Source organism: Mesorhizobium sp. LSHC420B00, from assembly GCF_000503055.1.
Taxonomy (GTDB): domain Bacteria; phylum Pseudomonadota; class Alphaproteobacteria; order Rhizobiales; family Rhizobiaceae; genus Mesorhizobium.
In genome coordinates this window covers 56,379-140,932 of record NZ_AYVY01000014.1, presented here as the reverse complement: position 1 = coordinate 140,932, position 84,554 = coordinate 56,379, and the positions used below count along the sequence as shown (strand labels likewise).

Annotated in this window: 72 protein-coding genes, 2 tRNA genes, 9 pseudogenes and 1 riboswitch (1 of these 84 only partly in view); of the genes and pseudogenes, 40 read left to right on the top strand and 43 right to left on the bottom strand. The window is 62.4% G+C overall.

All coding sequences use genetic code 11. The features are described from left to right. Positions 1-1,157, top strand: a pseudogene (locus X760_RS59680) (LysM peptidoglycan-binding domain-containing protein); the annotation flags it as partial. A gap of 96 nt (positions 1,158-1,253) precedes the next feature. On the opposite strand, the gene X760_RS59675 reads toward X760_RS59680, so the two are convergent. After that, positions 1,254-2,129, bottom strand: a complete 876-nt coding sequence (locus X760_RS59675) for an ATP-binding protein (RefSeq protein ID WP_023720180.1) — start codon at positions 2,127-2,129, stop codon at positions 1,254-1,256. Positions 2,130-2,290: 161 nt separating this feature from the next. Further along, a complete protein-coding gene (locus tag X760_RS77665; protein WP_210164500.1) occupies positions 2,291-2,512 on the bottom strand; it encodes a hypothetical protein in 222 nt (73 codons plus the stop codon). Here X760_RS77665 and yajC point away from each other — a divergent pair. Genes yajC through X760_RS59655 form a run of 4 tightly spaced genes read left to right on the top strand, consistent with a single transcriptional unit; the run spans position 2,418 to position 6,621 of the window. Then, positions 2,418-2,759: a preprotein translocase subunit YajC gene (yajC, locus tag X760_RS59670; RefSeq protein ID WP_023678921.1), complete on the top strand. Its 342-nt coding sequence runs from the start codon at positions 2,418-2,420 to the stop codon at positions 2,757-2,759. The genes X760_RS77665 and yajC overlap by 95 nt on opposite strands. 51 nt (positions 2,760-2,810) lie before the next feature. Next, entirely contained in the window at positions 2,811-5,363 is a 2,553-nt protein-coding gene (gene secDF, locus X760_RS59665) for a protein translocase subunit SecDF (RefSeq protein ID WP_023720179.1), read from the top strand. A 15-nt stretch (positions 5,364-5,378) separates the two neighbouring features. Next, a complete protein-coding gene (locus X760_RS59660; protein WP_023720178.1) occupies positions 5,379-5,768 on the top strand; it encodes an Mth938-like domain-containing protein in 390 nt (129 codons plus the stop codon). A gap of 1 nt (position 5,769) precedes the next feature. Further along, a complete protein-coding gene (locus X760_RS59655; protein ID WP_036245067.1) occupies positions 5,770-6,621 on the top strand; it encodes a phytoene/squalene synthase family protein in 852 nt (283 codons plus the stop codon). Between the two features lie 26 nt (positions 6,622-6,647). On the opposite strand, the gene trmFO is transcribed toward X760_RS59655, so the two are convergent. After that, entirely contained in the window at positions 6,648-8,057 is a 1,410-nt protein-coding gene (gene trmFO, locus X760_RS59650; RefSeq protein ID WP_023720176.1) for a methylenetetrahydrofolate--tRNA-(uracil(54)-C(5))-methyltransferase (FADH(2)-oxidizing) TrmFO, read from the bottom strand. Positions 8,058-8,206: 149 nt separating this feature from the next. Here trmFO and X760_RS59645 point away from each other — a divergent pair, with 149 nt between their 5' ends. After that, positions 8,207-8,758, top strand: coding sequence for a hypothetical protein (locus X760_RS59645; protein WP_245278626.1), 552 nt, complete (start codon positions 8,207-8,209; stop codon positions 8,756-8,758). 346 nt (positions 8,759-9,104) lie between these two features. On the opposite strand, the gene X760_RS74950 is transcribed toward X760_RS59645, so the two are convergent. Next, positions 9,105-9,245: a DUF1127 domain-containing protein gene (locus tag X760_RS74950; RefSeq protein ID WP_023678914.1), complete on the bottom strand. Its 141-nt coding sequence runs from the start codon at positions 9,243-9,245 to the stop codon at positions 9,105-9,107. A 48-nt stretch (positions 9,246-9,293) separates the two neighbouring features. Then, on the bottom strand, positions 9,294-9,434 hold the full coding sequence (locus X760_RS74945) for a DUF1127 domain-containing protein (protein ID WP_023720174.1): 141 nt from the start codon (positions 9,432-9,434) through the stop codon (positions 9,294-9,296). A 222-nt stretch (positions 9,435-9,656) separates the two neighbouring features. Between X760_RS74945 and X760_RS59640 the strand changes: the two genes are divergently transcribed. Further along, entirely contained in the window at positions 9,657-10,769 is a 1,113-nt protein-coding gene (locus X760_RS59640) for a DUF2157 domain-containing protein (protein ID WP_023720173.1), read from the top strand. Continuing rightward, positions 10,766-11,347, top strand: coding sequence for a GDYXXLXY domain-containing protein (locus X760_RS59635; protein WP_031194340.1), 582 nt, complete (start codon positions 10,766-10,768; stop codon positions 11,345-11,347). The genes X760_RS59640 and X760_RS59635 overlap by 4 nt, the downstream gene beginning before the upstream one ends. Positions 11,348-11,423: 76 nt before the next feature. Here X760_RS59635 and X760_RS59630 read toward each other — a convergent pair. Next, a tRNA-Leu gene (locus tag X760_RS59630) sits at positions 11,424-11,508 on the bottom strand. A gap of 343 nt (positions 11,509-11,851) precedes the next feature. On the opposite strand from X760_RS59630, the gene tig reads away from it, so the two are divergent. The 5 genes from tig to X760_RS59610 all read left to right on the top strand — a co-directional run bounded on the left by tig (position 11,852) and on the right by X760_RS59610 (position 16,862). Continuing rightward, positions 11,852-13,327: a trigger factor gene (gene tig / locus X760_RS59625; protein ID WP_023720171.1), complete on the top strand. Its 1,476-nt coding sequence runs from the start codon at positions 11,852-11,854 to the stop codon at positions 13,325-13,327. Between the two features lie 411 nt (positions 13,328-13,738). Beyond that, the gene (locus tag X760_RS0138405; RefSeq protein WP_023720170.1) at positions 13,739-14,086 is read left to right on the top strand and encodes a hypothetical protein; all 348 of its coding nucleotides are present in this window, start codon (positions 13,739-13,741) and stop codon (positions 14,084-14,086) included. A gap of 185 nt (positions 14,087-14,271) precedes the next feature. Further along, entirely contained in the window at positions 14,272-14,652 is a 381-nt protein-coding gene (locus tag X760_RS59620) for a cytochrome c family protein (protein WP_023720169.1), read from the top strand. A 147-nt stretch (positions 14,653-14,799) separates the two neighbouring features. Next, on the top strand, positions 14,800-15,732 hold the full coding sequence (locus tag X760_RS59615; protein ID WP_023720168.1) for a heme o synthase: 933 nt from the start codon (positions 14,800-14,802) through the stop codon (positions 15,730-15,732). 317 nt (positions 15,733-16,049) lie between these two features. Beyond that, positions 16,050-16,862 (top strand): DUF2189 domain-containing protein, encoded by an 813-nt coding sequence (locus X760_RS59610; RefSeq protein ID WP_023720167.1) that lies wholly within the window; start codon positions 16,050-16,052, stop codon positions 16,860-16,862. 57 nt (positions 16,863-16,919) lie between these two features. On the opposite strand, the gene X760_RS59605 is transcribed toward X760_RS59610, so the two are convergent. The 10 genes and pseudogenes from X760_RS59605 to X760_RS76435 form a co-directional block, all read right to left on the bottom strand. After that, on the bottom strand, positions 16,920-17,393 hold the full coding sequence (locus X760_RS59605) for an aminoacyl-tRNA deacylase (protein WP_023720166.1): 474 nt from the start codon (positions 17,391-17,393) through the stop codon (positions 16,920-16,922). A 144-nt stretch (positions 17,394-17,537) separates the two neighbouring features. Next, positions 17,538-17,942 (bottom strand): cytochrome C oxidase subunit IV family protein, encoded by a 405-nt coding sequence (locus X760_RS59600; protein WP_023720165.1) that lies wholly within the window; start codon positions 17,940-17,942, stop codon positions 17,538-17,540. A 10-nt stretch (positions 17,943-17,952) separates the two neighbouring features. After that, positions 17,953-18,675 (bottom strand): heme-copper oxidase subunit III family protein, encoded by a 723-nt coding sequence (locus X760_RS59595; RefSeq protein WP_023720164.1) that lies wholly within the window; start codon positions 18,673-18,675, stop codon positions 17,953-17,955. Positions 18,676-18,688: 13 nt separating this feature from the next. Beyond that, positions 18,689-19,401: pseudogene (locus X760_RS59590) on the bottom strand (cytochrome c oxidase subunit 3). Next, complete coding sequence (ctaD, locus tag X760_RS59585; RefSeq protein ID WP_023720163.1) at positions 19,398-21,167, bottom strand: cytochrome c oxidase subunit I; 1,770 nt, start codon at positions 21,165-21,167, stop codon at positions 19,398-19,400. The pseudogene X760_RS59590 and the gene ctaD overlap by 4 nt, the downstream one beginning before the upstream one ends. 91 nt (positions 21,168-21,258) lie before the next feature. Then, a complete protein-coding gene (coxB, locus tag X760_RS59580) occupies positions 21,259-22,074 on the bottom strand; it encodes a cytochrome c oxidase subunit II (protein ID WP_023720162.1) in 816 nt (271 codons plus the stop codon). Positions 22,075-22,393: 319 nt separating this feature from the next. Beyond that, complete coding sequence (locus X760_RS59575; protein WP_023720161.1) at positions 22,394-23,740, bottom strand: sorbosone dehydrogenase family protein; 1,347 nt, start codon at positions 23,738-23,740, stop codon at positions 22,394-22,396. Continuing rightward, positions 23,740-24,189, bottom strand: a complete 450-nt coding sequence (locus tag X760_RS59570; RefSeq protein ID WP_023720160.1) for a DUF2231 domain-containing protein — start codon at positions 24,187-24,189, stop codon at positions 23,740-23,742. The genes X760_RS59575 and X760_RS59570 overlap by 1 nt, the downstream gene beginning before the upstream one ends. A gap of 129 nt (positions 24,190-24,318) precedes the next feature. Continuing rightward, entirely contained in the window at positions 24,319-24,675 is a 357-nt protein-coding gene (locus X760_RS59565) for an SPW repeat protein (RefSeq protein WP_051409696.1), read from the bottom strand. A gap of 205 nt (positions 24,676-24,880) precedes the next feature. After that, positions 24,881-25,123: a hypothetical protein gene (locus X760_RS76435; protein WP_156948109.1), complete on the bottom strand. Its 243-nt coding sequence runs from the start codon at positions 25,121-25,123 to the stop codon at positions 24,881-24,883. A gap of 24 nt (positions 25,124-25,147) precedes the next feature. Between X760_RS76435 and X760_RS59560 the strand changes: the two genes are divergently transcribed. Both X760_RS59560 and X760_RS59555 read left to right on the top strand, forming a co-directional pair. Continuing rightward, the gene (locus tag X760_RS59560; RefSeq protein WP_023720157.1) at positions 25,148-26,014 is read left to right on the top strand and encodes a class I SAM-dependent methyltransferase; all 867 of its coding nucleotides are present in this window, start codon (positions 25,148-25,150) and stop codon (positions 26,012-26,014) included. A 361-nt stretch (positions 26,015-26,375) separates the two neighbouring features. Continuing rightward, complete coding sequence (locus X760_RS59555; protein ID WP_036245080.1) at positions 26,376-28,955, top strand: EAL domain-containing protein; 2,580 nt, start codon at positions 26,376-26,378, stop codon at positions 28,953-28,955. An 86-nt stretch (positions 28,956-29,041) separates the two neighbouring features. Here X760_RS59555 and radC read toward each other — a convergent pair whose 3' ends face one another. Then, positions 29,042-29,788 carry a DNA repair protein RadC gene (radC, locus tag X760_RS59550; RefSeq protein WP_023720155.1) on the bottom strand — a complete coding sequence of 249 codons (747 nt, stop codon included), beginning with the start codon at positions 29,786-29,788 and terminating at the stop codon, positions 29,042-29,044. Positions 29,789-29,840: 52 nt separating this feature from the next. Next, the gene (gene map, locus X760_RS59545) at positions 29,841-30,668 is read right to left on the bottom strand and encodes a type I methionyl aminopeptidase (protein WP_023720154.1); all 828 of its coding nucleotides are present in this window, start codon (positions 30,666-30,668) and stop codon (positions 29,841-29,843) included. 300 nt (positions 30,669-30,968) lie between these two features. Between map and X760_RS59540 the strand changes: the two genes are divergently transcribed. Beyond that, positions 30,969-31,265, top strand: coding sequence for a DUF982 domain-containing protein (locus X760_RS59540; RefSeq protein ID WP_023678889.1), 297 nt, complete (start codon positions 30,969-30,971; stop codon positions 31,263-31,265). A 121-nt stretch (positions 31,266-31,386) separates the two neighbouring features. Here X760_RS59540 and X760_RS59535 read toward each other — a convergent pair. From X760_RS59535 to X760_RS59525, 3 genes and pseudogenes are all read right to left on the bottom strand, one after another. Beyond that, a tRNA-Glu gene (locus X760_RS59535) sits at positions 31,387-31,461 on the bottom strand. A 173-nt stretch (positions 31,462-31,634) separates the two neighbouring features. Then, positions 31,635-32,765, bottom strand: a complete 1,131-nt coding sequence (locus X760_RS59530; protein WP_245278629.1) for a YcbK family protein — start codon at positions 32,763-32,765, stop codon at positions 31,635-31,637. A 327-nt stretch (positions 32,766-33,092) separates the two neighbouring features. After that, positions 33,093-35,002: pseudogene (locus X760_RS59525) on the bottom strand (class I poly(R)-hydroxyalkanoic acid synthase). Positions 35,003-35,153: 151 nt separating this feature from the next. On the opposite strand from X760_RS59525, the gene X760_RS59520 reads away from it, so the two are divergent. From X760_RS59520 to recJ, 5 genes and pseudogenes are all read left to right on the top strand, one after another. Continuing rightward, a complete protein-coding gene (locus X760_RS59520) occupies positions 35,154-35,483 on the top strand; it encodes a hypothetical protein (protein ID WP_348633231.1) in 330 nt (109 codons plus the stop codon). Between the two features lie 40 nt (positions 35,484-35,523). Further along, positions 35,524-36,815: pseudogene (locus X760_RS59515) on the top strand (pyridoxal phosphate-dependent aminotransferase). A 41-nt stretch (positions 36,816-36,856) separates the two neighbouring features. Next, a complete protein-coding gene (locus X760_RS59510) occupies positions 36,857-38,170 on the top strand; it encodes a homoserine dehydrogenase (RefSeq protein ID WP_023720151.1) in 1,314 nt (437 codons plus the stop codon). Between the two features lie 199 nt (positions 38,171-38,369). Then, positions 38,370-39,353 carry a class II fructose-bisphosphatase gene (gene glpX / locus X760_RS59505; protein WP_023720150.1) on the top strand — a complete coding sequence of 328 codons (984 nt, stop codon included), beginning with the start codon at positions 38,370-38,372 and terminating at the stop codon, positions 39,351-39,353. Positions 39,354-39,413: 60 nt separating this feature from the next. After that, a complete protein-coding gene (recJ, locus tag X760_RS59500) occupies positions 39,414-41,198 on the top strand; it encodes a single-stranded-DNA-specific exonuclease RecJ (protein ID WP_023720149.1) in 1,785 nt (594 codons plus the stop codon). A 20-nt stretch (positions 41,199-41,218) separates the two neighbouring features. Here recJ and X760_RS59495 read toward each other — a convergent pair whose 3' ends face one another. From X760_RS59495 to folE, 3 genes and pseudogenes are all read right to left on the bottom strand, one after another. Then, a complete protein-coding gene (locus tag X760_RS59495; protein ID WP_023720148.1) occupies positions 41,219-42,190 on the bottom strand; it encodes a patatin family protein in 972 nt (323 codons plus the stop codon). A gap of 84 nt (positions 42,191-42,274) precedes the next feature. Then, the gene (hisI, locus tag X760_RS59490; protein ID WP_023720147.1) at positions 42,275-42,745 is read right to left on the bottom strand and encodes a phosphoribosyl-AMP cyclohydrolase; all 471 of its coding nucleotides are present in this window, start codon (positions 42,743-42,745) and stop codon (positions 42,275-42,277) included. A gap of 10 nt (positions 42,746-42,755) precedes the next feature. Beyond that, positions 42,756-43,408: pseudogene (gene folE / locus X760_RS59485) on the bottom strand (GTP cyclohydrolase I FolE). Between the two features lie 240 nt (positions 43,409-43,648). Between folE and X760_RS59480 the strand changes: the two are divergent. Further along, positions 43,649-44,095: an iron-sulfur cluster assembly scaffold protein gene (locus X760_RS59480; RefSeq protein ID WP_023720146.1), complete on the top strand. Its 447-nt coding sequence runs from the start codon at positions 43,649-43,651 to the stop codon at positions 44,093-44,095. On the opposite strand, the gene X760_RS59475 is transcribed toward X760_RS59480, so the two are convergent. Further along, on the bottom strand, positions 44,092-45,006 hold the full coding sequence (locus X760_RS59475; RefSeq protein WP_023720145.1) for a LysR substrate-binding domain-containing protein: 915 nt from the start codon (positions 45,004-45,006) through the stop codon (positions 44,092-44,094). The two genes, X760_RS59480 and X760_RS59475, sit on opposite strands and share 4 nt — an antisense overlap. A 92-nt stretch (positions 45,007-45,098) precedes the next feature. Here X760_RS59475 and X760_RS76430 point away from each other — a divergent pair, with 92 nt between their 5' ends. The 5 genes from X760_RS76430 (at position 45,099) to X760_RS59455 (ending at position 49,847) form a co-directional block, all read left to right on the top strand. Beyond that, a complete protein-coding gene (locus X760_RS76430; protein WP_198030511.1) occupies positions 45,099-45,266 on the top strand; it encodes a hypothetical protein in 168 nt (55 codons plus the stop codon). 79 nt (positions 45,267-45,345) lie between these two features. After that, positions 45,346-45,720, top strand: a complete 375-nt coding sequence (yidD, locus tag X760_RS59470) for a membrane protein insertion efficiency factor YidD (RefSeq protein ID WP_031194332.1) — start codon at positions 45,346-45,348, stop codon at positions 45,718-45,720. A 146-nt stretch (positions 45,721-45,866) separates the two neighbouring features. Next, a complete protein-coding gene (blaOXA, locus tag X760_RS59465; protein ID WP_023720143.1) occupies positions 45,867-46,682 on the top strand; it encodes a class D beta-lactamase in 816 nt (271 codons plus the stop codon). Positions 46,683-46,850: 168 nt separating this feature from the next. Beyond that, positions 46,851-48,824: a threonine--tRNA ligase gene (thrS, locus tag X760_RS59460; protein ID WP_023720142.1), complete on the top strand. Its 1,974-nt coding sequence runs from the start codon at positions 46,851-46,853 to the stop codon at positions 48,822-48,824. 84 nt (positions 48,825-48,908) lie between these two features. Beyond that, a complete protein-coding gene (locus X760_RS59455; RefSeq protein ID WP_023720141.1) occupies positions 48,909-49,847 on the top strand; it encodes a GNAT family N-acetyltransferase in 939 nt (312 codons plus the stop codon). Positions 49,848-49,859: 12 nt separating this feature from the next. On the opposite strand, the gene X760_RS59450 is transcribed toward X760_RS59455, so the two are convergent. Then, entirely contained in the window at positions 49,860-50,825 is a 966-nt protein-coding gene (locus X760_RS59450) for a hypothetical protein (protein ID WP_023720140.1), read from the bottom strand. Positions 50,826-50,981: 156 nt separating this feature from the next. On the opposite strand from X760_RS59450, the gene X760_RS59445 reads away from it, so the two are divergent. Continuing rightward, the gene (locus X760_RS59445; RefSeq protein WP_023720138.1) at positions 50,982-51,566 is read left to right on the top strand and encodes a nitroreductase; all 585 of its coding nucleotides are present in this window, start codon (positions 50,982-50,984) and stop codon (positions 51,564-51,566) included. Between the two features lie 21 nt (positions 51,567-51,587). Here the strand turns inward: X760_RS59445 and X760_RS59440 are convergent, their stop codons facing one another. Next, on the bottom strand, positions 51,588-52,469 hold the full coding sequence (locus X760_RS59440) for a CoA ester lyase (RefSeq protein ID WP_023720137.1): 882 nt from the start codon (positions 52,467-52,469) through the stop codon (positions 51,588-51,590). 3 nt (positions 52,470-52,472) lie between these two features. Beyond that, entirely contained in the window at positions 52,473-52,922 is a 450-nt protein-coding gene (locus X760_RS59435) for a MaoC family dehydratase (protein ID WP_023720136.1), read from the bottom strand. Between the two features lie 152 nt (positions 52,923-53,074). Here X760_RS59435 and X760_RS59430 point away from each other — a divergent pair, with 152 nt between their 5' ends. Next, positions 53,075-54,196, top strand: coding sequence for a DUF2336 domain-containing protein (locus tag X760_RS59430; protein ID WP_023720135.1), 1,122 nt, complete (start codon positions 53,075-53,077; stop codon positions 54,194-54,196). Positions 54,197-54,372: 176 nt separating this feature from the next. Here the strand turns inward: X760_RS59430 and parE are convergent, their stop codons facing one another. Then, positions 54,373-56,424, bottom strand: a complete 2,052-nt coding sequence (parE, locus tag X760_RS59425) for a DNA topoisomerase IV subunit B (RefSeq protein ID WP_023720134.1) — start codon at positions 56,422-56,424, stop codon at positions 54,373-54,375. 273 nt (positions 56,425-56,697) lie between these two features. On the opposite strand from parE, the gene X760_RS59420 reads away from it, so the two are divergent. After that, the gene (locus tag X760_RS59420) at positions 56,698-57,867 is read left to right on the top strand and encodes a GGDEF domain-containing protein (protein WP_023720133.1); all 1,170 of its coding nucleotides are present in this window, start codon (positions 56,698-56,700) and stop codon (positions 57,865-57,867) included. A gap of 71 nt (positions 57,868-57,938) precedes the next feature. Here X760_RS59420 and gcvP read toward each other — a convergent pair whose 3' ends face one another. Genes gcvP through gcvT form a run of 3 tightly spaced genes read right to left on the bottom strand, consistent with a single transcriptional unit; the run spans position 57,939 to position 62,240 of the window. Then, positions 57,939-60,749, bottom strand: coding sequence for an aminomethyl-transferring glycine dehydrogenase (gene gcvP, locus X760_RS59415; protein WP_023720132.1), 2,811 nt, complete (start codon positions 60,747-60,749; stop codon positions 57,939-57,941). 16 nt (positions 60,750-60,765) lie between these two features. Continuing rightward, positions 60,766-61,134 carry a glycine cleavage system protein GcvH gene (gcvH, locus tag X760_RS59410; RefSeq protein WP_023720131.1) on the bottom strand — a complete coding sequence of 123 codons (369 nt, stop codon included), beginning with the start codon at positions 61,132-61,134 and terminating at the stop codon, positions 60,766-60,768. 5 nt (positions 61,135-61,139) lie between these two features. After that, positions 61,140-62,240 carry a glycine cleavage system aminomethyltransferase GcvT gene (gcvT, locus tag X760_RS59405; RefSeq protein WP_023720130.1) on the bottom strand — a complete coding sequence of 367 codons (1,101 nt, stop codon included), beginning with the start codon at positions 62,238-62,240 and terminating at the stop codon, positions 61,140-61,142. 148 nt (positions 62,241-62,388) lie between these two features. Further along, positions 62,389-62,475, bottom strand: a riboswitch (glycine riboswitch). Positions 62,476-62,678: 203 nt separating this feature from the next. On the opposite strand from gcvT, the gene X760_RS59400 reads away from it, so the two are divergent. Continuing rightward, positions 62,679-63,677 (top strand): hypothetical protein, encoded by a 999-nt coding sequence (locus tag X760_RS59400; protein WP_023720129.1) that lies wholly within the window; start codon positions 62,679-62,681, stop codon positions 63,675-63,677. Between the two features lie 12 nt (positions 63,678-63,689). On the opposite strand, the gene X760_RS59395 is transcribed toward X760_RS59400, so the two are convergent. Then, positions 63,690-64,520: a transporter substrate-binding domain-containing protein gene (locus tag X760_RS59395; RefSeq protein WP_084642797.1), complete on the bottom strand. Its 831-nt coding sequence runs from the start codon at positions 64,518-64,520 to the stop codon at positions 63,690-63,692. An 86-nt stretch (positions 64,521-64,606) separates the two neighbouring features. On the opposite strand from X760_RS59395, the gene X760_RS77260 reads away from it, so the two are divergent. Beyond that, positions 64,607-65,209, top strand: a complete 603-nt coding sequence (locus X760_RS77260) for a DUF3011 domain-containing protein (RefSeq protein ID WP_023720127.1) — start codon at positions 64,607-64,609, stop codon at positions 65,207-65,209. Positions 65,210-65,232: 23 nt separating this feature from the next. On the opposite strand, the gene X760_RS59390 is transcribed toward X760_RS77260, so the two are convergent. The 6 genes and pseudogenes from X760_RS59390 to X760_RS59365 all read right to left on the bottom strand — a co-directional run bounded on the left by X760_RS59390 (position 65,233) and on the right by X760_RS59365 (position 70,020). Then, the gene (locus tag X760_RS59390) at positions 65,233-66,042 is read right to left on the bottom strand and encodes a molybdopterin-binding protein (RefSeq protein ID WP_023720126.1); all 810 of its coding nucleotides are present in this window, start codon (positions 66,040-66,042) and stop codon (positions 65,233-65,235) included. Position 66,043: 1 nt separating this feature from the next. After that, entirely contained in the window at positions 66,044-66,922 is an 879-nt protein-coding gene (locus X760_RS59385) for a cytochrome b/b6 domain-containing protein (protein ID WP_023720125.1), read from the bottom strand. Positions 66,923-67,023: 101 nt separating this feature from the next. Further along, positions 67,024-67,701 (bottom strand): DUF1345 domain-containing protein, encoded by a 678-nt coding sequence (locus X760_RS59380; RefSeq protein WP_023720124.1) that lies wholly within the window; start codon positions 67,699-67,701, stop codon positions 67,024-67,026. 4 nt (positions 67,702-67,705) lie between these two features. Then, positions 67,706-68,173 carry a YaiI/YqxD family protein gene (locus X760_RS59375; RefSeq protein WP_023720123.1) on the bottom strand — a complete coding sequence of 156 codons (468 nt, stop codon included), beginning with the start codon at positions 68,171-68,173 and terminating at the stop codon, positions 67,706-67,708. 66 nt (positions 68,174-68,239) lie between these two features. Continuing rightward, the gene (gene gfa, locus X760_RS59370; RefSeq protein WP_023720122.1) at positions 68,240-68,809 is read right to left on the bottom strand and encodes an S-(hydroxymethyl)glutathione synthase; all 570 of its coding nucleotides are present in this window, start codon (positions 68,807-68,809) and stop codon (positions 68,240-68,242) included. Positions 68,810-68,882: 73 nt separating this feature from the next. Continuing rightward, positions 68,883-70,020: pseudogene (locus X760_RS59365) on the bottom strand (S-(hydroxymethyl)glutathione dehydrogenase/class III alcohol dehydrogenase). Between the two features lie 213 nt (positions 70,021-70,233). On the opposite strand from X760_RS59365, the gene X760_RS59360 reads away from it, so the two are divergent. The 3 genes and pseudogenes from X760_RS59360 (at position 70,234) to X760_RS59350 (ending at position 77,110) form a co-directional block, all read left to right on the top strand. Next, positions 70,234-72,246: an acetyl/propionyl/methylcrotonyl-CoA carboxylase subunit alpha gene (locus tag X760_RS59360; protein ID WP_023720121.1), complete on the top strand. Its 2,013-nt coding sequence runs from the start codon at positions 70,234-70,236 to the stop codon at positions 72,244-72,246. A gap of 464 nt (positions 72,247-72,710) precedes the next feature. Then, positions 72,711-76,248, top strand: a pseudogene (gene dnaE / locus X760_RS59355) (DNA polymerase III subunit alpha). 58 nt (positions 76,249-76,306) lie between these two features. Next, complete coding sequence (locus X760_RS59350; protein ID WP_023720120.1) at positions 76,307-77,110, top strand: ion channel; 804 nt, start codon at positions 76,307-76,309, stop codon at positions 77,108-77,110. A gap of 9 nt (positions 77,111-77,119) precedes the next feature. On the opposite strand, the pseudogene X760_RS0138360 reads toward X760_RS59350, so the two are convergent. Then, positions 77,120-77,545 (bottom strand): annotated as a pseudogene (locus tag X760_RS0138360) (DMT family transporter); the annotation flags it as partial. Between the two features lie 8 nt (positions 77,546-77,553). Then, a pseudogene (locus X760_RS0138355) lies at positions 77,554-78,150 on the bottom strand (DMT family transporter); the annotation flags it as partial. Between the two features lie 173 nt (positions 78,151-78,323). Here X760_RS0138355 and X760_RS59345 point away from each other — a divergent pair. Then, the gene (locus X760_RS59345) at positions 78,324-78,830 is read left to right on the top strand and encodes a hypothetical protein (protein ID WP_023720119.1); all 507 of its coding nucleotides are present in this window, start codon (positions 78,324-78,326) and stop codon (positions 78,828-78,830) included. A gap of 5 nt (positions 78,831-78,835) precedes the next feature. On the opposite strand, the gene X760_RS59340 is transcribed toward X760_RS59345, so the two are convergent. After that, positions 78,836-80,164 (bottom strand): DNA polymerase IV, encoded by a 1,329-nt coding sequence (locus X760_RS59340; RefSeq protein ID WP_023720118.1) that lies wholly within the window; start codon positions 80,162-80,164, stop codon positions 78,836-78,838. A gap of 68 nt (positions 80,165-80,232) precedes the next feature. On the opposite strand from X760_RS59340, the gene X760_RS59335 reads away from it, so the two are divergent. Both X760_RS59335 and X760_RS59330 read left to right on the top strand, forming a co-directional pair. Beyond that, entirely contained in the window at positions 80,233-80,808 is a 576-nt protein-coding gene (locus X760_RS59335; RefSeq protein ID WP_023720117.1) for a GNAT family N-acetyltransferase, read from the top strand. Between the two features lie 108 nt (positions 80,809-80,916). Further along, positions 80,917-82,401 (top strand): hypothetical protein, encoded by a 1,485-nt coding sequence (locus X760_RS59330; RefSeq protein ID WP_023720116.1) that lies wholly within the window; start codon positions 80,917-80,919, stop codon positions 82,399-82,401. 66 nt (positions 82,402-82,467) lie between these two features. Here the strand turns inward: X760_RS59330 and X760_RS59325 are convergent, their stop codons facing one another. After that, the gene (locus X760_RS59325) at positions 82,468-82,767 is read right to left on the bottom strand and encodes a DUF3572 domain-containing protein (protein ID WP_023720115.1); all 300 of its coding nucleotides are present in this window, start codon (positions 82,765-82,767) and stop codon (positions 82,468-82,470) included. Between the two features lie 173 nt (positions 82,768-82,940). Here X760_RS59325 and X760_RS59320 point away from each other — a divergent pair, with 173 nt between their 5' ends. Further along, entirely contained in the window at positions 82,941-83,357 is a 417-nt protein-coding gene (locus tag X760_RS59320) for a response regulator (protein WP_348625950.1), read from the top strand. A gap of 33 nt (positions 83,358-83,390) precedes the next feature. After that, positions 83,391-84,554: the 5' portion of a PleD family two-component system response regulator gene (locus X760_RS59315; RefSeq protein WP_023720114.1), read on the top strand. The gene runs 210 nt beyond the window's last position; only the first 1,164 of its 1,374 coding nucleotides appear in the window; its start codon is at positions 83,391-83,393; its stop codon lies beyond the right edge, outside the window.

Below are 84,554 nucleotides of genomic sequence, written 5' to 3'. Positions count from 1 at the left end.
GCGCCGGCCCTGGCGCCTGCCGCTCCTCGTGTCGACAGGACGGCAACCGGCACCGTCGCTCCTGCGGCAAGGCCGTTCAAGAACGCCGAGCCCGACGCGCCGCGCGTGGCGACGGCCGCCGGCGCACCGCATGCAACCGAGATCGTCGTCAAGGACGGTGAGACCATTTCCGGCCTGTCGCGGCGCTACGGCGTGCCGGCCGACGCCATCATGAAAGTGAACGGGCTGAGCGCGACCAAAGGGCTGAAGACCGGCCAGAAGCTCGTCATCCCGGCCTATGCGTATTCGAGCAACGGCGCCGCGCCGAAAGTCGCCGACGCCAAGCCCGCGAACGGCACCAGGCACGACCAGCCGGCCGATGCGCCGGAGAAGGTGGCCGTGCTGCCGCAGCAGCCGAAGGTCAGGGAAGGCAAGTCCGCCGCGCAGGTGGATGCCTCGGCTGCCGCAAGCCAGCCGAAGGATGGAAAGGCCGCGCCAAAAACTGCTTCGGCGACGGCCAAGCCGGCCGGAGCCGGCGGCACCTACACGGTTCAGCAAGGCGATACGCTGTCCGCCATCGCCAGGAAGACCGGCGTCGGCGTCGTTGCGCTGAAGCAGGCGAACGGCATGCAGGATGGACTGCTCAAGATCGGCCAGACCCTGAAAGTGCCGGCAGGCGGAACCGCTGTCGTCGCCAGTGCGAAGCCGGCAAAGGTCGATCCGGTGACGACGGCCACCACCCAGCCGCCGGCCAAGGGCACGCCGACGCAGACGCTCGCCTCCTACACGCCGCCGAAGAAGGACGCGAAAGTCATCCAGCAGGCCGAGGACGACGATGCGGTGGCGCCGGATGCAACCGGCATCGGCAAGATGCGCTGGCCGGTGCGCGGCCGCGTGATTTCCAGCTTCGGCGGCGGCAAGGACGGCGTCGACATCGCCGTGCCTGAGGGGACGCCGGTCAAGGCAGCCGAAAACGGTGTCGTCATCTATNCAGACGTGTGCTCTTCCGATCTGTCTACGGCCATGCCAGCTCGATCGAGGTGCAGCGCGGCCAGAAGGTCAAGCGCGGCCAGGAAATCGCCCTGTCCGGCATGAGCGGCACCACCGACTCGCCGAAACTGCATTTCGAAGTGCGCAAGAACTCGGCGCCGGTCGATCCGTCGGGTTATCTCGAATAGAGAAAAATCCGATTTTGCGGGCCGCCTGACCTTCAGCCCGCCGAGGAAGTCCGCTCCGCAAGCTGCGGGCTTCTTCTGTTGCCAGTCCTTGAGCGGCTAGTCCTTGAGCGATTTTCCGAGCCGGCCTGCCAGATCCTGGGTGAACTGCCAGGCGACGCGGCCCGAACGGCTGCCGCGGGTCGTCGCCCATTCCAGCGCCTCGGCGCGCAGCGTCTCGGGATCGATGGCCAGATCATGATGGCGGACATAGCCATCGATCATGTCGAGATATTCGTCCTGCGAACATTTGTGGAAGCCAAGCCACAGGCCGAAGCGGTCCGACAGCGAAACCTTCTCCTCGACCGCTTCCGACGGGTTGATCGCGGTCGAGCGCTCATTGTCGATCATGTCGCGCGGCAACAGATGCCGCCGGTTCGAGGTGGCATAGAAGATGACGTTGGCCGGGCGGCCTTCGACGCCGCCTTCAAGTGCTGCCTTCAGCGATTTGTAGGATGTGTCGTCATGGTCGAATGACAGGTCGTCGCAAAACAAGATGAAGCGAAACGGCGCTGCCTTCAGCAGGCCCATCAGCTTCGGCAGCGTGTCGATGTCTTCGCGGTGGATCTCGATAAGCTTGAGCGGCACGTCGGGCTTCGCCGAAGCGTTGACCGAGGCGTGTACCGCCTTGACCAGCGACGATTTGCCCATGCCGCGCGCGCCCCATAACAGCACGTTGTTGGCAGCGTAGCCGGAGGCGAAGCGCTCGGTGTTGTCGACCAATATGTCGCGGACGCGGTCGACGCCGCGGATCAGGCCGATATCGACGCGGTTGACCTTGCGCACCGGTTCCAGATAGCCGGGATCGGCCTGCCAGACGAAGCAATCGGCCTCGCGGAGGTCGGTTTGAGGCACCGGCGGCGGGGCGAGGCGGGCGACCGCCTCGATCAGGCGGTCGAGCTTCTGGTGCAGGATATCGATAGGGCTGTCGGTCATCTCTTGTCTTTTTTGTTTCGCGTTTTGTTTCGCGTTCAGGACGGTGCGGTAGGGCAACCTACCTGATTTCAGCGGTTTCGAAACTCGTCCCAAGCATTTGTTCGGGCATGATCTTTTGCGAAAACCGAGCATCGCTTTTCGTGATCACCCTCTAACACGGCTCACCAGGCCGGAAAAGCAGCCGATTTGCCCGGCAGCGCAGTTGCATTGGCAACGTTACCGACTATATTCCGGCCAAATTTGGCGGGGCCGCCTTGCGGCTGTTTTTCAAAGTTCAGGAGTACCTCGATGTTCGTGACACCGGCATACGCCCAAGGCATCGGCGGGGACTCGTCCGCAATGTTTATCCAGATCGTGCCGTTTGCTCTGATTTTCGTGATCATGTATTTTCTGATCATCCGGCCGCAGCGCACGCAGCTGAAGAAGCGCGGCGAGATGCTGGCGGCGGTTCGCCGCGGCGACACCGTTGTCACCGGCGGCGGCTTGGTCGGCAAGGTTACCAAGGTGATCGACGACAACGAGCTCGAGATCGACCTTGGCGGCGGCACCAAGGTGACGGCGCTGCGCTCGACGCTTGCCGACGTGCGCGTCAAGGGCGAGCCGGTGGCGAACCAGAACGCCAAGAAATAACCGAATTGTCGGCGGAACGATCCGCCAGTACGCCCTGACGGACGACGCCATATGCTTTATTTTTCGCGCTTCAAGATGATCCTGATCTGGCTGGCCGTGGCCGCCACAGTGGTCCTCGCTGCGCCCAACCTTTTTTCCGCCAGCACGCTGGCCAAGCTGCCCGACTGGGTGCCGAAGCGGCAGATGACGCTTGGCCTCGACCTGCAGGGCGGCTCGCATATCCTGCTCAGGATGGATCCGAACGATCTGATCAAAGATCGGCTGGAGACGACGCGCGACGAAATCAGGACGCTGCTGCGCGATGCCAAGATCGGCTATACCGGCCTTGCCGGAACGGGCCGCACGGTGCAGGTCCGCATCACCGATCCCGCACAGATCGAGGCTGCCAAGAAGGCGTTGAAGACGTTGACCGATCCGGTGGCGGCCGGCTTGTTCAGCGGCGGCTCGATCCAGGAGATGACGCTGGATGATTCCGAGCCCGGCCTGCTCAAGTTCACCGTCACCGATGCGGGCATCAAATATCGTACTTCGGCAGCGCTGACGCAGTCGATCGAGGTCGTCGGCCGCCGCGTCAATGAACTCGGCACGACCGAGCCGATCGTGCAGCGGCAAGGTGACGACCGCATCCTGGTGCAGGTGCCGGGTCTCCAAGACCCGCAACGGCTGAAGGAAATTCTTGGCCAGACCGCCAAGCTGACCTTCCAGATGGTCGACCAATCGATGCCGGTGCAGGACGCGCTGAACGGCCGTCCGCCGCCGGGATCCTCGGTGCTGTATTCGCAGGACGACCCGCCGGTTCCGTATCTGATCGAGAACCGCGTCATCGTTTCGGGTGAAAACCTCGTCGATGCCCAGGCGACGTTCAACTCCCAGAACAACGAGCCGGTTGTTTCGTTTCGCTTCGATTCGAAAGGGGCGCAGCGGTTCGGCCAGGCGACATCACAGAACGTCGGCAAGCTGTTTGCCATCATCCTCGACAATCAGGTGATTTCGGCACCGCAGATCCGCGAACCGATCCCCGGCGGCACCGGCCAGATATCGGGGAATTTCACCGCTGAGAGCGCCAACGACCTCGCCGTGCTGCTGCGCGCCGGCGCCTTGCCGGCGACGCTGACGGTGATCGAGGAGCGCACGGTGGGCCCTGGCCTCGGACAGGATTCCATTCATGCCGGCAAAATCGCCGGCATCATCGGTTCGATCCTGGTTGTGGCGTTCATGTTCGTCGCCTACGGCTTCTTCGGCTTCCTCGCCAACATCGCGCTGGCGGTGCATGTGGCGATGATCGTCGGGCTGCTGTCGCTGCTTGGAGCGACGCTGACCTTGCCCGGTATCGCCGGTATCGTGCTGACCATCGGCATGGCGGTCGATTCCAACGTGCTGATCTATGAACGCATCCGCGAGGAGCGACGTGCCGGCCGCTCGGTCATCCAGGCGATCGATACCGGTTTCAGCAAGGCGCTGGCCACAATCGTCGATTCCAACGTCACCTCGCTGATCGCGACCGTGGTGCTGTTCTATCTCGGCACCGGGCCGGTGAAGGGCTTTGCCGTCACCTATGCCATCGGCATCCTGACCACGGTCTTCACCGCCTTCACCTTCACCCGCCTGCTGGTGTCGATCTGGCTTCGCCGGGCCCGTCCGAAGGAGTTGCCGCGGGCGCCTGTGACTTTCGTTCCGCCCGGAACGAAAATTCCGTTTATGGGCATCCGCCGCTGGACGTTCACGCTGTCCAGCGTGCTTTCAGTCCTGTCGGTCGTCGGGTTCATGACCATCGACATCAATTACGGCATCGATTTCAAGGGCGGCTCGCTGATCGAGGTGCAGTCCAAGACCGGCAATGCCGATCTGGCCGACATCCGCGGCAGGCTGACGGAACTCAATATCGGTGAGGTGCAGGTTCAGCAGTTCGGCGAGCCGAACGACGTGCTGATCCGCGTCGGTACGCAGGAGGGCGGCGAGAATGCCGAGCAGACCGTCATCGACAAGGTGCGCGGCGAACTGCAAGACCAGTACGATTTCCGCCGCGTCGAAGTGGTCGGGCCGACGGTCTCGGGCGAGCTTGCCAAGCAAGGCACCATCGCCATGCTTGTCGCGCTGCTCGGCATCCTGATCTATGTCTGGTTCCGCTTCGAATGGCAGTTCGCGGTCGGCGCCATCGTTGCGACCGTGCATGACGTGGTCATGACGATCGGCTTCTTCGTCATTACCGGCCTGGAATTCAACCAGTCGTCGCTGGCGGCGATCCTCACCATCATCGGTTATTCGCTCAACGATACGATCGTCGTCTATGACCGTGTTCGCGAGGATCTGCGAAAATACAAGCGAATGCCGCTGCCGCAATTGCTGAACAACGCCATCAACGAGACGCTGTCGAGGACGACGCTGACCTCGGTGACGACGATCCTGGCGCTGCTGGCGCTGGTGCTGTTCGGCGGCGAGGTGATCCGCTCGTTCACCATGGCCATGCTGTTCGGCGTCGTGTTCGGCACCTATTCGTCGATCTTTATCGCCGCGCCACTGCTTATCTTGTTCAAGCTGCGGCCGCAGGCCACAGCATCCGATGAGGAAAAGCCGGTGGGCGGCGGCAAAGCCATAGCCACCTGACGGCTTGCCGCAAAAGTGGCCAAGGGCATCGTCATCCGCGAGGCGCATTTCCCCGGCCGCGCACCGATCGAGGCTTACGGCAATGGCGGTTTCCGCTTTGCCGACATGTCGCACCGCGGCTCGCTGCTGTGCCTGCCTTCTGGCATCTATGGCTGGGAGCCGGCCGATCCGCTGGCGCTGACGGCAGCGGATTTCACCAAGCTGTTCAACGAGGCCGACAAGGTCGAGATCCTGCTGGTCGGCAGCGGCAAGGATCTGAGGCCATTGCCGGCGGCGTTGCGTGCTGCGCTGAAGGATGCCGGCATTTCCGCCGATCCGATGTCGACCGGGGCGGCAGTGCGGACCTATAATGTGCTGCTGGCTGAAGACCGCGCCGTGGCCGCAGCACTCATCGCCGTCGACTGACGTGGCCGAAAACACCAAAGCCGTCATGGAGACGGTGCGCGCCGCCGATCATGACCGCTATCTCGCCGCGCTCTACGCGCCCGAAGACAAGCGGGACGCGGTGTTTTCGCTCTATGCCTTCAACGCCGAAATTGCCGGCATACGCGATCGCATCCGCGAAGCGCTGCCGGGTGAAGTCCGGCTGCAATGGTGGCGAGACGTCATCGCCGCCGAAGAGGATCGCGCTAAGGTCGGCCATCCCGTGGCGGACGCGCTGAGGGCGACTATTTCCGCTCACCGCCTGCCCAAGGCCGCTTTCGACAATATGCTCGAAGCGCGCGTCTTCGATCTCTATGACGACCCGATGCCGTCGCGCACCGATCTCGAAGGCTATTGCGGCGAGACTGCCGCCGCGCTCATCCAGCTTGCGGCGATGGTGCTCGATCCGGTCGAAGCACCGCGCTTTGCCGAACTTGCCGGCAGGGCAGGTTGTGCGCAGGCGATGACCGGTCTCCTGCTTCTGCTGCCGCTGCATCGTAAGCGGGGACAGTGCTTCGTTCCGGCCGACATTCTGGCTGCGGCGGGATCGTCGCCGCAAGAGTTCGCTACAGGTGACGGCGGGCCGGGCGCGGAACGCGCCGTTGCCGCGATGATCGCGCTGGCACGCGAGCATCTCTCAGCTTTCGAGCAGGGGGCGTCCGCCCTGCCGATTTCACTGCGTCCGGCGTTTCTGCCGCTGGCGCTGACGGGCGCCTATCTCGGCAAGATGGACGGCTCCCGCCATTCACCGCTTGATGGCGCGGTGCGGCTTTCGGCCTTGCACCGGCATTGGCTCTTGTTCCGGCGCGCAACGCGGGGCTGGCCGGTCGCATAAAGGCTGCCGCGTAGCCAACCCGACCGTCATTCCGCAGCTTCCGCCTGCGCCGGCAGCCCGAGCCATTCGCGGCAGTCGGCGAGCGCGCGCGATGTCACCGCGTGCCGCTTGGCGACCGTCTTGTCCTTGCCGCGCAGTCGCTTGCCTTCGATCTTTGGCGCGTCCACGGGCGGGAACAGGCCGAAATTGACGTTCATCGGCTGGAAAGAGCGCTTTCCCGGCTCGTCGTCGGAGACAATATGGCCGCCGGTGATGTGGTTGAGCAGCGCGCCGAAAGCGGTGGTCAACGGCGGCAGCGACGGCGCATGGCCAAGCCTTTCGGCGGCGGCGAAACGCCCGGCGAGCAGGCCGATGGCGGCACTCTCGACATAGCCCTCGCAGCCGGTGATCTGGCCGGCAAAACGCAGGCCGGGCCGCGACTTCAACTGCAGCGAAGCGTCGAGCAGCGTCGGCGAATTGATGTAGGTGTTGCGGTGCAGGCCGCCGAGGCGGGCGAATTCGGCGTTTTCCAGCCCAGGAATGGTGCGGAAAATGCGCACCTGCTCGGCGTGCTTCAGCTTGGTCTGGAAGCCGACCATGTTGTAGAGCGTGCCCAGTGCGTTGTCCTGGCGAAGCTGGACGACGGCATAGGCCTTTACAGACGGATTGTGTGCATTGGTCAGCCCCATCGGCTTCATCGGCCCGTAACGCAATGTCTCGATGCCACGCTCGGCCATCACCTCGATCGGCAGGCAGCCGTCGAAATAGGGCGTGCCTTCCCATTGCTTGAATTCGGTTTTCTGGCCGTCGACCAGCGCCTGCACGAAGGCAAGGTACTGCTCCTTGTCCATCGGGCAGTTGATGTAATCCTTGCCGGTGCCGCCGGGGCCGACCTTGTCGTAGCGCGACTGGAACCAGCAGATATCCATGTCGATCGTGTCGAAATGGACGATCGGCGCGATGGCGTCGAAGAAGGCGAGCGCGTCGGCGCCGGTTGCTTCCGCGATCGACTGGGCGAGCGAAGGGGCGGTCAGCGGGCCGGTGGCGACGATCGCCTGGTCCCAGTCCGCCGGCGGCAGGCCAGGCACTTCCTCGCGCCGGATGGTGATGAGTGGGTGCGCTTCGAGCTTTCTGGTGACCGCTTCGGAAAATCCGTCGCGGTCGACGGCCAGCGCACCGCCGGCCGGCACCTGGTGCGCGTCGCCGGCGCTCATGATCAGCGAACCGGCGAGCCGCATTTCGGCATGCAGCAGGCCGACGGCATTGGCTTGCGCATCGTCGGAGCGGAAGGAATTGGAACAGACGAGCTCGGCCAGCCCGTCGGTCTTGTGCGCATCGGTGCCGCGGACGGGACGCATTTCATGCAGGATAACCGGAATGCCGGCTTCGGCCGCCTGCCAAGCAGCTTCGGAGCCGGCGAGACCGCCACCGATGACGTGAATGGGATTTGTGTTCATGAGCGCCGAAATAATCCCTTGGCGCGGCGATTGCAATTACACGAATCAGCCGCGCTGTTGCCGCCACGCGCTGCAATCGTCTACTATTGCGAATGGGTGGGAGTCTCGGGGTCTTTGCCAGAGCGACATTTCTGACAGTCGTGATCGCCGTGGGCGGATCAGCAGCGGCCGGCGAACCGGCCGCGACGGCTTCCAAGCGGATCCCCATATGCCATGGTTACGGTTGCAACTATCGCACGACGCTGGCGCTTGGCCCCAGTGACGGTGCGCGTTTCCGCTCTATCCTGCGTGCGGGCGCGGGTTCGCCCCAGGCCGAGCGCTCCGCTATTTCGAAGGCCGTCCGCTATTTCGAACAGCGCATTTTCCAGGCCATCGGCGTCCGCGACCAGCCGCAGTCGAAATTCGGTGCATCGCGCGTCAGGGGCCAGATGGATTGTGTCGACGAATCGACCAATACGCATGCGTTGCTGGTCTATCTTGCCGAGCGAAAACTGCTCAGGTTTCATAAGGTCGAGGACAAGGCCTCGCGAGGCCTGTTTGTCGACGGGCGCTATCCGCATTGGACGGCGGTGATCAGCGACCGCGGCGGTACAGAATGGGTGGTGGATTCCTGGTATGCGCCGATGGGCGGCGCGCCGGATATTTTTCCGCTGAGCCAGTGGAAGAAGCGAGGCGTGCTGAAGAGCGGCGCGCTGGACTGACGACGGGGACGTCCCGCCAAAACGGCTCCCAGGGCGTTTCGAGCCTGAAAACAACAACACCCGCCGGGGGAGGAGGTCCGGCGGGTGTCGTTTTGTTGGCCGATCCTCGGGAGGAGGTGAAGATCGACCGTATTCGTCATCGCCGGGGAGGAGGTCGGCTTTGACGAAATTCCTTTCGCCATTTGAAAGGGCGCGAAACCCTTTTTAGAAACAACTTAGAAACAACGCCCGCCGGGGGAGGAGGTCCGGCGGGCGCCGTTTTTGTGGTCAACCCTCGGGAGGAGGTGAAGGCTGACCGTATCCGTCAGGGTCGGGGAGGAGGTCGACCCTGGCGAAATTCTGCTGGTTAGATCGCCCTGCGAGCGACCATCTTGATCTCGTCGCGGACTATGCCGAGATCGTTGAGCTGGCGGTTTGACAGGCGACCCAGCTCGGTAACCGTCTCGCGGTAGACGCGCCAGTTACGATAGTTGCGGATCAGGTTCATTGTCGTTCTCTTTCAAAACTGGTTCGGACCATTTGCGGTCCGAAAGGATTAGACCGCCTTGCGGGCGACGTAGTGGATGTCGCCGCGGCTGATGCCGAGGTCGGTCAGTTCACGGGTGCTCAGGCGGCTCAGCTCAGAAACGGTGTCCCGGTAGCGGCGCCAGTTGCGATAGTTGCGGATCAGGTTCATGGTATTCTCGTTTCGTCTTTCTTTCGGATCATTCCGTCTTTGTGTGCACCGTGAAGATAAGAGGGGTCATATCGATTTAAAAGCGCTATTGGTGCATGGCAGCAATGCAAATTGTGCATTGCAGCATTAACGCGCGTCCGGTTTTCCGCCCAGATCGGAAAATGCCGTCAGGTCAAACGCTTGGGCGGACGAGCTAAAAGGGCCAAACAAAGGGGGAGGGGCATGGCGAGCTATTCGTCACGGGTCAGGTTGGATATCGCACGATGGCAGCAGGCCGGCCTGATCGACGCGCCGACAGCCGACATGCTGACGCGCGACGTCGAGGCCAACGAACGCAAATCGCTGAGCTTCGGCTCGATCCTGGCGATGATGGCGGCACTGTTGTTCGGCGCGGCCATCCTGATCTTCATCGCCGCCAACTGGGAAGTCATCCCGCGGCTGGTACGGGTCGCAGCACTCTTTGCCGTTATCCTTGCCGGCTATGTCGGCGGCGCGGTGCTGAAGATGCGTGACCATGCGGCGATCGGCGAAGCGCTGTGGATCGTGGCGGCAGCAGCGTTCGGCGGATCGATCGCGCTGATCGGCCAGATGTACCATTTGTCGGGCGACGAGGCCTCCGCCGTGGTCACCTGGGGCGCCGGCACGGCGCTGGCGGCGGTGGCGCTGCGCTCGAACCCGCTGACCGTCGCTGCCCTCGGCATCGCCGATGCCTGGCTGTTCCTGAAAGGCTTCGAGTATCGCGCAGAATTCCCGCATCTCTTCGTCGTCATGGCGCTAGTGCTGTTTGCCGTTTCGTTCTGGACGCGCAGCCAGGCGGCGCGCCACCTGATCATCCTGTCGGTGCTGTTCTATCTCGTGCTCCTGGTGACGCGGTACGACACGCTGCAAGTCGCCATTCCGCTCGTTGTCGCGTCGGTGCTGCTTTTTATCGCTGCGATCTTTGCTGCCGGGCCGGTCGACAGGATCTTGCAACTGGGTGGCAGGCTGCCCCTGCACGCGCTGATCGGCTTTCTCACCGGCCTGGCGATGATCCAGTTCGAACTGGCGGATGAAAGCAGCTACAGCAGCGGCTTCGCCATTGCCTCGGCTGTTGCGCTGGCCGGCATCGTCGCGGCGATCGTGCTGGGCGGCCGCGAGAGCCGAGGACTGCGCTGGGTTGCCTATGCGGGCTTCGCCTTCGAACTCGCCATCATCTATGTGGTGATGCTGCAATCAATGCTCGACACGGCAGGCTTCTTCCTTGCGGCGGCGGTGCTTCTCGCCGTTCTTGCTTTCATTATCATCCGCATAGAAAAGCGCATGAACGCTCCGGATATGACAGGAGCAGCAGCATGATGACCGGCAAAAGACTGATCATCTCGGCGCTGGCCCTGGCGCTTGTCCAGATCGGCTTCCTGAGCTGGATCATCGCCGGACGCGCGGCGATCCTGCGCGACGGCAAGCAGGTCCTGCTCAGGGTCGAGCCGATCGATCCGCGCGATCTCTTGCGCGGTGACTATATTTCGCTTGGCTACGAGATTTCGCGCATACCGGTGAAGCTGATCGGCAACATTCCAGCCGGCAAGCTGGCGAGTGACGACACGCCGATCGTGGTCAGGCTGAAGCCGGGCGCCGACGGCTATTGGGGTCCGACCGCGGCTTGGTTCGGGCAAGCGCCGGCGCCGGCAGCATCCGGTGAAGCCGATATCGTCGGACACGTCTCCGAGGGCTCGGATCTCAGCGCAGCCACGACGATCGCGCCGGATTACGGCATCGAGCGCTTCTATCTGCCGGAAGGCGAGGGGATGGCGATCCAGAACGACATGCGGGTGCGGCCGTTCGGCATCCGCGTCGCGATCGCGGCCAACGGCACGGCGCAGATCAAGGCGCTGGTGGATGGCGACAAGACACTGTTCGAGGAGCCGCTTTACTAGATCGCGCTACAGCCTTGGCAATGATCCTCCTTCGGAGGAACTCCGAGTGGCCTGCCACCCGAAGAAGAGCGAAGGGTGGTGCGGATGAAGGGACTCGAACCCCCACGCCTTTCGGCACTGGAACCTAAATCCAGGGCGTCTACCAATTCCGCCACATCCGCATTGCCCGGCCAATCCCATGTAGCCATCATTCTGTCAATGTCAGAGCCCACATCGGCATCATTGGCCGGAATGCAAAGATGGTTGAAAATCAGCGTCGCCTGTGACAAAAGGCGGGTCGAATGTGACGGGACGCGACGATCCGCTTCTGCAGAATGTGATAAGAAGTAGGAAAAACAAAGACTTATTCACATTTTGGAGCGTATTTCTGGAGGATTTGTGCCGCGTTGGGCGGACAAATCGCCAAGTCCCGCACCAAAAGCCATTCCCGGCAAGATCATACCGGCAGGCTGTGAACGGCAGGGGCCGTTTGGCGGCCTCATTGGTGGAAACAAAGGTTTTATGATGCAGGTCACCGAAACGCTCAACTCAGGTCTCAAGCGCGAGATCAAGATCACCGTGCCGGCCGGTGACATGGAAGCCAAGCTGATGGCGCGGCTCTCCGATGCCAGGAACAAGGTCCGCATCAACGGCTTTCGCCCCGGCAAGGTGCCGGTGCAGCATCTGCGCAAAGTCTACGGCAAATCGTTCATGGCCGAAGTGGTCAACGAGATCCTCAACGACTCGACCCGTTCGATCATCACCGGGCGCGGCGAAAAGGCTGCCATGCAGCCCGAAGTGATCATGACCGAGGACGAGAAGGAAGCCGAGAAGATCCTGGCTGGTGGCGCAGATTTCGAGTTCCGCCTGAACTACGAGGTCATTCCGCCGATCGAGATCAAGGATTTCTCCGACATCAAGGTGACGCGTCAGGTATTCGAAGTGCCTGATGAGGAGATCGACGAGCAGGTCAAGCGTGTCGCCGAGTCGGCGCGCACTTACGAGCCGAAGACCGGCAAGGCCGCCGAGGGCGACCGCGTGACCCTCGATTATGTCGGCAAGATCGACGGCGAAGCCTTCGGCGGCGGCGCCGGCACCGATCAGCCGCTGGTGCTCGGCTCGAAGGAATTCATCCCTGGCTTCGAGGACCAGCTGGTCGGCAGCAAGGCCGGCGACGAGAAGCAGGTCACGGTAACCTTCCCGGAAAACTACCAGGCGGCGCATCTGGCCGGCAAGGAAGCCACTTTCGACGTGACCGTCAAGGACGTGTCGAAGCCCGGCGAACTTGAGATCAACGACGAGATGGCCAAAAACCTCGGCCTGGAGTCGCTGGAGCGCCTGCGCGAGGTGGTGCGCGGTCAGATCGAAAATCAGTTCGGCTCGATGACGCGCCAGAAGGTCAAGCGCCAGTTGCTCGACCAGCTCGACGCCGCCTACTCGTTCGAGGCGCCGTCCAAGCTCGTCGAGGCCGAGTTCAACAACATCTGGAACCAGGTCAACCGCGATCTCGAAGCCGCCGGGCGCACCTTTGCCGACGAAGAGACGACGGAAGAGGAAGCGCGTGCCGAATATATGCGGCTTGCCGAGCGCCGCGTGCGTCTCGGCCTGGTTCTCGCCGAAATCGGCGAGAAGGCGGGCGTCACGGTGACGGACGAGGAATTGCAGCGCGGCCTGTTCGAGCAGGTGCGTCGCTATCCGGCCAACCAGCAGCAGGAGGCCTTCGAATTCTATCGCAACAATCCCGAAGCGCTGAATACGTTGCGCGCGCCGATGTTCGAAGAGAAGGTGGTCGACCATCTGCTTGGCCAGATCTCGGTCACCGACGTCAAGGTCAGCAAGGAAGAGCTGCTGGCCGACGACGAGGATACGGAGACGACCAAGGCCAAGCCGGCGAAGAAGGCGGCTGCGAAAAAAGCCGACACCAAGAAGGCCGACGACGACGCTGAAGAGCCCAAGAAGAAGGCTGCGCCGAAGAAAAAGGCCGCCAAGGACGCTGAATAACGTCCCTGCTGAATTCCAAAAGGCCGCCTTCTCGAGGCGGCCTTTTTCGTTGTGGCGCAGGCGCAACGGATTTCACGCATCTGGCGGTCGAGGTGGCGATACGAAGCTTTGATGATTATCTGCGCTGGGTTGCGGATCGCAGCGGTTGTTGGAGGCATCGTTGAGACAGTTCTTCGGTATCGGAAGCGTGGTCGCGGCGGCGTTCCTGCTTGCGTCGGTCTACGGCATCGCCCAGGCTGACACGGTTCTCGACAACTGGCGGTTCGACAAGACCNGTTCCTGCTTGCGTCGGTCTACGGCATCGCCCAGGCTGACACGGTTCTCGACAACTGGCGGTTCGACAAGACCAGCGACGGTCTGGTCACCGCCTCGCTTTACGCTACCAACAAGCTCATCACCGGCGGCGGCGCATTGAGCTACAGCCCGGTATTGACGATTGCCTGCCGGACCGCCGGCGAACCGCGTTGGAGCGAATGGCTGCAGCTGAGCGATACTGTTTCCGCCAGCCGAACCATCGCCATGTCGGTGACTGTCGACCAATCCGGCAAGCTCAACGAAAGCTGGTCGGTCGGCCCGCGCAGCAGGATGCTGGTGCGCGACGGTGCCGACGGCATCAGGCGACTGATTTCCGCGGACCGGCTGCTGCTGTCCTGGCGGTTCGGGCTGCTGTCGGGGCGCGGCAAAGCCGAGTTTGACCTCGCCGGAGTTGAAGAGGCGGTCGGCCGGATCGCCACCACCTGCAACACCAAATTGCCTTGAGCAGATTGTCCGCATGAAACCTTTGCATGGCCGAACTCTACCTGCCGGCCGGGTTCCGTGGTATGTAGGTGCCGCAACTCCAGGCAGTGGATATCCGTTCTGCCATTCAAGAGCGCATGCCAGCGGACTAGATGTCGGCCTGTGCAGGTCAGCCAGGGCAAATTGGCGATCAGGGAGGAAATGCCATGCGTGCCATTGTGTTTTTTATCATCATGTCGGTCGCGACCGTCATCGCCGGCCCCTCGTGGGCTCAGGATGCCGCGGCGGGTGAGAAGGTCTTCGCCAAATGCAAGGTCTGCCACGTCGCGGACAAGGATCAGAACAAGGTCGGTCCGTCGTTGAACGGCGTCATCGGCCGAACGGCCGGCACGCATCCGGGGTTCAGCTATTCCAAGGCGATGACCGAGGCCGGCAAGTCCGGCGTCAAATGGGACGAAGCCACACTGACGAGCTACCTTCGCGATCCCAAGGCGATGGTCAAAGGAACGAAGATGGCGTTTCCCGGCCTCAAGAAAGACGAGGACATCGTCAATGTCATTGCCTATCTGAAGCAATTCTCCAAATAACGCGGCTCTTCCGCCGGATCTTGGTATCGCAAACAGGTCGAGGCATAGCCTCGGCCGCAATCTGCCGGCAGTGTCGGTGGGGAGGGCGGCTTGTTGCAAAAAAGACATTGGCCGGCTAGGCTGCCGTTCCCATCGGTGGTCGTCTGAATGTCGACTGAAGAAAGCCGTCTCAAGGATACCGGCATCCGCCTCTCGGAGGCGACGGCGTGTGATTTCCTTGCGCTTTTGAAACCACGGGTCATGGCGCTTGCCGTGTTTACTGCGTTCGTCGGCCTGATGATGGCGCCCGGCGTAATGAATCCAGTTATCGCCGTAATCGCCATCGGCGCAATTGCGGTCGGAGCAGGAGCCGCCGGCGCGCTCAATATGTGGTACGACGCAGACATAGACGCCTTGATGTCTCGCACGTCCAAGCGACCAATTCCGTCAGGCCGCGTCACGCCTGGCGAAGCTCTCGGCTTCGGTCTGGTGCTTTCCGCACTGTCGGTCATGACGCTCGGCGTGCTGGTGGGGTGGCTTGCCGCATCGTTGTTGGCGTTCACTATCTTTTTCTATGTCGTTATCTACACAATGTGGCTGAAGCGCTCGACGCCACAAAATATCGTCATAGGCGGCGCGGCAGGCGCCCTTCCTCCAGTGATCGGGTGGGCGGCTGCAACCGGCGCAATCGGCATCGAAAGTGTCATTCTGTTTCTGATCATTTTCCTCTGGACGCCGCCTCATTTCTGGGCGCTGGCCCTTTTCAAGGTCGGCGACTATGCCGCGGCGGGCATCCCGATGATGCCGAATGTGGCCGGCCAGCACTCGACCAGAAAACAAATCTTCGCCTATTCGCTGGTCTTGGCGCCAATCGGCGTGCTTCCTTGGGCCTTCGGCTTCGCGAGCGGATACTACGGCACTGCTTCAGCAGCGTTGGGCGCAGGGTTCATTTGGCACGCCTGGAAGGTCCTCGTCGCCGACAAGGAGATGAAGCCGGCAAAGGCGCTGTTTGCGTATTCGATTGTCTATCTTTTCGCGATCTTCGCGGCGCTGCTTGCCGACACCATTGTAATGCGAGTGGTCGCGTCAGCCGGCTATTGAGCCCGGCTCAAAACATCACGTTGGCAGAGCACAAAATCCCAGCAACAGCAGAATAACGACGCCAAGGCCGAGTATGAGAACTGTCCTTCCATCCATGACCTTCACCTTCGTCTAGAAGAGCATATCGAAGAACGGCATCCAGAGCTAGTCGGGCTACCCGGGACCTCTTACCCCCGGGGGCCTTCGTACAAAGCGCGACAAGTCCCCCGCATGAGAGTATATTGATCATGGTGCAGGTCGCGGTTTGCGTGGCCAATCACGCAGAACGGCAGCACCGTAAAACGCGACCTTACCGGACCCGGTCTGGAGGAATGGTCATGGCAAGCTTTCACGTGATAGCAGGCGCCAGCGAGACGCTGGAACACACCAGAATTCGAAAAATCGGTGTCTCCGATCTTTTTGATGCGCTCAGGCGTGGCGTCGATGATTTCATGGTCAAGCCGTCGCACATCGTTTTTCTCTGCCTGATCTACCCGCTTGCGGGGGTCGTGCTTGCTGTCTGGACATCAGGCAACAACACGCTGCCATTGTTGTTTCCGCTTGTGTCCGGCTTTGCGCTAATTGGTCCGTTCGCGGCGATCGGCCTCTATGAGATCAGCCGGCGACGGGAAGCCGGGCTCGACGCATCGTGGAGGCACGCCTTTGAGGTCAGAAGTTCTCCGGCGCTGCCGGCTATCGCGGCGGTCGGCATCATGCTGCTTGCGATATTCATCGCCTGGCTTTTGACGGCCCAGATATTTTACCAGACCGTGTTCGGCCCGGCGCCGCCGCAATCGCTGTCCAGCTTCATCAGTGAAATATTCGCCACGGGACGCGGCTGGACACTCATCATCCTGGGTCACGCCATCGGCTTTGTGTTCGCCGCGGTTGTGTTGTGCACCACGGTCGTCGCATTCCCGTTGTTGCTCGACCGCGATGTCGGCGCCTACGAAGCCATCCACACCTCGGTGCGCGTTGTCCTGGCCAACCCGATCGTGATGGCGGTGTGGGGCCTTATTGTCGCCGTCGCCCTGATCATCGGCTCGCTGCCAGTGTTCGCCGGGTTGGCGGTCGTGCTGCCGATCCTTGGTCATGCCACCTGGCATGTCTATCGGAAAGTTGTCGAATCGCCGCCGGCTACCAGACCGTGAGCTGAAAAACCTGTCCTCCGCACCGAGCGCCGGTGCGGGGAGGGTGGGGCAGAGCTTTCAATAGGCCGGGTGGCTGAAACGGGCCTGGCGCGCGTCTTTTGTCAGGTCGCGGAAATCCTTGCCGCTCACATGCACCAGCGTCCTATGGTCGCCGCCCTCGAAATAGATTTCGGGAGCGTCGCCGAGGCTTTCATCGAGGACCACCGGCACATCATAGGCAGCGCCGATCGGCGGCACAGCGCCGACATCGCAATCGCCGAACAACGAGACCACCTCGTCTTCGGAGGCAAGTCCAAGAGGCTTGTCCATAACATCCTGCAATGTCGCGAGTTCTATCCTGTGCGTGCTTGGAACCACGGCCAGCGCGTAGCCACGGTCGTGGTGAACGACCACCGATTTGGCCATTATGCTGCCAGGCACATGTGCCGCAATGGCGGATTGTCTGCTTGTCGCCGTGCGGTGATGCTCGACGGTGTCGTAGGAAATGCCTTTCTTATCGATGAAGTCCTTCAGTCTGTTTGCGATGGTCATCTTGGGCGCCCCTTGCTGGTGTTCGCGACGCATGTGGAAACGCCGGCATCGCCTGTCGTTTCCGATACCAACAGAAATGGTCCAGCCGTAGATTGTTTCAAGGCGAAGGCTCCAGAACAGGACGGCCTGGATCCGGATTGCATGTCAGGGCCCGGCCCCGAAAAACGCCATTCGGGTGAGAAGGGTGTAGTCCGCTTCGAAGACCATCAGCGTCACGAATACCAGCACCAGCACCGGCGGCAGGATGATTGCATATGTCAGCGCCAGCCGTTCCCAGGCCATGTGCATGAAGATGGCGACGATCAGCCCTGCCTTGAGGATCATGAAGATCAGGATCAGCGACCATCTGAGATAGCCGTGGAGCCCGAAATAGTCGACCAGATAGGAGCAGGTGCTGAGGATGAACAGCCACGCCCAGACCACCAGGTAGAGCTTGATCGGGTGCTCCTGATGAACCTCCGTAGGGGTAACGCTGGTCGCCGTCGCATCATGCGTACGGGCGCTGTCGAGCGTGTGTTGTCCAAGGCCATTTGCGGTTGCTTCAGCCATGTCCTGCCTCTCACCAAAGATAGAAAAATGCGAAAATGAACACCCAGACCAGGTCGACGAAATGCCAGTAGAGCCCCATGATTTCGACGTTTTCGTAGCGGCCCCTCCGGCTGGTGAAGAAGCCGGGCCGTCCGACGTCGTAGTCCCCGCGCCAGACCTTTCGCGCCACGATGATCAGGAAAATCACCCCGATCGACACATGTGTGCCGTGGAAGCCGGTGATCATGAAAAAGGATGCGCCGAACTGTGCAGCGCCCCACGGATTGCCCCAAGGCCGCACGCCCTCGGTGATCAGCTTGGTCCATTCGAAGGCTTGCATGCCGACGAAGGTCGCGCCGAGTGCCGCGGTCAAAAGCAGCAGGACTGCCGTCTTGCGGCGGTCGCGGCGGTAGCCGAAATTCACCGCCATGGCCATCGTTCCGCTGCTCGAGATCAGGACGAAGGTCATGATGGCGATAAGGATCAATGGAATGTCGGAGCCGCCGATGCGCAGGGCAAAGACCTCGCTCGGATTGGGCCACGGCACGCGTGTGGAGATACGGTCGGTCATGTAGGAGAGCAGGAAGCAGCCGAAGATGAACGTGTCGCTGAGCAGGAAGATCCACATCATGGCCTTGCCCCAAGACACGTTTTTGAACGCCCGCTGATCCGAGGACCAGTCGGCGGCGATGCCTTGCCAGCCTGCGGGCCGCGGCCCCGTTCGGCCGATGTGGGTCAGTGTCGTCTCTGCCATCCGCCCGTTCCTCCTAGGTCAGCAACCCTCGGCAAATGTCGATTAAAGTCGAAGCCCAGCCGGCCAGAAGAGCGAAGATGGCGAGCCAGACGAAAAGCAGGAAATGCCAGTACATGGCGCACAGCTCGACGCTCAGGCGAAGCCGCTGCGGCCGCGCACCGTTCCAGGCACCGACGGTCGTTCTGCCCAGGCCGACCAGCCCTCCCAGTATATGCAGCCCATGCATTCCCGTTAGCAGGTAGAAGAAGCTGTTGGCCGGATTGGACGCCAGAAAATAGCCATCCGCGCTCAGTTCCCGCCATGCCATAAGCTGTCCAACCAGGAAGGCGAGCGCCGTGAGTCCAGCGGAGGCGAGACCGAGCCTGACCATGTCCACTTGACCCTTGCGCGCCGCGAGCGAAGCGCACTGCATGGCAATGCTGCTCAAGACCAGTACGCCGGTATTAAGCCAGAGCAGAGGCGGGATGGGCAGCGGCTGCCAATCCGACAGCGCCATGCGCATGAAGTAAGCACTGGTGAACAGCGCGAACAGGCAGCCGACGACGGCAAGGAAGACGCCGAGANGCCGAGACCGATCTTTGCGGTCGGCAGCGCCGATCGGTCCAGGGCGACAAAATCCCCGACCAAACCTTGCTCGAGCCACGGCCTCGTCATTAGCCGCTGATGCGAGAGCCACCACCCAGCAATGCCGGCGATCACGAGCAGGAAAACCAGAATGACGCTCATGCCGGCTCCCTGGAAGGTCCGAAGGAGCCCGGAACGTTTTGCGGTATGAAGTCCTCCTTGGCGCCCGGTACGCTGTAGTCATAGGCCCAGCGATAGACGATCGGCAGATCCTTGCCGAAATTGCCATGGCCCGGCGGTGTTTCGGCCGTCTGCCACTCGAGCGTCGTTGCCCGCCACGGATTGCCACCAGCCTCACGGCCATGGCGGATGCTCCAGATGAGATTGAACAGAAACACAATCTGGGCAAAACCGACGATAAAAGCCATGATGCTGATAAACGAGTTGAGGTGGTGGGCCGATTCCGTCATCACCGTCATATCGGTCAATTCGTTGTAGCGCCGCGGCACGCCCATCAAGCCGAGATAGTGCATGGGAAAGAAGATCAGATAGGCGCCAAGGAAGGTGACCCAGAAATGGAACCGGCCCAGCGTCTCGTTCAGCATCCGACCGGTGACCTTCGGATACCAGTGATAGATCGCGCCGAAGATTACGATGATCGGGGCGACCCCCATGACCATATGGAAATGGGCGACGACGAACATCGTGTCCGACAGCGGAACGTCGACGACGACATTGCCGAGGAATAGCCCAGTCAACCCGCCATTGACGAAGGTGACGATGAAGGCCAGGGCAAAAAGCATCGGTATGGTGAGGTGGATGTCGCCACGCCACAGCGTCAGCACCCAGTTGTAGACCTTGATGGCTGTTGGAACCGCGATGATCAATGTCGTGGTGGCGAAGAAAAAGCCGAAATAGGGATGCATGCCGCTGACATACATGTGGTGCGCCCAGACCACGAAGCTCAGTGCGCCAATGCCGACGATGGCCCAGACCATCATGCGGTAGCCGAAGATGTTCTTGCGCGCATGGGTGCTGATCAGGTCGGAGACGATGCCGAAGGCCGGAAGCGCCACGATGTAGACCTCGGGGTGGCCGAAGAACCAGAACAGATGCTGGAACAGGATCGGGCTGCCGCCGCCATGCTGCAATTGTTCGCCCATCTCGACGATCGCCGGCATGAAGAAGCTGGTGCCGAGCGCCCGGTCGAGCAGCATCATCACGCAGGCGACGAACAGTGCCGGGAAGGCGAGCAGCGCCATGACGGTGGCGGTGAAAATACCCCAGACGGTGAGCGGAAGGCGCATCAGTGTCATGCCGCGCGTGCGGCCCTGTAGCACCGTCACGACATAGTTCAAGCCGCCCATGGTGAAGCCGATGATGAACAGGATCAGCGAGACGAGCATCAGGATGATGCCCCAGTCCTGGCCGCCTGGCGTACCGGTCATGATCGCCTGCGGCGGATAGAGCGTCCAGCCGGCACCTGTCGGTCCGCCGGGGGCAAAGAAGCTCGACACGAGGACCAGCACGGCCAGGAGATAGATCCAGTAGCTCAGCATGTTGACATAGGGAAAGACCATGTCGCGAGCGCCAACCATCAGCGGGATCAGATAGTTGCCGAAGCCGCCCAGGAAGAGTGCGGTGAGCAGGTAGATCACCATGATCATGCCATGCATGGTGATGAACTGGTAGTAGGCTTCCGGTGTGATGAAGTCGAACGTGCCGGGGAAGCCGAGCTGCAGCCGCATCAGCCAGGACAACACCAGCGCCACCATGCCGATCGCCGTCGCCGTCGCCGAATACTGGATGGCGATGACCTTGGCATCCTGCGAGAAAACGTATTTCGTCCACCAGCTGTGCGGATGGTAAAGTTCCATTTCCGCGACTTCGGCCGGCGGTACCGCATCTGCAGGTGTGATATCGACCATAGGAACACCTCCGTGCCCTTTTCGGCCATGCCCGACAGTTCGGGCCTGCCGCAATCTTTTCAATGCCGACGGCGCGCCGTCGTTCCGGCGTCTACTCTGCCGAGCCCATCTGTTGGGGCGCGGACAGCTGCGCAAAAGTCTGCTGCTGGCCAAGCCACGCCAGATAATCTTCCTGCGTATCGACCATGACCACGCCATGCATCATCGGATGCCCTTGGCCGCAGAGTTCGGCACACAGGACCTGGAAGGTTCCGGTCTTGGTCGGAGTGAACCAGAAATAGGTGACTGAGCCCGGGATCATGTCCATCTTGGCGCGGAATTCCGGCACGTAGAAATCGTGCAGCACATCGATCGAGCGGAGCAGCATCTTGACCGGTTTGCCAACCGGCAGATGCAGGTCGGCCGCTTCGACCACGACGTCGTCCTGGCCGTTGGCATCAGCGGCGATGACGCCGAGCGGATTTTCAGCGTTGACGTCGCGAGTGTCGGATGTGCCGAGCTTGCCGTCCTTGCCGGGCAGGCGGAAACTCCATTGCCATTGCTGGCCGACGACTTCGACCTCGGTTGCGTCGCTTGGGACGTTGACGAAGCGGCTCCAGACGAACAGGCCGGGAACCAGCAAAGCCGTGACACCGACGGCAGTGACGACCGTCAGCCAGGATTCGAGCCGCCTGTTCTCAGGTTCATATGCCGCCTGATTGCCTTCCCGATGACGGAAGCGGAAGACGCAATAGGCCATGAAAAGAACCACGGCGGCGAAGACGACGCCGGTGATCCAGAAAGTTATGATGATGGTGTTGTCGATATAGTCCCAGTTCGAGGCAATCGGCGTCCACCACCATGGGCTCAGGAAGTGGAACAACACCGAGCCCACGACTATCAGAACGAGTACAAGCGCAACGGCCATGTCCCGGTTCCTCCCGGTATTCCAAGCGGCGCAAAGCCGTCCCGGGAAATACCAAGTGCATCATAACTTGATTTGCGATGAAAATTCTAGAGCCGGCTGTGGGAAGGGCAAAAATACCATTTCTCGGTGCTGGCGGTCCTTCGGTTCGGCGGTGATCAGCGGTAGCGCGCGGCAAACATCGTCAGCGTCGAGTAAACGGCAATGGCGAGCATGCCGAATGTGCCCGGCAGAATCACCGGAACGGCGATCGTCGGGATCGTCGCGCGCAGGGTTCGATCCCCTGCTCGACCGACAGCTCGACGAAGGGAGTGGAGCCCCTTTATTGGCCGGCAGATGTCACCCGCCAAACTGTGTTGCCGACGTCGTCGGCGATGAGCAGGGCCCCGGTTTTGTCGACGGCCAGGCCGACAGGCCGGCCGCGCGCCTTGTTGTCCTTGTCCAGGAAGTCAGTCACCACGTCCTGTGCGGCGCCACTCGGATGGCCGCCGCTGAATGGTACGAACACCACCTTGTAGCCATTGAAGCGCGTGCGGTTCCAGCTCCCGTGCTCGCCAACGAAGGCGCCGCCGCGATATGCGTCGGGAAGGGAGGTTGCCGTGTAGAAGGCCAATCCCAGAGGGGCGACGTGGGAGCTCAGCGCATAATCCGGAACGATCGCTTTAGCGACCAGGTCCGGACGCTGGGGCATGACTCGGGGATCGAGATGCTGGCCGTAATAGCTGTATGGCCACCCGTAGAAGCCGCCGTCCTTTACCGACGTCAGATAATCCGGCACGAGATTGGGGCCGAGCTCGTCGCGCTCATTGATCACGGCCCAGAGCGCCCCGGTCTGCGGCTCCCAGCTCAGGCCGTTCGGATTGCGCAAACCGCTGGCGAAAATGCGCGACCTGCCGGTAGCCCTGTCCACCTGCCAGATCGCGGCGCGGTCCTTCTCCGCCTCGATGCCGTTCTCGGCCACGTTGCTGTTCGAGCCGATGCCGACATAGAGCAGCGAGCCGTCCGGGCTTGCCACCAGGCTCTTCGTCCAATGGTGGTCGATCGGGCCGCCGGGCAGGGCGGTGAGCGGCGTTCCGGGCGCGGTGATCTTGGTGTCGCCGGTGGTGTAGGGATAGCGAACAATGGAATCAGTGTTGGCGACGTAGAGATCGCTTCCCACCAGCGCCACGCCGAAGGGCGAGCTCAGGTGGTCGAGGAAGACGCTGGTCAGCTCGGGCTTGCCATCGCCATCGGCGTCGCGCAGCAAGGTGATGCGGTTGCTTGGGCCGCTGTCGCCGCCCGAAGTGACCCACGATTCGATCCAGCCCATCACCAAATCCTTGGGCCGTTTGATCGGTTCGCCGCCCGGCGCCTTGGACTCGACCACCAGGACGTCGCCATTGGGCAGCACATAAAGTGAGCGCGGATGCTGCAAGCCGTTGGCAAAAGCCTGGATCTGCAGCCCCTGCGCGACTGTCGGCTTTTCGTCGTTCTTCCATCCTACCACGGAAGCGAGATGCATGGGCGGGAAGAAATATTGGATCGGCTCCGGCAGGTTTGGATTCGGCCCTATCTGACTGCTGGGATCCGGGTCGTTGCCGCTGCACGCTGCAAGAGTGATCGCCGCAGTGCAAGTAAGGATGGACGCCGCGATGCGCCCGGCCTGTCTGATGGAGCTTGCTACGCGCATCAATCCGCCACTCCGACGTGATGCCGGTACACCATGGACCAGCCCAGCCAACCAGTGAAGATGAGGATGAGCACGACAACCGCCGAGAGGATCAAGCCGGTGGGAACGATGGAGGTCCATGCATCGCGGGTGTGCACGAGCATGTTGATCACGGACAACACCAGCGCCAGCAGATTACCGAGCACGTGCGGCCAGGCAGGGGGCTGTGCCCTTATCAGCGGATTAGCCAGAAAATCGATCAACCCCACGATCGCTGCAAGGCAGCCCATGATCACGCCGACGGTAACCAGCCAAGCAGAGAAGTCCGCCCACATCATTTCCGCTGTTCGCCAATAGGCCAGATCCGTCAGCAAGGTGCCGACGAAGCAGGCGATCGGAAACGGCACGAGCATCGGATGAATGGGATGTCCCGCAATCCTGGCCGTCGAACGCGGATTGTCACCGACCATAATGCGCAATCCTTCTCAGATCTCGTCCAAACAAACTGCCATCCGGCCTCTGGGCGGCTGTTGCCGAGAGGCCGGCAGACGAACCATCGATCCGTCAGGCCCAAAAAGGGCGCTGGCTGGCTGCGCCTGTTAGGCGGCGGACTGGGTCGGCGGGTTCTGGTACATCATCCAGAGCTCGATCGCGGCCAGGACGGCAACCAGAATGCCGATCACGACATGCACGGTCATCGCCGTGGTCGCCTGGAATCCAAGCACCCAGGGCGATACGAGAACCCACAGTCCGACGACCAGGTTCACCCACTCTTCCCAGACGGCAAATGCCGCGAGAGCGGCAATCGAAAGCACGACAATCAAGATTCCGCTGCCGAGGGCGTTCTGCGTCTGCGGGCCTGCCGCAAAGGCGAAGATCCAGGGAGAGAAGAACAGAATTGCCCCAAGGATCAGGTTGGCTACGTCACAGAGCCTGGCGTTTGTCCACTGGTTCATGGCATCCTCCATAGGGAGCGTTTATGGCTCCCGAGTTCGGCAAGGTGGTGCCTGAGTCCGGCGAGATGCGCCCGAAGCCGCTCACTCCGTGTTACGGCAGTGCCCTTGCCCGGCCGGAGTTCCGCATCTGGCGGTACTCCAGCCAAATCCGGCTATCTAACTGAATTCCGGGCTTTATGTTCCATTCGGCACCGGCACGCCTGGATCACTTGATGGTGATCGAGCGATCCAAAGCCGCAGTGGACATGGTCAGCGGCGACGTGCCAGCGGCGCGGACAGGCTCATTCTTTTCTCGATCCGGTGAAAACATTGGTCGTGGATCGCAGTTCTTGAAGACGAGACGCTCTTGCTCGTCTTGATTGCCGCCGAAGCTTGTTTGAGAGGCGACCGGTCCGGATTGACGCGCGATACTTTCGCTGCAAAGGTATCTTAACGACTTGTTTACCATGCGTCAGTCAGGGTTGGGGGGAATTTGGAACCGTTTCTGGGTGCGAACCGCCTTAATTGGGATGATCGGGCCGAACTGCACTCGACCGACACAACGGGCAGCTACCACATCGAGAATGTGCTGGCAGGCGGATCCAATCTCTATGAGCTGGAAACGCGCGAGGTCGGCGATATTGCCGGCAAGGATATCGTCCACCTGCAGTGTCACATCGGCCTTGACACAATCAGCTTGAAGAATCTTGGTGCGGGCAGCGTGACCGGCCTCGACTTTTCACCCGCGGCGATCGCGGCGGCGCGGGATTTCGCTGCGAAGGCAGGCACCGACGTGCGTTTCGTGGAAGCGCCACTGTTCGAGGCGGTCGAAGCCCTGGGCCGGACCTTTGACATCGCTTACGTTACCTGGGGTTCGGTAAACTGGCTGGACGACGTGTTCCGTTGGGCGCGGGTGGTTGCCGATCTCCTGCGACCCGGCGGCCGGCTCTACATGGCAGAGGGCCATCCATTGATGTTTCAGTGCAATCGAAAGGCCGCGGCTCTGGAGTTGAAGCACGACTGGCGAACGCCGATAGCTCGGCCGCTCGCCTGGAACGAGGAACTGACCTACACCGGCGATGACCGCATCTTGAAGCATCCTCGCTATTATGAGTGGATCCATCCGATCAGTGACGTGGTGAACGCGCTGATTTCAGCTGGTCTGACGCTCGATTTTCTCAATGAGCATGACACGGTTTCGTGGCAGCACTTTTCATTTGCAGTGCGGGCCGGCAAGGATATGTACGGCCTGCCAGAGAACTCTCCCAAGATACCGATGGCCTATTCCATTGGCGCGACGAAGCGGAGCGTCGGCAAGATACCATATTTTGTGTCTCACAAGTCGATTGAGGGCCACTAGCCCAAGGTCAACGCTCTTGACGTACTCGGGTCGGAGCATCGAGGTGTGCAATGGCGCTCGTGTCTGCGGTCTTCCGAGCAAGGCTGATCTCGTTTCATGTTGGTCCGCTTCATGCAGCCTGCCTTCAACATCGCGCGGGCGGTGGTGTCGATGTCGACATAACAGCCGGCGTCAGCCATCGGAAAATGCGAAATTTTTCAGGAGTGTGAAGGTCAAATTAAACATTGAACGCTAATATTCCTCATCGGGTCGACCCGAGAACCTGAAATGGCAATTGAGGAATCGCCTATTGGCTTTTTTCCGCGCTAGGTTCGGCGGCATTAAGGAGGCCGTCTTTTCGTCGGCAAATATTCCGGCGGCGATCGCGTTTGTCGTCATCCTTATCAGCGCAGCGTTCGCGGAGCACCAGAACAAGATCGTCTCGGACCAGGCCGTCCGTGCGGACGTGCTGACCAAGGTCAACCTCATCCGCGCCAAGCTCGAAGGCAATATCAACGGAAACCTTCAACTCGTGCATGGACTGGTCGCTGCGGTCGTAACCGAGCCCTATATGGGACAGCAACGCTTCGCTTCGCTGGCGAGTAATCTGTTTGGCGCGAACTCGCAATTGAACAATATTGCCGGCGCGCCCGATCTGGTCGTTTCCCTGATGTACCCGATGGAGGGTAACGAGCAGGCGATGGGCCTCGATTACCGCAAGAACGAGCGGCAGCGTGCGGCTGCGCTAAGGGCGCGAGACGAACGCAAGCTGGTGCTTGCCGGTCCCGTCGATCTGAAGCAGGGAGGACAAGGCTTTATCGGTCGCTTTCCGGTTTTCGTGCGGAGCGCGGGCAATACGGAAAGGTTCTGGGGCATCATTTCCGCCGTTGTCGACGTGCAGCGTCTCTATCGGGCGAGCGGGCTGCTTGACGACGATCTCGGGATTGACATAGCGCTGATCGGCAGGGACGCTCTCGGCCAAAATGGAGACCAATTCTACGGCAATGAGCGGATCGGCAAAAGCGATCCGGTGACGGCCGACGTTTTGCTCCCGTCCGGTTCGTGGCAGATCGCGGCCATTCCCAAAAATGGCTGGCCTTCGACGCCAAGTAACGCATGGTTGTTGCGCGCGATCATGGCGACGGCCGGGGCCTTGGTTGTGTTCCCCTTCCTGGTCACAGGTCGCCTGATCGGCGAAAGACAGCGCAATTATGCGGAATTGCGTCGATTGTCACGACGCCTGGAACTCGCTCTGGAAGCCTCGGCTATTGGGGTTTGGGAACACGATCTCGCGACCAACGAGCTTACGTGGGATGATCGCGTAAATGAAATATATGGCAAATCAACCGGGGAGCACCGGGGCTACATAGACTGGGCGGGTGCAATCCACCCAGATGATTTGGCTACCGCCAACGCAGATTTCGACAGCGCGGTGGCCAGCGGACGACCCTATTTGTCGGAGTACCGGATTGTGCGTCCGGATGGCGAGGTCCGTCATGTCCGGTCCAAGGCGATCGTTTACCGGGTCGCAAACAACACTCCAAAAATGATAGGCGCAGAATGGGACGTTACAGCCGATGTCCTGCTGAACCAGGATCTGGTTCGAGCAAAACAGCTGTCCGAGTCGAAAAATGCAGAACTCGAGTCGGCCAAAGCGCGCATAGAGCACATCGCGCTTCATGACTCGTTGACCGGCTTGCCCAACCGGCGTTACCTCGACCAGGTACTGGAAGATTACGCGGCAAACGCCAGGCGCTCAGGCGGGCATGCGGCACTGCTTCACATCGATCTGGATCGGTTCAAGCACATCAATGATACGCTGGGCCACGCCGCCGGTGACGCAATGTTGGTTCACGCGTCAACAGTCCTCAGATCGAAGGTCGGCGACGAGGGATTCGTCGCCCGCATCGGGGGAGACGAATTCATCGTTCTGTGCGTGGTGCGCGACGATACCAAGCAACTGGCGCTGCTCGCTGACCGCGTCATCAGCCAGATGCGCGAACCGGTCTACTACCAGGGCCATCGATGCCGTTTTGGTGTCAGCGTGGGAATCGCAGTCGACAACGGAAAAAATATCGAAGCCAAACACCTGCTGGTAAACGCCGATATCGCGCTTTACCGAGCAAAGAGGCGTGGGCGCAATCGATACGAATTCTTCACCGACGCGATGCAAAGCGAAATCGTCGATACAAAGCGGATTGCCGACGAAATTCTCGGCGGCCTTGAGCGCAACGAGTTCATCCCCTTCTACCAGCCCCAATTTGACGCAAAGACGCTCGAAATCGTGGGGGTTGAGGCGCTGGCGAGGTGGAGACATCCAGAAAAGGGTATTTTGGCGCCCGATGTCTTCCTGAGAATTGCGGAAGAACTGAATGTGGTCTCGATCATCGACCAAGCCATATTGAAGCAGTCGCTTTTGGACTTCAAAGAATGGTCCGCTGCGGGACTCCACATTCCGCGGGTATCGGTCAATGTTTCGGCGCGACGCCTTCAAGATGAGGAGCTCATCAAGAGCTTACGAGAACAAAATATCGAAAAAGGGACAGTTTCATTCGAGCTTGTTGAGTCAATTTTCCTGGACGAGAACGACGACCTTGTCACCTGGAATATCGAGCAGATAAAAGAACTCGGGATTGACATCGAAATAGACGATTTTGGTACTGGTTACGCTTCGATAGTCAGTTTGCTCAAGTTGCAGCCTCGCCGGCTAAAGATAGATCGGCAGCTGGTCACCCCAATCGCCAAATCGCCGCAAAGAAGGCAGGTTGTCTCGTCAATCATTGACATCGGCAAGTCCTTGGGTATCGAGGTCGTGGCGGAAGGTGTCGAGACGATGCAGCACGCACGGATACTCAAAGGCCTGGGCTGCGACATGTTGCAGGGTTATGCCTTCGGCTACGCGCTCGATTCCGACGGACTAAAGGCCTTTGTTCGATCCCGGCGGCTGCGCACAGCCAGCTGAGCGCCAGTCCCCGCATTTACCGGCGCGATCGGCGTTGAGCGTCGCATCAATATGCGCGTGGCAGGCCAGGCCGGTAACAATAAGCCTCAAATAAGCAGCAGGCCCTTCATGCTGGAGTGGCCTTTCCTGCCGATGATGATGTGATCGTGAACGGCAATGCCAAGCGGTTTGGCCGTCTCGATGATCAGCTTGGTCATCTCGATGTCGGCGCGCGACGGCGTCGGATCGCCCGATGGATGATTGTGAGCCAGAATAATCGCCGTCGCCGAGAGCTCCAAGGCGCGCCTGACCACCTCGCGCGGATAGACCGGCGTGTGGTCAACGGTGCCGACCTGCTGCACCTCGTCGGCGATCAGTGCGTTCTTCTTGTCGAGGAACAGGATGCGGAACTGCTCCCGCTCCTCGAAGGCCATGACCGACCGGCAGTATTCGAGAACCTGCGTCCAGGTTGACAAAAGCTCGCGGCCGGCGATCTCGCCGCGCGCCATGCGCTGCGCCGTTGCAGCAACCACCTTCAGGTCGAGCGCCACCGCCGGGCCGATGCCCTTCACCTCCTGCAGGCGCTCGACGGGCGCGCCGAGGACCTCGGCCAATGTACCGAAGCGTGCCAGCAATGCCTTGGCGACCGGCTTGGTGTCGGCGCGCGGGATCAGCCGAAACAATAGAAGCTCGAGCAGTTCGTAGTCGGGGAGGGTGTTGGGGCCGGCAGCAAAGCGTTCGCGCAGGCGGTCGCGATGGCCGAGATAATGCGGCTTGTCGGCGGCCACCGCCTTCGCGGGCGATCGCACCGGCCTTTCGGGAAAGAAGGCCCGCTCGTCGTCGTCACCGTTCATGGCTGCCCCACCCAGCATTTGCCGGGCAAGGTAACGCCCGATCTGCCAGACACTAGGCCCGCAGGCCGGGGCGGTCGAGGTTTTTTGGCGATAGCGTGAAGATCTCGCAGCCGGTTTCGGTGACGCCGATCGTGTGCTCGTACTGCGCCGACAGCGAACGATCGCGCGTCACCGCGGTCCAGCCGTCCGACAGCACTTTCACATGCGGCCGGCCGAGATTGATCATCGGCTCGACGGTGAAGATCATGCCCGGCCGCATCTCGACGCCTTCGCTGGCGCTGCCGTAATGCAGGATATTCGGCGCGTCGTGAAACAGCCGGCCGACCCCATGGCCGCAGAAATCGCGCACCACCGAGCAACGCTCGGCTTCGGCGTAGGTCTGGATGGCGGCGCCGATGGCGCCGGTGCGGGCGCCCGGCTTGATTGCCGCGATGCCGCGCATCAGGCACTCATACGTGACTTCGAGCAGCCGCTCCGCGGCACGCTTGATCGTGCCCACTGGATACATGCGCGAGGAGTCGCCATGCCAGCCGTCGAGGATATAGGTGACGTCGATGTTGACGATGTCGCCGTCCTTCAACGGCTTGTTATCGGGTATGCCGTGACAGACGACGTGGTTGATCGAGGTGCAGGATGATTTCGTGTAGCCGCGGTAGTTGAGCGTCGCCGGAAGCGCGCCATGGTCCATGCCAAATTCGAAAACGAAACGATCGATCGCCTCGGTGGTGACGCCGGGCGCCACCATCGTCACCAGTTCGTCGAGGCAGCGCGCGGTGAGATCGCAAGCCTTGCGCATGCCGATAAAGCCTTCCTCGTCGTAAAGACGGATCTGGCCGGTGTTTCTGAGCGGTGCCGCGGCGGCGTCGAGATAGGTGACCATTTTTATCCGTCTTGCAGAGATGCGAGGCTGGATGAGCCTCGGCGAGAGAAATCTCCCCAGATTTGGCACTGGAAAGCGCAAGGTTCAAGGACGAACTGCCGGCGAACGGCCGAAGACCAGCGATATATTCACGCCTGAGGCATTCTCCTTGCCTGGAGCGGCCCATGCTTCGCCGGGTTCATTGGCTACCGCAGTGACGACACATTTCTAGGCGAGAAGTCGGCCCAAGCACTAAGCCGCTACGGCAACTTTTTGCGACGAACGGCGTTGCGGCGGGGGCGTCGGTTCGGGAGAGATCGAATGGACAGACTGCAATTCGAGGTGCCGGTGCGGATCGCGCCTGTGCCCGGCCAGCCGGTCGAGGAAATCTACAGTGTCGAGCAGGCGCTCGATTTCCTGCAAACGTGGCCGGTCCGCCGGAAGGGGCCAACCTACCAGGCCGCGTTCAACGCCTGTTTCGGCGCCACGGTGGACATCGTCGAGACCGAAGACGCATGGCGGGCCTTCATGGCCTTTTGCCGGGTGAGCGGCCTGCTGGCCAGGGACATGATGGTTCCGCGCAAGCGCGGCGGCGAGGCGAGGGGACTGCGGGCTTAGGGAGCCGTCGACATAATCTTCAATTTGTCTGGCAGCTTTTGCCGACATCCTCATCAGAGTAGTCGTCCGGCAAGGTTACGCAGCGCGTTAGCGATGGCATGTGCTAAGTGCTTGAGGTCTCTGGTACGCCCAAGGGGAATCGAACCCCTGTTACCGCCGTGAAAGGGCGGTGTCCTGACCGCTAGACGATGGGCGCGCTCAGATGTGAGCGCTTATAGTTGCGTCGCGACAAACCGGCAACCCGTCTGCTGCCGGCTGCGACAACTTTTTTCCTTTGGCTCCAAACCGCGTCTTTCCGACAGCCAAGCTGGTTTTGCGGCATGATGCAACGTCGCCGAGGGGACTTCGCAGCGCCCGAAGAACCTCGCCCTAGCCGCGCCTGCGGCAACGCCAGTTCCAGTCGCGCTCGGGGCCGACATCGACGTGGACGGATTCGGTGTGGCAGTAGGTGCCGACGCCGCCGCGGCCCGGCATGGTGCGGATATAGCTCGCCAGTTCCCATTTTGAGACGCCGGGAACCTGGATGTCGGCGGCGGCGCAGTACATGTGCAGCGAGTTCTTGGCACCGTTGGCGCGACGGTTGCGGGCCGGATCGCGATAGCCGGAGGTAACCGTCATCTTGCGGCCGTAGTGGCCTTCGATCGTCTTCAGCACGCGAACCAGCGACGGCTTCAAGCAGGCGACATCGACGCTTTCGTTCTGTTTCAGGAGACCGTTGGGTGCCAGCCGGGCGAGGCCGGCGGCGGAGGCGACCTGGTAGGCGCCACCCGAACCTTCGTCCTCGTTGAGGTCGACGTCGCTCTCATCGTCGAGGCCGGATTTGCGCTTGATCTCGAACAGTGCCGTCTGGCGCACGCCGGGCAGCGCATCGGCCGTGAAGTGGCTAGTATCGCCGGCCGATGCCAACTGCACCGGCTTTTCAGCCGGGTTGGCCGAGGCCAGGGTGACGGTGGGCTTTGCCGCGGGCGTCGCCTTGGCCGGCAAGACCGCTGGCTGCCCGCCCGATCTGCTGTTGGCCGGCGATGCCGCCGAAGCAGGCGTAGCGCTGAACAGCGAGGCCAGGAAGTTTTTCTTCGGTGCATAGGCCTGTGGCTGCGGCATCTCGCCGGCGGTCACATAGACCGGGTTGTTCATCGCCGGCGCGGCGGCCTTGGCATCGGGCTTCGATGCGCCGGCATCGGCGGCGGCACTGTTCTGCGCAACAGCGTTGGCCTGTTCAGCCGCCTCGGCGTTTGGTTGCAGCGGTTGCGGCGAATGTCCCGCGATCGCCTCGGCCGCCGTGGGAACGGCGATCGGGAAGCCGGCATCGGACTTGGCCCCTGGCTTGGTCATTGGCACATAGGCGACCTGCTCGGGAAGGTTGGCGTCGCCCTCTGCATTCATCGTCATTTGTGCGGTTGTCATCTGCGACGATGAGGCGGCCGTGCTGGCCTGGGGCGCACCGGCGGCCGTGCTGATTTCGGTGGCCGAGGCATTATAGCCTGGCATGCCGACCGACATGGTCGGGTCGCCGGCAGAGGTGCAGGACGCCAGGAGCACCGAGAAAAGCGCCGCCACAATGGCGCGGCTTTCTCCCTTCGCGAGGCGCGATCCTGCTGATCTCAAAACAAAATTCCCCCTCGATATCCGACCGGTTCGTCATTGGCGCGGCGCCGAAACGTCTCGTCGAAATGACCCTTGTTCCCCGAACCGGAAACGAGACCTGTGTCAAATCTGCAAGCCTCAAAGTAATTTGGCGGCTAGAGGATGAATCAAGGCTGCTCAGGGTTGACGACACCATTTCGCCCGCTTTTGGCGGCGCGTCAACTCACCACACATTACAGATGGTTACACACGCACCTTGACATAGGTGCCGGGGGCTTCGCCTAGAACTTGCATATGCTCGCCCGGTTTGCGGGCCGGTACGCGGGTATTGTCCCTGGCTTCGATCCAGCGCTGCCAGTGCGGCCACCAGGAGCCGGGATGGTCAGTGGCCCCGGCGAACCACTGGTCGAAGTCGCCAGCCGGCTTGCCGCCGGTCCAGTAGTGGTATTTCTGCGCCGCCGGCGGATTGACGACGCCGGCGATGTGGCCGGAGCCGGCCACGACGTAGTCGACCTTGCCGCCGAAATATTTCGAGCCGAGGAACACCGACAGCGCCGGCGCGATGTGATCCTCCTTCGAGGCGAGGTTGTAGACCGGGATGGTGACATCCTTCAGCGAAACCGTGCGGCCCGCCAACTCCATCATGCCTTGCGAAAGCCTGTTCTCAAGATAGCAATTGCGCAAATAGAAGGAATGGTTGGCAGCGCCCATGCGGGTCGAATCGGCGTTCCAGTAGAGCAGGTCGAAGGGCAGGGGATCCTTGCCGCGCATGTAATTGTTGACGACATAGGGCCAGATCAGGTCGCCCGAGCGCAGCATGTTGAAGGCGGTCGCCATCCTCGTGCCGTCGAGATAGCCTTTTTCGCTCATTGCCTTTTCAACGGCCGCGACTTGCTCCTCATCGACGAACACTTTCAAGTCGCCGGCATAGGTGAAATCGACCTGCGTGGTGAAGAAGGTCGCCGATTTGATGCGGTGGTCGCCTTCCTGCGCCATCAAGGCCAGCGCTGCCGCCAACAGCGTGCCGCCGACGCAATAGCCGATGGCANGTGGTCGCCTTCCTGCGCCATCAAGGCCAGCGCTGCCGCCAACAGCGTGCCGCCGACGCAATAGCCGATGGCATTGACGTCCTTTTCGCCGGTGGCCTTTTCAATCGTGTCGAGGCCGTATTGCAGGCCCTCCCTGATATAGGCCTCCCAGCTCTTGGTGCCGTGCCGCTCGTCCGGATTGATCCAGGAGATGACGAAGACCGTGTGGCCTTGCTCGACCGCCCAGCGGATGAAGGATTTTTGCGGGTTGAGGTCGAGGATGTAGTATTTGTTGATCCATGGCGGGCAGATCAGCAGCGGCCGCTTGAGCACGGTGTCGGTCGCCGGCTCGTATTGCAGGATTTCAGCGACGTCGCTGCGGCCGACCACCTTGCCGGGGGTGGTGGCGAGATTCTTGCCGATCTCGAAGGGTGAGTAATCGGCCTGCCGCAGCTTCAGGTCACCCTTGCCTGCGGCAATGTCCTCGGCCAGCATCTTCATGCCGCGCACCAGATTTTCGCCGTTCGAGGCGACGGTCTCGCGAAACAATTCCGGATTGGTCAGGATGAAATTCGACGGCGAGATGGCGTTGGACACCTGCCTGACATAAAAGCTGGCCTTGTGGCGGGTGTGCTCGTCCAGACCGTCGGCGTGCTCGACCAGTTCGGCCGCCCAGCGCGAGGTGACGAGATAGGCTTGTTTGAGGAAATCGAAAAAGGCGTTGCGGCCCCATTCCGGGTCCTGGAAACGCTTGTCGCCGCGCTCGGGCTTGACCGCATCCTCGGTCTCCTCGGCACCGGCGCCGATGCGCTGAACGGCATTGGCCCAGACGGCCATATAGCCGGAAAACAATCGTGTCTGTGCCTCCAGCGCGCGCTGCGGGTCGGAGAGCCAGTATTCGGTGAGTTTGGAGAACGTCTTCACCATGTCGACGACCGGCTCGGCGACATGATCGCGCACCTCGCCCTTTTCCCGCGGCTCGGCCCATGCCGAGGCGGCCTTGCCGGCCTGCTCGATCATGCGGGCCATGTTCAGAGCGAAGCGTTCCGGGTCCTTAACCAGATATTGCTCGACGGTCGAAGGTTGGTCATCTTCCGCTTTGCCCGAATCGGGTGTTTTGGACATGGTTCGCGGGGTTCCTCCCGAAGCGTTTTGTTGACATATTACCATGGGATATCGGACAGGGTCCAACGTGCTCTAACCCGGCCGCCAGGAAAACAATATGACGATTAATATTGGCACGAACGTTTTTTCCGGCACTGGTCGTTTTTGCCGCATGGCGCTCGTCCTGCTGGCGATGGCCGGTTGCACGAGCAGCAACATAGAAGGTGCAGCGCCCGCCACCGGCCTTGTCGGGGCGAAGGACACCGGTTCCTACCCGAACCTGAACATCCCGCCGCAGGTGGCGGCCGAGCAATTCACCGACGAGGAAAAGAACGCCAAGCTCGCCCAGCTGAAGGCCGAGGAGCAGGGCCAGGCCGCGAAGGGCGGCGTCAAGGTCGCGGACCAGGCTGCGCTGGACCAGCTGGCAAAAAAACACGGCGCCGAGGCGCTGAAGCAGATCGAAGGCAAATGCGACCCCGCTCTCGACCCTAATTGCAAATAAGCTTATACGCGCGACCGCAACCTCACTGTCTGGAACTGCCATGGAAGAATTTCACAAGGTCCGCCGGCTTCCGCCCTATGTCTTCGAACAGGTAAACCGGCTGAAGGCCAGTGCCCGCTCGCGCGGCGCCGACATCATCGACCTTGGCATGGGCAATCCGGACCTGCCGACGCCCAAGGCCATCGTCGACAAACTCTGCGAGGTAGTGCGTGATCCGCGCACGCACCGCTATTCGTCGTCGCGCGGCATTCCGGGCCTGCGCCGTGCCCAGGCCAATTATTATGCCCGCCGTTTCGGCGTGAAGCTCGACCCGGACAGCCAGGTGGTGGCGACGCTCGGGTCAAAGGAGGGCTTTGCCAATATGGCGCAGGCGATCACCGCCCCCGGCGATGTGATCCTGTGCCCCAATCCGACCTATCCGATCCACGCCTTCGGCTTCATCATGTCGGGCGGCGTCATCCGCTCGCTGCAGGTCGAACCGGACGACGGTTTCATCCCGGCGCTGGAGCGCGGCATCCGCCATTCGATCCCGAAGCCGCTGGCGCTGATCCTCAATTATCCCTCCAACCCGACAGCACTGGTCGCCTCGCTCGATTTCTACAAGGAGGTGGTGGCTTTCGCCAGGAAGAACGACATCATCATCCTGTCGGACCTTGCCTATTCGGAGATTTATTTCGACGGCAATCCGCCGCCTTCGGTGCTGCAGGTGCCGGGCGCGATCGACGTCGCGGTCGAGTTCACCTCGATGTCGAAGACCTTTTCGATGCCGGGCTGGCGCATGGGTTTTGCGGTCGGCAATGAAAGGCTGATCTCGGCGCTGACGCGGGTGAAATCCTATCTCGACNCTGGCGCATGGGTTTTGCGGTCGGCAATGAAAGGCTGATCTCGGCGCTGACGCGGGTGAAATCCTATCTCGACTACGGCGCCTTCACACCGATCCAGGTGGCGGCCGCGCATGCACTCAACGGCGACGGTGCCGATATCGCCGAAGTGCGCGACGTCTACCGCAAACGCCGCGATGTCATGGTCGACGCCTTCAGCCGTGCCGGCTGGACCATTCCCGCACCGGCGGCGTCGATGTTCGCCTGGGCGCCGATCCCGGAGCCGTTCAAGCACCTCGGCTCGCTCGAATTCTCCAAGCTTCTGATCGAGCACGCCGACGTCGCGGTGGCGCCGGGCGTCGGCTTCGGCGAGCATGGCGACGATCACGTGCGCATCGCGCTGGTCGAAAACGAGCACCGGATCCGTCAGGCAGCGCGCAACATCAAACGCTTCCTCGCATCCAGCGCCAAGCAGCCGAATAACGTCGTACCGCTCGCCGCGCATCGCTGAGTTTTCTACACATCAATCGACCGAATGGGGCGTCGCCGGACATGGCTGAAGCGTTGCGTGTTGGAATTGCCGGCCTCGGCACCGTCGGTGCGTCGGTGGCTCGCGTGCTGCGCGACAAAGCGGCGGAACTGACGCGGCAGTGCGGCCGCGACATCGTCGTGTCAGCCGTCTCGGCCCGCGATCCCAAACGCGACCGCGGCGTTGATTTTGGCACAGCACAGTGGTTCGACGACGCCGTCAAGATGGCCCAGACCGCCGAGATCGATGTATTCGTCGAACTGATCGGCGGCGACGAGGGCGCGGCACGATCCTCGGTGAAGGCGGCGCTCGAGGCCGGCCGCCATGTCGTCACCGCCAACAAGGCACTGCTTGCCAAGCACGGCGTGTCACTGGCCGAGATCGCGGAAAAGAGGGGCGTGCTGCTCAACTACGAAGCGGCGGTGGCCGGCGGCATTCCGGTCATCAAGACGATGCGCGAGGCGATGGCCGGCAATTCGGTGACCCGCGTCTTCGGCATCCTCAACGGCACCTGCAATTATATTTTGACGCGCATGGAAGCCGAGGGCCTATCCTTTGATGCCTGCCTGAAGGACGCCCAGCGGCTGGGCTATGCCGAAGCCGACCCGACCTTCGACATCGAGGGCCACGACACCGCGCACAAGCTGTCGATCCTGACCAGCCTTGCCTTCGGCACGAGGATTGCGGCCAATGACATCTACATGGAGGGCATCTCCAACATCAGCCAGGCCGATATCCGCGCGGCCGGCGATCTCGGCTACCGGATCAAGCTGCTTGGCGTCGCCCAACGCACCGAAAGCGGTATCGAGCAGCGCGTTCACCCGACCATGGTGCCGACGGCCTCGGTCATCGCGCAGGTGCACGGTGTCACCAATGCGGTCGCGATCGAAACCGACATCCTCGGCGAATTGCTGCTTTCCGGCCCCGGCGCCGGCGGCAACGCCACCGCTTCGGCGGTGATCGGCGACATTGCCGACATTGCCAAGAGCCGGCCTGGCTTCCAGCATGGCCCGGTCTTCGGCCGGCCGGCGAAGGAATTGAAGCCCTACAAAAAGGCGCAGATGCGCAGCCATGCCGGCGGTTATTTCATCCGGCTGACCGTGCACGACCGTCTCGGCGTTTTCGCCGCGATCGCCAAACGCATGGCCGACAACGACATATCGCTGGAATCGATCGTGCAACATGCCGCAGGGCCGGAAACCGAGGCACAGAAGACAGTCATCCTGGTCACCCACGAGACGACCGAGGCGGCGGTGCGCAAGGCCGTCGACGGCATCACCAGGGACAGCCTTCTGACCGACAAGCCGCAAGTCATCCGCATCGAGCGGGCCGGATAGCAGTCTCACATTTTGCGTTTAATCGATTGATATTGCTGCGCTTTCAAAAAGGTCCAGCGCAGGTCTTGCTGTTGTCACGAGGCTTTGACACAAGAAGCGCGTCTCTGGCGGGAGGCGAATGCATGTCGCCCAAAAGTGTGCGGCGGTTTTGGGACAACGACATGCATAAAAACAAAGTGCCAACGAGGATTATCCATCGATGAATGTGGCCCAGAACATTGTCGCCGGCCTCGACCGGATACTGACCATGGAATTGGTGCGCGTCACCGAACGCGCCGCGGTCGCGGCCGCCAGATTGCGCGGACGCGGCGACGAGAAAGCCGCCGATCAGGTCGCGGTCGACGCCATGCGCCAGGAGCTTAATCGTCTCGCCATCAACGGCACGGTGGTGATCGGCGAGGGCGAGCGCGACGAGGCGCCGATGCTCTATATCGGCGAGGAGGTCGGTACAGGCAAAGGCCCGGCTGTCGACATCGCGCTCGATCCGCTCGAAGGCACGACGATCTGCGCCAAGAACCTGCCCAATGCGTTGGCCGTCATCGCCATTGCCGAAAAAGGCAGCCTTCTGTTCGCGCCGGACGTCTATATGGACAAGATCGCCATCGGCCCGGGCTATGCCGATGGCATCATCGACATCGATGCCTCGCCGGCCGAAAATATTGCCAGCCTGGCCAGGGCCAAGGGCGTTCCGGTGGCAGAGATCACCGCCTGTATCCTCGACCGGCCGCGCCATGGCGCCTTGATCGAAGCCGTGCGGGCGACAGGCGCCGCGATCCGGCTGATCGGCGACGGTGATGTCGCCGGCGTCATCCACACCACCGACCCGGACGAAACCGGCATCGACATCTATCTCGGCACCGGCGGTGCGCCGGAGGGCGTGCTGGCGGCGGCGGCCTTGCGCTGCACCGGCGGCCAGATGCAGGGCAGGCTGATCCTTGACACGCCGGAAAAGCTGGCGCGCGCGGCGAAGATGGGGATCTCCAACCCGAAACGGATCTACCACACGCAAGACATGGCACGCGGCGACGTGCTGTTTGCCGCGACCGGCGTCACCGACGGCAATATGCTGGCCGGCGTCAAGTTCGGCCGCAATTTCATCACCACGCACACGATCGTGCTGCGCTCGTCGTCGCGAACCGTGCGCGAAATCAAGGCCAGGCACCAGGATCTGGAAAAGTTTTGATTTCGACTCAGTTAGCCGTTGCATATTGTGCGCAATGACAAATTGCAGACGGCGCGTCACGTGACGGGGGAAAGACGCTTTTTCCTAGATGTCAGGCAGTCGGCCACCGGCGTTTCCTGGGAACACCGGCTGACCGAGCGTCAGGACATGGCTGCGCTCGCCATCGCGCAAGGTTATGGCGTGCCCGACATCGTGGCACGCGTGCTGGCCGGGCGCGGCGTCACCGCCGAGCAGACCGAGCGGTTCCTGGATCCGACCATCCGCAACCTGCTGCCCGACCCGGCATCGCTGACCGACATGGACAAGGCGGCCTCTCGCATCGCCCAGGCGGTGACGGCAAGGGAAAAGGTGGCGATCTTTGGCGACTACGATGTCGACGGCGCCGCCTCATCGGCGCTGCTCAAGCGCTTTTTCGCACATTTCTCGGTGCCGTCGGAGATCTACATACCGGACCGCATCTTCGAGGGTTACGGCCCCAATCCGGAAGCGATGCGCGAACTCGTCTCGCGCGGCGCGACGCTGATCGTCACCGTCGATTGCGGCACCAACAATGCTGCTTCCATCGACGCGGCGAAGGCCGCCGGCGCCGACGTCGTGGTGCTCGATCACCATCAGGTCGGCGGGCCGTTGCCGGCGGCGGCTGCGGTCGTCAATCCTAATCGCGAGGACGATCTTTCCGGGCAAGGCCATCTTTGCGCCGCCGGCGTCGTCTTCCTGTGCCTGGTACAGACGGCGAAGATCCTGCGCAGCCGGCTGCCGGATGCCGCAGCGCCCGACCTGCTTGGCCTGCTCGACCTGGTGGCGCTGGGCACCGTCTGCGACGTGGTGCCGCTCACCGGCATCAACCGGGCCTTCGTGGTCAAGGGGCTACAGGTGGCGCGGCAGCAGAGAAACGAGGGGCTGGCGGCACTGGCGCGGGTCTCGCGTATCGGCGAGCCGATCAGCACGTTCCATCTGGCCTTTCTGATCGGTCCGCGCATCAACGCCGGCGGGCGCATCGGCGACGCAGCACTTGGTAGCCGCCTGCTTGCAACCGACGACCCGGTCGAGGCCCGCACCATCGCCGAGACGCTGGACCGGCTCAACCAGGAGCGGCAGTCGATGGAGCAGGAGATGCTGGCCGCGGCGCGCTCAGAGGCCGACGCCGAGCTTGCCGGCGGCAATGGTCCGGCCATCGTGGTCACAGCCAGCAGCAACTGGCATCCGGGCATTGTCGGCCTGCTTGCCTCGCGGCTGAAGGACCATGCAAGACGGCCGGCTTTTGCCATCGCCTTCAACGCCAATGGCGTCGGTACGGGGTCAGGCCGTTCGGTGTCGGGCTTCGACCTCGGCCGGCTGGTGCGCGAGGCTGCCGATGCCGGGCTGATCGTCAAGGGCGGCGGCCACGGAATGGCGGCCGGCATCACTGTCGAGCGGGCGAAGCTCGGCGAACTCAGGGCTTTCTTCGAAGAACGTGCGGCGGTGGATGTATTCCGGCTGCAAGGCGAGGAGAGCCTGGCGATCGACGGCGCGCTTGCCGCCGAGGGCGCGACGCTTGCGCTGCTCGATGCGCTTGAGCGGGCAGGGCCGTTCGGCGCCGGGCATGTCGCGCCGGTGTTCGCGCTGCCGCGTCACCGGCTTGTCGATGCGCGGGCGGTCGGCACCAACCACATCCGCGCCGACCTGCAGTCGGAAAGCGGCGGCCGCATCCAGGCGATCGCCTTTCGCGCCGTCGATACTGCGCTCGGCGAATTCCTGTTCAAGAACAGGGGCAAGCCGGTGCACGTCGCCGGCTCGCTGTCGGGCAATCACTGGAACGGCAACCGCACGGTGCAATTTCGTATCGTCGACGCGGCGCTTGCCTGAGAGCTCGCTGACCGCTCGGCCTAAGCGAGGACGGTCTGCAGTCGGGTCAGTTCGCCGATTTGTGCCATCGTTGCCTGGTAGCCGATACGGATCGCTTCGTCGGCGCGGTGGAATTCGGTCAGGCCGATATGGCTGAGCTTCGGCTGCAGCGACATGTCCGGCGGGTCGCCGGCCAGCCTGGCGCGCGAAATGCGGTCCTGGATGATGTTGAAGGCTTCGACCATGACGCCGGTGATGCCGAGCCGCGTCTCGCGCGACTGACGTTCGGGATCGGCGTGGCCACCCCTTGGCGCGTCTCCCTCGACGATCAGTTCGCCTGCGCTGTGCTTGATCACTGCGGCGCGGCCGAACAGATCGTAGTGAAGGTTCACCGCAACCACGAGCGGCTGCTCGTAGGCTCGGCAGACTGAGACCGGCACCGGATTGACCAGTGCGCCGTCGACCAGCACGCGCCCGTTGCAGGCGACCGGCTCGAACACGCCGGGCAGCGCGTAGGAGGCGCGCATGGCAGTACTCAACGAGCCGCTCGACAGCCAGATTTCATGGCCGGTGCGGATTTCGGCAGCGACGCAGACGAACGGTTTTGGCAGGTCCTCGAAGCGGATGCCGGCTATGTGCTCGCGCAGCCGTGCGTCGAGCTTCATGCCACCGAACAGGCCGCTGCCGCGTAGATTGAGGTCGAGCAGGCCAAAAATGCGCCGCCTGGTCAGGCTGCGCGCGAATTCTTCCAGCTCGTCAAGTTTGCCGGCAACATAGCAGCCGCCGACCAGCGCGCCGATCGAGGTGCCGGCGATCATCGACACTTCGATGCCGGCTTCGTCAAGCGCGCGCAGCACGCCGATATGCGCCCAGCCGCGCGCGCAGCCGCCGCCCAATGCCAGCGAGATCCCTGTTTTACCTGGAGATTTGGTTTCGGATGCGCCTGCGGCCGAGGAGAGGCCATTGGCCTCCCGAACGTCAGGTCTGTTGCGCAATGACGCCCAGTCGAGCATCACAGTCTCCCTTGTCCCACGGTCATCCTACAGGCGGGCCGTATCGAAATCATGAATATACGTGGCTGAAGTGCTGCGAATGGTTCATACTGATGGTGTTTTGGGCTTTCGATACGTTTTTTCCGCATCGAACAGCGGCTTGCTGCCGTCGTTGGCAAGCGTCCCTTTGCCATCGCTCAGCCCCACCGTCCGATAAAAGCATGAACGTCGGCCGGTGTGACAAGTTGCTTCGTGACCCAGCACTTTGACGCGCAACCATATCGCGTCCTGGTCACAATCCGTGAGCATCTCGACGACCTGCTGGACATTGCCCGAGGTTTCGCCCTTCTTCCACAGCGCGTCGCGCGAACGCGACCAGTAGTGCGCGATGCCGGTCTCGAGTGTCAGCGCCAGCGCCTTGGCATTCATATGCGCGACCATCAGCAGCATGCCGTCTTCGGCATCGGTGACGACGACAGTGACGAGGCCGCCGGCATCGAAGCGCGGTGAAAGGACGGTGCCTTCCTCGAGTACCTTCTTGTCAGATGGAGCTTTCGGGAATTCCAATGCCGACATTCGCCGGTCCCTATTTAGCGAAGGCGGCGCGGGTCTGATCAGTTCCGCCGCCGCGCACCATGGTGACGAAGCGGACCTGCTCTTCAGGTGTATCCTTGAAGACGCCGGTGAAGGTCGAGGTCAGCGTGGTGGAGCCCTGTTTGCGGATGCCGCGCATGGCCATGCACATATGCTCGGCCTCGAGCATGACGGCGACGCCGCGCGGATTGAGCACGTCCTGGATGACGCCGGCAATCTGCGCGGTCATCGCTTCCTGGGTCTGCAGGCGGTGGGCAAAGATGTCGACGACGCGGGCGATCTTGGACAGGCCGACAACCTTGCCGTCAGGCAGATAGCCGACATGCGCCTTGCCGATGATCGGCACCATGTGATGCTCGCAATGCGAGTGGAACGTGATGTCCTTGACTATGACGAGGTCGTCATAGCCGGCGACTTCCTCGAAGGTGCGGCCAAGCTCCTCGGCCGGGCACATATCGTAGCCGTTGAACAGATCGGAAGAGCACACGTCTGAANGTCGATCAGGCCCTCGCGCTCAGGATTGTCGCCGGTCCAGCGCAACAAGGTGCGCACCGCGGCTTCGACTTCGGCCTCACTCGGCCGGTCGGTGACCGGCTTTTCCATATAGGCCGACTGCGGCATGAGTTTCTTGATAACGGCGTCCATAAAGGCGTCTCCCGTAGTTCCTCTCTCAGGAGGAACGAGTTGAACGGACCACGACCTTTCGGGTGTTAGAAACTCGCCCGGTTTCCAGCCCGTAAGTGGCGTGAACAGATTTGGGCAGGACGAGACTTGCGGTCGCCTTGTCGATACCCGACTACGACCATTATATATGTTCGTGCCGAGCGAAAGGAAGACGCCAGAGCGGCAATCGCTGTTCGCTGGGCGGCGACGGATTGGAAAAATATGATCGACGATGTCTACAATGCGAAAATTCTGGGTTTTGCCGGAAATATCGCACGGATCGGTCGGCTCGACCGGCCCGACGCAACCGCACGAGCACATTCCAAGCTGTGCGGCTCGACAGTGACCGTCGATCTGAAGATGGATGACGGCGTCGTCAGCGATTTCGCGCATGACGTGAAGGCCTGTGCGCTTGGCCAGGCGTCGTCTTCGATCATGGCGCAGCATGTCGTCGGCGCCAGCGCGGAAGAACTGCGCAGCGTGCGCGAGACGATGCTAAAAATGCTGAAGGAAAATGGCCCGCCGCCCGAAGGCCGCTTCGCCGACCTGAAATACCTGGAACCGGTGCGCGATTACAAGGCGCGCCACGCCTCGACCATGCTGACCTTCGACGCAGTGGTCGACGCGATCGGCCAAATCGAGAAGAAGCGGGCGGAACAGGCGGCCTAAACCTCGGCAAGAAAACGCCGGCTTTCGGCGAATTCCGCCCGGACCCAGTCGGCAAAAGCCCTGGCCGGCTCGGAAAGGTCGTTTAGTCTTCTGGCCACCAGCCAATAGGCGCCGGACGCAACGTCGATGTCGAAAGGCTTGACCAGCGCGCCGGACGCAAGTTCTTCGCCGATCTGCAAAAGATCGCCCAGTGCGACACCATGTCCAAGCAAGGCTGCCTGCTTCGAGAGCGAGGCATCCGCCAGCATCGGTCCACGCGCAGGCACGGCTTCAGGGGTCACGCCGGCCGCTTCGAACCAGCGCGTCCAAGCCTGACGGTTTTCTTCGTGCAGCAATGTATAGCGACCAAGGTCGATCGGTTTTTCCAGAGCTGGCCCGGACGCAAGAAGCGCCGGCGACAGAACCGGTGAATCGACGACCGAGGCAAGCTGTTCGGCTTCGCTGCGTGGCCATGAAGTGGCGTGCGCACTGAAGCGTAGAGCAAGTTCAGGCTGATCGCTGCGGAACTCTATCAACCTCGGGTCGACCTCAAGGGAAACGTCGATATCGGGTCGCAACTGGCGAAATCGGTTGAGCCGCGGCACCAGCCATACGGATGCAAGCGACGGCTCGACGCTGACACGGACCACGGACTGCGTCGGGGCCGCCGTCAATTCCGAAAGCAGCCTGTCGATGCCCCCGAAACTTCTGACCAACTGGTCGAGCAGCCGCCGGCCGGTGTCGGTCAATTCGACGCGGCGATGATGGCGGAAGAACAAAGGTTGGCGCAGGAATGTTTCGAGCTCGCGGATCTGGCGGCTGATCGCCGCCTGCGAAACATAAAGCTCCTCGGCCGCACGGCTGAAGCTCAGGTGACGACCGGCTGCTTCGAAGCTTCTAAGAGCCGTCAGGGGGAGGCGTCCGCGCTTCATTCGTATAACTCAGAGTTATCTGACGTCGACGTTATACTCGTTTGAAGAGCAAGGCCAGCGGCGCTCTAATCGGTGCTCAAAGGAGTGCTGCCATGATCCAGTTTCTCAACATCCTGGGCGATGTCGTGCGGATCGCGACATTTCAATGGCATGACGAGAAACCGCATGGCGACTGGTGCGAGGGGAGGCCGCCGACCAGCGTCGCCGCATGTCGGAAGCCGACGCCCGACCGGTACCCGGTTCGCCGTTCGAGGCAGTGACGGGATTGCCGGAACGGCATTGCGTTCCCGGCCCGATGCGCACATCTATCCTGAAGGGAAACGCGACGCGGAGACTGTGGTGGTCGGCCAACATCGGCATGCGCACGGCGCCAGGCCGATTCGACAAGGACGCAACTGGCCCGGCCCGTGGCGCAAGACGCCGGGCCGCGTCTTCGGCACGTCGCTCGTCCGGCTCTACCAGCTGACGCTGTCAGGCTTTGTGGGCAATTCCTGCCGGCATCTGCCGACCTGTTCCGAATACGCGCACGAAGCGATCGCCCGGCATGGACTATGGGCCGGCGGCTGGATGGGATTCTTTCGCGTGCTGCGCTGCGGGCCGTTAGGGACGCATGGCATCGACCGCGTGCCCGAAACCCTGGCTGAGCGCTATGTCTGGTTTGCGCCGTGGCGGTACTGGCGGATCGGGAAAAAACGTGGCGACCTAGACAGTTGACCGCAACTGTTCGTTACACAACCGCACCGCTGTTTACGATCTGGTAGGGTTAACCGCAGCTTGCGCGGACATAGCGCATTTAAGACAAAATCGAGACAAGACGCCTCGCTAAGCCGCTCCTGATACCCTTCAGGAGAGATTGCCAAATGCGCCGGATAGATCGTCTTCCCTTCGTTTTCGCCGTGGTTCTCTATGTCCTGGCGTGGCTGTTGGGTTTTCCGATCCGTGCGCAATCGGCCCCGCTCGGGGACGTCGAATGCACGCTGATCGTCGACGCCGCGAGCGGCGAGACGCTGTACCGGCAAGGGGTTTGCGATCAGCGCGTCAGCCCCGCCTCGACATTCAAGATTCCGCTGGCGCTGATCGGCTATGACGCCGGAATCCTGGGCGACGAGCATACACCGAATTGGGAGTACAAAGCGGAGTTCAACGCGCCGAAACGGGACCGCAAGACCGTCGACCCGACGATCTGGGAAAGGGATTCGGTCCTTTGGTTCTCACGCGAGATCACGCGCCGGCTCGGCAGCAAACAGTTTGCCGGCTATGTGTCCAGATTGGACTATGGCAACACCGACGTCTCCGGCAATTCCGGCAAGAATGACGGCCTCACCCATTCCTGGGTGAATTCTTCGCTCGAGATATCGCCGGTCGAGCAGGTCGATTTCCTGCGCAAGCTGCTGGCGCGGAATCTGCCGGTCTCGGACAAGGCCCATGCGATGACCAATGCGATTGTCCCGACCTTCCGGGCGGGCGGCTGGACGGTGCAGGGCAAGACCGGGACGACCAGGCTTGGCGACGATGCCGACAAGCGCTCGCTTGGCTGGTTTGTTGGCTGGGCGCAGAAGCATGCTCGCAAGATCGTCTTTGCCCGCCTCGTAGTCGATACGAAACGTTCCGACACGCCGAAGGGGCTCAAGACGCGGGCGATGTTCCTGAAAGAGCTGTCGAATCTCCTCGGGTGACCTAAATCCGGCTTTACGGCGCCGAAAACTGCCCATAAAAGACCGCTCGCCGCCGGATGCATCCGGCTCTTACTTGATGTAAGTCGCAACCCCAAAATCGCTACGCAGTTTTGGGCGACGTGCATTTTACCACCCGCGCTCGTTTGCGGGACTGGATAGGAGAATTTAATGCTGAATTCCGTTTCCCTGACATTTCCCGATGGCTCCGTCCGCGACTACGACGCGGCGATGACCGGCGCCGGCCTGGCGGAATCGATCTCGAAGTCGCTGGCCAAGAAGGCCGTTGCCTACAGCATCGACGGCACGTTGCGCGACCTTTCCGACCCGATCGGCAAATCAGGCAAGCTCGAAATCATCACCCGCGAGGATCCGCGTGCGCTGGAGCTCATCCGCCATGATGCCGCGCACGTGCTGGCCGAAGCCGTGCAGGAACTTTGGCCGGGAACGCAGGTGACCATCGGGCCGGTGATCGAGAACGGATTCTACTACGACTTCGCCCGCAACGAGCCGTTCACGCCCGACGATTTCCCGGTGATCGAGAAGAAGATGCGCGAGATCATTGCGCGCAACAAGCCGTTCACCAAAGAGGTGTGGTCGCGTGAAAAGGCGAAAAGGATCTTTGCCGACAAGGGCGAGCGCTACAAGCTCGAGCTGATCGACGCCATCGCCGAGGATCAGGATCTCAAGATCTATGCGCAGGGCGACTGGTTCGACCTTTGCCGCGGTCCGCACATGGCCTCGACCGGCCAGATCGGCAACGCCTTCAAGCTGATGAAGGTCGCCGGCGCCTATTGGCGCGGCGATAGCAACAACCCGATGCTGACGCGCATCTACGGCACGGCCTGGGCCGACCAGGCGCAGCTCGAAGCCTATCAGACGATGCTGGAGGAAGCCGAGAAGCGCGACCACAGGAAGCTCGGCCGTGAGATGGACCTGTTCCATTTCCAGGAGGAGGGCCCCGGGGTCGTGTTCTGGCACGCCAAGGGCTGGAGGATGTTCCAGAACCTGGTCAATTACATGCGCCGCCGCCTGGACGAGCAGGGCTACCAGGAGGTCAACGCGCCGCAGGTGCTCGACAAGAGCCTGTGGGAGACCTCAGGCCACTGGGGCTGGTACCGGGACAACATGTTCAAGGTGACGGTCGCCGGCGACGACACCGACGACGACCGGGTGTTTGCGCTGAAGCCGATGAACTGCCCCGGCCACGTCCAAATCTTCAAACATGGGCTGAAGTCCTACCGCGATCTGCCGGTAAAACTTGCGGAATTCGGCAATGTGCATCGCTATGAGCCGTCCGGCGCACTGCACGGGCTGATGCGGGTGCGCGGCTTTACCCAGGACGATGCCCACATCTTCTGCACCGAGGAACAGCTCGCCGACGAGTGCATCAAGATCAACGACCTGATCCTGTCGACCTATGCCGATTTCGGCTTCGACGAAATCACGGTCAAGCTGGCGACCCGCCCCGAAAAACGGGTCGGCACCGACGCGATGTGGGATCACGCCGAGGGCGTGCTGCAGGACGTGCTCGACAAGATCGCGGCGCGGTCGGGCAACCGGATCAAGACGGGCGTAAATCCGGGCGAGGGCACGTTCTACGGGCCGAAGTTCGAATATGTGCTGAAGGACGCCATCGGCCGCGACTGGCAATGCGGCACCACGCAGGTCGACTTCAACCTGCCGGAACGGTTCGGCGCCTTCTACATCGGCTCCGATTCGGAAAAGAAGCAGCCGGTGATGGTGCATCGCGCCATCTGCGGTTCGATGGAGCGTTTTCTCGGCATCCTGATCGAGAATTATTCCGGCCATTTCCCGCTCTGGTTCGCGCCGCTGCAGGTGGTGGTGGCGACGATCACTTCCGATGCCGACGATTACGCGCGAAAAGTCGTTGCGCAGCTGAAGGCGGCCGGGCTGATCGCCGAAACCGACCTGCGCAACGAGAAGATCAACTACAAGGTCCGCGAGCACAGCCTTGCCAAGGTGCCGGTCATCGTCGTTTGCGGCAAGCGTGAGGCTGAGGAAGAAACGGTCAATGTCCGCCGTCTCGGGTCGCGCGACCAGGAATCGCTTGGCCTCGCGGCCGCCGTGAAACTGCTTTCCGACGAGGCGGTGACACCCGACCGCAAGCGCCGCGCGGCCTGAGCCGGCCAATTAGCAACGAAATGGCGGTGGATCGCTCCACCGCCATTTTCATATGCTTGTCACGCCAATTGTGTAGCGAGCCCCATGCTCAAGCTGAAGATGCGCGAAAGACCGTTTCCCGAGCTCTCCTATGCCGGTCCGCATCAGCCGGCGCTGACGCGCTGGTTCATCCACTCGGTCGAAGGCCTGTCGGGACGTGATCGCTTCGCCGCACTCTATGATTTCTGGCGCCGGCAAGTGGTGCCGAACGGCGAGCGCGTGTTCGGCCGCATGCTGGAGCTGATCGACGTCCGGGTGCGGACCGCCGGTCAATGGCCGCCGGCAAACCTGCCCGACACGCCGCTGGTGATTGTTGCCAACCATCCGTTCGGCATCGGCGACGGTATTGCCGTGCTGTCGCTGGCGGAGCAGCTCGGCCGACCGTTCCGCGTCATGATCCACAGGGATCTGCTCAAGATCCGCGAGATGGAGCCCTATTCGCTGCCGATCGACTTTTCCGAGACCAAGGACGCGCTGAAGAACAACATGGCGGTCCGCCATGAAGCGGTGCGGCTGCTCAAGGAGGGCGTCACCATCGTCGTCTTTCCGGCGGGAGGTGTCGCCACCGCGCCGAAGGGGTTTGGCCGGGCACGCGATCTGCCGTGGAAGGTGTTTCCGGCCCGTCTCGTTCAGGACGCAAAGGCGTCGGTCATCCCATTGCATTTTTCGGGCCAGAACGGCCGGCTGTTCCATCTGGTCAGCGGACCGATGAACATGGCCGAACGCGACGGGCGTGTGGCGAAATTCGTCGGCAAGGCCTCGCTGACACTGCGCACATCGCTGCTCATCCGTGAATTTGCGCGGCTCTCCGGCAAATCGATCGACGTGCGCGTCGGCGACGTGCTGGGGTGGGACGAACTGGAGCCGCTGCGAGACCGCAAGGCCTTGCTCGACCGCCTTCAGCGCGGCGTCTTCGATCTGGCGCCGGCCGAGACGACTGGCCGCGTGCCGTTGCTGGCGCGACGCATGCGCAAAGCAGCCTAGAGGGGGCGCGGCTTAGTCGGCGCCTTCCTCGGAATCGATGGCCGAAGCTTCGGTTGCCAGGACTTCGATGTCCTGATTGTGTCCGGCCACCACCGTAAAATCCTTCTGGTAGATGCGGTCGCGGTTTTTGGCGATGATGGTGTAGTCGCCCTCGGCCAGCACCATCGAGGCAAAGGCGCCGACGGTCTCCTTGATCGGGTCGCCGGACTCGTTCAGCAGCGACCAGGAGGTGTCGGCGATCGCCTCGCCGCCCGGCTCGCGCACCAGCTTCATGGTCATCTCGGCGGCACGATGCTCGACCGTCGCTTCGGTCAGCTTGCCGGCCTCGACGCGGATGTCGGAGCGGATGACCGCGTTCACAGCGCCATAGGTCGAAACAACGTGGTAGGTGCCGGCATTGAGCCGCACGACGCTGTTCGGCTCGACATCGGGTATGATCAGCGCGCGATCGCCATCGGCCGCGGCGTGGCTCTCATAAATCGAGAAGCGCAGCTTCTTCGGCGGTATGCGCACCCCTCCCGACAGCACGGCATCAAGCTTGAGGCCGCCGGCATCGAGCACGAGGCTCTCACGCTTGGCTTCCTTGCCGACGGTGATGCGCTTGGTGGCGCCGGCCCGCCCGTAGGAGGCATGGACCAGATAGGAACCCGGCTCGAGCTGGAATACGGCGGTGCCGCCATGAGCGGAGGCGACCATCGGCAGCTTGCCGTCGCTGGCCGATTCGGGCTTGAAGACGCGCCAGACGATGCCGCGCGTGATGTCGGCACCCTTGTCGGTCAATTGCGCCGACAGCGTGATCGCCCCGCTGCTGCCCAATGCCAGCGATGTCTCGCTTTTCGGAGGCGCATAGCCCGAAATTCCGGGAAGTTTCAGATCACTGAGGCCGTCTACATTCTGGGCGGCGGCAAGCGAAACCGGCACCATCAACAGTGCGGCAGCGAGCCATATCAGGAAAAGACGCAATGTCCCCTCAAACATGCCTTGCGTTGAAGCCCAATGCGGTGGCAATTTCAAGGCTTAAGAGTCCGGTCGGCTTCTGCTAGAGGGCTCTTTGTCCGGCGCGTCGCGCCAATGCCCGAGCCGCCCGATATCCCGATGGCGCGCTTCAGCTCAAATTCCAGGAGACTTGCGCCCATGGCGTCGCCGATCATCGATTTTCTGCTGACCCGAAATTCCGCGCCGATCCCGGATTTGAAAGAGCCGGCACCGGGCGATGCGGAGATCGCGACCATGATCGCCGCCGCCTCGCGGGTGCCGGATCATGGCCGGCTGGAGCCCTGGCGTTTCATCCTCTATCGCGGCCAGGCTCGCGTCGAGATCGGCAAGGAGTTGGCAGCACTTGCCGAACAGCGCGAAGGGCCGTTGCCGGAAGGCCGCCGCAACCAGGAATTGGCACGCTTTTCGCGGGCGCCTCTGGTCATCGGCGTGATCTCGATCCCCAGGGAAAATCCAAAGATCCCGCAATGGGAGATGTTCTTGTCCGGCGGCATGGCTGCGATGAACCTGCTGCTTGCCGCCAATGCGCTGGGCTACGGTACCAACATGATCAGCAACTGGTATTCCGACGTGCCAGAGGGCAGGGCGATCCTCGGTCTGGCGCCGCATGAGCGGGTCGTCGGTTTTGTCCATATCGGCTCCTATCAGGGGCCAGCGCCGGAGCGGCCACGGCCCGATCCGGCAAAGCTCTACGCCGACTATTCGGGGCCGTGGGTGGGATAATTTTCGACCCGGAACCAGACCCTAAGCGTCAAGCCCCGCTGCCCTGGCTCGGCCCAGGAGCCGCTCGGCGAGCTTGAGATGCGGCCGGTCGTACATCTTGCCGTCGATGCCGACGACGCCGGGGTTTCCCGCCGCCTTGAATGCCTCGACGATCGCCAGCGAATTTTTCACCGCTTGCGCCGAAGGCGTGAAGGCGGCGTTGATGACGGGCACCTGCGCCGGATGGATCGCCATCTTGCCGGTGAAGCCGTCGCGCTCGGCCTGGGCGCATTCGGCCTCGAAGCCGGCCATGTCGCGAAAATCCGGAAAGACCGTGTCGATCGCCGCGACTTCCGCGGCACTCGCGGCAAGCAGGGTCATGGTGCGGGCGAGGCGGAACACATCCGTGTAGCGGCCATTCGCGTCGCGCGTCGCGCGCGCGCCGATTGCCGCCGACAAATCTTCCGCCCCCCAGGTGACGCCGACAAGCCGCGCGCTTGCCTTGGCGTAGGTCGCGGCGGCCAGAACGCCGGCGGCCGTTTCTGTGATGATCGGCAGGATTTTTATCGCGCCATCCGGCAGGCCGCTTTCAGCTTCGTGCACCCTGAGCTTGGCCGAGAGATGCTGGACATCCAGTCCGCTGTTCGACTTAGGCAGCATGATGCCGTCGGGCTTCACTGGCACGAGCGCCGCCAGATCGTCGTCGGTCAGTCCGGTCGAAAGATCGTTGACGCGCACATAGATCGCGGAGCTGGTTCGGTGCCTGTGCTCGGAGATGAAATGCGCCGCTGTGTCGCGCGCCAGACCTTTGTTCTGCGCGGCAATCGAATCCTCGAGATCGACGATGACCACGTCGGCGCCCACGCCAAAGCCCTTTTCCAGCTTCTTTTCCGAATCGCCGGGAACGAAGAGCAGTGAACGCATCGGTTATGCCTTCTTCATCATCATCGCTTGCCTCGTGCATTTGGCAACTAGGACGTCGTTTTGGTTATAGGCGCGATGCTCGAACTCGACGACGCCGCGGTCCGGCTTCGACCTGGAATCGCGCACCGAGATGACAGTGGTCTCGACGCGAATGGTGTCGCCATGGAAGACGGGGTGCGGAAACACCGTCTCCTTCATGCCGAGATTAGCGATGGTGGTGCCGACGGTGATGTCGTTGACCGAGATGCCGATCATCAGGCCAAGCGTGAACAGCGAATTGACCAGGGGCTTGCCCCATTCGCTCTTGGCGGCGAAGTCGAAATCGATGTGCAGCGGTTGCGGGTTCAGCGTCATCACCGAAAACAGCATGTTGTCGCTTTCGGTCACGGTCTTGCGCAGCGTGTGCTTGAACACATGGCCGACAACGAACTCCTCAAGGTAAAGGCCGGCCATGGTCTGTCTCCTCCACTGCTTAAGGGTTGATAGGCGTTGCATACCGGGCTCGCAAGCCAGTTAACGAACATGGTGAACCGTTCGTAAACCATTTGTGCCTACGGTCCCGACAGGCGCCAGAAGCGCTCTGGCAAAGGGCGTAAGCAGGCGACATGGTCGTTTCGCATTTCCTGAAATGGATCCACACGGCAAAGGTGTCGGAGCGTGCTGCGGCGGCAAGCGCGCTCGCTCGCGCCTATGTCGATTCGGACCTGCCTTTCGAGGACCGCTGCGCTGCCGAGGCGGCGCTGACGTTGCTGCTCGATGACGCATCGTCAAAGGTGCGGCTGGCGATCGCCGACGCGCTTTCCCTGAGCCATCATGCGCCGCCGCAGATCGTCAGCGCGCTGGCTTCGGACCAGCCCGAGGTGGCCGCTTTGGTACTGGCGCGCTCGCCGCTGCTTACCGATTCCGACCTGATTGATCGGGTTGCCGGCGGCCAGAAAGCGACGCAGAAGGTGATCGCCGACCGGCCGCGCGTCTCGATGTCGGTTGCGGCAGCGATCGCCGAGGTCGGTGAGCCGGAAGCCTGCACCACGCTGCTCGCCAATAGCGGCGCCGACATCGCATCCGTCAGCTTTCGCCGCATGGCCGAGCGTCACGGCCATCTGCCTCTGGTGCGCGAGGCGCTGATCGCCGACATCCGGCTGCCCGCCGACTGCCGGCATATGCTGCTGGTCAAGCTGGGGGAGATGCTCAAGGGGTCGCCATTGGTGCTCGCGCTGATGGGCGCCGCCAGGGCCGAGCGCATCACGCGCGATGCTTGCGTCAAGGCTTCGGTGACACTGATCGAAGGCACGCGGGCGGAGGAACATACCGCACTTGTCGAACATCTGCGCCTGCGCGGCGACCTGACCGCAAGCTTCGTCATCCGCACCATCGCGCACGGCAAGGTCGACTTCTTTGGTTCGGCGCTGGTCGCGCTCAGCCAGCAGCCCGAGCAACGGGTGAGGGCGCTGCTGGCCAGCGGGCATGACATAGCGTTGCAGGCACTGTTCCGCAGCGCCGGGCTTGCCGCCGCCACCCACGCCATCATCCTGCGCGCGCTGAAGGTCTGGCGTGAGGTCGCCAATGGCAAGCGCCTCGCCGGCGTCCAGGAAGTCAGCTGGCTGATGCTGAAGGAATTGGGCGGACAGTCCGCCGAAGGCGATCTCGCCGGGCTGGTCAAATCGATCCATCTCGATGCGCTGCGCGAGAACGCACGCGGGCACGCGCTGGCGATCGCGGCTGCTTAAAGCAATTCCAGGAAAAGCGTGAAACGGTTTTCCGACTTGCGTCAAAATAAAAAACTGAGCGGTTCGGCGTTTCCGTGAAACGCTGAACCGTTCCAGGCCTCATCCTTCGCGAAAAATCCGGAAAAGTCTTGCGCACAGTGACAGCCGCCGTCCGCGGCTCGCCTAGCAGAAGACGCTCAGATATCCAGCACTTCCGTCGCGGCGAATTCCGCGCGTTCCTGGATGAAGCGGAAGCGGGCCTCGGGCTTGGTGCCCATCAATGCGTCGACCGCATCCTTGGTCGCCGCCTCGGCGTCGATGACGTCCACCCTGAGCAGCGTGCGCTTTCTCGGGTCCATTGTGGTTTCTTTGAGCTGGGCGGCCATCATTTCGCCCAGCCCCTTGAAGCGGCCGATTTCGACTTTGCCGCGCCCGGTGAATTCGGTGCGCAGAAGTTCGTCCTTGTGCGCATCGTCGCGGGCATAGGCGACCTTGCCGCCTTGCCGGATCGAGTAGAGCGGCGGCACCGCCAGATAGAGATGGCCGCCGCGGACCAGGCTCGGCATCTCCTGGTAGAAGAAGGTGATCAGCAGCGAAGCGATATGGGCACCATCGACGTCGGCGTCGGTCATGATGATGACCCGGTCGTAACGCAGGTCCTCGTCGCGGTATCTCGAGCGCGTGCCGCAGCCCAAGGCCTGGATCAGGTCGGATATCTGCTGGTTGCCGGCCAGCTTGTCGTTGCCGGCGCTGGCGACGTTGAGGATCTTGCCGCGCAGGGGCAGCACCGCCTGGCTGGCGCGGTCGCGCGCCTGCTTCGCCGAGCCACCGGCCGAATCGCCCTCGACGATGAAAAGTTCGGCACCGGCGGCGGCATTCTGCGTGCAGTCGGCGAGCTTGCCGGGCAGGCGCAGCTTGCGCACCGCGCTCTTGCGCGACACTTCCTTTTCCTGGCGGCGGCGCACCCGCTCGTCGGCACGCGCGATCACCCATTCGAGCAGTTTCGAAGCTTCCTGCGGATTGTCGGCCAGCCAATGGTCGAACGGGTCGCGGATGGCGCTTTCGACGATGCGGATCGCCTCGATCGTCGCCAGCCTGTCCTTGGTCTGGCCGACGAATTCCGGTTCGCGGATGAACACCGACAGCATGCCCGCCGCCGAGATCATCACATCCTCGGATGTGACGATCGAAGCGCGCTTGTTGCCGACCAGGTCGGCATAAGCGCGCAAGCCGCGCGTCAGAACGTTGCGGAAGCCGGCCTCGTGCGTGCCGCCTTCAGCTGTCGGAATGGTGTTGCAATAGGAATTCATAAAACCGTCGCCGCCGAACCAGGTCACCGCCCATTCGAGCGAGCCGTGACCGCCCTGCTTCTCACTCTTGCCGGCGAACATTTCACGGGTCACCTGGAATTCGTCGCCGAGCGAGGCTTTCAGATAGTCCTTGAGGCCGCCCGGAAAATGGAATTCTGCCTTGGCCGGCGTCGTGTCCTTTTCCTTGATCAGCGAGGGATCGCAGGTCCAGCGGATTTCGACACCGCCGAACAGATAGGCTTTTGACCGCGCCATGCGGTAGAGCCGCGCCGGCTCGAACGCAGCACCCTTGCCGAAAATCTGCTCGTCTGGATGGAAGCGGATCTTCGTGCCGCGCCGGTTGTGCACCTCGCCGAGCTGCTCCAGGCCGGTCACCGGAACGCCTCGCGAGAAGCGCTGGCGATAGAGCTTGCGCCCAATCGCAACCTCGACCTCGAGATGGTCGGACAGCGCGTTGACCACGGAAACGCCGACACCGTGCAGGCCTCCCGAGGTCTCGTAGACCTTGCTGTCGAACTTGCCGCCTGAATGCAGCGTGGTCATGATGAGTTCGAGCGCCGGCTTCTTGAATTTCGGGTGCGGATCGACCGGAATGCCGCGGCCGTTGTCGGTTACAGACAGGTATCCGTCGGCGGAAAGCTCGACATCGATGAAGGTAGCATGGCCGGCGACCGCCTCGTCCATCGAATTGTCGATGACCTCGGCGAACAGATGGTGCATCGCCTTGTCGTCGGTGCCGCCAATGTACATGCCCGGGCGGCGGCGCACCGGCTCCAGCCCCTCCAGCACCTCGATATCGGCGGCACTATAGCTCTCGCTGGCGTCACGGGGCGCCGGCCGCTTCGTCGCCTGCACCAGCGGGTCGGCCGGGCGCGCGGCGGCGCGAGCCGGTTGCGGCTGCTTGCCCAAATTGCCGAAAAGATCGTTGCTGTCGTCCATGCTGGTCCTGGATTCCGATGCTGCGAATCACCACCCGATACTGCCACGCTTTTTGCGGGCAGGCGACGGAGGTTCCTGTTACGTTCGAGGATAGAGCCTCTTACTGCAAAACCATTCGACAACCAAGCGGCGGAAATGGGGTCGAAGCTTGGAGCATCGACGCTTTGTAAACCTTGTCCGAAGGTTACGCCGCAAGGTTGGCTGAAAAACGATATCCGCGGACTGTCGCTGACCTAGGATGCAGCGAAACCCTCAAGAGGCTGTCGCTTAAGCATGTTGGATTACAGTTCGCTCCTGCTCGCAGCGGCGCTGTCGGGCACGTGCCTCAGCATCACCATGTTTGCGATCTGGTTCACCGCGCCACAGGCACGCTTTGTGCTGACGGTGGCGTGCGGCATTCTCGTGCTCGTCGCACATGTGGTCTTGTTTTGGCATTACACAAGAGATCCAAGCCCCTGGCTTTGCCAGATCGTGCTTGCTCTTCTCAGCCTCGGCTTCCTGATTATCTGCCTGTCGGCCATGCAATATCTCAGCATGCGCGACTATAGGCGCGCCATCTTGCCGACCTTGGCTGCGATGGCTGTTTGCGCGGGCGCGACGTATCTCGGGTTTGATGGTGTCGGCTTCATTGTCACCTATGCGACGGTAACGGCGCTACTCTCGCTTATCGGGGCGATGTTCTGGATTGAGGGTGGTCATGATCGCCGGATATTGCTGGTCGTATCGTTCCTGAGCGGCGTCTGTGCGCTGTCGTTCGGACTTTGCGGCGCGGTCCTGCTGGTCAAGGGCCAGTGGGTGCTCGGCGTAGCACCGGACAATTGGGCCGAGCGGGTGAATTCCGTCGTAGCCGTCGCCTGCATGACCGGGCTTGGCGCATTAACGCTCTCCCTGCACCATTTGCAGGCGCAGATCGAATTGAAGGCCGAGACGATGACCGATCCATTGACCGGGCTGATGAACCGGCGGGCGTTAACGGCACTCTACGGCGAGCGGGTCTTCGGTCCGTTTATGTCCGTCGCCATGTTCGACCTCGACCATTTCAAAAGGACGAACGACGTATTCGGTCATCCGGTCGGCGACCAGGTCCTGCGCCGCTTTGCCGCCGTCATTAGGAAATACGCCAGAACCGGCGTCGACGCCTTCCGGCTGGGCGGCGAGGAATTCGTGCTCGTCATGTCGCGGATGACGGAAGAAAAAGCCTATGACATTGCGAGCAAGATCAGCGTCGCCTTCGGTACGGAAGTCGTGGCCACCCAGCTTGGTCCGTTGCGAAGCACAGTCAGCGGCGGCATCGGCTTTGGTGGGACGAGCGGCACCGGTCTCGATGATGTGCTGGCCGAAGCCGACGCCGCGCTCTATGCGGCAAAGCGCGCCGGGCGAAATCGCGTCATCGCCCGGGACAGGGCGAGCAAGGCCGACGGGCCGGCCTTGCGTTCTGCCTGATTGAGGCTTCTATCTTCTTGTTAGACCATGATCTTGTCCGAAAACCGGATTCCATTCTTCGGGATCATGGTCTACTCCGCCGCACCCAGATATTCCGACAGCGGCGGGCAGGAGCAGACCAGGTTGCGGTCGCCAGCGACGTTGTCGATGCGTGACACCGGTGGCCAGTATTTTGCCGCCGTATCGGCATCGCCGGCGGGGTAGGCCGCTTCCAGGCGCGAATAGGGATGGGTCCACTGGCCGGCCAACGCCTCGGCGGCGGTATGTGGCGCATTGACCAGAGGATTGTCGGCCAAGGGCCATTCGCCCTTCGCCACCTTGGCTGCCTCGCCGGCTATGGCGATCATGGCTTCGCAGAAACGATCCAGCTCGCGCTTGGGCTCGGATTCGGTCGGCTCGACCATCAGCGTGCCGGCCACCGGGAACGACATGGTCGGCGCGTGGAAGCCATAGTCGATCAGCCGCTTGGCGATATCGTCGACGCTGATGCCGGCGCTGTCCTTGAGCACGCGGGTGTCGAGGATGCATTCATGCGCAACGCGTCCGTTGCGCCCCTTGTAAAGCAGGGGGAAATGCTCGCCAAGCCGCGTCGCCACGTAGTTGGCGGAGATGATCGCCGTCTCGGTCGCCTGCTTCAGGCCGGAAGCGCCCATCATGCGGATATACATCCAGGTGATCGGCAGGATCGAGGCGCTGCCGAACGGTGCCGCCGCCACGGCATGGGCCGAGCCTTCGGTGACGTGGCCGGGCAGGTATGGCTTCAGATGCGCCTTGACGCCGATCGGGCCGACGCCGGGGCCGCCGCCGCCATGTGGAATGCAGAAGGTCTTGTGCAGGTTCATGTGGCAGACATCGGCACCGATATCGCCGGGACGGGCGAGGCCGACCAGAGCGTTGAGATTGGCGCCGTCGAAATAGACCTGGCCGCCATGGCTGTGGACGAGCGCACAGAGGTCGCGCGCGCCTTCCTCGAAAACACCATGCGTCGAAGGATAGGTGAACATCAGCGCCGCGAGGTCTTTTGCATGCTCGGCCGCCTTGGTCTGCAAGTCTTCCATGTCGATATTGCCGTCCTCGGTGCAGCGCACGACGACGACACTCATGCCGGCCATGGCCGCACTTGCCGGATTGGTGCCATGCGCCGAGGACGGGATCAGGCAGACGGTGCGATGGCCTTCGCCACGCGACAAATGATAGCCGCGAATGGCGAGCAGCCCTGCATATTCGCCCTGGCTGCCGGCATTGGGCTGCAGGGTCACCGCGTCGAAGCCGGTGATCTCCGCCAGCCAGCCTTCCAGCTCGTCGATCATGGCGCGATAGCCTACCGAATGGCTCGCCGGGGCAAAGGGATGCAGGTTGGCGACATCGGGCCAGCTTACCGGCATCATTTCGGCGGCGGCGTTGAGCTTCATGGTGCAGGAGCCGAGCGGGATCATGGCGCGGTCGAGCGCCAGGTCCTTGTCGGACAGCCGGCGCAAGAAGCGCATCATGTCGGTTTCCGAGTGGTTTTCGCGGAAGACGGGCTGGGTGAGGAACTCCTTGCCGCGCGGTTTTCCTGGCATGGAACTGCCGGCGGCAACGCCGGCCTTGGCGCCGAAAAGTGCTGCGATCGCCTCCAGATCGGCCTCGGTGGAGGTCTCGTCAAAGCTGATGCCGACATGGTCGGCGTCGATGACACGCAGCAGCCGGCCGGTCTTCTCGGCGGCGGCGGCAAGTGCGGCGGCTCTGCCCTTCACTTCCACGGTCACCGTGTCGAAGCGGCTTCCGCCGAGCACCGAAACGCCTGCTGCCTTGAGGCCGGCAGCCAGGCGGTTGGCCACCGTGTGGACGCGGCCGGCAATCGCCTGCAGCCCGGCAGGGCCATGCCAGATCGCATAGGCCGTCGCCATGTTGGCGAGCAGCGCCTGTGCGGTGCAGATGTTGGAGGTCGCCTTGTCGCGGCGGATATGCTGCTCGCGTGTCTGCAAGGCCAGGCGATATCCGGGACGGCCCTTGCTGTCCGTCGACTGGCCAACGAGCCGGCCGGGCATCAGCCGCGTCAGCCTGTCGGACACGGCGCAATAGGCGGCGTGCGGCCCGCCAAAGCCCATCGGCACGCCAAAACGCTGCATCGGGCCGACGGCGATGTCGGCGCCAAGCCTGGCTGGCGCGTCGGTCAGCGTCAGGCCCAACGGATCGGCAATGAAGACGACCAGCGCGCCGGCAGCGCGGGCCTTGTCGATCGCTGCCTTGTGATTGCCATAGACGCCGAATGTATCGGGCCAGGAGACCAGCAGGGCGGCGGTGTTGTCGTCGATCACCTCGCCGTCGACCTCGATGCCGAGCGGTTCGGCGCGGGTGCGAACGACGTCCAGCGTCTGCGGGTGCGGCGTGCCGGCCAGTGCCACCTTGGTGCGCTTGTCGCGATGATGGCGCAGCGCAATGCCGACCGCTTCGGCCACCGCCGTCGCCTCGTCGAGCAGCGAGGCCGACGCCACCGGCAAGCCGGTCAGCTCGGTGACCAGCGTCTGGAAGTTGAACAGCATTTCCAGCCGGCCCTGGCTGATCTCGGCTTGGTAAGGCGTGTAAGCCGTATACCAGGCCGGGTTCTCGAATAGGTTGCGCTGGATCACCGGCGGCACGTGGACGCCATGATAGCCGGTACCGATGAAGCTCTTCAGCACCGTGTTCTTTGCCATCGTCGCCGCGAGCTCGGTCAGCGCTTCCGCTTCGCTTGCAGCGGCGGGCAAGGCCAATGGACGGTCGAGCCGGATCGACTTCGGCACTGCCTGGCTGATCAGCGTCTCGACCGAGGGAACGCCGATCGTGGCCAGCATGGCTCTGACGTCTTGGAGGCCCGGGCCGATATGGCGAGCCGAGAAGGGGTAGGGTGCTGCGGTCATCTTGCTGGTCCTGCTATCAACCAATATGGGCTTTGTAAGCGGCTTCATCGAGGAGGCCGTCGAGCTGGCTCTCATTGGCCAGCTTCATCTTCCACAGCCAGCCGTCGCCGGTTGCCGCCGAATTGACGAGCGAAGGATCGGCCGACAGCGCGGTGTTGGCTTCGGTGATCTCGCCGTCGACCGGTGCGTAGACGTCCGATGCCGCCTTGACCGATTCGACCACCACGGCCGTATCGCCCTTGGCCAGCTTTTTCCCTGGCTCAGGCAGTTCGACGAAGACGATGTCACCGAGCTGCTGCTGCGCGTAATCGGTGATGCCGACGGTGGCGATGCCGCCCTCGACGCGAAGCCATTCGTGATCTTCGGTGAAATAGGTCTTTGCCATTGAAATCATCCTTTGCGGTAGCGATGGGGCGTGAAGGGCAAGGGGTGGATGTCGACCGGGATTTTCGTCCCGCGGACATCGGCGAACAGTCTTGTGCCGGGCTTGGCAAGCGGCGTCCGGACGTAGCCCATTGCCACCGGATGACCGGCCGAGGGGCCGAAGCCGCCTGAGGTGACATGGCCGGCAGGGTTGCCGTCGGCGTCGAAAAGGGCAGCACCGGCGCGCACCGGCTGGCGGCCGTCCGGCTTCAGGCCGACGCGTTTTTGCGCCGGGCCGCGCTCCAGGATGGCGCGCAATGCATCGGCGCCGATGAACGCGCCAGAGGCGCGAACCTCCTTGGGGATGGCCCACATCAGCCCGGCGCTGGCCGGATCGATCTCCGGCGTGACGTCCAGCCCGTGCAGGCACAGTCCTGCTTCGAGCCGCAGGCTGTCGCGGGCGGCAAGGCCGATCCACATCACTCGCTCGTCCTCGAGCAACCTGGTGACGAGGGTTCGCGCGTCCGCTTCCGGCAGGCCGATCTCGAAACCGTCTTCGCCGGTATAGCCCGACCGGCTCATGAACCAGTTTTCGCGCGGCTCGATGCCGTGCATGAACACCAGCGAACCGGTCTCGATGCCGGCGCGGGAAAGGGCAGCCCATGCCTCGGGGCCCTGGATGGCCAGGAAGACGCGGTCGAGCGCGTCCACCTTCACGTCGAAATCCTCGGCAAGTTCACGCAGATGCTTTTCGTCGGCGGCGGCGTTGCCGGCATTGGCGACCATCATGAAGCGCTCGACGCCGAGCCTGGTGACGATCAGATCGTCGAGTATTCCGGCGGCCTCATTGAGGAAGAACGTGTATTTGGACTGGGAAACCTGAAGCGCGCCGGCATCGAACGGGCAGGCGCGGTTCAGAAGCGCTGCTGCGCCCGGGCCGCTGATTTCGAACAGCTTCATGTGCGAGATGTCGAACAGGCCGGCATGCTCGCGGCTGTGAAGATGCTCCTTCATCACGCCGGCCGGATAGGTCAGCGGCATCGACCAGCCGGCGAAGGCGCCGAAGCGCGCACCGGCTGCCATGTGCAGATCTTCGAGGGGAAGGTGTTTGGTGTCGTCGCCCGTCATGTCATCTCCAGAGTCGCACGCAAGCGGTCGCGAATGGCGACCAGTCCGTGCCCCTCTGTCTGAAGCCTGAGAGACTCGCGCCCCGTAACTCTGTCGGCAGCGCTTACACCTTCGGCGCGGGGGCAAGCCCCGACTTTCCAGAGTGTCTTTCCCGTCTACGGTTCTTTTGCCTGAGAGATTTCGGGCGATTTCCCCTTCGGCGGCAGCTCTCGCTGCTCTCTCCCGCAAACAGGTAGGACTCGGTTAAGAGCCCTCGACTCGTCATCCATAGCCCGTGGACGACACCTTGTCACCTGCCAGCGACATTTTTACTGGCAGTCTTCTGCGGGCCTTCTTTACAGGCAAGCCTTCGCTAACCACGCCGCTTGCCGGTTTCTCAAGACCTTGCTGATATGCCGGATAAGGGCCGGCAATTGCCGGCGGCGGGCGGGGAACAAAATGGGCGAATTGATCATGAGCGCGCCAGTGGCCGGGCTGACCTCGAAAAATCGGATCACGGCGGAAGACGTGGTCATGCTGCGCGGCGAAGTGTTCGGCGACGGCGTGGTAACGCGCGGCGAGGCCGAGGCGCTGTTTGCGCTCGACGCGACGGCGAGGGACAAATGCGCGGAATGGCTCGAGTTTTTCGTCGAGGCCGTCACCGACTTCATCGTCCACCAGGAACAGCCGGCCGGCTATGTTTCCCAGGACAATGCCGACTGGCTGATCCGGGCGATTTCGCGCGACGGCATGGTTGACAGCCGAACCGAACTCGAGCTGCTAGTGCACGTGCTGGAAGTTGCCAAATCATCGCCGAGCACGCTTTCCGGCTATGCGCTGGAGCAGGTCGCTCATGCGGTCGTGGATGGCAAGGGGCCGCTGACGACCGGCGGCAGGCTTATCCCTGGGTCGATAGCCAAGGCTGAGGTCGAGCTGTTGCGCCGCATCCTTTACGCCTATGGCGGCGATGGCAACATCGCCATCAGCCGCGCCGAGGCCGAGGTGCTGTTCAAGATCAACGAGCGGACAGTGGCGGGCGACAATGATCCGTCGTGGAACGATCTGTTCGTCAAGGCGATCGCCAATTTCGTCATGTGTTCGGCCGGCTACGAAGCGCCGGTGCGCGATGTGGCGCTGCGCCGGGATGCTTTTTTCGAGCAGGCCGATCCGGAGATCGGCGGTTTCTTCAGCCGCATGGTGTCGGGTAGCCTGTCCGGCATTATGGAGGCCTATCGTTCACCGGGCGACGTCGAGGCCGAATGGGAATCGAGGAACAACGCAGCCGAGGCTCTGGCCCGCCGCGCCGAGACGGTCGATGCCGGCGAGGCGAAATGGCTAGCTGAACACATCGGCGACCGGCCGCTGCAGGAGAACGAGCGTGCGTTGCTGACGCTGATCAAGCACGCCTCGCCGGAAATCCACCCGGCGCTCAAGCCGCTGATCGACAAGGTCGCATAACAGGTCGCCAACCTATTGCTTGGCAGGTTCCGGCTTGGCGCCGGTGTCGAACCGCGACATCCATTTGAAGCTGCCGAACCAGTAGCGGCGCACGCCGCCTATGGTGCCGTCAGCGGTACGCGCGCCGATCCAGTTGTTGACGTATTGGATGAGGCGGACATCGTCCGGCCGCATGGCAAACGCCTCCGGCGTCCGCAACAGCGGACCGCCCACCATTTTCAATTTCGCGTCATAGAGCCTGGCGGCCATTTGCGGCGTTGGCGATGTGGCGACCATCGCCTGTGCGTCGCCGCCGATGATCGCGGCGAAAACATCTGAGGTATTGTCGAAAGACAGGATGGTCGCCTTAGGAAAAGCTTCCTTCGCGGCGGCTTCATCGGTGGAATTGGACAACACGGCGATCTTGTATCCCGGCGCCGCTACTGCCTTTCCCGGCCTTTTCCCAAGGCTGGCGATCGTCGCAACCATGCGGATATCGGCGGTACCGGTCTGGTTGGAGAATACCACCTCGCGTGCGCGTTCCGGCGTGCTGGCGTAGCCCGCCGCGATCATGTCGAAATCACCCTTGAGCAGTCGTGTCTTGAGGTCGTTCCAGGGCACCTCGACCAGCTTCAGGTCGACGCCGAGATCAGACGCCAGCGCACTGGTAAGGTCGACATCATAGCCGGCGAACTTCCCGTCGGCCTTCTTGAGGATCCATGGCGGGTTGAGCGCCACGCCGACCGTCAGTGTCTTCTGGTCGATGATGCGTTTGAGGCTGTCGTCCGCCCGGGCTGGCAGCAGCGACAAAGCCAACCAGGCAGAAAGGGCAAGTATAGTTGGGGAGATCATCTTAGCGCGCATTAATATAACCTCGCTGAGCCCGACCGGTTGTCAGACTTACACAGAGGTGCCATTCTGTCGATAGCGGACCCTGATGGAGAGTTGCGATGTCGGCGCGGATGGCGGTTAGCAGTTCGATGATGTTCCTGGTTTGCATCCTGGGCAACCCGGCGAAGCTTTCGTTGCTGCCGACGGCAGCGCAGGCTGCGGGGGCAAAACGCGTGGTCTGCTCCAGCGCCGATTACCGCTATTCCTATTGCGGGATCGATACGCGACGTGGCGTGCAGTTGACCTCGAGGCTTTCGAAGGCGCGTTGCGTATATGGTAGAAGCTGGGGCTATGACGGCGGCGGCATCTGGGTCGACAATGGTTGCTCGGCCGAATTCGCAGTCGCCGGCCCCAACCGCAATCCCTCTGCTGGCGACGTCGCCGCAGCCATTATCGTCGGCGGCGTGGTGGGCGCAATTCTCGACAACGGCAATTCGCATCGGCATCATTCCGACAATTACTATCCGAAGCCGCGCCCGCGCCGTTACGACCAATCGATCGATCCGACGCCGCAATTCGACAATCAGGGCAATCCCAACTTCGATACCCACGGCAACTACCAAGGACCGCACGGGCTGGGGAAGCTTGTTACCCCTGACGACAATCCTGATCTGAATCCGGCCCTGCGCAGCGACGGCGACGACAGCGACGACGACAGTTAGATGAGGCTTAAGTCAGGTTTCGGTCAGATGCCGCCGTACCAGTCGTAGCCATTGTCCTCCCAATAGCCGCCTCTGCCGCCGCCGACATTGGCGAAGCTGTCGACCAGCTCGATCTTGGTGAGGTATTTCGGCATTTTGTAGCCGAGCTGGCGCTCGACGCGGACGCGCAGCGGCGCGCCGTTTTCGACCGGCAACGGCTTGCCGTTGAGGCCATAGGCAAGGATCGTCTGCGGATGACGGGCATCGATCAGGTCGATCGAGCCGTAATATTTGATATCGCCGGCAAGGCTGCGGTCGATCGTATCGAGGCAGTGGAAGATGACGTAGCGCGCCTGCGGCTTGACCACCGCCTGGTCGAGCACCAGCGACAGCGGCGTGCCGGTCCATTTGGCAATGCAGCTCCAGCCCTCGACGCAGTCGTGGCGGGTGATCTGGGTGCGGCTCGGCATGTTCATCAGTTGGTCGCGGCTCAGCGACAGCGGTTTTTCGACGAGGCCGGAAACCTCCAGCCGCCAGTCGGCGAAATCGTTGGCGAGCAGGCCCTTGTAGAAATCGTCGTCGGGCGCTGTGACGCCGTTCGGCCGCTGCGGCTGGCGAATGTCGGCCTCGGTGAACTCCGGCGCCAGCGCGTCACGGCCGGCAAGCAGCCGCTGCGCCCGCCAGGTCAGGCCATTGGCGCTTTCGAGGAAACTGCGCAGGCCGTCGCCGACGCCAAGCTGGCTGTCGAAGGCATCGCAGCCCGAAAGCATGATGCCGGAAAGGCCCAAGCTGGCCGAGGTCAGGAACTTTCTTCGGCTTATCTGTAGCTTGGGGCTGATCTCGAATTTCGCCATGTCAGGCGCTCCTCTCGGGTGCTTTGTCGCCATTCGCCGGCGGGTCGGTTCGATACCAGCCGGTGATAATCGAACGCAGCTCGTTGATCGGGCCGGCGGCCAGGATCATCAGGATGTGGATGACGAAGAAGGCGACGAGCAGCAGCATCACCGTGAAGTGGATGGTACGTGCCGTCTGCCGGCCACCGAGCAGGTCGTTCAGGAATGGCAGCACCGAGTTCATGCTCGGCGACATGGCCAGGCCGGTGATGATCATCAGCGGCAGCAGCACGAACAGCACGCCGCCATAGGCCATCTTCTGCAACGTGTTGTATTCGCGCGTGTGGTGGAACCTGAACCTTGCGTGGTCGACAATGTCTCGCGGCAGCCGCCTGAAATCATCGAGGCGCGGGGCAAGATCGCGCCGCAAATGGCCGTTGATCAGACTGGCGACCAGCCAGACCAGCAGCGTGGTGGTCAGCACCCAGGCGAAGAAGAAATGAACGACGCGCGCGGTGCCGAGATCGTAGTAGGAAGGGATCGTCGCCCAGGACGGGAAGGCGCGGGAGGTCTCCTGGCCGGCCGGACCCGACCAGCCGAGCACGCCGGTGGTATCGAAGCGCTTGCCGAAGATCTCGGTGTAGCCGCGCGGGCCGGTCACCGTGTTCTCGGCGCCGATGGCGAAGATGGTGTTGTTATAGCCAAAGCCCGACTCCTTGCCGATGTAGAGCTGTGGGCGGGCGTTAAATATTTGCAGACCGGAAAGCAGCATGAAGAACAGCGCGATCGCCCATAGCCAATGCGTCAGCCGCGTCCAGCGCGACTGCCGATAGATCAGCGTCGCATCGCTCGGCGCGGCGGTATCTGCTTCGGCGGCTTGGTTTCTGGCCAGCGATTCCATCTGTTGTTCCCTCCGGCCGCACGTTCGCCGCGGCCTGTCAGATCTCTTCTCCTCCCAATACGTCGCCAGCTTAAGCGATGTTTCACCCGATCCCGGATTTATTACGGACTGCCGAGGCTGACTGCGAGGTTGACCGCGGCTGCCACGATCACCGTGTTGAAGAAGAACGACAGGATCGAATGCACAAGCACGACACGGCGCATTTGCGAGGTTGTGATGTTGGTGTCGGCAGTTTGCGCCGTCATGCCGATCACTGTCGCAAAATAGAGGAAATCCGAGCCTTCCGGCCGTTTGCCGCCCGGGAAGTCGAGGCCGCCGACCGGGATTTTCTTTTTGGTGTCGCCATCCATCGCATCGCCGTCCAACCAATAGAGATGCGCGTAGTGAAGTGCCGCCATCGCGTGGATGGTCAACCAGCCAAGCGGGATAGACAATAACGCCACCGTAAGCTCGACGGGATCCGCGCTCTTCTCCCTGTTGATCAATTGAAACAACGAGATGATGGCAATTGCGACCACAACCAGCGTGACCGCGAAGATGGCCAGCACCGGCAGGTCCGTGTCGCCTGCATTCTTGCGCAGATAGCTGCCGGTAAGCCGCGGCATGTGAGCGACGACAAGACAGAGATAGGCGGCAAAGAACACGTTGGCGCCGATCGAATAGGCAAGCGGCGCACGCCAGATCAGTGCTGCGCCAAAGGCTGCCACGCCGATGCAGGCCGACAGCGCGAACGGCGTGTGGCGTTGCATGGGCATCTTGGTGGGGGTACCGGTCGTCATGGTTTCAGTCCGCTGAGGCGGATTTCAGCGCTCGCCGCAAGATGCGGTCAAGTTCGCCGAGAAACCGCGAGCGATCCTGCGGCGCGAAGCTCGAATTGTAGCCCTTGCTTTCGCCGGTCTCGCGCAGGTGCTGCTTGAGGTCGCGCATCGCCACCGCCATGCCGATCGTCTCCGGCGTAAACGGGCGCCCGGTCGGGCCGAGTACATGGGCGCCAAGTGCCACCGCGCGCGCGGCAAGCGGGATGTCGGCGGTCACCACGATGTCGTTGGGCCGGGCATTTTCGACGATCCAGTCGTCGGCGGCGTCGGCGCTCTTGGAGACGACGACATTGCGGATCATCGGATCGCGCGATGGACGCAAGCCGCCATTGGAGACGAAGGTGACGACGATGCCGTGCCGCTCGGCAACCTTTTCGACCTCGGCCTTCACTGGGCAGGCATCGGCATCGACGAGAATAGCGGGTGCGGGCATCGTTGTTCCAAATGTGAAAGAGCCGGGCGACGTCGCCCGGCTCGATCGATGATAGTCGAGCGGCTACTAGGCCGGCAACGCGCCAGATCTCTTCGCCGTCCAGGTGGCGATATAGTCCATCAAACCTGGATTGAGGCAGTCATAAGGCTCGAGCCCGATCGACTTCAGCTGTGACCTTATGCCGTCCATACGGCTCGGATCGACACCGGATTCGATGATCGACGAGACGAAGGCGGTGAAGCCCGGAGGCGACCAGCCGTCCTCCTGGAAGCGCTCCGGATGGATGAAGGACAGCCCCTTGAAAGCGTGGTCGCGCTCGACCGGGCCGTGCATGTGGACGCCGCAGCCGGTGCAGGCATGGCGCAGGATCAGCGCGCCCGGATCGACGATCCTCAGCTTGTCGCCGTTTTCGGTGACCGTCACGTCGCTTGTACCGGCCACCGCCACGACCGAGAACAGTGCGCCTTCCGGCTTCCAGCATTTGGTGCAGCCGCAGGCATGGTTGTGGGCGATCTGGCCCTTGACCTTCACCTTGACCGGATTGCTGGTGCAGGCGCAGACCAGCGTCCCGCCGGCAAAGTCGGCCTTTTCCCTGGGCAGTCCATTGTCGATTTTCGGATGCAGTTTTTCCGGCATTTTTGTCTCCTCCCTTGTTGAACATGTGCATTTTCGGCCGCTGGCTGATTGGCCGGCGGCTTTCTCCTCCTCCTCAGTAAACTACCACGCTCCTGATCGACTTGCCTTCATGCATAAGGTCAAACCCCTTATTGATGTCCTCGAGCTTCAGCGTGTGGGTGATCATCGGATCGATCTCGATCTTGCCGTCCATGTACCAGTCGACGATCTTCGGCACGTCGGTGCGGCCGCGCGCGCCGCCGAACGCAGTGCCCATCCAGGTGCGGCCGGTGACCAGTTGGAACGGCCGCGTCGAGATCTCCTGGCCGGCGCCGGCAACGCCGATGATGACCGACTTGCCCCAGCCACGGTGGGACGATTCAAGCGCCTGCCGCATGACTTTCGTGTTGCCGGTGCAGTCGAACGTGTAGTCGGCACCGCCGATCTGGTCGGCGCCGCGCTTGGTCATGTTGACGAGATGAGCCACGATATCGCCGTCGATCTCCTTCGGATTGACGAAATGCGTCATGCCGAATTTCTCGCCCCAGGCCTTCTTGTCGTTGTTCAGGTCGACGCCGATGATCATGTCGGCGCCGGCAAGGCGCAGGCCCTGGATGACGTTGAGGCCGATGCCGCCAAGGCCGAAGACGACAGCGGTCGCGCCTTGCTCGACCTTGGCCGTGTTGATCACCGCGCCGATGCCGGTGGTGACGCCGCAGCCGATGTAGCAGATCTTGTCGAAGGGGGCGNAAGGGGGCGTCGGCATTGACCTTGGCCACCGCAATCTCGGGCAGCACGGTGAAATTGGAGAAAGTCGAGCAGCCCATGTAGTGGAACAGCTTGTCCTTGCCGATCGAGAAGCGCGACGTGCCGTCAGGCATCAAGCCTTGACCCTGCGTGGCACGGATGGCGGTGCAGAGGTTGGTCTTGCGCGACAGGCAGGACGGGCACTGCCGGCATTCCGGCGTATAAAGCGGGATGACATGGTCGCCCTTCTTGACCGAGGTGACGCCCTTGCCGACGTCGACGACGATGCCGGCGCCCTCATGGCCGAGGATCGCCGGAAACAGGCCTTCCGGGTCGGCGCCCGACAGTGTGAACTCGTCGGTGTGGCAGATGCCGGTTGCCTTGATCTCGACCAGCACCTCGCCATCACGGGGACCTTCGAGGTCGACCTCCATGATCTCCAGCGGCTTTCCGGCGGCGACGGCGACAGCGGCGCGCGTTTTCATCAGGCAATCCTCCCATGGCAGTCTGCAATCCAGGTTAGATTTAACTTACCACTCAGCTCTGCGCTATGCACGAAGCGACGTTCTGATCCCGGATTTTCGTCAGAGCTCGCCGATTTGCGTCCGGGATAGGCTCCGACTTTGCCTTGACCGGCCCCCTGAAGCCCATAAAACGGGAAGCCCAGAAAAGAAGGGCAGCCGAGGGACGAGGCCTGCATGTTCACAAAGATCCTGATCGCCAACCGTGGCGAGATCGCCTGCCGTGTGATCAAGACGGCGCGCAAGATGGGCATCGCCACCGTCGCGGTCTATTCCGACGCCGACCGCGACGCGGTGCATGTCGAAATGGCTGACGAGGCGGTGCATATCGGCCCTTCTCCCGCCGCGCAAAGCTATCTGGCCCCGGAAAAGATCATCGCCGCCTGCAAGGCGACAGGGGCCGAGGCCGTGCATCCCGGCTACGGTTTCCTGTCCGAGCGGGCATCCTTCTGCGAGGCGCTGGAGCAGGAAGGCATCGTCTTCATCGGCCCGAAGCCCAAGGCCATCAAGGCAATGGGCGACAAGATCGAATCGAAGAAGTTCGCCAACGCCGCCAAGGTTTCGACGGTGCCCGGCTGGCTCGGCGTCATCGAAAACGCCGCCCATGCCGAAAAGATCGCCGGCGAAATCGGCTATCCCGTGATGATCAAGGCCTCGGCCGGCGGCGGCGGCAAGGGCATGCGCATCGCCTGGAGCAAGGCAGAGGTGCGCGACGGCTTCGACCGGGCGCGGTCGGAGGCCAAAAGCTCGTTCGGTGATGACCGCGTCTTCATCGAGAAGTTCATTGTCGATCCGCGCCATATCGAAATCCAGGTGCTTGCCGACGCGCATGGCAACACGCTCTATCTCGGCGAGCGCGAATGCTCGATCCAGCGCCGCAACCAGAAGGTCGTAGAGGAGGCGCCGTCGCCGTTCCTCGATGCCAAGACCCGCAAAGCCATGGGCGAGCAGTCGGTGGCGCTGGCCAAGGCGGTCGACTACCAGAGCGCCGGCACGGTCGAATTCATCGTCGACAGCGACAAGAACTTCTATTTCCTGGAAATGAACACGCGCTTGCAGGTCGAGCATCCGGTGACGGAACTGGTCACCGGCATCGACCTGGTCGAGCAGATGATCCGCGTGGCAGCCGGCGAAAAGCTCGCCATCAAGCAGGGCGACGTCAAGCTGAACGGCTGGGCGGTGGAAAGCCGCCTCTATGCCGAAGACCCGTATCGCAACTTTCTGCCGTCGATTGGCCGGCTGACGAGATACCGGCCGCCGGAAGAGGGGCAATTTGGCGAAATCGTCATCCGCAACGATACCGGCGTTACCGAAGGCTCGGAAATCTCGATGTTCTATGATCCGATGGTCGCCAAGCTGTGCACCTGGGCGCCGACACGGCTTGCGGCGATGGATGCGATGTCGGAAGCGCTGGACAGGTTCGTTGTCGACGGCATCGAGCACAACATACCGTTCCTGGCGGCGCTGATGCAGCATCCGCGCTGGCGGGAAGGGCTGATATCGACCGCTTTCATCGCCGAGGAATACCCAGACGGCTTCGCGCCGATCGTGCCAGACGCCGAGGAGAAAGCGGTGCTGGCCGCGATCGCCACCGCGGTCGAACTGGTGCGCCGCGACCGGCTCGACCGGCTGGGCGGGCGGCTGGCGCCGCATTCCGGCGCCTTGAAACGCGATTGGGCGGTGAAGATCGGCCGGGATTATCTTTCGGTCGCCATCGTCGAAGGCATGATTTCCATTCCGATGGAGCTCGACCTCACAATCGACGGCGACAAGGCACTGAGGGTGACCTCCGACTGGCGGCCGGGCGATCTCATCTGGCGCGGCACGGTCGGCGGCCGCAAAGTCGCGGCGCAGGTCAGGCCGGTGCTGAACGGGTTCCGCCTTGCCTGGAAAGGCATGTCTGTGACAGCCCGCGCCATGCTGCCGCGCACCGCCGAACTCGAAAGGCTGATGCCGGAAAAAGTGGCGCCGGACACGTCGAAGATGCTGCTCTGCCCGATGCCTGGCCTCGTCGTGTCGATTGCGGTTGCCGAGGGGCAGGAGGTCAAGGCCGGCGAGACGCTGGCGGTGGTCGAGGCGATGAAGATGGAAAACGTGCTGCGCGCCGAGCGCGATCTCATCGTATCGAAGCTCAACGCCAAGCCCGGCGACAGCCTTGCGGTCGATGCGGTGATCATGCAATTCGCGTGAGGCTGAAATCCGCCTCGGCGCCGGCCTGGGACGTTGGAGATTAGCGAAAGCCGAGGTGACGGCCAATCTCCCCCCTCGTGGGGGAGATGTCCGGCAGGACAGAGAGGGGCGCGAAGAAACGCGACCTTGCAATGGGTTGGCACGCTCAGTGGAGGAGGGACAGGCGAGGCCGTGAGGAATTCGCTTTTTGCCGTCGTGGCGTATTTTGTTCTTGCTTTGTGCCGGCAGCTATGCTACTAATCTGGGTATGGTGCTAATTGGCTCCAACGACCCGCCCGCTGTGGCGGGNCTCTCTGTCCTGCCGGACATCTCCCCCACGAGGGGCCCAAGAGGGGGGAGATTGGCAGCTTCAGCGGTTGCTCTAAACTTCCAAAGCTCCAATCGCTTCCGCTGGACTCGTGTTACCCGGTGCCGGACAATACATCTTCATCGACTGAGTCCTTGTGAGGCGGCGCGAAAAAACCATGGCGAATGAGAGACTTCCACGCGATCCCTTGCTGCGCGAGGCCTATGCAAAGGCGTCGCGGGCGGAGCAGGCGGCGCGTCGGTTCATTCATCTGCGCGTGCATTCGGCCTATTCGCTGCTCGAAGGTGCCTTGCAACTCGGCAAGATCGTCGGCCATGCGGTGCAGGATGAATGCCCGGCAATAGCCGTCACCGATACCAACAATCTGTTCGGCGCGCTGGAATTCGCCCAGAAAGCCGTGAAGGACGGCATCCAGCCGATCATCGGCTGCCAGATCGACCTCGCCTTTTCCGGCGAGGCGAGCGACAGCCAGCGCGACCGCAGGCAGCAAGGACCGGAGATGCGGCCCGTCGTACTGATCGCCGCAACCGAGGCCGGCTACGGCAATCTGGTCAGGCTGGTCAGCCGCGTCTACCTCGAGACACCGCCCGGCGAAGCGGTGCATCTGACGACCGAGATGCTGCAGGGCCACTCCGACGGTCTGATCTGCCTTACGGGCGGGCCGCGAGGCCCGATCGGCAATGCCTTGAAAGAGGACCGTCGCGAACTCGCCGAGACCCGGCTCCTGGCGCTCAAGGGCCTGTTCGGCGACCGGCTCTATGTCGAGCTGGAGCGCGTGTCCGGCTACGACCGCACGATCGAGCAGTCGTCGGTCGACCTCGCCTACCGCCACGATCTGCCGCTGGTTGCCACCAACGAGGCGTTTTTCTTTTCTCGTGAAGACTATGAGGCGCATGACGCGCTGATCGCCATCGCCGAAGGCTCCGTGGTTGCGGCCGACAATCGCCGCCGCCTTTCACCCGACCACTTCCTGCGAAGCCAGGCCGATATGGCGAGGCTGTTCGCCGACCTGCCGGAAGCAATCGACAACACCGTCGAGATCGCGCTGCGCTGCTCCTACTATCCGAAGACCCGCAACCCGATCCTGCCGCGCTTTGCCGGCCGCGATGTCGCCGACGCCGACGCGGCGGTTAAAGCGGAGGCGCAGGAGCTTGCCCGGCAGGCGCATGAAGGGCTGGAGGCACGGCTGGCGGCGCATGGGCTCACACCCGGCTACACGGCCGACCAATATCGCGAAAGACTGGATTTCGAGCTCGGGGTCATCGAGAAGATGAAATATCCGGGCTATTTCCTGATCGTTGCCGACTTCATCAAATGGGCCAAGGCGCAAGGCATTCCGGTCGGGCCGGGCCGCGGTTCGGGCGCCGGCTCGCTGGTTGCGTATTCGACGACCATCACCGACATCGATCCGCTGCGCTTTTCGCTGCTGTTCGAGCGCTTCCTCAATCCCGACCGCGTGTCGATGCCCGACTTCGACATCGACTTCTGCCAGGACCGGCGCGAGGAGGTCATCCGCTACGTCCAGCAGAAATACGGCCGCGACCAGGTCGGCCAGATCATCACCTTCGGCACGCTGCAAGCACGCGCGGTGCTGCGCGACGTAGGCCGTGTGCTGCAGATGCCTTATGGTCAGGTCGATAAACTGAGCAAGATGGTGCCGTCGAACCCGGCCAATCCGGTCAAGCTCGCCGACGCCATCGCCAACGAGCCGCGCTTTGCCGAAGAGGCCGAGCGGGAGCCGATCGTACAAACGCTGCTCGACACGGCGCAGAAGCTGGAAGGTCTCTACCGCCACGCCTCGACGCACGCCGCCGGTATCGTTATCGGCGACCGGCCGCTGTGGGAACTGGTGCCGATGTACCGCGATCCGCGCTCGGACATGCCGGTCACACAGTTCAACATGAAGTATGTCGAGCAGGCCGGGCTGGTGAAATTCGACTTCCTTGGGCTGAAGACGCTGACGGTGCTGGACAGGGCGGTTAAGCTGATCCGCCGCCGCGGCATCGAGATCGATNGAGATCGATCTCGCCCACATTCCGCTCGACGACCCGGAAACGTACGCCATGCTGTCGCGCGGCGAGGTGGTCGGCGTGTTCCAAGTGGAAAGTGCCGGCATGCGCAAGGCGCTGATCGGCATGCGGCCCGACTGTATCGAGGACATCATCGCGCTGGTCGCGCTCTACCGGCCGGGGCCGATGGAGAACATCCCGACCTACAACGCCAGAAAGCATGGCGAGGAGGAGATGGCGTCGATCCACCCGAAGATCGACCATCTCGTCAAGGAGACGCAAGGCGTCATCGTCTACCAGGAACAGGTGATGCAGATCGCGCAGGAGCTTTCCGGCTATTCGCTGGGTGAAGCCGATCTGCTGCGCCGCGCCATGGGCAAGAAGATCCGCGCCGAGATGGACAAGCAGCGCGAGCGCTTTGTTTCCGGTGCGGTCGAGCGCGGCGTCGGCAAGCCGCAAGCCGACTTCATCTTCGACCTGCTGGCAAAGTTCGCCGACTACGGTTTCAACAAATCGCATGCTGCCGCCTATGCCGTCGTGTCGTACCAGACCGCCTATCTGAAGGCGCATTACCCGGTCGAATTCCTGGCCGCATCGATGACGCTCGACATGGGCAATACGGACAAGCTCGCCGATTTCCGCCAGGATGCGCTGCGCCTCGGCATCGAGGTGGTGGCGCCGTCGGTGATGACGTCGTTCCGGGATTTCGAGGTCGGCGAGAACCGCATTTTCTATTCGCTGGCCGCGCTCAAGGGCGTCGGCGACGCGGCGGTCGAGCACATCGTCGCCACGCGCGGCGAAAAACCGTTCAAGAGCCTGGCCGATTTCTGCGAAAGGGTCGATCCCAAGATCGTCGGCAAGCGCGTCTTCGAAAGCCTGATCATGGCCGGCGCGCTCGACTGCTTCGGTCATGACCGCGCGGCGATGATGGCCGGCGTCGAGCGGATGATGGGGCTGGCGTCCTTGGCGCAGCAGAATGCCGTCACCGGCCAGCATGACATTTTTGGCGCTTCGCTTGGCGCACAGTCGCAGGCGCTCAACCTGCCGGCGACCGACCCCTGGCTCGCCGCCGACCGCCTGCACCGCGAATTCCAGGTGGTCGGATTCTATCTCTCGGCGCATCCGCTCGATGAATACAAGGCGGCGCTGCAGAAAATGCGGGTGCAGACCTGGGGCGAGTTTTCGGCCGCCGTCAAACGCGGTGCTGCCGCCGGCCGGCTCGCTGGTACGGTCACCACCAAGCAGGAGCGCAAGACGCGCACCGGCAACAAGATGGGCGTCGTGCAGTTTTCCGACACGTCAGGCCAGTATGAAGCGGTGCTGTTTTCCGAGGGGCTGGCGCAATACCGCGATCTGCTCGAACCCGGCCGCTCGGTGGTGATCACCGTTTCGGCCGAGGACAGGCCGGAAGGCGTCAATCTGCGCATCCAGACCGTGCAGTCGCTGGAGGACGAGGCAAGCCGCATCCAGAAAGCGCTGCGCATCTTCGTCAGAAATGACGCACCGGCATCGACAATCCAATCGCAACTTGGGCAGCGTGGCGACAGTCAGGTGAGCATCATCGTCATAAAGGAAGGCGGCGAGGGCGAGGTCGAGATTGAGTTGCCCAACCGCTACCGCGTCTCGCCGCAGATCGCGTCGGCGATGCGCGCTGTGCCAGGCGTGGTGGAAGTGGAGCTGGTGTAGCCGGCTGCCCGGCTGGCAACACTGGACGGCTGGTGGCCCAAACGTTATCGCAGTCGCCATGAATGCAATAGACAAGAGTGGAGCGCAGGATTCTTCAGCCTTGGCGCGGCTCCGCGACATGCTGCGCAAGCTATATCACGGGCGCACAGCGGCGGCGTTCCGGTTTCAGCTTGCGGCTGTTGTCATCGACCTCACCATCATTGCCTTTTTTATTGCCACGCCGGTGATCCAGAAGTCGTCCTCGTTCCTCTGGCTGGACTACTCCGTGGCAGCACTCGTCGCCGCCGACATGATTGCCCGGCTGCTTGCCTCCAACGACATGCTGCGCCTGATGAGACAGCCGGCGTCGTGGATCGATGCCTTCATCCTGCTGACTCTGCTGATGCCTACGGCGCTGGCCAATCTCGGTTTTTTGCGCATCCTGCGGCTGTGGTCGCTGTCGCGTAGCGGCGCGCTGTGGCGATTTCTCGAGATGCGCGGCTTCAGGCGATGGCGCGAGGCGAGCCGCGCGGTCATCAATTTCCTGACGTTCCTCTTTGTCATCACCGGCTTCGTCTACACCTTCTTCTTCCGCACCGTGGGCGGTCTCGAAGGCTATGTCGATGCGCTGTATTTCACCGTCGCCACAGTTACCACGACCGGTTTCGGTGACATCGTCCTGCCCGGCGTGGCCGGCAAGCTCACCGCGATCGCCACCATGATCATCGGCATATCGCTGTTCGTCAGGCTTGCGCAGGCGCTCTTCCGTCCCACCAAGGTGTTCTTTCCTTGCCCGCAATGCGGGCTGCAGCGGCACGAGCCTGACGCCGTCCATTGCAAGGCCTGTGGGCACGTTCTGAACATACCCGACGATGGCGATTGAATTGCAGGGCTACGATGCTGCCACCTCAGCCGGTTTGGCGGCTTTTTTCTGCAGATTGAGCAGATTGCCGAGCAGGATCAGCAGGGCGCCGCCGGCGGTGAAGGCGTCGATCTGCTCGTGATAAAGCAGCCATCCGATCACCGCCGACAGCGGTACGCGCAAAAAGTCCATTGGCGAGATGACCGTCGCATCGGCATAGACAAGTGCGCGGGCCATGCAGAAATGCGACGACATGCCGGTAAACGCGATCAGCAGGATCCACGGCCAGAGCTCGAGCGGCGGGTTGCGCCATTCGTACAGCGCCGGGACGAGGCCAAGCACCGACTGGATGATCAGCATCCAGAAGATGATGCGCACGACACTGTCCGTGCGGGTCAGCGACTTGACCAACACCACCGATACGCCAAAGCACACGGCCGCGCCGAGAACGACGAGNGCCATTCGTACAGCGCCGGGACGAGGCCAAGCACCGACTGGATGATCAGCATCCAGAAGATGATGCGCACGACGCTGTCCGTCCGCGTCAGCGACTTGACGAGGACCACCGAGACGCCGAAGCAGACCGCGGCTCCCAGCACGATAACCTGCCCCGGATTGACCGCGCCGACGCCCGGACGCACGATGATCACCACGCCGATCAGCCCCAGCACGATTGCCGCAAGCCGTGGCCGGGAGAGCCTTTCGCCGAGGAAAACGACCGCCAGCAGGGCGGTCCAGATCGGCGTGGTGAATTCGATCGAGATCAGCACCGCAAGCGGGATCAGCGTCAGGGCGTAAAGCCAGGCAGCCTGGCCGGTATAGTGGACGACGTTGCGGGCGATATGGGCCAGCGGACGCCCGGTGCGCATCGCCGCAAAACCGCCTGACATCATGACCAGCGGCAGCAGGATGAAAAAGCCGATCACCGAGCGCAGCTCGAGCACCTGGAAGACGTTGAGCTCTGCCGTCGTGGCCCGGCCGGCGACCGACATCGCCAGGAACGAGGCGATCGACAGCGCCATCCAGAACGCGGCCTTGGGGATCGAGGGTGCGGGTACCATGCGCGCTATGTCGCAAGCCGGCGCTTTCATCGCAACCGCTAGCCGACGCATTTGACTGGGCCAGCCGTGAAGCGTTGCAAACAGTGATGTTGAAGCCGGAACCCGCCGCTGAGGGAAGCGTTGGTCCCTCAGTGTTTGCGTGCTGTGTTTGGATACCAACGAGGAGCGGTCCGATGAAATCACTCGCACGATTTGTACTTGCCGGCTGCCTGGCGGCCGGGGCCGGCGCAGCGCATGCCGACGATCCGGATTTTCTTCGCTCATTCCAGGGGAATTTCGCCGGCAAGGGCATCGTCAAGGTCACCACCGACGCGCCGACGGTGAATGTCTCCTGTCACTTCAATTCCGACGCGACGTCGAACTCATTGTCGCTCGACGGCAGCTGCCGCGGTCTTATCTTGGTGACGCGCGACATCAGCGCGGACCTCAGGTCCAGCGGGACGAAATACAGCGGCACCTATGTCGGATCGCGCACCGGGCCGGCGCAATTGAGCGGCAGCCGAAAAGGCAACGCAATCAATCTCGGCATCCGCTGGGCCAAGGAGGTCAATGGCGATCGCAAGGCGCAAATGACGGTCGAGAAGAATGGCGAGGACGGCATGCGGCTGACCGTTATCGACGTCGACCCGAAAACCGGCGAGCGCGTGATTACCAGCCGGATCGATCTGCGGCGCACTTAGCACTGTCACTCCTCGATCGGTTCGGGCGGGTGCGCATCACGGCCCTTGCCGAAGGTATAGCCGGTTTCCACCGCCCTGCGGCCGAACTTGCCGCGCAGCGTGTCGATGGCGCCTTCGGCCATGGCGCGCTTGCGTGACTTGACGTCGACCAGGTCGGGCGGGTCCGCCCGGTCATCGTCGGAGAGATCGCTGACGCCAATGCCGAGCAGCCGGTATTTCGTGCCATCCGCTTCCTTGCGTAGCAGCTCGAGCCCGGTCTGAAAGATGCGGTCGGCCAGCCGGGTCGGATCGCCGAGCTGGCGATTGCGCGTGCGGATCTTGAAATCCTGGGTCTTCAGCTTGAGGACGACGGTGCGTCCGGCAATGCCGGATTTTTTCAGCCGGGCCGAGACTTTCTCCGCCAGCGCCCTCAGCACCGAAACCAGTTCCTCGACGGAGGCGATGTCGGTGTCGAAAGTGGTTTCCGCCGAGACGCTTTTCGCGTCCTGGTCGGGAACGACGCGGCGGTCGTCCTCGCCGCGCGAAAGCCGGTAGAGCCGGTCGCCCATGACGCCATAGCGGCGCATCAGGTCGCCGCGTTCCATGCGCTGCAGCTGGCCGATGGTGCGGATGCCGTCGCGCTCGAGCGTGGCGGCAAAGGCCTTGCCGACGCCCCAGATCAGCGTCACCGGCTGCTCGGCCAGGAAGCCGATAGCCTCGGCCTCGCCGATCACCGAAAAGCCGCGCGGCTTGCGGAAGTCCGAGGCCACCTTGGCCAGGAACTTGCAATAGGACAGGCCTGCCGAAACGGTGATGCCGATCTCCTTTTCGACGCTGAGAGCGAAGCGCGCCAGCACCACCGCAGGCGGCAGGCCATGCAGGCGCTCGGTGCCGGCGAGGTCGAGGAAGGCCTCATCGATCGAGAGCGGCTCGACCAGCGGCGTCAGCGCCTGCATCATGGCGCGCACCTCGCGGCCGACGCGGACGTATTTTTCCATGTCCGGCGGGAGGACCACCGCGTCCGGGCAGGCTTCGAGCGCCTTGAACATCGGCATTGCCGAGCGCACGCCATGGATGCGGGCGATATAGCAGGCGGTGGAGACGACGCCGCGCTTGCCGCCGCCGATGATCAACGGCCGGTCCTTCAATGCCGGGTTGTCGCGCTTTTCGACCGCCGCGTAGAACGCGTCGCAATCGATATGGGCAAGGCGCAGCCGGTAAAGCTCGGGATGGCGCGCAAGCCGCGGACTGCCGCAGCGCTCGCAACGGCGTGCCTCGCTGCGCTGAAAATTCAGGCAGTCGCGGCAAAAACCGTGTTCGGGATTGTTGACAGGGGCCGCCATCGCTGCGAACATAAAGAGAACAAATGCAATGGTACGTCAGGACGGACGCCACGACAAGGCGGTGGGCCGGGAGAGAACTCATGAATACGACCATAGCGCCGCTAGTGCCCGAGCTTTGGGCGGATTTCGAAGATCTTTTCGGTAAGCAAGGCGCCTGCTACGGCTGCTGGTGCACACATTTCCGGCTGTCGCCGGCAGCGCGCCGCGCGAGCGACCGGGAGCGCAACAAGGATCATATCAAGGCCCGGATCGAGGCCGGGCCGCCGCCCGGCCTGCTGGCCTTCGAGGGTGGTCAGGCGGTCGGCTGGATGCAGATCGGCCCGCGCGCCGACGTGCCCGAATGGAACAACCAGGGCAGGGGGTCGGCGCCGCTCGACCCCGCCGATGCCACCGATCCCGGCGTCTGGGCGATCTCCTGCTTTTTCATCCGCGCCAGGGCACGCGGCAGGGGCCTGTCGCACCGCCTGGTCACAGGCGGCATCGACTTCGCACGGGAAAATGGTGCCCGGCTGATCGAGGCCTGCCCGATCGATCTATCGAAGGATTCGCGCTCGATCGGGCTGTTCGTCGGCTCGTCGCGGGTCTTCGAAAAGGCCGGGTTCCAGCGATTGGTCGAGCGCAAGCCGGGCCGGCCGCTGGTGCGGCTGGTGCTTTAGGCAATGCCGCGGGCGACATCGATCCGTCCGGCTCGCCTTGCGGTTGTGATGGTAATTCCCTACCAGTGATAGAAACGGTTTGACGGCCGCGAATAAGTGAGGATCGACATGAAGCGCGTTTTGCCACTTGTTTTACTGCTTGCCTGCAGCGGACCGGCCTTCGGCCAAGCGGTCGACAGGCAAGGGGCGAAGCAGCTTTCCGACGATCTGGCGCGCTATATCGGAAAGAAGCTGTTCGATATCGGGTTCGTGAAAATTTCAGTCGACGGCGATGCCTACAAGCTCGCATTCGACTTCAAGCCAGTCACGGATTTGATGGCAAAGCCGCAAGCCTTCAAGTTCGACATCACGCCTTACTTCATCTTGGTCAAGCCGCGCAAAGATGGACACTGGGACGTTTCGGCGGACGTGTCCCCGAAGGGGTCTATCGATTTCGTTGGCCCTGAGGGGGCGCAGCACATCGACTTCTCCGTGTCGGACAACAAGTTCACCGGAGTTTATGACCCCGACCTGGCCGCTTTCGCGAGCGCAACCGGTTCGATGGCTGGCATGACGATGACCACCCGAGAGCCCAAGCAGCAGGCGGATGTCACGGTCGGTCCTGGCACTGCCGTAATAGTTTCGACCAAATCCGCAAACGGCGGCGTCGATTTCACGGTGACGGAAAAAATAACGAACTTCGCCGAAACGATCAAAGTCAACGATCCCAAAAGTGGGTTGAGTTTTCCGGCTGCTGTAAAAGCGCCTGAACTTTCTGTGGATGCGGCCGGCAAGGGTTTGCGGACAAAGCCGCTGCTCGACCTGCTTGCTTTCATCGTGGCGACTGATGATGCAGCCAAATTCAAGGCGGATGGGGCGGAGTTCAAATCGCTTCTGACGGCAGCACTGCCGTTGTGGGAGCGGATCGACGGCACCTACGGCTTCAAGGACCTTGTGGTGGAGAGTCCGGTCGGCAAGTTCGGTGCGACGCAACTGAATACCGCTGTCGGCATGGACGGCATCGCCAAGGAAGGCAAGATCAACTACGCGTTCAAGGTTTCCGGCCTGACAATACCGCAGCAGGTGCTGCCCAGCTGGAGCGTTGCGTTGCTGCCGACGGATATCGACCTCAACTTCGGCGGCGCCAACATCGATCTGGACAGCATGGCGAAGAAAACCATCGAAACCCTTGATTTCAGCAAGGATCCACCGCTGCCGGCAGATTTCGGCAACCAGATCTCCGCCGATTTCCTGGCCAAGACGCCAAAGGCCATTCTCGGACACAGCACGATCAAGAACGGCAACATCGAGATTGCGATGGAAGGCGAGATGACCTTCCCCGGCAAGAAGCCGCGTGCGGACGTGACAATCGACATCACCGGCTACGACAAGATCGTGGAGACCTTGCAGACGGCGGCGAAGACGGACCCGCAGGCCGCGCAGTATTTTACCGGCGCGCTGGCGATCAAAGGGTTTGGCAAGACGCTGCCGGACGGCCGGCTTGAATGGGTGATCAACACCAAAGCCGACGGTTCGGTGACGGTCAACGGCGCCATGCTGAAGCCGGCCGACCCCGTTGGGACGAACAACAGTGGGGAAGAGGCAACGCCATAAAGCACCAGCAGTGGCCCATCGTCTGCGGAAGGCTCTTCGATCTGCCCGCAGTCTCGGCATCGTGGCTTATGTCGAATGCTCATGATTGTCGTCGCCGAGCGGCAGTGCCCGCAACGCCTTGCCCACTGCGGCCGGCGGCGTGCCGGTTTCCTCCGAAAAACGCATCAGCGTCGGCTCGTGGGCGAGGATGAACTGCAGCACGCCGGCCAGGAAACCCGGCTCGCCGGCCGCCCGGCGGATGGAATGGGCCTCGATGCCGGTGATCGCCAGGAAGCGGGGCAGAAGTTCCGGATCGGCGGCGACGAAGCCCAACGCCTTTACGGCAATGGTTTCGGCTTCCTCGCGCATTGACGCTGCGTTTGCCATCGCTACTTTTCCTTCGTGGGCGGAATCGTTCTGTTTTCGCAGTAGTGGCAAGTGTTGCCGGCAGCAAGCTCGCCGACCTGGAATCCGAACGCTTTTCCGGCGGCCGGTTTCCGTTTCGTCAATCATATTGCCGTATAGTGGGAACAGGTTTGGTGCGTGCCGACAAGGGGCGCATGACGGCACCCTTCGAGTGGAAGGCCAGCCGGGACGGGAAATCGATGCCTAAAAAGGTTATGATCGTCGAGGACAACGAGCTCAACATGAAGCTCTTTCGCGACCTGATCGAAGCGAGCGGCTACGAGACGGTGCGTACACGCAACGGCCTGGAAGCGCTGGATCTGGCGCGGCAGCACAGGCCGGACCTCATCCTGATGGACATCCAGCTGCCCGAAGTGTCCGGCCTCGAGGTGACCAAATGGTTGAAGGAGGACGATGATCTCCACGTCATCCCGGTCATCGCCGTCACCGCCTTCGCGATGAAGGGCGACGAGGAGCGCATTCGCCAGGGCGGCTGCGAGGCATATATTTCCAAGCCGATCTCGGTGCCGCGTTTCATCGAAACTATCAAATCCTACCTGGGCGATGCCTGATGTATCTTTCCAGCCGAGCCGGAGCTTTGTGAAATGACCGCGCGGATCCTCGTCGTCGACGACATCCCAGCAAATGTCAGGCTGCTGGAGGTTCGGCTGCTCGCCGAATATTTCGAGGTTCTGACCGCCACCAACGGGCCGGATGCGATCGAGATCTGCGAGAACGGCAAGGTCGACGTCGTGCTGCTCGACGTGATGATGCCCGATATGGACGGGTTCGAGGTTTGCCGGCGGCTGAAGGGTGACCCGGCGACATCGCACATCCCGGTCGTGATGATCACCGCGCTCGATCAGGTTTCGGACCGGGTGCGAGGCCTCGAGGCCGGCGCCGACGATTTTTTGACCAAGCCGGTCAACGATCTGCAGCTGATGACGCGCGTCAAGAGCCTGGTCAGGCTGAAGTCGCTGACCGACGAGCTGCGGCTGCGTGCCTCGACGACGCGCAATATCGGCATCGAGGAGCTTTTGAGCCGCAACTTCGCGGCCGACGATGCGGTGCCAAAGGTGCTGCTGGTCGACGAGCGCAAATCCTCCTTCGAGCGCATCCAGAAGATGCTGCGCGGCAGTGCCGATCTCGACGTCGCCACCGATCCGCATGCCGGTTTCTTTCAGGCTGCCGAGTTGCCCTACGAATGCGTGATGATTTCGACGGCCTTCGCCGATTTCGACCCGCTGAGGCTCTGCTCGCAATTGCGCTCGCTCGATCGCACCCGTTTCCTGCCAATCATCCTTCTGGCGGACGAGGGCGAGGAGGGGCGCATCATCCGCGGCCTCGAACTCGGCATCAACGACTATCTGATGCGGCCGATCGACCAGCAGGAGCTGACCGCGCGGCTGCGCACGCAGGTGCGCCGCAAGCGCTACAACGACCAGCTTCGCGCCAGCGTCACCCAGACCATCGAGATGGCGGTGACCGATGCCCTGACCGGCCTGCACAACCGCCGCTATCTCGACAGCCATCTGCAGACGCTGTTCGACCGCGCCGTGGCACGGCGCCGGCCGCTGTCGGTGATGATCACCGATCTGGACCGCTTCAAGACCATCAACGATACGCATGGCCATGACGGCGGCGACGACGTGCTGCGCGAATTCGCGCGGCGGCTGCGCAAGAATGTGCGCGGCATCGACCTGGCCTGCCGCTTCGGTGGCGAGGAGTTCGTGGTGGTGATGCCGGACACGGACGGCGCGGTAGCCGAA

Bases quoted from the DNA above. Each gene is read 5' to 3' on its own strand.
- X760_RS59675 (WP_023720180.1), bottom strand. From the start codon at position 2,129: ATGACCGACAGCCCTATCGATATCCTGCACCAGAAGCTCGACCGCCTG.
- yajC (WP_023678921.1), top strand. From the start codon at position 2,418: ATGTTCGTGACACCGGCATACGCCCAAGGCATCGGCGGGGACTCGTCC.
- X760_RS77665 (WP_210164500.1), bottom strand. From the start codon at position 2,512: ATGATCACGAAAATCAGAGCAAACGGCACGATCTGGATAAACATTGCG.
- secDF (WP_023720179.1), top strand. From the start codon at position 2,811: ATGCTTTATTTTTCGCGCTTCAAGATGATCCTGATCTGGCTGGCCGTG.
- trmFO (WP_023720176.1), bottom strand. From the start codon at position 8,057: ATGAACACAAATCCCATTCACGTCATCGGTGGCGGTCTCGCCGGCTCC.
- X760_RS74950 (WP_023678914.1), bottom strand. From the start codon at position 9,245: ATGAACCTGATCCGCAACTATCGTAACTGGCGCGTCTACCGCGAGACG.
- X760_RS74945 (WP_023720174.1), bottom strand. From the start codon at position 9,434: ATGAACCTGATCCGCAACTATCGCAACTGGCGCCGCTACCGGGACACC.
- X760_RS59640 (WP_023720173.1), top strand. From the start codon at position 9,657: ATGGCGAGCTATTCGTCACGGGTCAGGTTGGATATCGCACGATGGCAG.
- X760_RS59635 (WP_031194340.1), top strand. From the start codon at position 10,766: ATGATGACCGGCAAAAGACTGATCATCTCGGCGCTGGCCCTGGCGCTT.
- tig (WP_023720171.1), top strand. From the start codon at position 11,852: ATGCAGGTCACCGAAACGCTCAACTCAGGTCTCAAGCGCGAGATCAAG.
- X760_RS59620 (WP_023720169.1), top strand. From the start codon at position 14,272: ATGCGTGCCATTGTGTTTTTTATCATCATGTCGGTCGCGACCGTCATC.
- X760_RS59615 (WP_023720168.1), top strand. From the start codon at position 14,800: ATGTCGACTGAAGAAAGCCGTCTCAAGGATACCGGCATCCGCCTCTCG.
- X760_RS59610 (WP_023720167.1), top strand. From the start codon at position 16,050: ATGGCAAGCTTTCACGTGATAGCAGGCGCCAGCGAGACGCTGGAACAC.
- X760_RS59605 (WP_023720166.1), bottom strand. From the start codon at position 17,393: ATGACCATCGCAAACAGACTGAAGGACTTCATCGATAAGAAAGGCATT.
- X760_RS59600 (WP_023720165.1), bottom strand. From the start codon at position 17,942: ATGGCTGAAGCAACCGCAAATGGCCTTGGACAACACACGCTCGACAGC.
- X760_RS59595 (WP_023720164.1), bottom strand. From the start codon at position 18,675: ATGGCAGAGACGACACTGACCCACATCGGCCGAACGGGGCCGCGGCCC.
- ctaD (WP_023720163.1), bottom strand. From the start codon at position 21,167: ATGGTCGATATCACACCTGCAGATGCGGTACCGCCGGCCGAAGTCGCG.
- coxB (WP_023720162.1), bottom strand. From the start codon at position 22,074: ATGGCCGTTGCGCTTGTACTCGTTCTGATAGTCGTGGGCTCGGTGTTG.
- X760_RS59575 (WP_023720161.1), bottom strand. From the start codon at position 23,740: ATGCGCGTAGCAAGCTCCATCAGACAGGCCGGGCGCATCGCGGCGTCC.
- X760_RS59570 (WP_023720160.1), bottom strand. From the start codon at position 24,189: ATGGTCGGTGACAATCCGCGTTCGACGGCCAGGATTGCGGGACATCCC.
- X760_RS59565 (WP_051409696.1), bottom strand. From the start codon at position 24,675: ATGAACCAGTGGACAAACGCCAGGCTCTGTGACGTAGCCAACCTGATC.
- X760_RS76435 (WP_156948109.1), bottom strand. From the start codon at position 25,123: ATGGTAAACAAGTCGTTAAGATACCTTTGCAGCGAAAGTATCGCGCGT.
- radC (WP_023720155.1), bottom strand. From the start codon at position 29,788: ATGAACGGTGACGACGACGAGCGGGCCTTCTTTCCCGAAAGGCCGGTG.
- map (WP_023720154.1), bottom strand. From the start codon at position 30,668: ATGGTCACCTATCTCGACGCCGCCGCGGCACCGCTCAGAAACACCGGC.
- X760_RS59540 (WP_023678889.1), top strand. From the start codon at position 30,969: ATGGACAGACTGCAATTCGAGGTGCCGGTGCGGATCGCGCCTGTGCCC.
- X760_RS59530 (WP_245278629.1), bottom strand. From the start codon at position 32,765: ATGTCGGTCGGCATGCCAGGCTATAATGCCTCGGCCACCGAAATCAGC.
- X760_RS59520 (WP_348633231.1), top strand. From the start codon at position 35,154: ATGGCGCTCGTCCTGCTGGCGATGGCCGGTTGCACGAGCAGCAACATA.
- X760_RS59510 (WP_023720151.1), top strand. From the start codon at position 36,857: ATGGCTGAAGCGTTGCGTGTTGGAATTGCCGGCCTCGGCACCGTCGGT.
- glpX (WP_023720150.1), top strand. From the start codon at position 38,370: ATGAATGTGGCCCAGAACATTGTCGCCGGCCTCGACCGGATACTGACC.
- X760_RS59495 (WP_023720148.1), bottom strand. From the start codon at position 42,190: ATGCTCGACTGGGCGTCATTGCGCAACAGACCTGACGTTCGGGAGGCC.
- hisI (WP_023720147.1), bottom strand. From the start codon at position 42,745: ATGTCGGCATTGGAATTCCCGAAAGCTCCATCTGACAAGAAGGTACTC.
- X760_RS59480 (WP_023720146.1), top strand. From the start codon at position 43,649: ATGATCGACGATGTCTACAATGCGAAAATTCTGGGTTTTGCCGGAAAT.
- X760_RS59475 (WP_023720145.1), bottom strand. From the start codon at position 45,006: ATGAAGCGCGGACGCCTCCCCCTGACGGCTCTTAGAAGCTTCGAAGCA.
- X760_RS76430 (WP_198030511.1), top strand. From the start codon at position 45,099: ATGATCCAGTTTCTCAACATCCTGGGCGATGTCGTGCGGATCGCGACA.
- blaOXA (WP_023720143.1), top strand. From the start codon at position 45,867: ATGCGCCGGATAGATCGTCTTCCCTTCGTTTTCGCCGTGGTTCTCTAT.
- thrS (WP_023720142.1), top strand. From the start codon at position 46,851: ATGCTGAATTCCGTTTCCCTGACATTTCCCGATGGCTCCGTCCGCGAC.
- X760_RS59455 (WP_023720141.1), top strand. From the start codon at position 48,909: ATGCTCAAGCTGAAGATGCGCGAAAGACCGTTTCCCGAGCTCTCCTAT.
- X760_RS59450 (WP_023720140.1), bottom strand. From the start codon at position 50,825: ATGTTTGAGGGGACATTGCGTCTTTTCCTGATATGGCTCGCTGCCGCA.
- X760_RS59445 (WP_023720138.1), top strand. From the start codon at position 50,982: ATGGCGTCGCCGATCATCGATTTTCTGCTGACCCGAAATTCCGCGCCG.
- X760_RS59440 (WP_023720137.1), bottom strand. From the start codon at position 52,469: ATGCGTTCACTGCTCTTCGTTCCCGGCGATTCGGAAAAGAAGCTGGAA.
- X760_RS59435 (WP_023720136.1), bottom strand. From the start codon at position 52,922: ATGGCCGGCCTTTACCTTGAGGAGTTCGTTGTCGGCCATGTGTTCAAG.
- X760_RS59430 (WP_023720135.1), top strand. From the start codon at position 53,075: ATGGTCGTTTCGCATTTCCTGAAATGGATCCACACGGCAAAGGTGTCG.
- parE (WP_023720134.1), bottom strand. From the start codon at position 56,424: ATGGACGACAGCAACGATCTTTTCGGCAATTTGGGCAAGCAGCCGCAA.
- X760_RS59420 (WP_023720133.1), top strand. From the start codon at position 56,698: ATGTTGGATTACAGTTCGCTCCTGCTCGCAGCGGCGCTGTCGGGCACG.
- gcvP (WP_023720132.1), bottom strand. From the start codon at position 60,749: ATGACCGCAGCACCCTACCCCTTCTCGGCTCGCCATATCGGCCCGGGC.
- gcvH (WP_023720131.1), bottom strand. From the start codon at position 61,134: ATGGCAAAGACCTATTTCACCGAAGATCACGAATGGCTTCGCGTCGAG.
- gcvT (WP_023720130.1), bottom strand. From the start codon at position 62,240: ATGACGGGCGACGACACCAAACACCTTCCCCTCGAAGATCTGCACATG.
- X760_RS59400 (WP_023720129.1), top strand. From the start codon at position 62,679: ATGGGCGAATTGATCATGAGCGCGCCAGTGGCCGGGCTGACCTCGAAA.
- X760_RS59395 (WP_084642797.1), bottom strand. From the start codon at position 64,520: ATGCGCGCTAAGATGATCTCCCCAACTATACTTGCCCTTTCTGCCTGG.
- X760_RS77260 (WP_023720127.1), top strand. From the start codon at position 64,607: ATGTCGGCGCGGATGGCGGTTAGCAGTTCGATGATGTTCCTGGTTTGC.
- X760_RS59390 (WP_023720126.1), bottom strand. From the start codon at position 66,042: ATGGCGAAATTCGAGATCAGCCCCAAGCTACAGATAAGCCGAAGAAAG.
- X760_RS59385 (WP_023720125.1), bottom strand. From the start codon at position 66,922: ATGGAATCGCTGGCCAGAAACCAAGCCGCCGAAGCAGATACCGCCGCG.
- X760_RS59380 (WP_023720124.1), bottom strand. From the start codon at position 67,701: ATGACGACCGGTACCCCCACCAAGATGCCCATGCAACGCCACACGCCG.
- X760_RS59375 (WP_023720123.1), bottom strand. From the start codon at position 68,173: ATGCCCGCACCCGCTATTCTCGTCGATGCCGATGCCTGCCCAGTGAAG.
- gfa (WP_023720122.1), bottom strand. From the start codon at position 68,809: ATGCCGGAAAAACTGCATCCGAAAATCGACAATGGACTGCCCAGGGAA.
- X760_RS59360 (WP_023720121.1), top strand. From the start codon at position 70,234: ATGTTCACAAAGATCCTGATCGCCAACCGTGGCGAGATCGCCTGCCGT.
- X760_RS59350 (WP_023720120.1), top strand. From the start codon at position 76,307: ATGAATGCAATAGACAAGAGTGGAGCGCAGGATTCTTCAGCCTTGGCG.
- X760_RS59345 (WP_023720119.1), top strand. From the start codon at position 78,324: ATGAAATCACTCGCACGATTTGTACTTGCCGGCTGCCTGGCGGCCGGG.
- X760_RS59340 (WP_023720118.1), bottom strand. From the start codon at position 80,164: ATGTTCGCAGCGATGGCGGCCCCTGTCAACAATCCCGAACACGGTTTT.
- X760_RS59335 (WP_023720117.1), top strand. From the start codon at position 80,233: ATGAATACGACCATAGCGCCGCTAGTGCCCGAGCTTTGGGCGGATTTC.
- X760_RS59330 (WP_023720116.1), top strand. From the start codon at position 80,917: ATGAAGCGCGTTTTGCCACTTGTTTTACTGCTTGCCTGCAGCGGACCG.
- X760_RS59325 (WP_023720115.1), bottom strand. From the start codon at position 82,767: ATGGCAAACGCAGCGTCAATGCGCGAGGAAGCCGAAACCATTGCCGTA.
- X760_RS59320 (WP_348625950.1), top strand. From the start codon at position 82,941: ATGACGGCACCCTTCGAGTGGAAGGCCAGCCGGGACGGGAAATCGATG.